General features: G+C 32.6%; 115 protein-coding genes, 4 pseudogenes, 1 riboswitch and 1 other annotated feature (2 of these 121 only partly in view). Of the genes and pseudogenes, 81 read left to right on the top strand and 38 right to left on the bottom strand.

Annotated features, from left to right (window positions below):
* Positions 1–284: the start of a Rossmann-fold NAD(P)-binding domain-containing protein gene (locus V5E38_RS06075; protein WP_499212548.1), read on the bottom strand. The gene continues 913 nt to the left of window position 1, outside the view; only the first 284 of its 1,197 coding nucleotides appear in the window; its start codon is at positions 282–284; its stop codon lies beyond the left edge, outside the window.
* Positions 285–459: 175 nt separating this feature from the next.
* On the opposite strand from V5E38_RS06075, the gene V5E38_RS06080 reads away from it, so the two are divergent.
* Positions 460–540 (top strand): cold-shock protein, encoded by an 81-nt coding sequence (locus V5E38_RS06080; protein WP_499213519.1) that lies wholly within the window; start codon positions 460–462, stop codon positions 538–540.
* A gap of 165 nt (positions 541–705) precedes the next feature.
* Here the strand turns inward: V5E38_RS06080 and V5E38_RS06085 are convergent, their stop codons facing one another.
* A complete protein-coding gene (locus V5E38_RS06085; protein ID WP_499212549.1) occupies positions 706–2,445 on the bottom strand; it encodes a GMC family oxidoreductase in 1,740 nt (579 codons plus the stop codon).
* A gap of 479 nt (positions 2,446–2,924) precedes the next feature.
* Between V5E38_RS06085 and V5E38_RS06090 the strand changes: the two genes are divergently transcribed.
* From V5E38_RS06090 to V5E38_RS06105, 4 genes are all read left to right on the top strand, one after another.
* Positions 2,925–3,941 (top strand): Vgb family protein, encoded by a 1,017-nt coding sequence (locus tag V5E38_RS06090; RefSeq protein WP_499212550.1) that lies wholly within the window; start codon positions 2,925–2,927, stop codon positions 3,939–3,941.
* Between the two features lie 513 nt (positions 3,942–4,454).
* Complete coding sequence (locus V5E38_RS06095; protein WP_499212551.1) at positions 4,455–5,249, top strand: GerAB/ArcD/ProY family transporter; 795 nt, start codon at positions 4,455–4,457, stop codon at positions 5,247–5,249.
* A gap of 352 nt (positions 5,250–5,601) precedes the next feature.
* A complete protein-coding gene (locus V5E38_RS06100; RefSeq protein WP_499212552.1) occupies positions 5,602–6,000 on the top strand; it encodes an RDD family protein in 399 nt (132 codons plus the stop codon).
* A 166-nt stretch (positions 6,001–6,166) separates the two neighbouring features.
* Complete coding sequence (locus V5E38_RS06105) at positions 6,167–6,634, top strand: UPF0158 family protein (protein WP_499212553.1); 468 nt, start codon at positions 6,167–6,169, stop codon at positions 6,632–6,634.
* A gap of 120 nt (positions 6,635–6,754) precedes the next feature.
* Here V5E38_RS06105 and V5E38_RS06110 read toward each other — a convergent pair whose 3' ends face one another.
* Positions 6,755–7,276, bottom strand: a complete 522-nt coding sequence (locus V5E38_RS06110; RefSeq protein ID WP_499212554.1) for a hypothetical protein — start codon at positions 7,274–7,276, stop codon at positions 6,755–6,757.
* Positions 7,277–7,482: 206 nt separating this feature from the next.
* On the opposite strand from V5E38_RS06110, the gene V5E38_RS06115 reads away from it, so the two are divergent.
* The gene (locus V5E38_RS06115) at positions 7,483–8,520 is read left to right on the top strand and encodes a M42 family metallopeptidase (RefSeq protein ID WP_499212555.1); all 1,038 of its coding nucleotides are present in this window, start codon (positions 7,483–7,485) and stop codon (positions 8,518–8,520) included.
* Between the two features lie 390 nt (positions 8,521–8,910).
* Here the strand turns inward: V5E38_RS06115 and V5E38_RS06120 are convergent, their stop codons facing one another.
* Positions 8,911–9,807, bottom strand: coding sequence for a L,D-transpeptidase family protein (locus V5E38_RS06120; protein ID WP_499212556.1), 897 nt, complete (start codon positions 9,805–9,807; stop codon positions 8,911–8,913).
* A gap of 413 nt (positions 9,808–10,220) precedes the next feature.
* Here V5E38_RS06120 and V5E38_RS06125 point away from each other — a divergent pair, with 413 nt between their 5' ends.
* The 7 genes from V5E38_RS06125 (at position 10,221) to V5E38_RS06155 (ending at position 21,961) form a co-directional block, all read left to right on the top strand.
* Positions 10,221–11,849, top strand: coding sequence for a glycoside hydrolase family 13 protein (locus tag V5E38_RS06125; protein WP_499212557.1), 1,629 nt, complete (start codon positions 10,221–10,223; stop codon positions 11,847–11,849).
* A 382-nt stretch (positions 11,850–12,231) separates the two neighbouring features.
* A complete protein-coding gene (locus tag V5E38_RS06130) occupies positions 12,232–13,968 on the top strand; it encodes an ABC transporter ATP-binding protein (RefSeq protein ID WP_499212558.1) in 1,737 nt (578 codons plus the stop codon).
* Entirely contained in the window at positions 13,968–15,755 is a 1,788-nt protein-coding gene (locus V5E38_RS06135) for an ABC transporter ATP-binding protein (RefSeq protein WP_335477750.1), read from the top strand. Before V5E38_RS06130 ends, V5E38_RS06135 begins: the two co-directional genes overlap by 1 nt.
* Positions 15,756–16,428: 673 nt before the next feature.
* On the top strand, positions 16,429–16,956 hold the full coding sequence (locus V5E38_RS06140; protein WP_499212559.1) for a YcxB family protein: 528 nt from the start codon (positions 16,429–16,431) through the stop codon (positions 16,954–16,956).
* Between the two features lie 125 nt (positions 16,957–17,081).
* A complete protein-coding gene (locus V5E38_RS06145; protein WP_499212560.1) occupies positions 17,082–19,355 on the top strand; it encodes a helicase C-terminal domain-containing protein in 2,274 nt (757 codons plus the stop codon).
* 79 nt (positions 19,356–19,434) lie between these two features.
* A riboswitch (SAM riboswitch) is annotated at positions 19,435–19,538 on the top strand.
* A gap of 81 nt (positions 19,539–19,619) precedes the next feature.
* Entirely contained in the window at positions 19,620–20,789 is a 1,170-nt protein-coding gene (locus V5E38_RS06150) for a trans-sulfuration enzyme family protein (RefSeq protein WP_097978700.1), read from the top strand.
* Between the two features lie 5 nt (positions 20,790–20,794).
* Positions 20,795–21,961, top strand: coding sequence for a trans-sulfuration enzyme family protein (locus V5E38_RS06155; RefSeq protein ID WP_499212561.1), 1,167 nt, complete (start codon positions 20,795–20,797; stop codon positions 21,959–21,961).
* A 177-nt stretch (positions 21,962–22,138) separates the two neighbouring features.
* Here V5E38_RS06155 and V5E38_RS06160 read toward each other — a convergent pair whose 3' ends face one another.
* Positions 22,139–22,561 (bottom strand): hypothetical protein, encoded by a 423-nt coding sequence (locus V5E38_RS06160; protein ID WP_499212562.1) that lies wholly within the window; start codon positions 22,559–22,561, stop codon positions 22,139–22,141.
* Between the two features lie 382 nt (positions 22,562–22,943).
* On the opposite strand from V5E38_RS06160, the gene V5E38_RS06165 reads away from it, so the two are divergent.
* From V5E38_RS06165 to V5E38_RS06180, 4 genes are all read left to right on the top strand, one after another.
* Positions 22,944–24,398 (top strand): NAD(P)/FAD-dependent oxidoreductase, encoded by a 1,455-nt coding sequence (locus tag V5E38_RS06165; protein WP_499212563.1) that lies wholly within the window; start codon positions 22,944–22,946, stop codon positions 24,396–24,398.
* A gap of 336 nt (positions 24,399–24,734) precedes the next feature.
* Positions 24,735–25,244 carry a cysteine hydrolase family protein gene (locus V5E38_RS06170; protein WP_499212564.1) on the top strand — a complete coding sequence of 170 codons (510 nt, stop codon included), beginning with the start codon at positions 24,735–24,737 and terminating at the stop codon, positions 25,242–25,244.
* 126 nt (positions 25,245–25,370) lie between these two features.
* A complete protein-coding gene (locus V5E38_RS06175) occupies positions 25,371–25,841 on the top strand; it encodes a hypothetical protein (protein ID WP_499212565.1) in 471 nt (156 codons plus the stop codon).
* 124 nt (positions 25,842–25,965) lie between these two features.
* Complete coding sequence (locus V5E38_RS06180; protein ID WP_097978706.1) at positions 25,966–26,388, top strand: VOC family protein; 423 nt, start codon at positions 25,966–25,968, stop codon at positions 26,386–26,388.
* Positions 26,389–27,018: 630 nt separating this feature from the next.
* On the opposite strand, the gene V5E38_RS06185 is transcribed toward V5E38_RS06180, so the two are convergent.
* Together V5E38_RS06185 and V5E38_RS06190 are read right to left on the bottom strand one after the other, a co-directional pair.
* Positions 27,019–27,702 carry a DUF554 domain-containing protein gene (locus tag V5E38_RS06185; RefSeq protein WP_387324811.1) on the bottom strand — a complete coding sequence of 228 codons (684 nt, stop codon included), beginning with the start codon at positions 27,700–27,702 and terminating at the stop codon, positions 27,019–27,021.
* A gap of 89 nt (positions 27,703–27,791) precedes the next feature.
* Positions 27,792–28,604, bottom strand: a complete 813-nt coding sequence (locus tag V5E38_RS06190) for a MerR family transcriptional regulator (protein ID WP_499212566.1) — start codon at positions 28,602–28,604, stop codon at positions 27,792–27,794.
* A 283-nt stretch (positions 28,605–28,887) separates the two neighbouring features.
* On the opposite strand from V5E38_RS06190, the gene V5E38_RS06195 reads away from it, so the two are divergent.
* The 4 genes from V5E38_RS06195 (at position 28,888) to V5E38_RS06210 (ending at position 30,267) form a co-directional block, all read left to right on the top strand.
* Entirely contained in the window at positions 28,888–29,436 is a 549-nt protein-coding gene (locus tag V5E38_RS06195) for a histidine phosphatase family protein (RefSeq protein WP_499212567.1), read from the top strand.
* Positions 29,437–29,496: 60 nt separating this feature from the next.
* Positions 29,497–29,715 carry a DUF5316 domain-containing protein gene (locus tag V5E38_RS06200; RefSeq protein WP_499213520.1) on the top strand — a complete coding sequence of 73 codons (219 nt, stop codon included), beginning with the start codon at positions 29,497–29,499 and terminating at the stop codon, positions 29,713–29,715.
* Positions 29,716–29,839: 124 nt separating this feature from the next.
* Positions 29,840–30,034: a hypothetical protein gene (locus V5E38_RS06205; RefSeq protein ID WP_499212568.1), complete on the top strand. Its 195-nt coding sequence runs from the start codon at positions 29,840–29,842 to the stop codon at positions 30,032–30,034.
* A gap of 14 nt (positions 30,035–30,048) precedes the next feature.
* A complete protein-coding gene (locus V5E38_RS06210; RefSeq protein ID WP_499212569.1) occupies positions 30,049–30,267 on the top strand; it encodes a hypothetical protein in 219 nt (72 codons plus the stop codon).
* 103 nt (positions 30,268–30,370) lie between these two features.
* On the opposite strand, the gene V5E38_RS06215 is transcribed toward V5E38_RS06210, so the two are convergent.
* Complete coding sequence (locus tag V5E38_RS06215; protein WP_499213521.1) at positions 30,371–30,496, bottom strand: DUF3977 family protein; 126 nt, start codon at positions 30,494–30,496, stop codon at positions 30,371–30,373.
* A 127-nt stretch (positions 30,497–30,623) separates the two neighbouring features.
* Here V5E38_RS06215 and V5E38_RS06220 point away from each other — a divergent pair, with 127 nt between their 5' ends.
* The 5 genes and pseudogenes from V5E38_RS06220 (at position 30,624) to V5E38_RS06240 (ending at position 34,706) form a co-directional block, all read left to right on the top strand.
* Positions 30,624–30,869 carry a (4Fe-4S)-binding protein gene (locus V5E38_RS06220; RefSeq protein WP_335407543.1) on the top strand — a complete coding sequence of 82 codons (246 nt, stop codon included), beginning with the start codon at positions 30,624–30,626 and terminating at the stop codon, positions 30,867–30,869.
* A gap of 1 nt (position 30,870) precedes the next feature.
* Complete coding sequence (locus V5E38_RS06225) at positions 30,871–31,143, top strand: GNAT family N-acetyltransferase (protein WP_097978711.1); 273 nt, start codon at positions 30,871–30,873, stop codon at positions 31,141–31,143.
* Positions 31,144–31,955: 812 nt separating this feature from the next.
* Positions 31,956–32,393, top strand: a pseudogene (locus V5E38_RS06230) (GNAT family N-acetyltransferase).
* Between the two features lie 213 nt (positions 32,394–32,606).
* Positions 32,607–32,856 (top strand) — a binding site (T-box leader).
* A 66-nt stretch (positions 32,857–32,922) separates the two neighbouring features.
* Positions 32,923–34,161 (top strand): MFS transporter, encoded by a 1,239-nt coding sequence (locus tag V5E38_RS06235; protein ID WP_499212570.1) that lies wholly within the window; start codon positions 32,923–32,925, stop codon positions 34,159–34,161.
* Positions 34,162–34,271: 110 nt separating this feature from the next.
* On the top strand, positions 34,272–34,706 hold the full coding sequence (locus tag V5E38_RS06240) for a YxiH-YxzG fusion protein (RefSeq protein WP_499212571.1): 435 nt from the start codon (positions 34,272–34,274) through the stop codon (positions 34,704–34,706).
* 315 nt (positions 34,707–35,021) lie between these two features.
* On the opposite strand, the gene V5E38_RS06245 is transcribed toward V5E38_RS06240, so the two are convergent.
* Both V5E38_RS06245 and V5E38_RS06250 read right to left on the bottom strand, forming a co-directional pair.
* A complete protein-coding gene (locus V5E38_RS06245) occupies positions 35,022–35,792 on the bottom strand; it encodes a DUF695 domain-containing protein (protein WP_499212572.1) in 771 nt (256 codons plus the stop codon).
* A 29-nt stretch (positions 35,793–35,821) separates the two neighbouring features.
* Positions 35,822–36,703, bottom strand: coding sequence for a 5'-3' exonuclease (locus V5E38_RS06250; RefSeq protein ID WP_097978715.1), 882 nt, complete (start codon positions 36,701–36,703; stop codon positions 35,822–35,824).
* Positions 36,704–36,940: 237 nt separating this feature from the next.
* Between V5E38_RS06250 and ilvA the strand changes: the two genes are divergently transcribed.
* From ilvA to V5E38_RS06295, 9 genes and pseudogenes are all read left to right on the top strand, one after another.
* Positions 36,941–38,200: a threonine ammonia-lyase gene (gene ilvA, locus V5E38_RS06255; RefSeq protein WP_499212573.1), complete on the top strand. Its 1,260-nt coding sequence runs from the start codon at positions 36,941–36,943 to the stop codon at positions 38,198–38,200.
* 325 nt (positions 38,201–38,525) lie between these two features.
* On the top strand, positions 38,526–38,789 hold the full coding sequence (locus V5E38_RS06260) for an ArsR/SmtB family transcription factor (RefSeq protein WP_499213522.1): 264 nt from the start codon (positions 38,526–38,528) through the stop codon (positions 38,787–38,789).
* Positions 38,790–38,863: 74 nt separating this feature from the next.
* The gene (locus V5E38_RS06265; RefSeq protein WP_499212574.1) at positions 38,864–39,964 is read left to right on the top strand and encodes an alkene reductase; all 1,101 of its coding nucleotides are present in this window, start codon (positions 38,864–38,866) and stop codon (positions 39,962–39,964) included.
* Positions 39,965–40,077: 113 nt separating this feature from the next.
* Positions 40,078–41,268 carry an MFS transporter gene (locus V5E38_RS06270; RefSeq protein WP_499212575.1) on the top strand — a complete coding sequence of 397 codons (1,191 nt, stop codon included), beginning with the start codon at positions 40,078–40,080 and terminating at the stop codon, positions 41,266–41,268.
* Positions 41,269–42,072: 804 nt separating this feature from the next.
* Positions 42,073–43,266, top strand: a complete 1,194-nt coding sequence (locus tag V5E38_RS06275; RefSeq protein ID WP_499212576.1) for a PLP-dependent aspartate aminotransferase family protein — start codon at positions 42,073–42,075, stop codon at positions 43,264–43,266.
* Positions 43,267–43,314: 48 nt separating this feature from the next.
* Complete coding sequence (locus V5E38_RS06280) at positions 43,315–44,277, top strand: L-threonine 3-dehydrogenase (protein WP_499212577.1); 963 nt, start codon at positions 43,315–43,317, stop codon at positions 44,275–44,277.
* Between the two features lie 592 nt (positions 44,278–44,869).
* Positions 44,870–46,129: pseudogene (gene ltrA / locus V5E38_RS06285) on the top strand (group II intron reverse transcriptase/maturase).
* A 184-nt stretch (positions 46,130–46,313) separates the two neighbouring features.
* Complete coding sequence (gene tdcB / locus V5E38_RS06290) at positions 46,314–47,321, top strand: threonine/serine dehydratase (protein ID WP_499212578.1); 1,008 nt, start codon at positions 46,314–46,316, stop codon at positions 47,319–47,321.
* Between the two features lie 51 nt (positions 47,322–47,372).
* Complete coding sequence (locus tag V5E38_RS06295) at positions 47,373–48,686, top strand: APC family permease (RefSeq protein ID WP_499213523.1); 1,314 nt, start codon at positions 47,373–47,375, stop codon at positions 48,684–48,686.
* 85 nt (positions 48,687–48,771) lie between these two features.
* Here V5E38_RS06295 and V5E38_RS06300 read toward each other — a convergent pair whose 3' ends face one another.
* A complete protein-coding gene (locus V5E38_RS06300) occupies positions 48,772–50,622 on the bottom strand; it encodes a dihydroorotate dehydrogenase (protein ID WP_499212579.1) in 1,851 nt (616 codons plus the stop codon).
* A gap of 199 nt (positions 50,623–50,821) precedes the next feature.
* Between V5E38_RS06300 and miaA the strand changes: the two genes are divergently transcribed.
* The 3 genes from miaA (at position 50,822) to V5E38_RS06315 (ending at position 52,763) form a co-directional block, all read left to right on the top strand.
* Entirely contained in the window at positions 50,822–51,784 is a 963-nt protein-coding gene (gene miaA, locus V5E38_RS06305) for a tRNA (adenosine(37)-N6)-dimethylallyltransferase MiaA (RefSeq protein ID WP_499213524.1), read from the top strand.
* 23 nt (positions 51,785–51,807) lie between these two features.
* Entirely contained in the window at positions 51,808–52,029 is a 222-nt protein-coding gene (gene hfq / locus V5E38_RS06310; protein WP_056470298.1) for an RNA chaperone Hfq, read from the top strand.
* A gap of 107 nt (positions 52,030–52,136) precedes the next feature.
* Positions 52,137–52,763 (top strand): FMN-binding negative transcriptional regulator, encoded by a 627-nt coding sequence (locus V5E38_RS06315; protein ID WP_499212580.1) that lies wholly within the window; start codon positions 52,137–52,139, stop codon positions 52,761–52,763.
* Positions 52,764–52,811: 48 nt separating this feature from the next.
* Here V5E38_RS06315 and V5E38_RS06320 read toward each other — a convergent pair whose 3' ends face one another.
* Positions 52,812–53,801 carry a tyrosine-type recombinase/integrase gene (locus tag V5E38_RS06320; RefSeq protein WP_499212581.1) on the bottom strand — a complete coding sequence of 330 codons (990 nt, stop codon included), beginning with the start codon at positions 53,799–53,801 and terminating at the stop codon, positions 52,812–52,814.
* 260 nt (positions 53,802–54,061) lie between these two features.
* On the opposite strand from V5E38_RS06320, the gene spoVK reads away from it, so the two are divergent.
* Positions 54,062–55,009: a stage V sporulation protein K gene (gene spoVK, locus V5E38_RS06325; RefSeq protein WP_499212582.1), complete on the top strand. Its 948-nt coding sequence runs from the start codon at positions 54,062–54,064 to the stop codon at positions 55,007–55,009.
* Positions 55,010–55,017: 8 nt separating this feature from the next.
* On the opposite strand, the gene V5E38_RS06330 is transcribed toward spoVK, so the two are convergent.
* Together V5E38_RS06330 and V5E38_RS06335 are read right to left on the bottom strand one after the other, a co-directional pair.
* Positions 55,018–55,974, bottom strand: a complete 957-nt coding sequence (locus tag V5E38_RS06330; protein ID WP_499212583.1) for a magnesium transporter CorA family protein — start codon at positions 55,972–55,974, stop codon at positions 55,018–55,020.
* Between the two features lie 236 nt (positions 55,975–56,210).
* Entirely contained in the window at positions 56,211–56,858 is a 648-nt protein-coding gene (locus V5E38_RS06335; protein ID WP_286133654.1) for a trimeric intracellular cation channel family protein, read from the bottom strand.
* Between the two features lie 135 nt (positions 56,859–56,993).
* On the opposite strand from V5E38_RS06335, the gene hflX reads away from it, so the two are divergent.
* From hflX to V5E38_RS06365, 6 genes are all read left to right on the top strand, one after another.
* Positions 56,994–58,250, top strand: a complete 1,257-nt coding sequence (gene hflX, locus V5E38_RS06340; protein WP_499213525.1) for an HflX GTPase family protein — start codon at positions 56,994–56,996, stop codon at positions 58,248–58,250.
* A 3-nt stretch (positions 58,251–58,253) separates the two neighbouring features.
* Complete coding sequence (locus V5E38_RS06345) at positions 58,254–59,525, top strand: methionine gamma-lyase family protein (protein ID WP_499212584.1); 1,272 nt, start codon at positions 58,254–58,256, stop codon at positions 59,523–59,525.
* Between the two features lie 242 nt (positions 59,526–59,767).
* Positions 59,768–60,106, top strand: a complete 339-nt coding sequence (locus V5E38_RS06350) for an alkylphosphonate utilization protein (protein ID WP_499212585.1) — start codon at positions 59,768–59,770, stop codon at positions 60,104–60,106.
* Between the two features lie 211 nt (positions 60,107–60,317).
* Entirely contained in the window at positions 60,318–61,613 is a 1,296-nt protein-coding gene (locus tag V5E38_RS06355) for an MFS transporter (RefSeq protein WP_499212586.1), read from the top strand.
* Positions 61,614–61,747: 134 nt separating this feature from the next.
* A complete protein-coding gene (locus tag V5E38_RS06360) occupies positions 61,748–62,218 on the top strand; it encodes a DUF4825 domain-containing protein (protein ID WP_499212587.1) in 471 nt (156 codons plus the stop codon).
* 94 nt (positions 62,219–62,312) lie between these two features.
* The gene (locus tag V5E38_RS06365; protein ID WP_097978732.1) at positions 62,313–62,972 is read left to right on the top strand and encodes a serine/threonine-protein kinase; all 660 of its coding nucleotides are present in this window, start codon (positions 62,313–62,315) and stop codon (positions 62,970–62,972) included.
* A gap of 247 nt (positions 62,973–63,219) precedes the next feature.
* Here V5E38_RS06365 and V5E38_RS06370 read toward each other — a convergent pair whose 3' ends face one another.
* The 3 genes from V5E38_RS06370 to V5E38_RS06380 are packed head-to-tail and all read right to left on the bottom strand — an operon-like array spanning position 63,220 to position 64,566.
* Positions 63,220–63,753 carry a permease gene (locus V5E38_RS06370; RefSeq protein WP_499212588.1) on the bottom strand — a complete coding sequence of 178 codons (534 nt, stop codon included), beginning with the start codon at positions 63,751–63,753 and terminating at the stop codon, positions 63,220–63,222.
* Positions 63,750–64,232: a hypothetical protein gene (locus tag V5E38_RS06375; protein ID WP_499212589.1), complete on the bottom strand. Its 483-nt coding sequence runs from the start codon at positions 64,230–64,232 to the stop codon at positions 63,750–63,752. Before V5E38_RS06375 ends, V5E38_RS06370 begins: the two co-directional genes overlap by 4 nt.
* On the bottom strand, positions 64,225–64,566 hold the full coding sequence (locus tag V5E38_RS06380; RefSeq protein ID WP_499212590.1) for a PadR family transcriptional regulator: 342 nt from the start codon (positions 64,564–64,566) through the stop codon (positions 64,225–64,227). The genes V5E38_RS06375 and V5E38_RS06380 overlap by 8 nt, the downstream gene beginning before the upstream one ends.
* Before the next feature lie 342 nt (positions 64,567–64,908).
* Between V5E38_RS06380 and V5E38_RS06385 the strand changes: the two genes are divergently transcribed.
* From V5E38_RS06385 to V5E38_RS06395, 3 genes are all read left to right on the top strand, one after another.
* Positions 64,909–65,391 (top strand): DUF2975 domain-containing protein, encoded by a 483-nt coding sequence (locus tag V5E38_RS06385; RefSeq protein ID WP_499212591.1) that lies wholly within the window; start codon positions 64,909–64,911, stop codon positions 65,389–65,391.
* A 10-nt stretch (positions 65,392–65,401) separates the two neighbouring features.
* Complete coding sequence (locus V5E38_RS06390; RefSeq protein WP_499212592.1) at positions 65,402–65,620, top strand: helix-turn-helix domain-containing protein; 219 nt, start codon at positions 65,402–65,404, stop codon at positions 65,618–65,620.
* A 76-nt stretch (positions 65,621–65,696) separates the two neighbouring features.
* Positions 65,697–66,476 carry a DUF817 domain-containing protein gene (locus V5E38_RS06395; RefSeq protein ID WP_499213526.1) on the top strand — a complete coding sequence of 260 codons (780 nt, stop codon included), beginning with the start codon at positions 65,697–65,699 and terminating at the stop codon, positions 66,474–66,476.
* A 115-nt stretch (positions 66,477–66,591) separates the two neighbouring features.
* Here the strand turns inward: V5E38_RS06395 and V5E38_RS06400 are convergent, their stop codons facing one another.
* Positions 66,592–66,774: a hypothetical protein gene (locus V5E38_RS06400; protein WP_069034392.1), complete on the bottom strand. Its 183-nt coding sequence runs from the start codon at positions 66,772–66,774 to the stop codon at positions 66,592–66,594.
* A 427-nt stretch (positions 66,775–67,201) separates the two neighbouring features.
* Between V5E38_RS06400 and V5E38_RS06405 the strand changes: the two genes are divergently transcribed.
* The 4 genes from V5E38_RS06405 to V5E38_RS06420 all read left to right on the top strand — a co-directional run bounded on the left by V5E38_RS06405 (position 67,202) and on the right by V5E38_RS06420 (position 70,315).
* Positions 67,202–67,909 carry a hypothetical protein gene (locus V5E38_RS06405; protein ID WP_499212593.1) on the top strand — a complete coding sequence of 236 codons (708 nt, stop codon included), beginning with the start codon at positions 67,202–67,204 and terminating at the stop codon, positions 67,907–67,909.
* A gap of 425 nt (positions 67,910–68,334) precedes the next feature.
* Complete coding sequence (locus V5E38_RS06410) at positions 68,335–68,763, top strand: hypothetical protein (RefSeq protein ID WP_499212594.1); 429 nt, start codon at positions 68,335–68,337, stop codon at positions 68,761–68,763.
* Between the two features lie 156 nt (positions 68,764–68,919).
* Positions 68,920–69,513 carry a hypothetical protein gene (locus V5E38_RS06415; RefSeq protein ID WP_499212595.1) on the top strand — a complete coding sequence of 198 codons (594 nt, stop codon included), beginning with the start codon at positions 68,920–68,922 and terminating at the stop codon, positions 69,511–69,513.
* Between the two features lie 94 nt (positions 69,514–69,607).
* On the top strand, positions 69,608–70,315 hold the full coding sequence (locus V5E38_RS06420) for a DNA alkylation repair protein (RefSeq protein ID WP_499212596.1): 708 nt from the start codon (positions 69,608–69,610) through the stop codon (positions 70,313–70,315).
* A gap of 48 nt (positions 70,316–70,363) precedes the next feature.
* Here the strand turns inward: V5E38_RS06420 and V5E38_RS06425 are convergent, their stop codons facing one another.
* Together V5E38_RS06425 and V5E38_RS06430 are read right to left on the bottom strand one after the other, a co-directional pair.
* On the bottom strand, positions 70,364–71,761 hold the full coding sequence (locus V5E38_RS06425) for an amino acid permease (protein ID WP_499212597.1): 1,398 nt from the start codon (positions 71,759–71,761) through the stop codon (positions 70,364–70,366).
* Between the two features lie 232 nt (positions 71,762–71,993).
* Positions 71,994–73,098 (bottom strand): annotated as a pseudogene (locus V5E38_RS06430) (macrolide family glycosyltransferase).
* Between the two features lie 113 nt (positions 73,099–73,211).
* On the opposite strand from V5E38_RS06430, the gene V5E38_RS06435 reads away from it, so the two are divergent.
* Together V5E38_RS06435 and V5E38_RS06440 are read left to right on the top strand one after the other, a co-directional pair.
* A complete protein-coding gene (locus V5E38_RS06435; protein WP_499212598.1) occupies positions 73,212–73,745 on the top strand; it encodes a hypothetical protein in 534 nt (177 codons plus the stop codon).
* Between the two features lie 112 nt (positions 73,746–73,857).
* Positions 73,858–74,226: a hypothetical protein gene (locus V5E38_RS06440; RefSeq protein ID WP_499212599.1), complete on the top strand. Its 369-nt coding sequence runs from the start codon at positions 73,858–73,860 to the stop codon at positions 74,224–74,226.
* A gap of 949 nt (positions 74,227–75,175) precedes the next feature.
* Here V5E38_RS06440 and V5E38_RS06445 read toward each other — a convergent pair.
* The gene (locus V5E38_RS06445; protein WP_499212600.1) at positions 75,176–75,934 is read right to left on the bottom strand and encodes a L,D-transpeptidase family protein; all 759 of its coding nucleotides are present in this window, start codon (positions 75,932–75,934) and stop codon (positions 75,176–75,178) included.
* A gap of 585 nt (positions 75,935–76,519) precedes the next feature.
* On the opposite strand from V5E38_RS06445, the gene htpX reads away from it, so the two are divergent.
* On the top strand, positions 76,520–77,392 hold the full coding sequence (htpX, locus tag V5E38_RS06450) for a protease HtpX (RefSeq protein WP_335447194.1): 873 nt from the start codon (positions 76,520–76,522) through the stop codon (positions 77,390–77,392).
* Positions 77,393–77,478: 86 nt separating this feature from the next.
* The gene (locus V5E38_RS06455; RefSeq protein WP_499212601.1) at positions 77,479–77,889 is read left to right on the top strand and encodes a hypothetical protein; all 411 of its coding nucleotides are present in this window, start codon (positions 77,479–77,481) and stop codon (positions 77,887–77,889) included.
* Positions 77,890–77,953: 64 nt separating this feature from the next.
* On the opposite strand, the gene V5E38_RS06460 is transcribed toward V5E38_RS06455, so the two are convergent.
* The gene (locus V5E38_RS06460) at positions 77,954–79,390 is read right to left on the bottom strand and encodes a glycoside hydrolase family 1 protein (protein WP_499212602.1); all 1,437 of its coding nucleotides are present in this window, start codon (positions 79,388–79,390) and stop codon (positions 77,954–77,956) included.
* 245 nt (positions 79,391–79,635) lie between these two features.
* Between V5E38_RS06460 and V5E38_RS06465 the strand changes: the two genes are divergently transcribed.
* The 3 genes from V5E38_RS06465 (at position 79,636) to V5E38_RS06475 (ending at position 85,130) form a co-directional block, all read left to right on the top strand.
* Complete coding sequence (locus tag V5E38_RS06465) at positions 79,636–80,361, top strand: MurR/RpiR family transcriptional regulator (RefSeq protein ID WP_499212603.1); 726 nt, start codon at positions 79,636–79,638, stop codon at positions 80,359–80,361.
* Between the two features lie 94 nt (positions 80,362–80,455).
* A complete protein-coding gene (locus V5E38_RS06470) occupies positions 80,456–81,238 on the top strand; it encodes a methyltransferase domain-containing protein (RefSeq protein WP_499212604.1) in 783 nt (260 codons plus the stop codon).
* A 466-nt stretch (positions 81,239–81,704) separates the two neighbouring features.
* Positions 81,705–85,130, top strand: coding sequence for a collagen-like protein (locus V5E38_RS06475; protein ID WP_499212605.1), 3,426 nt, complete (start codon positions 81,705–81,707; stop codon positions 85,128–85,130).
* Positions 85,131–86,636: 1,506 nt separating this feature from the next.
* On the opposite strand, the gene V5E38_RS06480 is transcribed toward V5E38_RS06475, so the two are convergent.
* Positions 86,637–86,882 carry a hypothetical protein gene (locus V5E38_RS06480; protein ID WP_499212606.1) on the bottom strand — a complete coding sequence of 82 codons (246 nt, stop codon included), beginning with the start codon at positions 86,880–86,882 and terminating at the stop codon, positions 86,637–86,639.
* Between the two features lie 187 nt (positions 86,883–87,069).
* Here V5E38_RS06480 and V5E38_RS06485 point away from each other — a divergent pair, with 187 nt between their 5' ends.
* From V5E38_RS06485 to V5E38_RS06515, 7 genes and pseudogenes are all read left to right on the top strand, one after another.
* Positions 87,070–87,495, top strand: coding sequence for a DUF7878 domain-containing protein (locus V5E38_RS06485; RefSeq protein WP_499212607.1), 426 nt, complete (start codon positions 87,070–87,072; stop codon positions 87,493–87,495).
* Positions 87,496–87,703: 208 nt separating this feature from the next.
* Positions 87,704–88,069, top strand: coding sequence for a hypothetical protein (locus V5E38_RS06490; protein WP_499212608.1), 366 nt, complete (start codon positions 87,704–87,706; stop codon positions 88,067–88,069).
* A gap of 47 nt (positions 88,070–88,116) precedes the next feature.
* A pseudogene (locus V5E38_RS06495) lies at positions 88,117–88,434 on the top strand (VOC family protein); the annotation flags it as partial.
* A 597-nt stretch (positions 88,435–89,031) separates the two neighbouring features.
* A complete protein-coding gene (locus V5E38_RS06500) occupies positions 89,032–90,093 on the top strand; it encodes a DmpA family aminopeptidase (RefSeq protein ID WP_499212609.1) in 1,062 nt (353 codons plus the stop codon).
* Between the two features lie 121 nt (positions 90,094–90,214).
* Positions 90,215–90,475 carry a hypothetical protein gene (locus tag V5E38_RS06505; RefSeq protein WP_499212610.1) on the top strand — a complete coding sequence of 87 codons (261 nt, stop codon included), beginning with the start codon at positions 90,215–90,217 and terminating at the stop codon, positions 90,473–90,475.
* A gap of 349 nt (positions 90,476–90,824) precedes the next feature.
* Positions 90,825–91,046 carry a hypothetical protein gene (locus V5E38_RS06510; protein ID WP_499212611.1) on the top strand — a complete coding sequence of 74 codons (222 nt, stop codon included), beginning with the start codon at positions 90,825–90,827 and terminating at the stop codon, positions 91,044–91,046.
* 298 nt (positions 91,047–91,344) lie between these two features.
* Entirely contained in the window at positions 91,345–91,830 is a 486-nt protein-coding gene (locus tag V5E38_RS06515; RefSeq protein ID WP_499212612.1) for a cysteine hydrolase family protein, read from the top strand.
* Between the two features lie 154 nt (positions 91,831–91,984).
* Here V5E38_RS06515 and V5E38_RS06520 read toward each other — a convergent pair whose 3' ends face one another.
* On the bottom strand, positions 91,985–92,128 hold the full coding sequence (locus V5E38_RS06520) for a hypothetical protein (protein ID WP_176525898.1): 144 nt from the start codon (positions 92,126–92,128) through the stop codon (positions 91,985–91,987).
* 287 nt (positions 92,129–92,415) lie between these two features.
* Between V5E38_RS06520 and V5E38_RS06525 the strand changes: the two genes are divergently transcribed.
* Together V5E38_RS06525 and V5E38_RS06530 are read left to right on the top strand one after the other, a co-directional pair.
* Positions 92,416–93,372 (top strand): S8 family peptidase, encoded by a 957-nt coding sequence (locus V5E38_RS06525; RefSeq protein WP_499212613.1) that lies wholly within the window; start codon positions 92,416–92,418, stop codon positions 93,370–93,372.
* A gap of 84 nt (positions 93,373–93,456) precedes the next feature.
* Positions 93,457–94,527 carry an NAD(P)H-dependent flavin oxidoreductase gene (locus V5E38_RS06530; protein WP_499212614.1) on the top strand — a complete coding sequence of 357 codons (1,071 nt, stop codon included), beginning with the start codon at positions 93,457–93,459 and terminating at the stop codon, positions 94,525–94,527.
* A gap of 107 nt (positions 94,528–94,634) precedes the next feature.
* Here V5E38_RS06530 and V5E38_RS06535 read toward each other — a convergent pair whose 3' ends face one another.
* Positions 94,635–95,252, bottom strand: a complete 618-nt coding sequence (locus tag V5E38_RS06535; RefSeq protein WP_499212615.1) for an RraA family protein — start codon at positions 95,250–95,252, stop codon at positions 94,635–94,637.
* A gap of 409 nt (positions 95,253–95,661) precedes the next feature.
* Between V5E38_RS06535 and V5E38_RS06540 the strand changes: the two genes are divergently transcribed.
* Positions 95,662–96,273, top strand: a complete 612-nt coding sequence (locus tag V5E38_RS06540; RefSeq protein ID WP_499212616.1) for a hypothetical protein — start codon at positions 95,662–95,664, stop codon at positions 96,271–96,273.
* Between the two features lie 102 nt (positions 96,274–96,375).
* Here the strand turns inward: V5E38_RS06540 and V5E38_RS06545 are convergent, their stop codons facing one another.
* From V5E38_RS06545 to V5E38_RS06565, 5 genes are all read right to left on the bottom strand, one after another.
* A complete protein-coding gene (locus tag V5E38_RS06545) occupies positions 96,376–96,564 on the bottom strand; it encodes a hypothetical protein (RefSeq protein ID WP_097978761.1) in 189 nt (62 codons plus the stop codon).
* A 123-nt stretch (positions 96,565–96,687) separates the two neighbouring features.
* A complete protein-coding gene (locus V5E38_RS06550) occupies positions 96,688–97,131 on the bottom strand; it encodes an SRPBCC family protein (protein WP_499212617.1) in 444 nt (147 codons plus the stop codon).
* An 8-nt stretch (positions 97,132–97,139) separates the two neighbouring features.
* On the bottom strand, positions 97,140–97,568 hold the full coding sequence (locus V5E38_RS06555; RefSeq protein ID WP_499212618.1) for an SRPBCC family protein: 429 nt from the start codon (positions 97,566–97,568) through the stop codon (positions 97,140–97,142).
* Positions 97,569–97,597: 29 nt separating this feature from the next.
* Positions 97,598–98,050 (bottom strand): SRPBCC family protein, encoded by a 453-nt coding sequence (locus tag V5E38_RS06560; RefSeq protein WP_499212619.1) that lies wholly within the window; start codon positions 98,048–98,050, stop codon positions 97,598–97,600.
* The gene (locus tag V5E38_RS06565) at positions 98,031–98,390 is read right to left on the bottom strand and encodes an ArsR/SmtB family transcription factor (RefSeq protein ID WP_499212620.1); all 360 of its coding nucleotides are present in this window, start codon (positions 98,388–98,390) and stop codon (positions 98,031–98,033) included. The genes V5E38_RS06560 and V5E38_RS06565 overlap by 20 nt, the downstream gene beginning before the upstream one ends.
* 247 nt (positions 98,391–98,637) lie before the next feature.
* Between V5E38_RS06565 and V5E38_RS06570 the strand changes: the two genes are divergently transcribed.
* The 7 genes from V5E38_RS06570 (at position 98,638) to V5E38_RS06600 (ending at position 105,606) form a co-directional block, all read left to right on the top strand.
* Complete coding sequence (locus V5E38_RS06570; RefSeq protein WP_499212621.1) at positions 98,638–99,816, top strand: MalY/PatB family protein; 1,179 nt, start codon at positions 98,638–98,640, stop codon at positions 99,814–99,816.
* Between the two features lie 16 nt (positions 99,817–99,832).
* Complete coding sequence (locus V5E38_RS06575; protein ID WP_499212622.1) at positions 99,833–100,282, top strand: VOC family protein; 450 nt, start codon at positions 99,833–99,835, stop codon at positions 100,280–100,282.
* 45 nt (positions 100,283–100,327) lie between these two features.
* A complete protein-coding gene (locus tag V5E38_RS06580; protein WP_499212623.1) occupies positions 100,328–101,206 on the top strand; it encodes an aminoglycoside phosphotransferase family protein in 879 nt (292 codons plus the stop codon).
* 421 nt (positions 101,207–101,627) lie between these two features.
* On the top strand, positions 101,628–102,605 hold the full coding sequence (locus tag V5E38_RS06585; RefSeq protein ID WP_499212624.1) for a VanW family protein: 978 nt from the start codon (positions 101,628–101,630) through the stop codon (positions 102,603–102,605).
* Between the two features lie 183 nt (positions 102,606–102,788).
* Positions 102,789–104,063, top strand: coding sequence for an ATP-binding protein (locus tag V5E38_RS06590; protein ID WP_499212625.1), 1,275 nt, complete (start codon positions 102,789–102,791; stop codon positions 104,061–104,063).
* A gap of 223 nt (positions 104,064–104,286) precedes the next feature.
* Positions 104,287–104,871: a hypothetical protein gene (locus V5E38_RS06595; protein ID WP_499212626.1), complete on the top strand. Its 585-nt coding sequence runs from the start codon at positions 104,287–104,289 to the stop codon at positions 104,869–104,871.
* Between the two features lie 171 nt (positions 104,872–105,042).
* Positions 105,043–105,606, top strand: a complete 564-nt coding sequence (locus V5E38_RS06600) for a GNAT family N-acetyltransferase (RefSeq protein WP_499212627.1) — start codon at positions 105,043–105,045, stop codon at positions 105,604–105,606.
* Positions 105,607–105,924: 318 nt separating this feature from the next.
* Here the strand turns inward: V5E38_RS06600 and V5E38_RS06605 are convergent, their stop codons facing one another.
* Positions 105,925–106,428 carry a hypothetical protein gene (locus V5E38_RS06605; protein WP_499212628.1) on the bottom strand — a complete coding sequence of 168 codons (504 nt, stop codon included), beginning with the start codon at positions 106,426–106,428 and terminating at the stop codon, positions 105,925–105,927.
* Positions 106,429–106,816: 388 nt separating this feature from the next.
* On the opposite strand from V5E38_RS06605, the gene V5E38_RS06610 reads away from it, so the two are divergent.
* Positions 106,817–108,085 carry an MFS transporter gene (locus V5E38_RS06610; protein WP_499212629.1) on the top strand — a complete coding sequence of 423 codons (1,269 nt, stop codon included), beginning with the start codon at positions 106,817–106,819 and terminating at the stop codon, positions 108,083–108,085.
* Positions 108,039–108,656, top strand: coding sequence for a TetR/AcrR family transcriptional regulator (locus V5E38_RS06615; RefSeq protein ID WP_499212630.1), 618 nt, complete (start codon positions 108,039–108,041; stop codon positions 108,654–108,656). The genes V5E38_RS06610 and V5E38_RS06615 overlap by 47 nt, the downstream gene beginning before the upstream one ends.
* Positions 108,657–108,695: 39 nt before the next feature.
* Here the strand turns inward: V5E38_RS06615 and V5E38_RS06620 are convergent, their stop codons facing one another.
* Entirely contained in the window at positions 108,696–109,391 is a 696-nt protein-coding gene (locus V5E38_RS06620) for a peptidoglycan recognition protein family protein (protein WP_499213527.1), read from the bottom strand.
* Between the two features lie 376 nt (positions 109,392–109,767).
* Here V5E38_RS06620 and V5E38_RS06625 point away from each other — a divergent pair, with 376 nt between their 5' ends.
* Both V5E38_RS06625 and V5E38_RS06630 read left to right on the top strand, forming a co-directional pair.
* Positions 109,768–109,986: a hypothetical protein gene (locus V5E38_RS06625; RefSeq protein WP_499212631.1), complete on the top strand. Its 219-nt coding sequence runs from the start codon at positions 109,768–109,770 to the stop codon at positions 109,984–109,986.
* Positions 109,987–110,102: 116 nt separating this feature from the next.
* On the top strand, positions 110,103–110,615 hold the full coding sequence (locus V5E38_RS06630) for a hypothetical protein (protein WP_499212632.1): 513 nt from the start codon (positions 110,103–110,105) through the stop codon (positions 110,613–110,615).
* A 164-nt stretch (positions 110,616–110,779) separates the two neighbouring features.
* Here V5E38_RS06630 and V5E38_RS06635 read toward each other — a convergent pair whose 3' ends face one another.
* Both V5E38_RS06635 and yjeM read right to left on the bottom strand, forming a co-directional pair.
* Positions 110,780–110,920: a hypothetical protein gene (locus tag V5E38_RS06635; protein ID WP_175403438.1), complete on the bottom strand. Its 141-nt coding sequence runs from the start codon at positions 110,918–110,920 to the stop codon at positions 110,780–110,782.
* An 80-nt stretch (positions 110,921–111,000) separates the two neighbouring features.
* Positions 111,001–112,500, bottom strand: coding sequence for a glutamate/gamma-aminobutyrate family transporter YjeM (yjeM, locus tag V5E38_RS06640; protein WP_499212633.1), 1,500 nt, complete (start codon positions 112,498–112,500; stop codon positions 111,001–111,003).
* Positions 112,501–112,701: 201 nt separating this feature from the next.
* On the opposite strand from yjeM, the gene V5E38_RS06645 reads away from it, so the two are divergent.
* Entirely contained in the window at positions 112,702–113,400 is a 699-nt protein-coding gene (locus V5E38_RS06645) for a DUF421 domain-containing protein (protein WP_499212634.1), read from the top strand.
* A 49-nt stretch (positions 113,401–113,449) separates the two neighbouring features.
* On the opposite strand, the gene V5E38_RS06650 is transcribed toward V5E38_RS06645, so the two are convergent.
* The 4 genes in view from V5E38_RS06650 to V5E38_RS06665 are tightly spaced (at most 16 nt apart) and all read right to left on the bottom strand, a layout consistent with a single transcriptional unit that may run on beyond the window.
* Positions 113,450–113,962 carry a cupin domain-containing protein gene (locus V5E38_RS06650; RefSeq protein WP_499212635.1) on the bottom strand — a complete coding sequence of 171 codons (513 nt, stop codon included), beginning with the start codon at positions 113,960–113,962 and terminating at the stop codon, positions 113,450–113,452.
* Between the two features lie 16 nt (positions 113,963–113,978).
* Complete coding sequence (locus tag V5E38_RS06655; RefSeq protein WP_499212636.1) at positions 113,979–114,605, bottom strand: class II aldolase/adducin head domain-containing protein; 627 nt, start codon at positions 114,603–114,605, stop codon at positions 113,979–113,981.
* Positions 114,602–115,255 carry an HAD family hydrolase gene (locus tag V5E38_RS06660; protein WP_499212637.1) on the bottom strand — a complete coding sequence of 218 codons (654 nt, stop codon included), beginning with the start codon at positions 115,253–115,255 and terminating at the stop codon, positions 114,602–114,604. The genes V5E38_RS06655 and V5E38_RS06660 overlap by 4 nt, the downstream gene beginning before the upstream one ends.
* 5 nt (positions 115,256–115,260) lie before the next feature.
* Positions 115,261–115,343 carry the end of a 2,3-diketo-5-methylthiopentyl-1-phosphate enolase gene (locus tag V5E38_RS06665; RefSeq protein WP_499212638.1) on the bottom strand. The gene runs 1,138 nt beyond the window's last position, so 83 of the gene's 1,221 nt are visible here — the last part of the coding sequence; its start codon lies beyond the right edge, outside the window — the gene reads right to left on this strand; its stop codon occupies positions 115,261–115,263.

Consider the following 115,343-nt stretch of genomic DNA (forward strand, 5'->3'; position numbering starts at 1 on the left):
TTGCCTATACTTGCTTCACTAATTTTACCTTTAATTTTACCTTGATCATTCACGAAGTAAACTCCAGTCATATGGGTATCTAATGACCGAACTTGATCAAGAATACCCATTCGTTCGAGCACAGAAATTGCTGCACCACGGATATCAACAGAATATCCCCCTGGGCGTAAAGCGGGAGCCCGTTCTACTACAGTCACCTCGAAACCATAACGATGAAGCCAGTAAGCAAGTGCTGGCCCTGCAATGCTCGCTCCGGAAATAAGAACACGCATTGGTTGCTCCATAATTAGTTAATCACTCCTAATCTAAAAAAATTTAACAACATAACTTCAATATATTCCCAGTTTTTTTACTTATGAACGGTCGTGAACGATCAACAATGTTTAAGGGATGTAAGACTGTATATACAGTAGAAGGAAATATATAATGAAATAAGTTTTAAAAATAGAATATGGTTTAATGCAGAATGGTCAAGCAGTTACGTTTGAAATTGAACAAGGACAACGCGGACCACAAGCAACTAATTTTAAAAAGGCTTAGCCTGAGTAAAAAGAGTCAGATTCTATTAAATAGAATCTGACCTTATTTATCTCTTATAAATAAAAAAACCCTATTCAGAAGAATAAGGGTATCTTTGTAAAGAAAATAGTTTAAAATAGTATATTTCAAATAGAATGAAGAAACAAAAAAATAATTAATATCTTCCTAAGAAAGTTTATCTTCAAAATTTTCATATTCCGCATCACTAACCACATATGGGGAAGGATCCTCACGAATAAATCGTACGGCATTTAATCCTATCATTTGGGCTGGAATTGAAGGATTACCGTCCGGTAAAATCGGAGCAATAGAAAGGTCAGCTACTTTCAGATTTTTTGTTCCAAAGACATTGAGGTATTCATTCACAACCCCATTCTCGATTGTATTCGCCATTTTACATTGTCCTCCGAAGTGAGTAAACAGGGAATACGAAGCTCTGACATAACCGGCCAATTTAGCTCGCTTTTCATTCTCATCTGGAATTTGGAACACGCTTTCATCAGGAAAAACTACTTGATAGATTCCTCCAGGATCGAGTTGGCGTGCTCTAGTAATCATGTTATACATCGTAATATATTGTTCCACCATGAAATTTAGGTCATCTGGATTTGCCAATGGATTTAAGTCAATGGTTGGAAATGCTCCAGGGTCGCTATGGGAAACCATGATCGTGCCTCGGCTTCTTGGATTTACATCTACAATTGCGATACTCATTATATTACTAGGATTTGCCGGGTTAAAATCCCAACCATTTATGGCAACTTCCTGGCTAGGTACAAAGAACGGTAGTGGAAGACCTAATAATTGAAGGCGTCGCCCACCTAAAGGGTTATTAATTTTTTTAAACGCTCCAAATGCCCCAGGATAATTAGGATCAGCACTTAAAACCTGATTAAGTCTTCCTGTTTCCACTCTAATCCCCATCCCGACAGAATAGTGTGTTTGAAAGTTGTATCCGACATTCGGGCTTTCTATTAAGGTTGATATGCCAGCTTTAGCTAAATCTTCAGACTTGCCAATCCCTGAACGTTGAAGTATGACAGAGGAAAATTGGCCTGCAGAGACTATAATCCCTTTCCGTGCGAACTTTATTTGTGAAACACCGTTTTTAATAAATTCAACACCAACAGCTACATGTAACTCTTTTTTCCTTTGAAATAGAATTTTGTTCACTGTCGTTTTAGCTAAAATGATTAATTTTCTCTTGCCAATCCCAAATTCATCAGATTGGAATTCATTTCCTTGAGTGACAATTTGGTCGTTCAAATACCCGGTTGCTGTTGAAGAGCGAACCAATCTTCCATTTTCCACTTTTTGTAGAAATTGGCCTTTAAGGGTTATGACATCTCTTATCCCTGTATTGTAATCCTCCTTAATTGGGATATTAAAGACTTCTGAAGAAGCTTTTGCTAGGGTTTGGATTAATCCTTGATTAGGAATGTTTTGTTGTCTAATAAAAATAGGACCGTTACGCCCACGTTCTTGAGGTCTTTGTGTCATTCCTGTATAGTTTTCATTTTTAATAAATAACGAGCGAATACTATCGTAATTCCATACGTTATTGCCAACTAATTTTGCCCAAGTATCATAAAGTTCACGACTGCCACGTACGGCCAACATTTGATTATGTTCAGAACTTCCACCAATAGCACGACCACTAGATGTTATTAACTGACGACCAATCGTTTGCTCAAGTTTAGTTGCAACATGAAATGAGTGACTATTATCACTAGCATTAAAAATGGAGACTAAAAGATTGGGACTGCTTAATTCCTCAGTCATGTTTGTTCCCGCTTCAAGGACAAGTACGGAAGTTTTTGTGTCATCTGTTAATTTTTTAGCAATTACCCCTCCGGCAGTTCCAGCGCCAATTACGATATAGTCAAAAATATTGTTTTTTGACATGCTATCATTCCTTTCAATATAAGATATAAATCAATCAATTCTACTATTATTACACTGATATTTTATTCTCTTATTTCAGATTGGATTGTTTGCTTGTCCACTCTATAAACTTATTTTCTTTTAGAAAGATCTTAAGAGATAGATTTGTTTAATTTCCTATAATCGTATTTAGAAAACTAGATTATAGATTTGCATACATTTTCGGCAAAAATAGAGTGAATCTAAATCAACTTACTGCCAGTAAAGTTCAAAAAGATCTTAGGTTTCCGACTTTATAGCATTGAAGGAAGCATCTCACACCTTCCACAACCCATTCACGAAGAAAGGAGCAAAGGAAAAGTAAGTTAACTGTTAATTGTGTTTTATTATCAGTAGATTTATCACTTACCAAAATTTTCCAAAAGAATATATTAAATCTAGATTAAAAATTATTATTTTAATCTAATAAAATATTAATAGAAGGGAGTTTTTTATCTAGAATGAAATTACGAAATGACTTTCTCTACATTGGTGATGGCTCCGATAACACGGTGAAGACTTTCGATGCAAAAACGGGGAGGTTCCTTGGCAGTTTTGTTGCTTCAAACTGCAACTGTTTGTTCGGTCCTCGGGGACTGATTTTCGATCATAGGGGTAATCTTCTAGTTACGAACCAAAACGTCGGACAACCTCAGAATGGTGACGTGTTGAAGTTCAATGGACAAACCGGGGCATTTCTGGGCGAACTAGTCCATTCAGCTGACCCAAACTCTCCGTTTGCGCCGCGCGGTATCGTCCTCTCCAAGCACAATGTTCTATATGTGGCCGACATTGGTGACGTAGAAGGAGAAGTACGGATGTATAATGGCACCACTGGGACGTTTATAGGCAAACTCGACCACTCCGGATTCAGTCCTTTCCACCCCCGCGGTTTGGTCTTCGGTCCGGACGGCTTACTGTATGTCTCTGCCTTTGACTTTTTAGATGGAAAAAAAGGCTGGGTGCTGCGCTTTGATACGAAGACAAATAAATTTCTTGACGTGTTCATTAGTGACGACGACATAAAAGATCTTCATCGACCGGAAGGCTTGGTTTTCGGTCCGGACGGCAATCTTTATATCACCAGTTTCCGTAAAGATGTCAATGACACAGACAAGATATTGATTGTCAACCGTCGTACACGCAAACTCCTTGACAAGATTGACCTTTATACTGTCGGACAACCGCGCGCCTTTGCACAGGCACTTCTATTCGGACCCGACGGAAAACTTTTTGTACCAATTACAGGACCGGGTCCAATTACGGGCGAGCCTTTGGGACCTGACACAGGATCAGTGCGGCGATATAACGTCCATCATCACCTTAAGACATTCGATGAGTTCGTGCTACCTGCCTTAGTAGGAGGACCATTAGGGGAGCCGTGGTATCTTACGTTTGGCAAAACGAATCCAGCTACATTGGCTTATGGATGCGATCATGATGATGATGATGATGATTGTGAATCAGAAGAGGATTAGGGAAGCCGCCTTCACCTAATCAGTTACAGCGATATTGTCTCGTAAAAGTGTCAACTAGAAATATCTAGTTGACCTTATTAATATGGCAGTACACGATTTGGCGCTTTAATTTATTTTATATTCTGGACAGAAATGAGGTTGACCAACTGACTAACTATGGAGGGAATTTCAGTCGACTTCGAGAAGGGAAGAGGGTAAATGATCCATTCAATCTATCTAAATTTAAATGCTTTCTACCTTTGTGTAGATGTTTTGTAAAATTTTCTTTAAAAAAACAATTTGATTTAATCTATTAGTTTAAATTAGTAACTTAGTAACTTTTGAATTCCTCAGTTCCTCAATGTTTTAAATTTTAACAAAACTGAAAAGTAGAAAAATACTATACAGCCAATCAGTAGTTGAAATAATGCTTGGGTAAGTTGGATCCAAAAATAGGTAAATTAAATAAAGGATTTAGATGAGAATAAAAGTATGTTTTAACAAGTTTAATTCTTCATTATATCGAGGGAAATCATGAACCGAAAAACTAGTATTAGTGGTTATCAATATTTTTGTATGATTTTTCTGTTTGAAATAGGGTCTACTTCATTAGTTGGAATTACACCTGGAGTTAAACAAGACGCTTGGATTAGTTTAATTATTAGTATATTTATAGGTTGTATGGTATTTTTTGTACAGATAAAATTATTTGAGATTTTTCCAGAATACCCATTAACCAAATACGTGCAATTTATTTTAGGTAAGTATGCTGGAAAAATACTAGCTATGATTTATATCATTTTTTTTATCTATATTGCAGGGAGAATTTTACGGGATTTAGAAGACTTGTTGACTATGACTTTGTTCACAGCTTCATCATTAATATCAATCGGTATATTAATGTTGCTTGTAGTGATTTATGGACTATTCAAAGGGATTGAAACATTTGCCAGAACAATAGAATTTCTATTTTTATTTTTAATTATGTTTATTTTACTAATTTTTGGCTTCGAGTTTATTTCAAATGTGTATCAGATAAATAACTTAAGACCGGTTTTAGAAAATGGTTGGGAACCAGTAATAAAGGCTATATTTCCATTGGGAATTATGTTCCCTTTCGGAGAAATTATTACATTCACAATGATCTTGCCGCACCTTCATAAAAAAGAAACTGCATTTAAAGTGAGTATGCCTGCAATGTTTTTTTTAGGTTTAGTGTTATGTGGAGGCTTCATAAAATTATCTATTTATGCTTTCTGTGCTGTCTCAGGAGCAGCCGATATTTTTAATGTGAAAAATATATTCAATCTGTCTAATCATATTAATTAGCTCGTTATTGATGGCTTCAAACCATATTGAACATCGTGATGAAGGTTTTGGAAAGATTACTTACTATTTACATTTACCACTACATATCATTATCCCATTAACATTGCTCTTAACTATTTGGATTCAAAAGAAAATTAGAGAAAAAAATGAAAACAGCACTTCATAACGAAAAGGTGCTGTTTCCATTTTTTAAATTCATCAAATTGTCAGTTAAGCATAAGGACTAATTAAATTTCAATGAAAAAAAGGCAAATTACCCCAAGTTACAGAATATGACTAGATAGGTATAATTATTTTAATGATTGAAACCGTTTTCATGGAAAACTAGTTACTTTTTAGGGGGGAGTCAATATTGGAATTTAAATATGCAGGATTTTGGATAAGATTATGCGCACATATCATTGATTATTGTATTATTATTTTATTATGTTTCATTCTAAGTCCGTTGCTTCTTAAATTCTTTACTAACACAAATATTAGATACAACCTACTCATTGATCTTATCGGTATTATTTACTTAATGCTTTTGCCAGCTACAAAATTGCAAGGGACAATCGGAAAGGTCACAGTTGGCATTAAAGTAATCAATAAAGATGGAAGTAAGTTATCCGTATTTGAGGCAATTAGCCGTTGGGTAGCTCAAGTTGTTTCCAGTTTCATTTTATTTATTGGTTATCTAATGATTGCTTTTTCAAATAGGAAAATAGCCTTACATGATAAATTAGCCAATACTTATGTAGTGTATAAATAATGTAAATTGATCAACTGATGTCATCTAATTGGAGCCTTTTAAAGCTCTAATTTCTTTTAGTGATTTGTTAAGCAGGAAAGTACATTCATTTATAGAACTATCAAGTATAATTATCGGTGTAACTCAACTGACTTACCTAATATAAAAAATAAGAAGGTGATTCTTTATGTCAAATAAAGCAAAGTTAAAAGATATTATTGAAGAAATGGAAATGCAAATGGAAGGTTATCGTTCATTTATTAAGATTAGAACTGGTGAAGTTTTTTCGATTTCCGAAGATGATCTTATTGATGCTGAAGATGAAAAACCTATCGATGATTTACATGATTGGCAGATAGAAAATTTAGAAATCGCAAATGAAATTGTGGAAAATTTTGAGGACTATAAAGAATTACCTTCAAAATATGAAATTGATGAATATAAAATGATTAAAGACTTTTGTTTAACAGTGAAAGATGAGAAAATACAAAACATATTACTTATAACAATCGAGGGAAAAGGCGCATTTAGAAGATTTAAAGATTCAGTTATAGAGTTAAATATTGAAATGGATTGGTATAGTTATCGTGACAGACGGTATAAAGACTTAGCGATCGCATGGTGTCAAGATAATGATATCGAGTACATAGATTAGAAATAAAAAAATAAGGGTTGAGCGATTCGTGGTGTTTGACTAACAGGCAGCTTAATCTGAACCGAAATGAATCCCTTCAGATTTCGCTGAAGGGATTTTTACCGTTTTCTATGTAATTAGTTATATTATTAGAGCCAATCTCCTAAAAATAATTAAAGTAATTTCAACCCATAACCAGCAATAAAGGAAAGAAAATAATAAAATAATTAGAACAGTATTGATTGAAAATGAATCAGAAAATCCTGGCCCTAAGACTGGAAAGTGGAATAGAAATAATAGACTCATAATGCCTAACATTAAAAGTGACGCTCCAGTCGCAATAATCGAAAATCTATTTTTAAAAAAGTGAAAACCCAAGCCTAAGCCAAGTCCCATTAATCCTGTTGTAAAAGGAAATACAATCAGTTCAGTTGGTTGTAAGATGAATAACAACATGATTGTTAGAAAATAGGACTTTATTCCATCCGTAATGAAAAATATGGAACATAATAGAATAGGTGCAGTGGCGAGTGGACTTAAAAATAATCCTATACCTGGTAATAGACCACCTGCAGCTTGAAAGAGTGCAGCAATACAAGCAAAAATAGAAGCTAAAATAAATTTCTTGGTTTTATTTTGTTTAGTAAATTTTAGTTGAAACAATCGGATCTCCTCAGTGATCGGTTTGAAAAAAAACACATTTTCACCTCATTTAAACTACGATATACATATATATATGAGAATAATCCAATAGCAATACGCCAAACATGATATGGTTGGATGATGAATTATTGATAACAAACACAAATAAATGTATGATAAGTACGTTGAGAATTGCATGAAAATTTCAAAATCGAAGGGGAAAAGCTATGAATATTAAAATAGACAAAGAATATGTGCTACAAACCGCTAAACAATTACTAGAGTTTAATAGCCCAAGTGGTTTTTGCTTTGAAATTATGGAGTTAATTCAGTCTTGGACAAATAGTTTAGGATATGATTTTGAAACGACTAATAAAGGTTGTGGCGTGATCACAATTCCTGGTAAAAGCAATGAGCAAGTCATCGGATTATCGGCTCATGTTGATACATTAGGGGCAATGGTTCGATCAATTACAAGTAAAGGTACTTTAAAATTTACAATTATTGGTGGACCAATTGTACCTACTCTTGATAGTGAATATTGTCAAATTAGAACGCGTGCAGGCAAAATATATACAGGTACATTCTTATCTACAAGTCCATCAATTCACGTATTCGAAGATAGTAAAACAAAAAAACGTGACCCAGAAAACATGGAATTACGTATTGATGAATGTGTAAAGTCAAAAGAAGATGTATTAAATCTTGGAATAAGCCCTGGAGATTTTATTTTCTTCGATCCAAAAACAACAATTACTGAAAGCGGATTTATCAAATCAAGATTTATTGATGATAAAGCAAGTGTGGCATGTTTAATTGGCTTACTTGAATTATTTAAAAGGGAAAAAATTGTACCTACATATACGACAAAATTATTTATTTCAACGTATGAAGAGGTTGGACATGGCTCTTCTTATATCCCATCTGATATTACTGAATTAATTTCAGTTGACATGGGTTGTATTGGAGATGATTTAAGCTGTACTGAATACGATGTTTCGATTTGTGCAAAAGACTCTGGTGGACCATATGATTACAATATGACGACTGATTTAGTCAACTTAGCAAAAGAAAATGAACTTAGCTATGCAGTAGATATTTATCCAATGTACGGTTCTGATACAGTTGCTGCTTTACGCGGAGGACAAGATATTCGCGGCGCGTTAATTGGACCAGGTGTTCATGCTTCTCATGGTATGGAAAGAACTCATTACAGTGCGATGGAAAATACGATGGAATTATTGTACTTATATTTAACAAAGTAGTAAAGAAAAAGGGGCAGTCCACAGGACGCCCTTTTTTTGGTAATGAAATTCTAGTATGAAGTATTTCAAAAGGTGATTTTTATTTGGAGTTGATAAAATAGCCCATTGTGATAGAAAATTAGCATATTTGCTAGTTTTCCATTAGAAAGAAGCTGCTATTGTACAAGTTTTAGGACAAAAGACCTCAACTTGTATGGGTAATTTTTAAGTTTATTTGCCATTCTTTGGGATTTAATTGCAGTTTTGCTAAAATTTATTTGCGGTTCTCAAAATTAAATTGCAGTTTTGTCAATTTTAATTGCGGAAATCAGATTTTAATTGCAGTCCATCTTATTTTCATTAAAAACAAGGGTTCCATTAAAGCTAGGCTTTTGGACACCCTCAAATAGATTAATAATTTAATTTTTGAACTCCATTTAATCGACTATCGAATCGGTCCTCGCCATTCGTTTTTACATTTTTCTTTAATGTAAATGTATAAAAATATGCCGACACTAACTCACGGTTATTTTCTTGAAGTTTGTCTAATAATAATTTTTTTGTACCAGCACCAACAACTCCATCACTAGTTAAGCCATTATCTAGTTGAAATGCTCTTACTGCTTGATCAGTGCCTTTAGCAAAATAGCCATCGACCCCGTTTGTAGAGTAACCTAATTTAGTTAATGTATCCTGTAGCCATTCAACCTCTGAGCCTACACTTCCAAGTTGTAAACTAGTAGGAATATCGGTAGGTTTTGTTACAACAACACTGCCAGAATCATCATCAAACAAATGATTTGCAACTGCGATGTCTTCAAATGACATGTTTGATGAAGTGATTAAAACAGTCGTATTTTTCTGTACACGATCAAATAACCATTCTACTTCTTCATCATACATTCGTACACATCCGTGACTAGCATAAGTTCCAATCGAACTTGGATTATTATTCCCGTGTATTGCATAGGTTGTACCCCATGTCCCTCTAGCATTTAAACCTAACCACCTATTCCCAAGCGGGTTCCTCGGATCGCCACCAGGAATATTCTCTTTATAATAAGGGCGATTAACAATTTTGACGACGATTTTAAACTTGCCTTCAGGAGTTAGGTCCTGACTCTTACCAGTTGCAACTTTAAAAACTTTTACCAATTTACCATTCTCATAAAAAGCTAATCTATTAATCGATTTGTTAATAATGATAAATTGCGAAACAGGTTTTGTTTCTTCGGCGTATGTCTGAACAAAAGAAGTGCTCAAAAATAAAAGTAGTACTATGAAAAAAATAAAACAGCGCTTTAACAAATTTTTCCCCCCAACAATATATAGAAAATACATAGCTTTATATAGTATGAAAGGATTGCTTGTCCTATCTAATAAAAATAGTAAAAAAATAGTTTTATTTTAATAAGTCAAAGTCTGATATTGGGTTAAAGGTATAATACCTGTTAAGTATTATTAATAAAGAAAAATGTAAATGTTTGCATTAATGAACAATCTTGTTAAAATAGAAAATGTAAGCGTTTAAATAGGGTTTGTGGAATATTGGTTTTAAAAACTAGGACACTTTTACTACCAAAAAATGCACACGATTGCACAGTTTTAGTAAAAGGGTTTGAGATTTAAAATTTCACGTACCATATTAAACTATTTAGAAAAAATAACAATTAAATTTTTTTAGTTTTTAAGATTTATACATAATCTAGGAGGCAATTTAAATGGAGAAAAAATGGTGGCATAATAGTGTAGTTTATCAAATATATCCTAGAAGTTTTATGGATAGTAACGCTGATGGAATCGGTGATTTAAATGGAATAATTGAAAAGCTTGATTATTTAAAGCTTTTAGGAATAGATGTTATATGGTTGAGTCCTGTATATAAATCTCCTAATGATGATAATGGTTACGATATTAGTGACTATTGTGACATTATGGAAGAGTTCGGAACGATGAATGATATGGATGAATTAATTTCAGAAGCGAATCATCGAGGGATTAAAATCGTAATGGATTTAGTTGTGAATCATACATCTGATGAGCATCCGTGGTTCATTGAATCTAGAAAGAGCAAAGATAACCCATATAGAGACTATTATGTTTGGAGAGATCCTGTGAACGGAAGAGAACCAAATGACCTTCCTTCTGTATTCAGTGGCAGTGCATGGGAATACGATGAACAATCTGGACAATACTTCTTGCATTTATTTAGTAGAAGGCAGCCAGATTTAAATTGGGAAAATCTAAAAGTACACGAAGAAGTATATAATATGATGAACTTTTGGCTTGATAAAGGAATTGGTGGGTTCCGAATGGATGTAATTGATTTAATTGGGAAGATTCCTGATCAAGAGATTACAGCAAATGGTCCAAAGCTACATGAATATTTGCAAGAGATGAATAAAAAGACTTTTGGAAATCATGATGTGCTAACTGTTGGTGAAACTTGGGGAGCAACGCCAGAAATTGCAAAGCTTTATTCGGATCCAGTTCGAAATGAATTAAATATGATTTTTCAATTTGAGCATATTGGTCTTGATCAAGAAGAAGGGAAGGAAAAATGGGATTTAAAGCCACTAAATTTGTTGGAGTTAAAAGAAGTTTTTAATAAGTGGCAAACTCAGCTTGATGGAAAGGCTTGGAATAGCTTGTTCTGGAACAATCATGATTTACCACGAATTGTTTCTAGGTGGGGTAATGATAAGGAATATCGTATTGAAAGTGCGAAAATGCTTGCTACAATCCTTCATTTAATGCAAGGTACACCTTATATTTATCAAGGTGAAGAAATTGGAATGACAAATATTCGATTTGAAAGCATAGATGAATATGACGATATTGAAACGAAAAATATGTATAATGACCGTATTTCAAAAGGATACAAGCATGAAGACATAATGGAATCGATTTATACAAAAGGTAGAGACAATGCACGTACTCCAATGCAATGGAATGGAGAAAAGCATGGAGGTTTTACAAAAGGAACCCCTTGGTTAACAGTAAATCCGAATTTTACTAAAATAAATGTTGAACAATCGATAAACGATCCAGATTCAATTTTTCATCATTATCGCCAGTTAATTCAATTGCGAAAAGAAAATCCTGCAATTGTTTATGGTTCTTTTAAAATGCTTGCTGAAAAAGATGAAAAAGTATTTGCATATGAAAGACAGTATAATGGCGAAAAATTCCTAGTTGTAGTTAACTTTACAAATGAGGAATCAAAATTTAGTCATAGTAATAGCTATGATGAAGTAAGTATAATTTTAAGTAATTATAAAGATTCAAGCTTAACGGGTGTGAATAATAGCTTAAGACCGTATGAAGCAATTGTTTGTAAAATTAAATAATTAAATTTATTAAAAATAGTTTGACATTTCAAAGTCCACTCGTATATGATAAGAATATCAAATAAGAAGGAGGTAGGTTAACATGATGATTGTAAGAAAATTAAACTGTGAAGCATCACAAAATTTCATAATGATTATGAACCCTATCTCTACGCAGGACGGACCACGTTGAAATTTAGATTTCAATTGACGATCTAGCCATGGGTTTATATTACCCATGGCTTTTTTGTGCCAAAAATAAACGATTCATTTCTGTTTATTTTTGGGCGAAACGTTTCTTTATGGCCATGGGATATGGAAAATATTCCCATGGTCTTTTTGTTGTCAAAAAAAGTGGAGGGTTGCGTAGAGTTAGGTTAATTGATACAAGGGAGGTATAATTTTGTCTCGAATTTTAAAATATGTCTTTAGGCATAAGCTTTCATTTATTATTGGTTCAATTTCAATGGTTTTAGTAATAGGTGTGGATCATTTAATTCCTTATTTACAAATGATTCTTATCGATGATGGTATTACGAAAGGAAAAGCATCTGTTGTCCTACCAGTTATTGGAGGGATTATAGGTGTCACAATCATTAAATCAATTTTTGGTTATGTAAAAGAATATTTATATGACTTAGTAAGTTCGAAGGTACATGAAGATATAAAAAATGATATGTTCAAGCATATTCAAAGTTTTGAATTTAAGTATTTTGACTCGATGAATACGGGTGAATTACTTTCAAGAATTAATGAAGATGTCGAAAATATCTGGCAAACAATTGCGTTTGGACTAAGATTGTTTGTTGAAAATATTATTTATTTTACTGTCAGTACAGTTATCTTATTTTTAATTAATTGGCAGCTTGCACTAATCTGTTTAGCAATTATGATCCCAATTGGATATATGGGGACGCGTCTAAATCGCTTACTTAATAAAGGTTACGGTAAAATAAGTGACCATACAGCTGAAATCAATACAACAGCTCAACAAAATATTGCGGGTGTAAGATTGGTTAAAGCATTTGCTAGAGAAAAGCATGAGACTTTGAAATTTTTGAAAATGAATCGTGGCTATTATGATTTAAATATGGCTCAAGCTAAAACAATGCGTAAATATTTTCCTAATATTGAATTTCTAACAAATATTGCGCTTGTAGCAATGATTATCCTCGGTGGATATTTCGTTTTACAAAATAGTATGACGCTAGGTGAACTAGTTGCATTTAGTGGATATATTTGGAACTTAATTTGGCCGATGAGAATGTTAGGCTGGTTAACAGATGTACTTTCTAAAAACCAAGCTTCTGCGAAGAAGATTTTTGAAATTTTAGATCGTAAAACTACAATTGAAAACAAGGAAGGTGCATATACACCGAATCTAGTTGACGGTTCAGTAGAATATAAAAATGTAAGTTTCAAATACAATGATGAAATTGTCTTAAAAGATATTAATCTATATATTCCAAGCGGTAGTAAAGTAGCGATTATGGGAACGACAGGTGCTGGGAAATCTTCAATTCTTCATCTGATTGGACGCTCATACGATGTGGCTAAAGGAGAAGTTCTAGTAGATGGCGTTAATGTGAAAGATTTTAATCTTACATCTTTACGTCAAAATATGTCTCTCGTTTCTCAAGATACTTTCCTTTTCTCAGATACGATTGAAAACAATATTAAACTAGGAAACCCAGAAGCTACAATGGATGAAATACGTGAGGCTTGCCGTATTGCTTGTTGTTTAGACTTTATTGAAGATCTAGAAGAAGGTTTCAACACAGAAATTGGTGAACGAGGTATTGGTTTATCTGGTGGCCAAAAACAACGTATATCAATTGCCCGCGCATTACTAAGAAACGCTCCAATCCTAATTTTAGATGATGCAACTTCTGCATTAGATATGGAAACGGAGTATGAATTATTACACAATTTAAATAAACGTTTCTCGCATAGTACAACATTTATCATTGCTCACCGTATTTCTGCAGTAAAAAATGCCGATGTAATTTTATTTGTTGAAAATGGAGAAATAGTTGAAAAAGGAAATCATAAACAATTACTTGATAAAAAAGGAAGATACTTTGAAGTGTACGAAGAACAATTCAAAGATTTTGAAACAGTAGAAAGCGGGGTGGTCTAATGGCACAAAATACGATTAATCGTGATGAAGACCAACTAAATCGGAGTAAAACCGAGCTTATTCTTAGGCTCGGGACGTATTTAAAACCATATAAATTAAAAACATTTTCCGTTATTTGTTTAATGTTATTTGTAATGATTATTGGGATATTAAACCCATATTTACTAAAGGTAGCGATTGATACAAATATTAAAAATCACGATGTAAAAGGGCTCATAATGATTGGAGCTGTACTATTAGCTCTAAATTTCTTAGCAATGATTGCCTCGAAAATACGTTGGACGATGATTAGCTCCGTTACAAATAATATTTTAGTAAATATTCGTCATGAGCTTTACACCCATATTCAAAAACTTTCATTTACGTTTTTTGATAATCGACCAGTAGGGAAAATTTTGGCTCGTGTAATGGGGGATATTAGTGCTCTCCAAAATTTATTCAACCAAAGTATTCAAACATTAATTCCGGAATTACTAAGCTTAGTTTGCGTTACAGTCGTAATGTTTATCTTAAATGTAAAACTTGCAATCGCATCAGTATCAATTCTTCCATTTTTGGCTGTTGCCATGTTTTATATTGAAACACGTGCACGTAAAAGATGGGATGATTACAGAAAAAAACGTTCAAATTTAATTGCGTTTATACATGAAGATTTTTCAGGAATAAAAGTAGTTCAGTCCTTTGCGAAAGAAAAAGATAAAGAAAAAGACTTCAAAGAAAAGGTTTCTGAATTAATGGGCTCATTCATGAGGGCAGTAAAAATGAATGACTTCTTCTGGCCATTAGTTGAGCTTTCTTGGGGTGTTGGTACTGTAATTGTATTTTATGTTGGATATAAGCTTGTAACTAGTCAAGATATTGAAGTCGGAACATTAATCGCATTTTCAATGTATATTGGCATGTTCTGGCGTCCAATTATGAACTTATCTAACTTTTATAATACATTAATATCAAACTTCTCGGCAGCTGATCGTATTTTTGACATTATGGATATTGATCCAGAAATTATTAGTGAAGAAAATGCACCTCCAATTGGACGAATTAATGGTGAAGTTCAATTTAGAAATGTGACTTTTGGTTATGATGAAAAATCTACAGTCCTAAAAAATGTAAATTTCACAATAAATCCTGGTGAAAAAATTGCATTGGTAGGTGCAACCGGAGCAGGGAAAACGACGATTGTTTCACTTTTAAGTCGATTCTATGATCCTTTAAAAGGTGAAATCTTAGTAGATGGTAACGATATTAAAAAAGTAGATTTAGAATCTTTTAGAAGTCAAATGGGAATTATGCTACAAGATACATTCCTTTTCTCAACATCGATTATGGAAAATATTCGATACGGTAAATTAAACGCTACAGATGAAGAAGTAATTGCTGCAGCTAAAGCAGTTCATGCACATGACTTTATTATTAAAATGGAGAATGGGTATGATACGGATGTAAACGAGAGGGGTTCAAGACTTTCATTAGGTCAAAGACAATTAATCTCTTTTGCTCGTGCTCTACTAGCTGATCCTAGAATTTTGATATTAGATGAAGCTACTTCGAATATCGATACACATACAGAGAAGCTTGTCCAAAATGGAATTGAAAAGCTATTAGAAGGTCGTACTTCATTTGTCATTGCCCACCGATTATCAACAATTCGTGACTGCGACAAAATTATGGTAATCGGAAACGGAAATGTCGAGGAAAGCGGTACACATGAGGAGTTATTAGCATTAAAAGGACATTATTATAAATTATACATGGCGCAGTATAGCTTTATTAATGATGGAGCATAATTGATTTGTTTTAACTAGATTGGGGCTGTCTCAAAAGTCAGGTTAACTGACGTATGAGCGGCTCTTTTTTATTTGAAAATATACTGCTGCTATGTGTGAGGGTATTTCAACGGCGTTTTTCATTTGTAGTTGATCTAATCTAGCTTTTTTAGCTATTTTTGTATGTTCTTATCAAGTTTTTATTTAGACAGAAGGCATATTTGCAAGTTTTCTATTTGAAATAATCTGCTTTTGTCTGTTATTTAGGACGGAATACCTTAACTGGTAGGGGTACTTTTAAACTTTAATTGCGGTTATTAGGATTTTAATTGTAGTTATGCTAAAAATTGCGATTTTCAAATTTTAATTGCAGTTTCACTAATTTTAATTGCGATTTTCAGATTTTAATTGCAGTCCCTTGTTTAATTTCGATTCTCAAATTTTAATTGCACTTTCATAAACTTTAATTGCAATTCTAAAAACCTTATTTGTAGGTAGGACATCCATTTTTATGCCAAAAATCTAAAATTAGAAACTTGAAAATGAATTATTACGAATTTTTAATAAAAGAATTAATTCTATGAATCTTGAAAAATCAACTTAACATAAGTAGATGAAATATCTTTATTTTCTGTTTTTTTCTAATGTTAAAATAGTAGTGATTAAAATATTTTTGCGAAAATGGAGGTCAAGTATGAAACTTAATTATGAAATTAATTTGGATGATTATATTGAATTTAATTTACATCACTTAAAACACTCTAAAACTGTTCAAAAGTCTTTAATTAACCAACGATTTGCTGTGAGTTTAATCTATTTAGTAATACCATTTTTAATTTCCTTTCTTTTCAACCAACCGCTTTTTGGTTATTTACTTGCCTTTTCGTTAGCAGCTATTCTTTGGTTCATTTATTTTCCAAAGTATTTCTACCGTTCATCAAAAAACAAAATAATTAAGCATTTAACTGAAAAGAACGATCAATCATTATTCGGCGAACATTCTCTAAAGGTAGATGAGAATGGGATTAAAGAAATTACACAATCAAGTGTTCATGAAATAAAGTGGGATGATATAGTTGAAATAAAGGGAACGAAGAATTACTTTTATATTTACTTTACAAGTATGCAAGCCATTGTAGTGCCACTAGAAGCAATAAAAGATGACATGGAAAGATTATTACAATTTTACAGGAAATATAATATTCAAGTTTTATATTGCTAGTTGAATAGTGTATTCTAATCTCTAAAAGTTCAAGTTATTTTGACTTGGACTTTTTTTATTGTTACTTTTCATTCTTAATCAAGAAAGAAGAATTATGATAAAATGTAAAAAAGGAGGGTACTCACTTGGAGAATTGTATAAAGGTTTCAGTTCGAACGCTAGTTGAGTATGCTCATACAGCGGGAAGTATCAATATAACATATAAAAGTTCGGTTTCATTAATTGAAGGAACAAAGGCACATCAAAAAATCCAAAAAGAATATGGTGAAGAGGATGTAAAAGAACGACCTATATCCGGCACTATAACATTGGATCGATTGGTGTTTCAGATAGAAGGCCGTTGTGATGGATTATTATTTAAGGATGATCAATATATAATAGAAGAAATTAAATCAACAATGAAGGATTTGAATGAAATAAATGAAAATTCATATCCTGTTCATTGGGCACAAGCAAAAGTTTATGGATATTTTATTTGTGAAGAATTACAGCTTGAAAAGATTACACTTAGACTTACATATATTAATATTTTAACTGAGCAGAGAATAAGCTTCGATCTTTTGTTTACAAAGGATGAATTAACAAATTACTTATACAAAATGCTAGAAATTTATTATCCTTTTGCAAAATGGAAATACGATCATATTGAGTTAAGGAATGAGTCAATAAAAGAATTAAATTTTCCTTTTCCTTCTTTCAGAAAAGGTCAAAGAAAGTTAGCTGGAGCGGTATATCAAACGATTCAGGAAGGTAATAATTTATTTGCTGTTGCACCAACCGGAATAGGAAAAACGGTTTCAACTATTTTTCCCACTGTTAAAAGTATTGGTGAAAATAGTATAAATCGAATGTTTTACTTAACTTCTAAGACGATTACTAGGACTGTTGCTGAAGAAGCGTTTAAGCGCATGACAGATCAAGGGCTTTGTATAAAGTGTACGACGATTACAGCAAAAGATAAAATCTGTTTTAAAGAAGAGACGTTGTGTCAAAAGGATTATTGTGAATATGCCAATGGTTATTATGACCGGATAAATGATGCTGTTCTTGATATTCTTTCATCGGAAAAAGCGCTAACTAGGGATAAAATAGAAGAATATGCACGAAAACATACAGTCTGTCCTTTTGAATACTCATTAGATTTATTAAATTCTTCAGATGCTATTATTTGTGATGTAAATTATATTTTCGATCCACGAGTATCGTTAAAAAGATTATTTGATGAGCATAAACGAAGTTCAGTTTTATTAATTGATGAAGCTCATAATCTTGTTGATCGGGCAAGAGAAATGTACTCTGCAAGTCTATTCAAATCTAAATTTTTAGAGTTGAAAAATAGATATAAAAATTTAAAAGATGAACTTTATGCCATAATAAATGAAATAAATAAGCGATTGATTGAATTAAGAAAGAAATGGAAGGACGTTGTATCACCAGTTTCAAAAGAAATTGATGAGGATTTATTGGAACTTCTACATACATTTAATGAAATCGTCGAAATAAAATTACAGGAAATGGACGAGGACGAAAATAAACAACTTTTACTTGATACTTATTTTGAGTCGCTCAACTTCGTCAAAATTGCAGAGTTTTTTGATGAAAATTACGTATGCTACTATGAACTTTATAAAAGTGAAGTTCATTTAAAGTTGTTTTGCCTAGATCCTTCTAAAGTAGTAAATGACGTCATAAAAAAATTTCGCTCAACAATTTATTTTTCAGCTACTTTAACACCAATTCAATATTTTCAAGATATGCTTGGTGATCAAAGCCGCGATTATACAATTTCAATCGATTCTCCTTTTCATAGTGAACAACTGGAAGTAACAATTGACCCACTTTCAACACGATATCAAGATCGTGAAAGAAATTTAGAAAGATTAATTGATTCGGTGTATAAAGAAATTACGAAAAGAAAAGGTAATTATTTAGTTTTTTATCCGTCTTATCAATATTTAATTCAAAGTGTTGATTTATTTAAAGAGAAATACCCTAACATAAAAACAATCGTTCAAGAAAATGGTATGACTGAAATTGAACGAGAAGAGTTCCTTTTACGGTTTGATAGTCATAATGAGGAAACATTAGTTGGCTTTGCTGTATTAGGTGGGATATTCTCTGAAGGGATCGATTTAAAGGGTGATCGATTAAATGGTGTCGTAGTAGTTGGTGTAGGGTTGCCGCAAATTTGTTTAGAAAGAAATATTTTAAAGGAGCATTTTCATTCGGTTGGAAAAAATGGGTATAATTATGCATATGTCTTTCCAGGTATGAATAAAGTAATGCAAGCTGGAGGAAGAGTTATTCGTTCTGAATCAGATGAAGGGACTTTATTACTAATTGATGACCGATATAAGAGCACTCTTTATCAAAGTTTATTACCTGAAGAATGGAAATGAAAAGCCAATAATTAAATAACGAAAAAAAATGATTGATAATTATCAGAGTTTTTAATATACTTATCAATATAATTAAATAATCTTATCAAGAGCGGTGGAGGGACTGGCCCGACGAAACCCGGCAACTCTAGTGAAAACTAGAAAGTGCTAAATCCTGCAGGTGAAAAACCTGGAAGATAAGAGCGATATGTATATTTTGCGGACATAACCACTTCTTATTTTTTAAGAAGTGGTTTTTTATTTGACTAAAATGGGGGATTTATAATGACTAACACAAAAGAGGCTTTAAACACGAATAAAAAATCGATTGAAACAGTAGCTGTACATGGAAGCAAAGGCTATGATCCATTAACTGGTGCGATTAGTTATCCAATTTATCAATCTGCTACATTTAAACATGCAGGACTTCATCAATCGACTGGATATGATTATGCAAGATTACAAAATCCCACTCGAGAAGAAGTCGAAAATACTGTAGCAAAATTAGAAAGTGCAAATTTTGGAGTTGCATTTTCAACTGGAAATGCAGCCGTTACTGCAGTATTAAGCTTATTTAAAAAAGGTGACCACTTAATTGTTTCAGATGATTTATACGGTGGAACATATCGTTTATTCGAAGAAATTTATTCACCATATGGACTTGAGCATAATTTTGTTGATACGACTGAAATTGAAAATATTCTTGATGCACTTAAACCGAATACAAAAGGAATCTTTATTGAAACACCATCAAATCCAATGATGAAAGTAACGGATTTAAAAAGAGTAGTAGAGATTGCAAAAGAAAGAGATATTATCGTGATTGTTGATAATACATTTTTAACACCTTATTTCTTTAGACCAATTGAATTAGGGGCAGATGTTGTTGTTCATAGTGGAACAAAGTATTTAGGTGGCCATAATGATACACTTGCTGGTTTTGTCGTGACTAATTCAGAATATACGAATGAACGAATTCGTTATTATCAAAAATCAACAGGTGCAACTTTAGCTCCATTTGACTCTTGGTTAATCTTAAGAGGAATTAAAACATTACATTTACGTATGGAATACAGTCAAAAAAATGCGATTGTACTTGCAAAATTTTTAGAAAATCATCCAAATGTTACTGAAGTGTATTATGTAGGATTACCAACGCATAAAGGATATTCAATTATTAAAGAACAAGCAACTGGATTTGGTGCAATGATTTCATTTAAAGTGAAAGATTTAAGTTTAGTTGAACAGGTTTTAGGAAGCGTAAAAGTCATCACATTCGCAGAAAGCTTAGGTGGAGTTGAATCCTTAATTACGTATCCACATACGCAAACTCATTCAGAAATGCCAGAAGAATTTAAAAGAAAGCTTGGTCTAGATGACCATACACTTCGATTATCTGTTGGTATTGAACATATTGATGATTTATTAAATGACTTAGAAAATGCATTGGGGTGATGAGCATGCAATTTGGAACGAAATTAATTCATAACGGAAATGAAATAGATCAGGCAACAGGCGCATTAAGTATTCCAATTTATCAAACTTCAACATTTCATCAATTTGATATAGAGAATTTTGGTAAGTACGACTATGCAAGAAGTGGAAACCCAACAAGGGAAGCGTTGGAAAATACAATTGCAATATTAGAAAATGGCGTTCGCGGTTTTGCGTTTTCATCAGGGATGGCTGCAATCTCATCTGTATTGTCTTTGTTCTCAGCTGGAGATCATATTGTCATCTGTGAAGATGTTTATGGAGGAACATTTAGAATAGCGACAAAAGTATTAAATCGTTTCGGAATCGATTTTACTTTCGTGGACGCATCTAATCTACAAGAGATTAAAGCCGGAATAAAGCCAAATACAAAAGGTCTTTATTTAGAAACACCGTCTAACCCTCTTTTGAAAATTACTGATTTAAGTAGTGCAATCAAAATAGCAAAAGAAAATGACATACTTGTCATTGTAGATAATAGTTTTTTATCACCATATTTACAAAGACCATTAGACTTAGGAGCTGATATTGTCGTTCATAGCGCAACAAAATTTATTGCAGGCCATAGCGATGTAATCGGAGGATTAGCGGTCGTAAATTCAGAAGAACTTGCAAATGATTTATACACAATCCAAAATTCATTCGGAGCAATTTTAGGTCCACAAGACTGTTGGCTAACATTAAGAGGATTAAAGACGTTAAAAGTTCGTATGGATGCTTATGAACAAACTGCATCAAAATTAGCAAATTGGCTTTTAGAACAAGAAGAAGTTGAGGACGTATATTACCCAGGACTAAAAGATCATCCCGGTCACGATGTTCATTTTGAGCAAGCTACTGGAGGAGGAGCAGTCCTTTCATTTACACTAAAAACGATTGAACAAACGACAAGTTTCCTACAATCAGTCGAAAACGTTGCAGTTGCAGTTTCATTGGGTGGAGTTGAGACAATTGTTTCATATCCTGTAAAAATGTCTCATGCTGCAATACCGCTCGATGTTCGTGAAAGATTAGGCGTAAAAGATACATTAATAAGAGTGTCCGTTGGTTTAGAAGATATTGAAGACTTGATTGCAAGCTTCCAAAAAGCATTAAATGCAGGAGTAAGAGAAAAACAAGAAGTGCAAGAATAGGGAAAACGATTAATTACAATGGAGAATCAATCCGAGAAATCATTACCTTATCTTAAAAATCCCACAATGGAATTTCTGTGGGATTTATTTATTTTATATTATTTAATTTTGCACTTTTGAAGATGCTTACATAAGATGTAAATTTTAAGTAGTATAAATGATTTTATATTTACATGATCATGAAAGGAATATTTCACCATCACCAATTTCCTCTTGAATTACCTCAGCTGCACCAATAAGTGCCAATGCGTTACCAACTATTTGAACTGAATCAGAAAGAACAATTTTTCTTTGTAACTCAAGTAAATCTTTTTTATCTGAAGTGAACAATTGCTTAGAAACGAAAAAAGCTACGGATAATTGACCGGCTGTACCAATCCACATTCCCGAAATAATATCTTTTTTCCCTTGAAAGATTGGATCTTTGTCGATTGAATATAATTTTGATAATGTAATCGTTTCGTATAATTGTGCAACTGCTTTAACCCATGATGCAGCAACAATTTTTCTTTCAAGACTTGCTTGTAATTCCTCATCTTCTAAATTAGTTTTCTGATAATGATCTTTACCATCCTTTACCTTTATATTTTCTGCTAGCATCTTTTCCATCTCCAATATAAATATCTGTTATTTATATAACTATTCAACTTGATGTGATTGTGATTCTATCTAATAGGATATTTTCGTTATTCAATGATTAACTTTTAGTTAAATTAGATGAAATAAACAAATTGTTAATTTATAAATAATCTGAAGTCAATTAATTAATATTCAAGTTTGAATTGTCTAAAATTTGTTAAAAAAGCTAATTGACAGATGGAAATTTCTAATGAATAGGTTTCACTTTGTTTATAAGCGAATATTTTTTGTAAAAACACAAAAAAATGTTCGTGTTTTTACTTGAAACGTATTCTGATTGATGGTATTCTATTTTAGGTTGATCAAATGAAATAATTTAAACCTTATTTGGAGGTATATATAGATGTATGATGTTATCGTTGTTGGAGCAGGACCTGCTGGAATCTTTACTTGTTATGAATTAACTTTAAAAATGCCTAATGCTAAAGTAGTACTTGTTGATAAAGGACATGATATATTTGCAAGACATTGCCCAATTTTACAAAAGAAAATTGAAAAATGTCCTCCTGCTGCAGGTAAAAAAGAATTTTCAGGTTGCTTACCAGCTTGCTCAATTACAAATGGATTTGGTGGTGCTGGAGCATATTCAGATGGAAAATTTAATATTACAAGCGAATTTGGTGGATGGATGACAGATTACTTATCAGATTCACAAGTAGTAGAATTAATTAAATACGTAGATAAAATTAATTTAGAACATGGCGCAACTGAATCGATTACGGATCCTTTAACAGAAGAAGTTAGAGATATTGAACGTCGTGGTTACGCAGCAGGACTTAAATTATTACGTGCACAAGTTCGTCATTTAGGAACAGAACAAAATTTAGAAATTCTAAAAAGCATTTATGAGTATTTAAAAACGAAAATCGATATGAAGTATAAAACTGAAGTAGAGGACTTAATAACTGAAAAGGTTGAAGGTACTCATATCATAAAGGGAATTAAATTAAAAAAAGGTGAAGAATTACTTGCTGAGAAAGTTGTAATTGTACCTGGACGTGATGGATCAAAATGGTTAACTGATGTTATGAAAAAACGTCGTTTAAAAATGTCAACGAATCAAGTTGATATTGGTGTTCGTGTTGAGACTTCAAACGTAGTAATGGAAGAGATTAACAAGCACTTATACGAAGGAAAATTCGTATTTAATACTAGTGTGGGTACAAAAGTCAGAACATTCTGTAGTAATCCGTCTGGACACGTAGTAGTTGAAAACCATTCAGGTATTATGACTGCTAATGGACATGCTTATAAAGACCCTAAATTAGGAAGTCCAAATACAAACTTTGCCTTATTAGTATCGCATCAATTCGCAGAACCATTCGACAAACCAAATGAATATGCGCACGAGGTTTCACGCCTTGCAAACATGCTTTCACACGGTGGAGTAATCGTACAAAAATACGGAGATATTTTAAGAGGTCGCCGTTCAACTGAAAAACGTATAAAAGAAGGCTTTTTAGAACCAACTTTAAAAGAAGCAGTACCAGGAGATTTAGGATTAGTTTTACCATACAATACTATGAAAAGTTTGATTGAAATGGTAGAAGCATTAAATCATGTAACTCCAGGTATTGCTGCAGAACATACACTTTTCTACGGCGTAGAAGCAAAATTCTATTCAGCTCGACCAAAGCTAAATGAACATTTTGAAAGTGAAATCTCTGGATTATATCTAGGTGGAGATGGAGCAGGAGTTACTCGTGGTTTAGCTCAAGCAAGCGCATGTGGCGTATGGATTGCTCGTGATATCGTTACAAAAATCGGAAATAAAGAAAAAGAATTAGTTACTGTTTAATACTTAATTAACAAACCTCTAGTGCATTTGATAGCAATAGAGGTTTGTTTTGTTAGACTAGACCTTTGATCATTATTTTGGTATTTGGCTTGATAAAGAATTAACGAGACTATTTTGAAGAGGTATAATTTAAATAAAAACTAAAAGGGGGTTTGTGATATCTTGAAATTAAAACCTAAATAATGTAGATGCGGGTTCTATCGTTAAAAAAGATGTTCCTTCTAATACTGTAGTGGCAGGTAATCCTGCGAAAGTTATTAAAAGTATATAAAATGAAATTTATAGCGAATTAGATGAAATTATAAATATAATACAAATCTATATGAGGTGAAAACAATGGATAATGGCGCAGATGTTTTGATTGTTATCGATTTGCAAAATGGTGTATGTTTCAGCGGTGATCACTTATTTGAATTACAGAATTTAATCAGTAAAGTAAATAAAAGAATCTCATTATATAGGGAATTAAATAAACCAATTATTTTTGTTCAACATTGTGATGAAGAATTAGTAGTTGGAGAAGAACTTTGGGCGATACATCCTAATCTAGATGTAGAAGAACAAGATTATTTTATTCATAAAATACATGCAAATTCTTTTTTCAAAACGAACTTAAAGAGTGTTTTAGATCAATTAGCAGTACATAGAATAGAATTTTGCGGTGCTCAAACTGAATATTGTATGGATGCAACAATTAAATATGCACATGGAATAGGTTACGAAAACTTCATGGTAAACGGAGCAACCTCTACATTAAATAATCCATTTATGTCTGCAAAAGAGACAATTGATTTTTATGAAAAAATGTGGAATCGTAGATTTTTACATTTTATAGAAGTAAAATAAAAAGGTTTCTACGGCAAAAAATTAACAACTCCAGATTAATGAGGCAGATGAGAAATACTCTCTAGGACTATTTAAAAATCTAGTGAATATAATTTAGTAGATTTGAATAGAAGTGGGGGGATATAAATGAAAAGAGTTGCATTTTTCATCTTCTGTTTCTTTTTGTTGTTTTTATCGAATGTCTCAACCTCGAATGCAACATCGCGCTATTTAGGTCAAATAGATAAGAATAATCGTAAGGAAGTTAATTATTACGTGAAGAAATCAACGGTGATTGTTGAACAAAAAGAATTTAGTTTAACAAACAAAGAAAAAAACACAAACGAAAATGTAGTAGCTATTGCTGCAAAATACGATACCGTAAGAGATCGTTTCTTTAAAACAGCGAATTATGATACGTATTTACTGGATGAAAAAACAGGAGAAATACTAGACCCAGGTAAATTTGTTTCATCTAAAATATATGATGAATTCATAAATCAACATAAAAATGATGGCGAAAATGATTTTAGATGGAAAAATTCATTAATCGTTTTGGCATTAATATTTATTACAATCATTATCATTCCAATTTTTGCTTCAAAATTAAATGAGTAATACGAAGACTGTTTCGGCAGTCTTTTTATTATGCTAAATAGCAGATTAATTAAAGAAGTATTTAGATTGAAAAATAGTTCAACTAGTAGTACTTTTAATAGAAAACATGTTAGGAGATAAGATAATGATCCAGTCAATCGTTCATATTGCATTAGTCGTAAAAGAGTATGATGAAGCTATAGAGTTCTATACGAAGAAACTTCATTTTAATTTAATTGAAGATACATATCAGCCTGAACAAGATAAGAGATGGGTAGTTGTAAGTCCACCTGGTTCTTCTGGAACGACTATTCTACTTGCAAAGGCATCGAAACAAGAGCAAGAGCCATTCATTGGAAATCAAGCTGGTGGGAGAGTTTTTCTATTTTTAGGAACGGATGATTTCTGGAGAGATTACGACGAAATGAATTCAAAAGGAATTGAGTTTGTAAGAGAACCGAAAGTAGAAGATTATGGTAAGGTTGCAGTATTTAAGGATTTATACGGAAACTTATGGGACTTAATACAATTCAGTGATAATCATCCACTTGCAAAAAGAATAAAATAAAAAACTAGAGAATTTGTAGGTTTGACAAAATAGTTTGTAAACAGATTATTTACCGTTATAAAAATTATCCCAGTTGATATAATTATTTTACATAAGAATATAGGATTTATGAAGGTTTCTAACTAAAGGTATTCAAATTAAAAGTAAAGTCAATATTTAAAAAATATAACGGTTTACACTATCAGTTTGTTCTTTCTCTATAACAAGGATGGTTTTTAGCTTGTTTAGGGGGCTGTGACGGGGAAATTTATTATATACAATGTGAATTTATATTGAGTGAATAAAGCACTATCATAGAAATATTTTGACTGGGATCGTTAAATGGGGAGAATGATTGAATGTTAATGGTACTCGTAGGAATTGGCTGTGTTGCATTTATTATCATTTGTGGTTGGATAATTAAAAAGCTGGATAAATAAAATACTTTAAACTTCAGTTTTTAATTATAAACGTATTTTTAGACAGATTAATATAGAAAGAGAAATTGGAGTTCAAATAAACTCCAATTTTTTTGGTTTAGGAATACCTTATTATTTGCTCTGCTTCATTTACATGTTGATTTTTATATAGTAATTAAGGGAAACTTCATTTTGTGAGGTTCCCTAGTCTTCTTAACTAATTTCACAAACATTATAAATGGAATAAATGCATAAATAAAAATACAATAGGAGGAATTAGTAATGATGGTAGTAGATTTAAAGTATTACATTTCTTAATCCCCAATATACTTAGGCCTGACGCTATAATTAATATACCTCCTACAATCGTCACTTCATTTAGAAGATCATTGCTTAAGGAATTCTTCATTAGTATTGCAATTAAATAGATGGATCCCTGCCACGTAAATAAAGCGATACCAGCAAAAATTATTCCGATCCCAAAAGTGGAAGCTAAAACAATCGAAGTAATACCATCCAAGGTACCATTTGCTAGGAGATACGTGTAATCTCCTTTTAAGGCTGCTTCTACTGGCCCTAAAATCGATAATGTTCCAATACAAAATAATAAAATAGCAGTTGATAACCCTTCAGCTAAATTACCTTTAGAATATTTATTAACGAAACTATTAAATCTTGATTCCAACTTGAGTTTTTGCCCAATTAATCCACCTATAGCTAAACTTACAATAAAAAGAACTGGATATTTGCTGGAAGGCAAATGTTGAACTAGTGAGTTTATACCTAAACCTAAAGCTACTAATCCCATCGCCTGCATAAGAATTTCATGATATTCTTCTTTAATCCCTTTTTTAAAGATGCTCCCGATCAAGCTCCCGGCTATAATCATCATTGTGTTAAAAATCGTGCCAAACATAATTCCATTTCTCCTTTTATTAATAGTGTATTAATAAAAAAATAAACCCTCTAGTTACTAGAGGGTCAAGTGGGTTTTTATTATTAAGTTTACTCGTAGGGCAATAAAATTTCCGTGACATGTTTTTCTTCATCATTGGTAAAGCCATAATCAATAAGTGTAATTTCAAACGAATCGTCTAACAGATCATAATCGTGTTTTTGCATATAGCTCAACAATTTTTTATAATAACCAACTGCATCAATGTGAGTACCTTTAAATCGAACTCTCAAATAGTTTCTTGATGGAATAAGAATGGAGGTTGGAGGTATGTGATCACCATCTTCAAGTACCATGAAAATACTAGAATATTTATCAAAAACATTATTTTTCAAATTAGAAGCTGAGATCGAGATTCCAATTTTCCCTAAAAAAATTTCCTCATTAATTCCAAAACTATTCCTTAATTCTGTAATAGGTAATTCAATATCATCGCCTAAAACGTAATCATGGCGTAAATATGCTACATGCATTTCAGGAAGTGTTATTTCCGAAATTTTATCTAAAGGTGTACTAACAGCATCTTCAATTTGCAATAGGCGACGCGATATTTTAGTTTCAATAATCTCCAATTCTTTCTTTTTTTGGGCAACTTCATCTTTTTGTTTTTTTAACATTTCAACAAGAGCATCAATTTCTCGATAATTAAAAAAATCTATAATTTCGTTTATTGGTAAATCTAAAGCCCTCAAATATTTTATTGAATTCAACCGTTCAAACTGCTGTGTTGAATAATATCTGTAGTTGGTCTTTTTATCGATAAATTCCGGACGTAAGAGACCAATCTGATCATAATACCTTAGTGTCGCAATTTTGACTTGGAATAATTTTGAAACATCACCAATTGTAAAATACTCTTTCATTTCTTAAAAACTCCTCTATTTTGCCATGAAAATGATATTCCTTAAAATCAAATATTCTTTAATTTCAATAACATCAAATTTTTGATAAATGTAATTACCTTCCCGAATGATTGTTGTAATTAAAATAATACATTCAATTCGAATCGTCATCAATTCATAAAAAATGTTCAATGTAGATATCAGAAAATTCAATTATCAAAATTAGAATAGTTAATGTTAATATAAAAAAATAGAAAGAAAATTTATAGATTCAATCAAATAAAGCAAAGTAGGAGCAGATAAAATGAAAAAAGAGATTTATATAATTAGACACTGTGAAGCTGAAGGACAGCCATATGAGGCGAATCTAACAGAGCGAGGTTTAATACAAGCTAAGCATTTGAGTAATTTTTTCTCGAAAATTAAAGTTGACCAAATAATTTCAAGCCCTTTTTTACGTGCAATTCAATCAATCGAACCGACAAGTAATGAAAAGAAAATAGACATTGTTCTCGATGAGCGACTGTCTGAACGTAAGCTAAGCTCGATTGATTTACCTGACTGGCTTGAAAAATTAAAAGCCACATTTGAAGATCTAGAATTAAAATTCGATGGCGGTGAATCAAGTCAAGAAGCTACTAATCGTGCAATAAGCGTAATAGATGAAATCATCAAAAGTGAAAATCAAATTACAATCGTTGTAACTCATGGGAATTTGATGTCTTTAATTATAAAACAGTTTAACAAAGAATTTGGTTTTGAGAATTGGAAAAGTTTAAGCAATCCTGATATTTATCTTTTGAAGTTTAAGAATAACGAGTTTGATTGTGAACGTTTGTGGGAAGTTGAATAAGAAAGTTGGTACCCAAAAATATAATTCACGTTAGCAAACTAATTATTTAAATTAAAGGCTCTGTTAAAGCAGGTTGTTGAGTTTACAGGAGTAATTGGAGTTGTGTTTATTGTGTTATCAATGTTATTTTCAGGTTCAATGGTTAGTGGTGATCGAATGCGAGCAAATTATTCATTTGAATCAAAAGAAGATAGACATGAACGCCTTGAAACAACTAAAAGGTTAGCTTTAATAGGGTTTCCAAACATAATAGTTCCATTATTATTTTACTGGCTGTAGAACTAACGTAATGATTTAGTTTAACAAAATGGCAGTTCAGTTCAATAAGAAAAAGGAAATTAGGTTCAAGTTATTGAATAAATTGATGATAAAAAAATTTTAAAAGCTAACGAGGACTGTCTAAATGATAAAAAACAAAATTTATAATATATCACAATCTGAAATTGCTAAATTAAAAGACCAAATGATTAGTGATACTTCTTTATTCCTAGTAGAAATAGATGGAGAAAAAATCCAAACGTGGAAAGAGTATATTACTGAAGTCGAGACAAAGTTTGAATTTCCAAGATCATGTGAGTTTATGGGGGATAGATTTTAGATTGGATTACGGATTTGACATGGTTTGAAGAAGGAAAATATAAAGAAAATAAAATTGATAAATTCGCAATAATCATATTTAAATACAGTGAATTTTGTGTAAACAAGTTATCAACTAAAATAGAAATCATTGAAAATTTTTATGAGACAATACTTCCATTTTGGGAAAAAGAAGTTCAAAGGGTAGTTGTGGGTGGAAAACTAAAATCCTTTAATTTGTACTTAGTTGATTAACATTATTTCGTTTAGAGTAAAACAACTAAAGCATGCACGAGTTCGATAAGGAATTAACAACTACTAAACCCAAAAATATATTTAAAATGATTACGTTTCTTTTTTATTGTTTAAACCCTTCTTTAGAGTCAATTATAATAACTGTTTTAACTAGCCAAATTCTTATATAGTATTGGTTCCGGTCAAATAAAAACCTCAGACAAAGGAAAAAACACTCCCAAGGTCGTATAAATAATTATCGACATTTTGGAGGTGCTTTTTTTAGGTTAGATGTCTAATAATAAATGAGTGTATTTGTTTAAAATTGGTTTGCTTAAAAATAGGAGAAAATATACAAAATGAGAAGGGATTATGAAATGAATAAAGAAGACCTACTAAGTAAAGGATATCGGAAATATTCTGGAGAAGAGATTGAAGTTTATTTTAGCAAAGATATCTGTACACATTCAGGTAATTGTGTAAGGACAATGCCGAAAGTGTTTGATACAAAAAGAAAGCCATGGATTCTTGCTGATAATGGAGAAGCAGATTCAGCTATGAAAACGATCGATTTATGTCCAAGTGGTGCACTACAATATATTTATAAAAAGGATGATAAATAATATGAATATTGAAAAGGCAGAGAAAAAACACTTCATTGAGAATGAAGAAGGGAAAATTGTCGCTGAAATTACATTTGTACAAGCTGGAGCATCAAAAGTGATCATTGATCATACTTTTGTCGATGAATCCTTGCGAGGACAAAACATTGCCAGTAAACTTGTTGCTTCTGTTGTAGAAGAGATGAGAGAACAAGACAAAAAGATTGTGCCACTTTGTCCATTTGCTAAGGCTGAATTTGAACGCAAAAAGGAATATCAAGATATGCTTGCGTAAATATACACATTGTTAAATGATGGCAACAATCGTCCCTTTTTACATTTTTTTCTATCCATCATGTTAACATCATTACATATGAGTACCAAAAAGGGATGTATGGAAAAGTCAGGGGAGTATTTGTAAAATTGGCTTAATAGCATAGTTAAATATTTACAAATCTAATATACTAAGTTTATCTCATTTTTCTTTTTATTTGTCGACTTTTTAAGTCCGCTGGATATCGAACATTCTATAGCGTTCTTAGGTGCGATGTTTTAACGGGAGTAGTCCCTTTATGAACATTGTTCTAAGGAGCGCTTTTTTTGTTGTGAAAATAAGTAAATAAAGTGTTTTAAAATGCAACTAAAGCATGCGTGTGCGGCCGAGCTTAGGTCGGCTCATATAGCGGGTGGGATTTCCGTCGAGAAAGAACTAGCCATTCACTCGTAGCGAGTCTTGGAGGATTAAAGGTAACTTTAATCTTTAAGCGTAGACAGTTAAGTTGCGGGCCGAAAGCCAAATGGTTGATGGGATTGAGCTTCGAAATGTTAGTAAATCGAGAGGGCTGATGCCTTACGCATAGCAGAAAGCAACATTTTACCTTTCGTTAAGGCAAGAAGGGTAAAGCCTCTCCGCAGTCAGAGACCTTGGCACGTAACACATTGATATGATACGGCAACTCGGGAGACCCTACCGATCTTTTCATTTAATAGAAGAGTATGGTGTACAAGTGATAACAAGCAAGGAAACCAAATGCCGATGCAGGGAGTCGGATAGCAGCGTAGTACCGTTGGTAGATAGAGTAATGCTTTGGAGGGGGGACTCAATTTATGGAAATTAGAAAACCAAATGAGTCGGAATATAAAAAGATTCTATCGCTTTCGCCACAAGCCTTATTCGATGGTACATTAGGCGAGGCAAAACCATCAGATGAAAAAATAAAACAACTTATTGAACCGTTATTGCAGAAAGGATGCTATTATTTAATAGCTTCTGAAAATGATAATCTAATGGATTGGATTCTTATAGGAACAAGTAAAGACCAATTAACTGAATAGAAATATGGTTTTATTTATGAATTATTTGTGTTAGAGCAATTTAGAGGAAATGGTATTTCAAAACCATTGATAGACTCTGGTATAGAACAACTTAAACAAGATGGATATTCAGAAGTTCGTTTAAGTGTATACGCAGGTAATCAAGCCATTAAACTGTATGAAAAAACTGGATTCAAAAATAGAACCATTACGATGAGCATGCCTATTTAAAACAACAGATTACAGATAAAACGCTGAATTTATTAAAAATTAGGGAACCAGTAAAATCCCAACACTTTATTGAAAAATCAACCTGATATAGCAGAGCCTATTTTTTAAAAACAATTTTTTTTATGGAGCTAAAAGGCAGGATAGTGCAATAACGAATAAATAAAAAGGAGTAGACAAATAAGACAGAAAAGTTATAATAATATAAAAATAAATAAAAAAACTTTGAAGAGAAGAGTAAATAGAATTCATTCATCTTAGAGAACTCCAGTTGCTGAAAAGGAGTATGAATGAACTATTGAAGCAAGACTCTGAGTTTCATATCGGACCAATAATGGCGATGGTATGACAGGCGCTCCTGTTATAGAGCTTGAGTATGTTTATAATGTACTTAATGAGGTTAATGTGATGACATATTAACAAACTGGGGTGGCACCACGACACGATAGGGAAACTCGTCCCCAAGACTACGGTCTTGGAGGGCGAGTTTTTTTATTTGTACAAATAAAAAATATTTATTTAGAGGTGTTAAATGATAAAAAATAAGATGTATATTACTTGGAAAAAACCTTTGCTTTTACTATTTGGAATAGGCGTTTCAAATATTGGTGATTGGATTTATTTAATCGCCCTAAATCTAATTATTTTTGATATGACTAAATCTGTTTTGGCTGTATCCACTCTTTATGTCTTGAAACCACTAGCAACAATACTTACTAACCTATGGGCTGGTAGTTTAATTGACCGATTTAACAAAAGGAATTTAATGGTATTTTTGGATTTTTTGAGGGGATTATTAATATTCTTATTACCAAGTATATCATCCGTCTTTCTGATCTTTGTAATCGTCTTTATCGTTAATATGGGAAGTTCAATGTTTTATCCAACATCAACAACTTATATAACTAAATTAATTCCACAGAATCAGAGGATTCGCTTCAATGCTTTGCGTAGTTTAGTTCAATCTGGAGGATTCCTAACTGGACCAGCGATTGCAGGTCTACTTTTTATGATTGGTACACCTATGTTCGCTATTAATATTAATGCGATCTCGTTTCTCATTTCAGGAATTGTTACAGCTTGTTTGCCTGATTTAGATAAGGTAGCAGTACGAAATGTAAAATATGAGAAGCTCTCCATCAAACTAATTAAGAAAGATTTTACTGAGGTTTTAAAATTTAGCCGTAAATCAAGTTACGTTATGATAATTTATTTTTTGTTTAATAGTATATTAGTTTTAACGACCGCTATTGATTCATTAGAAGCAGTGTTTTCAAAGAGTGTACTTCATTTGAGTAATACAGAATATGGTGTTCTAGTAAGTATTGCTGGTGCAGGAATTGGTATAGGTGCAATTATCAATACAATTTTTGCAAAAAGACTAACTCCTTCTTGGCTTATGGGGATTGGGACAATTTTTTTATCATTAGGATATATCGTATATTCATTTTCTAATTCTTTTTCAACGGATGGGCTCGGATTTTTCTTATTATCATTTGCGTTGTCTTTTGCAAATACGGGATTTGATACATTTTACCAATCCAACGTAGATATTAAGATAATGGGAAGAGTTGGAAGTATCTATGGTTTTGTTGAAGCGATATTAGTAATAGTTTCAACTATGCTAATCGGATTTTCTACTCACTATGTATCGGTTAAAATGTCAGTAATTACTGGTAGTTTTATTATGTTATTTTTAGCGCTATTTTTAAGTGTATTTATTATTCGACCTTCAAGCGAAAACTATTTCAGAAGAATTGGATATAAATAAAGTTTTTAGAATTAAGTAAAAAAATTTTTCGTCTAATTCAATTAACGCATTAGATAGTTCAATTTTAAAAAGATTAGAATCATAGTTTAAACGTGTTTGGAGGGAATTAGTTGAATGATTTATTTTTAGAAACTGTTGCATTTTCAAAATTAGGAGATGGAGTAGAAGATGTCCAAGTAGGTAAGGAAGGAATTTGGATTAGTTATTTTGATGAAGGTGTTTTTGGACGTGGAATTTCTACAGAGGGTTTAGTGTTATTCAGCTTAGAAGGCAAAGTTCTTTTTAGATATCACTCTGATTTGTTAAAAGGCCCGAGTATAGATGATTGTTATGCAATTTCAAAAGGAAAGGGTTCGACTATATGGCTATTTCCATATTCTGAATTCCCATTGATACAACTATATCCTGAATCAAGAGACATAAAAACTTATAAAGTCCCAGTGAAATTTCGAGGTTCACATGCTATAAGTATAAGAGGTAAGTATGCATATTTTTATGGTGGCTATAGCTCAAAATATGAGCTTTATTGTTGGGGAATTGGGTAGAAAAAACATGAAATGATAGGGAGAATCGATGGGATAGCAAGAGGATTAGGTAATGGTGAAAGTAACCATTTCATTTCAAAGTCAGATAAATTTATAAGATTACATAGGATAATAAAAGATGATGAATTCAGTTTTTCTTAAACATTGATATATAGTTATTGAAATGATTGCATCCTTTTTTAGCACTTTTTTATTAATGGATGATTTTTATGAATTATGATAAGAATCAACCATCAGAAGTTAATTCCTAAATGATTAAGAACACTACTTTTTTAGTTACTCAAAAACGGTAGTGTTCTTTTCTTTATACTGAAGTTAATGTTTATCTTTGATCACAAGAGTTTCCCATCCATCATAATTACCACCGAAATGCTCTGAAGCTTCGATTAAGTAATCAGTTAGTTGATCGATGCTATCTAGATCAACATGATCTAATCTAGAAATACGTACGTTAAATTCATACTCTTCATCTAATTCTTCATCATTATTTGAATACTTTCCTTCAAAATTAAAACCTTCTTTTGCTATTTCACTAATAAACTCTTTTATCTTTATTTCATCATTGAATAGAATGAAATGTTCAACTTTACGAGGTAATTTTAATTTGTCACCAGATCTTTGTAATTGCTCGATTAATTCAGCATTGTTTATATGCTGTAGATTGTATTGGTTTGGATAAAGAAATTCGAAATAATATTCCCATAATTCTTCTTCATCCATACCATACATTTCAAATTCGTAATCATTCGCTTCAATAATTTGTTCGGCAACTTCGATAAGCATTTTAGGATCTTGTTCAGAAGTATAATAGACAAGTTCCCTAAAACCATCAGTCGTAACTCTTCCAACATTAAGGTAGAGCTTTAGATTAATACGTTTTTCAATATCTCTATTAACTTTTTCTAAAACTTCTAATTCATGTTTGCTAGGAAAACCTCGTTCGTCTGGATTTTTTAATTGTAGTTTTATACAAATAATCGTTGGATAATCTTCAATATTTACTTCTTCAGTTACTTCCATATCTAATACTACAGTAGCGGGTTTATCATTTATAAAACTAAAATACGCATTCCAATACTCAGACATTTATATTTCTCCTAAATAAAATTTGACTTTTATCGTTTCACACGAATTTCTAATTCCTCAAGTTTAAGTGATAATTTATCTTCATCAATATTAATTTTTAAATCTTCAAATGTATATTCAGCAAAATGAGGTATATCAATTGTTATTGCAGAAAGCTCTTTACTAATAAAAGTAGAGTCCTTCCCAGCTTCTAATTTCTTTTTGTAGCGATTAAATTTAGAATCAAGATTTTCCATATTCTCGTACAATTCTTCAACTGAGTTATAAAGTTGAATTAATGGAATAGCCGATTTTTCTCCTACTCCAGGGCAACCAGGTATATTATCACTAGAATCACCTAATAATGCCTTTACATCAACCCATTGTTTCGGATGGATCCCATAATCATTACTGAAGTGCTCAAGGGAGTAAACAATTTCACCTGTTTTTTGAGCAATGATTTGAGATGTATGCTCGTTTATTAATTGTAGTAAGTCTCGATCATTACTATAAATATAGCATTTATTTTTAACAGAATTAGACCAATTATTTGATAAAGTACCCATTAAATCATCGGCTTCATACGGTGCCATTTCTAGTTGAGCAATACCGATTTCTTCTAATGCTGTTTTTAAAGTGAAATATTGTTCAATAAGTGGTGTTGGTAATTCTCCACGAGTTGCTTTATAAAAATCATATTTATTTCGACGGTCAGTTTCTTCACGTTTAACATCCCAAGTAATGGCAAGATGAGTAATGTTATGTTCTTTAATTAAGTTAAAAAGCTTTGGAATAAAGACTCTTAATGCATTTATATAAACGCCATCTTTCGTCTTAGAAAGTTGTTCATCACTTCTCCCATAAGAAGTTGCAAAATAGCCTCTACTTAATAAGTTAAAGCCATCAATTAATAATAAAGATTGATTTTCCATTTTTAAATCACCTAATATCTATATATTTAATATAAAAATGATAGCATATCCTACTGAAAATGATAACTAGTGTATTACTGCCAATTAGAATGAAAGAACCGTTAGTAGGCACATTTTATTTAATTTATGTAAATTGACATAAAACTTTCATTGGAAAATTGAATTTTCTGTTTATTTATTAACTAACTTTTACTATAATGGAATTTATATAAAAAAATGCAAAGGGTAGGTAGTTATATGGAGAAAGTAAAAAGTACTGTTAAGATTGAGGATATTTTAGTTGCCTATAATACGTTAAAAGAAGTTACGAATAAAACACCTTTGCAGATTAGTACAATGCTTAGTGAAAAATATGATTGTAACGTATTTTTAAAGCGAGAGGATTTACAAATAATCCGCTCATTTAAGCTTAGAGGAGCATATTACAAAATTAGCAACTTGTCTTATGAAGAAAGACAAAAAGGGGTTGTATGTGCAAGTGCAGGCAATCATGCCCAAGGCGTAGCATATACATGTAATCATTTGCAGGTGTATGCGAAAATATTTATGCCATCAACAACGCCGAATCAAAAAGTTTCACAAGTGAAATTCTTTGGTGGACCATTTGTTGAAGTTATCTTAATCGGTGACACCTTTGATATTGCTCATCAAAATGCACAAGCATATTGTAATGAAAATCAAATGACATTTATTCATCCATTTGATGATCAAGATGTAATTGCAGGGCAAGGTACCGTAGCAGTTGAAATATTAAATGAAATTGACCGTCCAGTAGATTATATTTTCGTAGCAATCGGCGGAGGTGGATTAAGCTCTGGAGTTGGAACTTACATAAAAGGAATTAGTCCTTCAACTAAGGTAATTGGAGTAGAGCCGCTGGGTGCTGCTTCGATGGCTGAATCGATTGCAAATGGAAGAGTTGTAACTTTACCTTTTATTGAGAAATTTGTTGATGGAGCAGCGGTTGGCCAAGTTGGTTATTTAACATATGAAATCTGTAGAGATGTACTTGACCAAGTTGTCGCTATTCCAGAAGGTGAGATTTGTACAACGATTTTAGAGCTTTATAATAAAAATGCAATCATTGCAGAGCCCGCTGGAGCTATGTCTGTATCAGCTTTAGAATTATTTAAAGATGAAATAAAAGGGAAAAATGTCGTTTGTATCGTATCTGGTGGAAATAATGATATTGACCGACTTCAAGAAATAAAAGAAAGGTCTTTAATTCATGAAGGACTAAAACATTATTTCATCATCAACTTCCCACAACGATCTGGCGCATTACGTGAATTTCTTGATAAAGTATTAGGACCAAACGATGACATTACAAGGTTTGAATACACAAAGAAAAACAATAAGGATAATGGGCCAGCACTAGTTGGAATAGAATTGGCCAATAAATCCGATTACAAATCACTGATTGAGAGAATGAATTGTCATGAAATTCAATTCGTGGAAATAAACAACAATCCAACATTGTTTAATCTACTCATTTAGTAGATAGTGAAAAACCCCACAAGGTAATTAATTCCTTTGTGGGGTTTATGATTTCTCGCAAAAAATACAATATACAAGAGCAATATATATTTTTTTAATTAGTTCATGAATGAGTTCATGAATAAAGTACGTATTTCTTAAAACTGTATATTCTCGAAAAAAAACTCTAAAATTAAGTGAACAAGATCAATTATTTCTTTGCTCTTCAATTAGCCAAATTTTTTTATATTATATGAATCATGACTCTTGACATCATAAATTAGTTAAAATACAATATTTCTAGAAATACTGAAATAAGCGCTGGTTTTGAAAGGAGGTTAAAGTGGTGAACGATGATATTGCAGTAAAGATTTATAAGGCATTAGGGGAATCCACTCGTTTACAAATTGTTAAAGTACTTGCTAAGCAATCTGAATTAGCTTGTTCAGAAATGAAAAACCAAATAAAGATATCGGCCAATTCTACGTTGACACATCATTTAAAACCATTACTTGATTGCGGCTTGCTAACAGTTCGCAAAGAAGGAACCTTCAGATACTATAGTTTACAACGAGAAGTTTTGGAAAAATACGCACCCGCTTTACTTTAAAAATAAAGCGGTAAAATTTTAGTTTATATTTCAGTATTTGTATAAATACCGAATAATATAAGGGGGAATTGAATATGAGTTTAGTAAGCAAAGATGAAACTAGTTGGGGAAAATTAGAAAATGGTCTAGAAAGTAAACTTTTTGAACCAGTAAAAATAGGTGCATGGAATTTACGTAGTCGTACTGCAATGGCTCCATTAACAAGAAGTTTTGCAGATGATCAAACAGGTGTTGTTGGAGAAGATATAGTCGAATATTATCGTAAACGAGCTGCAGATGGAGTAGGTTTGATTATTTCAGAAGGAACAGTAATAAGTCCACGTGGAAAAGGTTACCCAGGTATTCCAGGTATTTATTCTGAGGATCAAATTAAAGCTTGGAAAAAGGTAACTGATGCTGTTCATAAAGAGGGTGGCACAATGATTTCTCAAATATGGCACGTAGGCCGATTATCACATCACGAGCTTGCTGGAAATATGCCACCACAAGCACCTTCAGCGATTCCTGCAGAAGGATTAGTTTCTCGTTTTCGTAAACCATACGATATACCAGAAGAAATGACTACCGAGGATATTAAAGAAGTAATCAATCAATATGCTCAAGCAGCAAAAAATGCGATTGAAGCTGGTTTTGATGGAGTCGAAATTCACGCTGCACATGGATACTTAATCGATCAATTTAATTCAGATGTTACAAATCATCGTACAGATCAATACGGTGGTGATCTTCCACAAAGATTAACCTTCATGAAGGAAGTAATAAAAGCAGTTATCGAAGCAATTGGTACTGAAAGAACGATGATTCGATTTTCTGCTCATAAAGCTGATATTCCTGGCTATATGTGGGAAGACCCAGAATATGCAATTCGTACATTTATTGAAGCATTCAAAGAAGTTGGTGCAACTTTATTACACCCTTCGATTATGCAATTTGATCGTATACTTGCAGATGGTAAAACGATGCATCAGCTTGTTAGAAAGTACTGGGATGGAATTATTGTTGGAGTAGGAACATTAAATCCTGAAATGGCAGAAAAAGCTATCAATGAGGGAACAATTGATGTTGCCGCGTTCGGGCGTCCTCTAATTTCGAATCCGGATCTTTTACACCGTTTGAAAAATGGTGAAGCAATTGAAGAATATGATGTTAAAAAGCATCTAAATGTTCTAATCTAAGCTTTGATATGAATAGATAATAGGAAGGAAGCTGATCAAGTGGCTTCCTTCTCTAAAGTTTCATATTTCGGTATTTATAGAAATATATAATTTATGTTGAGAGGAATTATTTTATGACAAATAAAGGGAAAATTTATATTTTAGCAATGATAAGTTTTTTAGTAGGAACATCACAATATGTTATTTCTGGAATCTTAGATAAAATGGCCGATGAATTTGGTATTTCTATTGAAGCTGCAGGGCAACTAATTACGGTGTATTCATTAATCTATGCGATCGGTACACCGATATTAATGGCCGTATTAGCCAAAATGGAACGTCGAAAATTACTACTATTTTCTTTAAGCGTATTTATTTTAGGTAATTTATTAGCAGTAATTGCGCCTGGTTACGGTTTGTTTATGGTTGCGCGCATTATAATGGCGTTAAGTGCGGGAGTTACTGTTGTAACTGTGCTTAGCTTGGCTGCAAAGATTGCTCCAGCAGATAAAAAGGCAAGTTCAATTGCCACTGTTGTCATGGGATTTACGGCATCACTAATCATAGGGGTTCCAATTGGCAGATTTATAGCAGCTGCTTATGATTGGAGATTAATCTTTCTTGGAGTTGCCATATTCGTTTTAATTTCTTTAGCAATTATCGTTAAAACAATTCCACAAACAAATGGTGATCAACCGATTCCATTAATGCAGCAGATTGCATTGATTAAACAACCAAAAATCGCATTAGCTTTATCGATTACTTTTTTCTTAATGAGCGGATATGGGATCGTATTTACTTATTTATCACCCTACCTTATTCAAACTACTAAGATGAGCGATCACGTATTAAGTTTTGCTCTTTTAATGCTTGGTATCGCTAGTTTATTTGGATCTAAATTCGGGGGATTCAGTGCAGACAAGTGGGGAATTACGCTTACTTTAAAAAGAGGATTAGTCCTTAATATTTTATCGATTTTATTATTATCATTTATCTCTAGTTCAATCAATACAGTGATCATTATCCTTACATTATGGTCATTTTCTGGATGGTCATCTGGGGCAACACAACAATTTAACTTAGCAACAATTTCTCCTAAATCATCTGATGTGTTATTAGGTTTAAATCAGTCAATGATGCAATTAGGATTTGCATTTGGAGCAGCAATCGGAGGGCTTGCAGTCAGTCAATTATCGATCCGTTCAATTACATGGATGGGTTCAATTCCTGTAGTGGTTTCTTTAATCGTAACAGTTGGATTATCTCGTTATTTAATGAATGAAAAGAAAATTAGACAAGGCGTTGGCACACAAATAAGAGCCTAAATGCACTAATTTATATTTGAAAAAAATTTATTACTTAGTATTGTGGAAAAATAATTTATACTTTTTGGGGGTGTCTGTTGTGTCGTGTTAATTGACAAATAGGCGCCCCCTTTTAATGTGAAAAATGGAATGTACGTGTGTTTTAGTAGGTTTTTTAGAGAGAATACGAAATTTTTTATGGGAAAGAGAGGAGAAATGCTTATTTTCGATATGGAAGTGACTTAACTCTTCTGATTTTAAGTGAAAATACCATTACCAGTATATGTAATTTTTTATTTTATTTGCGTTTCTTTGGGATTTAATTGCAGATTTGTTAATTTTAATTGCGGTTTTCAAATTTTATTTGCAGTTCACTGTTTATTTGCAGAATGTCATTATTTATTCTCTTCCCAAATGTTTATTTGCAGCTCTGCATAATTTATTTGCAGCAATTCAAACTTATATTTACACATCAGACTTTAATCAACACGATCCTTCTTCCACCCCTTTTTAGCCAACAGATGTTTTACTAAAAAAATAAATTGAATAATATTCGAATTATATGAATCTTTATAATAATTTAAATTCAACCTTTTTCGAATAAATTTTGAATAAAAGTATTCCTAATGCCATGTAACCGATTTATAATTGAATTCGGAAAGCCTCAAATAAGTATATTGTATTCAATACATAAAAAATTTTCTCTTACAAAAATGGAAAATAATAAAACGATAATTTTTTATATTTATTTAATAATAAATAATAGATATAAAATGGGGGCTTACTCCTTTTAGATAAATAAACTTAATTTAGGAGCTGGTATTTATGTCAAGCAAGACATTAGAAGCATTTTTAACTCCACAATTAGCAGAGTTAAAAGAGAAAGGGCTCTATAATGAGATTAACTCTTTAGAAGGTTCTAACGAAGCTACTATTCAAATTAGTGGTAAACAATTTATAAATTTATCTTCAAATAACTATCTTGGTTTTGCGACTCATCCTCGTTTAAAACAAGCTGCTATTGAAGCAACTGAAAAATATGGAGTTGGTGCAGGAGCGGTACGTACGATTAATGGTACGATGGATATCCACGATCAACTTGAAAAAGCGATTGCTGAATTTAAACATACAGAGGCTGCTATTGCATTCCAATCTGGTTTTAACTGTAATATGGGTGCTATTTCAGCGGTAATGACGAAAAAAGATGCAATTCTATCTGATGAATTAAACCATGCTTCAATTATCGATGGTTGCAGACTTTCTGGCGCAAAAATTATTCGTGTAAAACACCAAGATATGGATGATTTACGTGTAAAAGCAAAAGAAGCTACAACTTGTGGTTTATATGAAAAAGTTATGTACATTGCAGATGGTGTTTTCTCTATGGATGGAGATGTAGCAAATATTCCTGATATCGTAAAAATTGCTGAAGAATTTGGCTTAATTACATATATCGATGATGCTCATGGTTCTGGCGTTATGGGTAAAGGAGCTGGAACAGTTAAGCATTTTGGATTATCAGATAAAATTGATTTCCAAATTGGTACACTTTCTAAAGCTGTTGGAGTTGTAGGTGGATATGTTGCAGGTTCACAACAATTAATCGATTGGTTAAAAGTTCGTGCACGTCCTTTCTTATTCTCTACTTCTTTAACACCAGCAAATGCTGCTGCATGTATTGAAGCAATTCGTATTATGTCTGAAGAACCAGAAAAAATCGAAAAGCTTTGGGAAAATGGTGATTACTTAAAAGCTGGTTTATCAAAACTTGGATTTAATATTGGTGAGTCTGAAACACCAATTACACCATGTATTATCGGTGACGAAAATCTTACACAAGAATTTTCTAAACGTTTATACGAAGAGGGAGTTTATGCGAAGTCAATCGTATTCCCAACAGTACCACTTGGAACTGGTCGTATTCGTAATATGCCAACAGCTGCGCATACTAAAGAAATGCTAGATGAAGTTTTAGCTATTTATGAAAAAGTTGGTCGCGAATTAAACGTTATTAAATAACTTTAAATATTAATTTCGATATTTTATTACTATAAGGTGGACTAAGGAATGAAGAAAATATTAATTACTGGTTGTTTTGGACAAATCGGTTCAGAATTAACTATGCGTCTTAGAAATGAATACGGTAATGAAAATGTTGTTGCGACTGATATTCGCCGTCTTGAAGGAAGTCCAATTTTAGAAACTGGTCATTTTGAAATTTTAGACGTAATGGATAAAGAAAAAATGTTAGAGATTGCTAAAAAGTATGAAATTGATACGTTCATTCATTTAGCTGCTCTATTATCAGCAGTTGCAGAAGCAAAACCAACATTAGCTTGGGACTTAAATATGGGTGGCTTAGTGAATGCTCTTGAAGTAGCGAGAGAATTAAGCTTAAAATTCTTTACTCCAAGTTCAATTGGTGCATTTGGACCAGCAACTCCAAAGGATAACACACCACAAGATACAATCCAACGTCCTACTACAATGTATGGTGTTACAAAAGTAGCTGGTGAATTATTATGTGATTATTACTTTGAAAAATTTGGTGTAGATACTCGCGGCGTACGTTTCCCAGGCTTAATCTCTTATGATACAGTGCCAGGTGGAGGTACTACTGATTATGCTGTTGATATTTATTACGAGGCATTAAAAAATAAGAAATATACTTCATTCATTGGTGAAGGAACATACATGGATATGATGTATATGCCTGATGCAATTGATGCGATTATTAAGTTAATGGAAGCAGATCCATCAAAACTTAAACATCGTAATGCATTTAATATTTCAGCGATGTCATTTGAACCAACTCAAATCGCGGCATCAATTCGTAAATTCATCCCTGAATTTACATTAGATTTCGACATTGACCCTATTCGTCAAGGAATTGCTAATTCATGGCCAAATTCAATTGACAGCTCTGCTGCAAAAGAAGAGTGGGGCTTCGATCCAAAATTTGATTTAGATCGTATGTCTGAAGATATGTTAAACAAATTAGCTGCAAAGTTAAACGTAACTCAAGCCTAAAAAAAGAAGGAGACCACTGTCTCCTTCTTTTTATTTTCGTGCGCCCAGCATGTGCATAATCTATAGGGTGCAAGTCCCGAGCCACGTAGGCAGTAGTAGTGGTTAGCTTAAGACAAGGGTGTCCGTGGCGACGCGGAATCTGAAGGAAGTCGGCGGCAAATTTCCGACCTAAGGAACACGAACTTCATATAAGGCTAGGTAATATTGGATGAGTTTGCGAAACAAAACAAAGTCCTTACTGCCAAAGATGTTACTAAGTAAATGAAGTAGGTACATGGAAAGAAAGAATATGCACTTACCTGGGGAGGTCTGACAGAAACGCTACACTCATGTGGTAACTTATCTAGTGATAGATAACTGAACTGTCAGAAGTCAGCAGACGTCATAGTACTTGATGGTTCGAAACATTAAGGAAGGACTGAACAAATTAAGAAGAACTGATACTAAGAGAATAAATTCTATGAAGAAGTAGATAACCTTGATAAAAGGCTTACTCAAAGGAGGAAATGGTGAATACATGGGGGACTTTGAGAAGGTGGAGTAGAATGTTACGCAAATAGACCATCATGTTCACGTAGAAAGGAAATATCAAATGTTAATGGAAAAGATACTAACACGGGAAAATCTTCTGAACGCTCTGAAAAGAGTGGAACGAAACGGGGGCAGTCACGGAGTAGACAACATGTCGACCAAAGACCTGCGTTCGTACATTATCGTACACTGGGATGAATTAAAGAAGTCTCTCGCAAATGGAACTTATAAACCTCAACCTGTCCGTCGAGTCGAAATCCCGAAACCAAACGGAGGAACAAGGCTACTAGGAATTCCAACCGTGTTAGATCGATTCATTCAACAAGCAATTACCCAAGTATTAACACCAATTTATGACCCAAGTTTCTCGGACCATAGTTATGGATTCCGTCCAAAAAGAAGAGGACATGACGCAGTAAGAAAAGCGAAGGGATTCATAAAAGAAGGATATAGATGGGTAGATGATATCGACTTAGAAAAGTTCTTTGACAAAGTAAACCATGATAAGCTAATGGGCATTCTTAAGAAGAAAATCCATGACAAAGTGTTGTTGAAATTAATTCGTAGCTATTTAAACGCAGGAATACTGATATGTGGTATTTTCTCTGAGAGTACCGAGGGTACTCCTCAAGGGGGACCACTAAGTCCATTACTCTCAAATATTATTTTAGATGAACTAGACAAAGAACTGGAAATAAGAGGACATAAATTCGTTAGATACGCTGATGACTGTAATATCTACGTAAAGTCAAAGAAAGCAGGAAAACGAGTCATGTCTGGTATCGTGAATTTTATCGAAACAAAACTAAAACTAAAAGTAAACCAGGAGAAATCGGCTATTGACCGACCTTGGAAAAGAAAATTTCTTGGTTTTAGTTTTACAAGTGCTAGGGAACCGAAAATACGAATCTCGAAAGAGAGTATTAAAAGAGTAAAACAGAAAATCAGAGAGCTTACATCTAGAAAAGCACCGATACCAACGGAAAGTAGAATAAAGAAGCTCAATTAATATCTAATAGGTTGGTGTGGATATTATGCGTTAGCAGATACGCCAAGTCATTTCAAGGACTTTGACAAATGGATAAGAAGAAGACTTAGGATGTGTCTGTGGAAACAATGGAAACAACCTAAAACAAGAATAAGAAAACTAATTGGATTAGGTGTGAACTTCCATAATGTATATGAATGGGGAAACGGTAGAAAGGGCTTTTGGCGAATCGCCAAAAGCCCAATACTTCATAGAACACTTGGGAATGCATTTTGGCAAAACCAAGGTCTTAAAAGTCTATATCAGAGATATGAAATCTTACTTCATACTTAATTTGAACCGCCGTATACGGAACCGTACGTACGGTGGTGTGAGAGGTCGGGAGTTAGTCACTCCCTCCTACTCGATTCTTCCTTTACTAATTCCTGTTTTTGGTATTTTGTTTAGTACTTTGACACAAACTTATCATGTATCAAGAATGATCAATTAAAATGCTGAAAAAAAAGGAAGTTAGAAGATGAATAATTTAGATCATAAGGGATTACCATTAACGATTAAAGAGATTAAAACGGCATATGGACTTTTAGAAGGTAAAGTACGAAAAACACCTTTAGTAAAATCATTTTATTTAACTTCAAAGTCGGACGGAGAAATTTATTTAAAACTTGAAAATATGCAATTAACAGGCTCTTTTAAATTTCGGGGTGCATTTAATAAAATTTCTCATTTAACTGAGGAAGAAAGAAGTAAAGGAATTATCGCATGTTCAGCTGGTAATCATGCACAAGGTGTCGCTTTATCATCAAAGCTGCTACATATTAAGAGTAAAATCATCATGCCCTCAACTGCACCAAAAGCAAAGGTTGAAGCAACAGAAGGCTACGGTTCAAATATCATTTTACACGGTGATACATTTGATGATGCGAAAGACTATTGTGCTAAAGTGCGAGATGAAACTGGTGAAACATTCATCCATCCTTACGATGATATTTACATAATGGCTGGTCAAGGGACTATTGGTATTGAAATTTTAGATGATCTCTGGGATGTTGATACAATAATTGTTCCAATTGGTGGTGGTGGCCTCATTTCTGGAATTGCAGTCGCTTTGAAATCATTTAACCCTTCAATAGACATAATTGGTGTTCAAGCAGAGAATGTACATGGCATGAAAGCATCAATAGACGCCGGAGAAATAGTGAGTAATTATACTGCTCCAACTATAGCAGATGGTTGCTCTGTTAAGGTTCCTGGGAAATTAACTTATGAAGTTGTAAAAGAATTAGTAACTGAAATCATTCTTGTAAGTGAGGATGAAATAGAAGTTGCGATGAAGGATTTACTACAGCGAGGTAAAGCAGTTGTGGAAGGGTCAGGTGCCCTAGCGACAGCAGCGATTCTATCAGGTAAAGCTTCAAAATACATAAAAGATAAAAAAGTAGTAGCAATCATATCGGGTGGTAATGTTGACCTAGAGAGAATTTCCAGTGTTTGTGAACATTTCTTTGGGAATGAAGTAAAGTGATTTTATTAAGAATGGGTGATCCTATTGTCGGAAAATAAATTAAGAAGAGAAATGGGATTTATTGCAGCTTTAACTACTGTAATTGGTACTGTAATTGGTGGTGGAGTTTTCTTTAAAGCTACAGCTGTATATGGCGCAACTGGATCTGCAAGTTTAGGTTTATTAGCATGGATTATTGGAGGAATCATTACAATTTGTGCTGGTTTATCGGGTGCTGAGCTTGCCGCAGCCATACCAAAAACAGGAGGGATGCTTGCTTATTTAAAACACACATATGGAGATCTGACAGCTTATTTACTTGGATGGGCTCAAACAATCATTTATTTTCCAGCTAATATTGCTGCACTTTCAATCATATTTGGTACGCAAGCAGTTTCCATTTTTGGAGTCCCTGCCAATTCTAATCAATTCACTGTAACGATTATTGCTGTCATTACTGCAATTTTTATCACGTTGATGAATTTCTTAGGAGCAAAAACTGCTGGTAGTATTCAATCACTTTTTACGTTTTGTAAACTAATTCCTTTGGCGATTTTAATTATATTTGGATTATTACATGATGGAAATGTGACTTTTCAGCTTTTTCCAATTGAGGTAGGAAGTGATCGAAGTTTTTTGCCAGCACTTGGTTCAGCTTTACTTGCTACAATGTTTGCATATGACGGTTGGATACTTGTTGGAAATATTGCCGGCGAAATGAAAAATCCTAAAAATGATTTGCCAAAAGCAATCGTATTTGGTTTAGCAGCTGTAATGGCGGTCTATCTTTTGATTAACATATCATTTTTATTTGTATTAACCGCAGCGCAATTAGCTGGTACATCTACACCAGCCACTGAAGTTTCGAAAGTTTTATTTGGTAATTTTGGAGGAAAACTCGTCTCGATCGGAATTTTGATTTCAGTATTTGGTACAATTAATGGCTATACAATGACAGGTATGAGGGTCCCATATGTAATGGCTAAAGAACAAAAACTTCCTTTTAGTAGTTGGTTTGGTAAGTTATCTAAAACTGGGGTTCCATATAATGCTGGTCTATTTATCCTAATAGTTGCCATATTTATGATGTTTATAGGTGGATTTGACTTATTAACTGATATGTTAGTATTTGTCATTTGGATCTTCTATACATTAACATTTATTGCGGTTTATATTTTACGAAAACGAGAACCGGATCTGAAAAGGCCATATAAAGTACCTTTTTTACCTTTAGTTCTCTCAATCGCAATAATTGGGGGAGTCTTTATCGTCGTAAATACACTTATGACGCAAACTATTTTAGCATTTTGGGGAATTGGTTTAACGTTAATCGGACTTCCTGTTTATTATATGTTACCGAAAAAAGATGTTGTAGTAGATGATTGAAAAAAGGTAGGAGATCAAGTTTTTAGGGCTGGTCTACATACTAAAAAGGTAGGAGATCTCCTACCTTTTAGTCTGCTTTTTGAATTTATAGTTGTTTGTTTATTTCAGGAAAATAGTTTTCGTTCGAATGATTCTTTGTAGAATTCAAAAAATTATATGTTGTAATGACGCCAATCAATAAAAACAAACTGGCAATGATTGGTGGTAATAGATGATAAAAATCTGTATAACCAATCAAAAAATGGACTGCAAATGCAGTTATAAACGCAGGTAAACTTCCTAACAATAATGTCCACCAGATCCATTTTTGATTTTGTCTAAAACCCCATAATGAAATCATGAGTACTAGTAAGCCAACACTTACTAATCCACCTCCAAAACCGGCGCGATCATGTGAGATAACAGGTATTAAGTATTGATTAAATGCATTCAACCCAGAAGGAGTTATACATAAATAATTTAAATCTGTTTTAACAAAGGTAGTAGTGACACCCACAAAGGAAATAATACATCCTCCGATTAGAATCGAAAATCCTAGTATAATAAAAAATAATTGACCTATTAAACTAAGTTTCCAAAAGCGGTTATTTGTTAAATTTTCAGATTCTGGACTTCTATTTATCCCTCTGGTTTTAAAGAAACCAATTAAGAATGGTATTAATAGAACAACCCAAAATAAAGCGTGTAACCAGTCAAAGTAACCATATCCTATAAATAAGAATATTGCTAAAAAACCTACGAACGCACTTGTGTCAGTTGCTTTTTTTGCCCAATGATAATGATGTTTAACTCCATTTATGGCTAATGACATGAACAAGATTCCACCCGACATAATCGTCCCAGAAAGTGTCATCCGATCATGTGACATAAAGGGGAGAATTCGATCATTAAACTGTAAAATTAATTGACGATCAATCGTTAAAAAGTGCTCGTCATATGGAAGGATAATGGAAGTTAAACTAATAAATAGAGCAAGTAATCCGCCAATAAACATGATAAGACCAAATAAAAAGTACCATATCCATCCATCACTTAAACTAGGTTTCGCTTTTTTTCTTCTATACTTTATCGCTTCATTGATCCGTTTCGGTAAACCAGGACCACTGAGTACATATCCATGAGTCAAAAATACTAATGATGCTCCGGCATCGATTAATTCAATTGCATCAATTGGTTCAACCACTCCGCCTTTTGTAAATATCGGTTTCTCAAACTGATTTGATTTTAACTTTTTAATAGTATTTATTAAGTTATTTTTTTGCTCTAAATCAGTATTATTTGGAATTTCTTCAATTAATATTGAATCGAATGGATAACTTTCTTGTTTAAGAAAAACATCTATTTCATTTGAATAAATTGATAGACAAATAGGTTTAGTAGAAGCCCAATTATTTTCTGCTAAATCCTTGGCCAAATCAAGCTCTAAGATGAATAAATCAACAAAATCAGAAAGCTTTGATTCGATCAGTTTAAATTCATCAAAACTCCCAACTATTCTAGCAAAAATAGGAACCTTCTTATGTATTTTTGAAAGTTTATGAGCTGTTTGTTCTACGGTTAATACTTTATTTTCCTCTGTTCCGATTAATTGGTTATGTTTCAAATCAATGAGCGGACTTTTGCTTTTATAGGTATCGTTTATAGAAATAGGTCCAATTTCAATCACACCAAATCCTAGATTCATAAAAGCATTTGTGCCAGATAGATAGGGGTCAATCTTAGAGGCCAATCCAATTTGATTTTTAAGTTTCAAATGATGAATCTGGTTTTCAAGTGAACTGTCAGTGTTTAAATGACCGAGAAATTCAATTAGATTCGGACCAAATGGCATAGTTGAGATCTTATTCATGCTACTATGAATGAATTCTCTTGAAACTTTAGAAGGAAGTTTTGAGAGCAATGGTTTAAAAATTGTATGATAAGACCAATCAGGCATAGCATAACCTCATTTTTTTTCAGATTACTTCTAGTTTACTTTGACAAATATAAAATGAAAACACTTTCTTTCTATATTGTGAATTAATTCACAACGCATTGGAATTTTTGTATAAATATGGTATAAATAAAAAGAGTTATCTACTTTCAAAATTAGTAAGACAAGTAAGGAAAAGGTTGTATAGAAAGGCGTATATGTGATTACAATGGTAAATATGCAAAAAGTGATAGTCATCGTTGGTCCTACAGCGGTAGGGAAAACAAAACTAAGTATTGAACTTGCAAAAGCTGTTGATGGAGAAATCATTAATGGTGATGCAACACAGGTTTATAAAGAATTAAATATTGGAGCAGCTAAAATTACAGAAGAAGAAAAGGAAGGAATTCCCCATCATTTAATTGATTTCCTTGATCCAAAAGATTCTTTTACAGTTGCTGATTTTCAAACTTTAGCTAGAGAGAAAATTAAAGAAATAGCTAATCGAGGTAAAATTCCAATTATTGTTGGTGGTACTGGATTATATATCCAAAGTGTATTAACTAAATATGAATTTGCGGAGCAAGAAGGTGATGAGCTTTTAAGAAACCAATTAGAGGGTTTTGCGATGGCTTTTGGTAATAAAGCATTACATGATCAATTAAAAGAAATTGATCCAGAAAGTGCAAAGCAAATACATATGAATAATGTCAGAAGAGTAATCCGTGCAATTGAAGTTTTCAAACTAACGGGACAAAAATTTTCAGAGACCGCATTTAAAAAAGAGCCAGAGTATTTATATGATGCAGAAATAATCGGATTATCGATGGAACGAGAGCTACTATACAATCGAATTAATTTACGAGTTGATCTAATGTTGGAAGAAGGACTAGTAGCTGAAGCAAAAATGCTCTACGACAAAGGTATTCGAAATTGTCAATCTGTGCAAGCGATTGGCTATAAAGAGCTTTACGATTATTTTGATGGAATCTTAACAAAAGAGGAAGCAATCGATCTAATTAAACAAAGCTCAAGAAGGTATGCAAAAAGGCAAATGACGTGGTTTAGAAATAAAATGAACATCCATTGGTTTGATATGGATGGACATAATTTTGATATAAAAAAACTGGAAATTTTAGCTATACTTGAAGGAAAGGGCTATTTCATCTCGAATAAATATATGTAGAGGTAGAAGAGGAGGAAAAGGACATGAAAACATCAATCAACATTCAAGACCAGTTCTTAAACCAATTACGTAAAGACAATCTAGCGGTTACAGTATTTTTACTAAATGGATTTCAAATCAAAGGTAAAGTAAAAAGCTTTGATAACTTTACGGTATTGTTAGATGTTGAAGGTAAACAACAATTAATATATAAACATGCAATTTCAACGTTTGTACCATCAAAAAATGTACAAATTGAAATGTAAAATAAATTGAAAAAAGAGCATTGATCTTATGGTCAATGTTCTTTTTTAATTATGCTAGAAAGATTAAAGAAGATAATATTATTATGTAAACTAAAGGGAGGAATCAAATGTATGTCCCAAAAGAATTTAAAGAAACAGATTTCAATCAATTAATAGCCGAAATGAAGAAAAATAGCTTCGGAATATTATTATCGAATAATGACGAGGCAAAAATAGAAGCAACTCATTTACCATTTATCATACGAGAAGACAAAGAGGATTTAATGATCATTACACATTTAGCTAAGTCAAATCCTCAATGGAAAACGATGAATGGAAATGAATGTTTAATCATCTTCCCAGGGCCACATGCATACGTTTCTGCTTCATGGTATGAAGAAAAAAATACAGTTTCGACTTGGAACTATAAAGCAATCCATGCTTATGGAAAAGTAACAACAATTGAAAATAAGGATGAAATGAGACAAATCGTTTTAAAAACGACTGATTATTTTGAAAAAGGGCAATCAAAACCTTGGAAATACGAGGATCACACAGATTATGTTGAAAAATTACTTTCAGGCATTGTTTGTTTAAAAATTGAAGTAACAGAGTTAATTGGTAAAAAGAAATTAAGTCAAAATCATTCGATAAAGAGACGAGTAAAAGTGATTACAGCTTTGCAAAATGAAGAAAAATATTCTTCGAAAGAAATCGCAGAACTGATGAAAGCAAAACTAAATACAAGTTCTTAAAAAGAAGTTATCTACAATAAAATAAGGAGGGAGTTATGATGAACGAAATCATAACTCCTTTTTATTTGGGCGTTCATTTTCTTGAAAAAATAGAAAGTATCGTTTTAAAGAAACGGAGGTCTTTAATCCAACTAAATGCTGAATATCTTCCACTAATAATCCCTCTTTTATTTTCCGTAGAATAAAAGTGTTTCTTAAATGTTGTGAGCAAAGTCCTTTTCTAAGCCCAGCTCTTTTAACTTCCAATCTAAGCATTTTTTGAAATGCAATTTCAGTTAGAGCTTTCGGTGAATCTGTATCGTATACCCAATGGAACGTCATGCGGTTAAAATCAAATGCAACAAAGAGCGGATGAGTTGAATGATAGTGGGGTCTTACGGGCTCGGGTATCGTGACAAAATAATTATATAATAGTACTCGGTCTTCTTTTGTAAGAATAATTGTTCTTTTAGTACCTTCCTTGCTATGGACAACAAGTTCATTTAAAGCGAAGTTAATGTCTCTCATTTGTAAATCAATTAATTCCTTTAAAGTCAGTCCATAATACAGCATAAAACGAATCATAATTTCGTTGCGATCCATTAAAAATGATCTAGCTTTTAATTGCTTTTCAGACAAATCTGTCGTGGATTGAACGATTGACAGCAATTTTTTTGCTTCTTCTTCTGAGATAAAATCGTCCGTTGAAAGAGCGCGTGAAGGACCTGCTAAATAGTTTGTGAATGGAATGATATTCTCGATTGAAGAATTATTAGAATGTAAAAATTTATAAAATTGATTTAGTACAACATAAATTCGATGCATCGTTTTCTCATTATATCCACGTTGAGAAGTTAAATAATAGAAATAATCATTAAATTCTTGAACTTGTAATGTACTAAAGCTGTCATTAACTTTTTTAAAATAACGGAAACATTCTTCTAAATCATAGCAATAACGCTTAATAGTAGATTCTTTTCTTCCTTTACTATTTAAGTGAGAGGCAAATTGCAAGATGACATCAGGTAAAGTAGAAGTCGTTAAGTTTGGGATCGTCAAATTTATCAACTCTTCTCTTTTTCTCTCATTATATCAAATAAGTTAATAGAATTTAGTAAAATTTAGCAATCTTATCCATTTAACAGTTTGTCTGGAGAATAAAAGTTTTGAAATGAATTGTTCGTACATATAATAGTAAAAAACTTATTTAGTTAAATACTTTCAAAAGCGCATAAAACGAACTGTAATCTTATTTCTCGTGGAGTGCTTACCTATAGATACTAAAAAAAATGTTCGACAGAATAAGAGAGGTGTCATGTTTGGAGCAGCCAATTCGTTTAAAAGATAACGGCCAAATAAATGTTGTACTTAATACAGTGAAAAGGGGAGAAGTTTCTCCAAATCCAAGTATCGAATCAGTGAAACAGCCTAAACATGAGTTATTAATTGAAATAGAGGATCAATTAAGACATTTAATTGGCATGGAAGAAATAAAAAAAATGATTCATGAAATTTATGCTTGGATATTTATTAATAAAAAAAGAGAAGAATTAAACTTAAAAGCTGAAAAACAAGTATTGCATATGTTGTTTAAAGGGAATCCAGGAACTGGAAAAACAACTGTTGCTAGGATTATTGGTCAATTATTTTTGAAAATGGGTGTATTGTCCAAAGGCCACTTAATTGAAGCAGAAAGAGCTGATTTAGTCGGAGAATACATTGGTCACACTGCTCAAAAAACTAGAGATTTAGTAAAAAAAGCAAATGGTGGGATTCTTTTTATAGATGAGGCTTACTCACTTGGCCGTGGTGGGGAAAAGGATTTCGGAAAAGAAGCGATTGATACACTTGTTAAACATATGGAAGATAAACATGGCGACTTTGTACTAATATTAGCCGGCTATTCTTCCGAAATGGATTATTTCTTAAGTTTGAATCCTGGACTAAAATCAAGATTTCCATTCATTTTAGAATTCCAGGATTATTCAGTAAAGGAGCTTCTAGATATATCAAAAAAAATGTTTGTTGACCGAGAATATATTCTATCTCGGGAAGCGGAATACCGATTAAGAGACTTTATCCAAAAGGCAAAACTTGAAAATCGTGCTCATTTTAGCAATGGGCGATTTGTCCGTAATATTGTTGAAAAATCGATTAGGACACAAGCATCAAGATTAGTATCTGAGACCGAATTTAATCGAGAAATATTAATGAGGATAGAAGAAAAAGACCTATTTACTACAGAGAAAATCGATTCAATTAATTGAACGATTATCTATTTTATCTGGTGCTTTCTACCCCACCAACCTTTAACGTTAAAATAAATTGAAATAATGACCCCAATTAAAATGTTAAGGACAATACAATATAAATAACCATATTTCCAGTTTAATTCAGGCATATTTACAAAATTCATGCCATAAAATCCTGCGATAAAGGACATCGGTAAAAAAATGGCACTTATGAGTGTTAAAGTTTTCATAATATCATTTGTCCGGTCAGATTTTAAGGACATTTGCAGTTCTATAATACCTCCCATACTTTCTTTAAAATTATCAAGGGCATTAATAATACGCTCATAGTTCTCTTTCAATTCGTTAAAATAAAAACCTGCATCCTGACTTAAGAAAGGAAAATCTGCTTCTACAATTTGGGTAATGACATTTACTTGCGGTTCTACAAGCTGTCTTAAATCTTGAAGCTGAACTTTCCAATTGAAAATTTTCTGATCTAAATCCTTTCGAAATGGGTCATTAAACAAGTCTCGTTCAATTTCTTCAATCTCATTTGCAAACCGATCAATCGAGATAAGGAACTTCTCAATAACTTCGTGGAAAATTTGATATAAAACATGACCAGCATGGTCTACTTTTATATAATTTTGACTGAATTCCTGAGTTACATATTTGAATAAATCTATTTCATGATCTTCTATATATGAAATAATTAAATTACTGCAAACTAGAATATTTATTTTTGTTGGTTTAAATAATTTAGTTAAGGCATAAAGGGAAAGGATTGCCTCGTTTTTAAAGATATTTATTCTTGGCTTATGCTCACTATGTAGAAGTTTCTTTTTTGCTAAAGGATGAATATCCAAGCTTTCAATAATTGTAGTTAACTCATCAAAGGAATTATTATTGAAGTGATACCAAAGAATTTCATCTTTAATTGGAAGCAAAAATTCATCAATTGTTTCGACAGAATGATTTGTAATATTATATCTCTTCAAATGAAATTCCTCCTTTAAATAAAATTTCTAAAATAGTGTTGGCAAGTATAGGTAAATTATGTGAAGAAAACAAACGCTTTTTTGGGTTTGTTTTTTCGTGGTAATGAAACAGGAGACTACTAATGTTTGTTGCAAAGAAGCGAAAGAGCTGAGGGAGAATAATTACTAATTTGTCATACAATATAAAAAAAACAAACCATCATTTTAAAAGGTTTGTTTTTATTGGACTTATTTATTTAATTTAATTTTTGAGTGTTTGATTCGTCTAAACTAACTGTAGAGCCTTTAAATGATCTTTTTGGTAGACTCCAATTATAATGTACAGATAATAGTCTAAGTAGAACAATAACAATGAATAGGAATAAAAGTTCAAATTTTGTATCAACAAATTTATTTCCAATTAAAACGCCTACAAGTATTGCCCAAAAAGCATAAACTTCTGAATGTAATACCATTGGTTTTCTTTTTGCAAGTAGATCTCGTACGATTCCGCCACCGATTCCAGTTAAGACAGATGCTACAATAACAGCGCTAACTGGTAATTTTAATTCCATGGCATAATTTGCACCGAGAATTGCAAAAGCGGATAAACCGATTGAATCGAATAAAATATCTAATTTTTTAAATGGTTTATTTGATAATTGCGGAAAGAAAAAGATAATTGTCATCGCAACTAAAGCAATTGTAAAATTTGTTGTTTGATTCCATAAATAGTTAATTGGATAACCTATTAATAGATTACGTAATGCACCGCCACCAAAGGCTGTAGCAAAGCCCAGAATATAGACACCAAATAAATCGTAGTCTTCTTCCATCGCAACTACTGCACCACTTAATGCAAAGGAAATAGTACCAATAATGCTAAATAAATCCCATGTTTCCAAAAAGCAATTCCCCCGCCCTGAATAAAAAGATGAAAAATAGTCCAGATATCATTATAATAAAGAGACAGTTAAGAGTAAAGAATATTTATTGCTTAGAATTGGTTAAAGAAAAGGTGGAATTTTGTGTCGAATGAAATGAGAGAAAAAGCCATTTTAGTTGGATGTCAGCTTCAAAATGTAGATGATGATCGTTTTAATTATTCATTGGATGAATTAGCATCACTTACGAAAACGGCAAATGGAGAAGTGGTTTTAATAACTTCACAAAAAAGAACTAAATATCATCCAGCATTATACATAGGGACAGGTAAAGTAGAAGAGTTAGAGGCCGCAATTGCAGAGTTAGAACCTGATGTTGTTATTTTTAATAATGAACTGACTCCATCTCAAATTCGTAATTTATCTGCAAGATTAGAAAAAAGAGTAATTGACCGTACACAATTAATATTAGACATATTTGCACAGCGAGCGAAAACAAAAGAAGGTAAATTACAGGTTGAATTGGCTCAATTACAATATTTGATGCCAAGATTAGTTGGTCAAGGCACAGAGTTATCAAGACTTGGTGGAGGTATTGGTACAAGAGGGCCTGGAGAAACAAAACTAGAATCTGATCGTCGTCATATTCGAAAACGTATTGATGATATTAAACAGCAATTAAACATAGTCGTTGAACATCGTAAACGTTATCGTGAGCGACGTAAGAAAAATGAAATGTTTCATATTTCGTTAGTAGGTTATACAAATGCAGGAAAATCAACGTTATTTAACCGACTAACTAAATCTGATGTGTATGAACAAGATTTACTGTTTGCGACATTAGATCCTACAACAAGAAAATTTGTTTTATCAAATGGTATGACAACTTTACTAACAGATACGGTTGGTTTTATTCAGGATTTACCAACTTCACTAATTGCTGCATTCCGTTCAACACTCGAAGAAGCAACGGAAGCAGATTTCATTCTTCATGTTGTCGATGCATCTCATGAAAATTATAAAAGTCATGAAGTAACAGTTTCTAAATTATTGAATGATTTAGATGTTGAAAATATTCCAATTTTAACTGTCTATAATAAAATAGATCAAGTTCATGAGGACTTTGTACCGTCACCATCTGAAGGTTTTATTGAAATGAGTGCTTTAAATGAAGATGATTTAAGTAAATTACGTCAAAGAATTGAATTTGAATGTAAGCAGTATATGGAATATTTTGAGGCATTTGTACCAGCATACGAGGGCAAATTGATTCATGAAATCAAAAAATTAACGATGATACAATCAATCAACTTTAATGAAGAAGCAGAAATCTATCAAATTACTGGTTACGTTTTCAAGGAACATTCAATTTATGATACAGTTAGAAGATATAGAATACATAAGGAGCAATAATCAATGCTAGAATTTTTATCAAACGGGGAAAAAATTGCACCATTAGTGGCAGATGTTGAAAAATTAATTTCAGAAGCCCATAAAGAGATTGACGAAGTGATTGAGTATAACCAATTCAAAGTTTTACAAAGCTTTCGAAAGCATAAAGTGAGTGATAGTCATTTTATCCCAACAACTGGTTATGGTTATGATGATATCGGAAGAGATACATTAGAGGAAATTTTTGCAGATGTTTTAGGTGGAGAAGCTGGTTTAGTAAGACCGCAAATCATTTCTGGAACCCATGCAATTTCAACTGCTTTATTTGGCGTACTAAGACCAGGAGATGAGCTTTTATATATTACCGGGAAGCCATACGATACATTAGAAGAAATCGTAGGGATACGTGGAGAAAGTGGAAATGGCTCATTAAAAGACTTTGGGATTGGATATGAATCAATCGAATTAGTAAATGACGAACGAATCAATTATGAAAAAGTAGCAAATAAAATGACAAGTAATACGAAAGTAATCGGTATTCAGCGTTCAAAAGGATACGGAACAAGACCTTCATATACAATTGAACAAATTAAAGAGATGATTGATTTTGTAAAAGAGATTGATCCAAATGTCATTGTTTTTGTAGATAATTGCTATGGTGAGTTTGTTGAAAAACTTGAGCCATGCCATGTAGGAGCAGATTTAATGGCAGGTTCATTAATTAAAAATCCTGGTGGTGGACTTGCCAAAACAGGTGGTTATATTGTAGGACGTAAAGATTTAGTTGAAAAATGTGGCTATCGTTTAACATCTCCAGGTATTGGACGTGAAGCTGGTGCTTCTCTTTATGCGTTACAAGATATGTATCATGGATTTTTTATGGCGCCACATATTACTGGTCAAGCATTAAAAGGTGCATTATTCACTGCAGCGTTCTTAGAAAAGCTTGGAATGAACACAAACCCTTCATGGGATGCAGTAAGAACTGATTTAATACAATCTGTTCAATTTGATGATAAAGAAAAAATGATCGCATTTTGTCAGGCAATTCAAGCGGCTTCACCAATCAATGCTCATTTTACGCCAACAGCAAACTATATGCCTGGATACGAAGATGATGTAATTATGGCAGCAGGGACATTTATCCAAGGTGCAAGTATTGAGTTAACAGCAGACGGTCCAATAAGAGCTCCATATGTTGTGTATGTACAAGGTGGTTTAACTTATGCTCATGTGAAAATCGCAATTTGCTCAGCAGTTAATTCTTTAATTGAAAAAAATCTATTAGAAATTTAAAACAAAATAGCTCATGACCTCTAGTCATGAGCTATTTTATATATGAAAATAATTGGGGACTTACTTTCATAATGAAGAAGGTTCAATCTATCTTTATATCTTACAGGTTAATTCTTAAATTAACCTTAATACTATCATTAAAATTCGATAATAATTATCTAATATTGTATTAAGGTTAGGAATATGCGACTATATAGAAGTGTGTAAACAGCATAGATATAGTAATGAGCGGAGGAAAAACAATGGAAAATCTACCTAATTGTCCTAAATGTAATTCAGCATATACATATGAAGATGGAAATCTTTTAATTTGTCCTGAATGTGGTTATGAATGGACAATGGAAACAGAACATACAAATAACGAAACAAAAGTAGTAAAAGATGCTAACGGAAATATTTTAAATGATGGGGATTCAGTTACAGTAATAAAAGATTTAAAAGTAAAGGGCACATCACTTGTCGTTAAAATTGGTACAAAAGTGAAAAGTATTCGATTAGTTGAAGGTGATCACGATATCGATTGTAAAATTGAAGGTTTTGGTGCCATGAAGTTGAAATCTGAGTTTGTTAAAAAAGCGTAATTTTGTTAGTTTTAAATTCTATAAAAGAACAAATGCATCAAGTCAAAAGGCTCGATGCATTTGTTTTATATAATACGAAAGAAAATAAAAATAATAGTTTGATATAAATTAATATTTGTTAAAATAAAAGAGATATAAATTAAACGCTTACATTCAAAGATATGATTGCAATTATTTTTTTAAAATCGCACAACTAAAAGAAGGTGTATAAATGAATAATCGAGCGCATAATTATGCAATGGATTATGTGAATTCAGAGGAAAAACAAAAAATGCTATATAAACGGACACTATTGATGGTTAGCATTTCGCAAATTTTTGGTGGAGCTGGATTAGCAGCAGGGGTTACTGTCGGTGCACTTTTAGCTCAACAAATGCTTGGGACAGATGCTTTTACTGGTCTTCCGGCATCCCTTTTTACACTAGGTTCAGCAGGAGCGGCATTAATTGTTGGTAGACTTTCTCAAAGATTCGGTCGACGAATCGGGCTTGCTGCAGGATTTTTTACAGGTGGACTTGGTGCAATTGGAGTAGTAATTGCGGCAATGACAAACAGTATTATCCTTTTATTTGCATCACTCTTGATTTACGGTGCAGGAACAGCAACCAATTTGCAAGCTAGATATGCGGGAACTGATTTAGCAAATAATAAACAACGTGCAAAATCGATTAGTATCGCAATGGTTTCCACAACATTTGGTGCTGTTGCAGGTCCTAATTTAGTAGGCCCTATGGGGAAATTTGCAGTCTCCATTGGCGTGCCAGCACTTGCAGGTCCATTCATTTTATCCGCAACTGCTTTTATTTTAGCCGGCCTTTTTCTTTTCATAATGCTTAATCCAGACCCGTTGATTTTAGCAAAAATAATCGAGTCAAATAAAACACATAAAGTGGATGTGGCTCATTCCACACAAATTGCAAGTATAAAAGCAAAGAGGGGTATTGCTGTAGGAGCAACGACAATGGTACTAACGCAAATAGTAATGGTTGCTATTATGACAATGACACCTGTTCACATGAAACATCACGGGCATGGACTAGACGAAGTAGGTGTAGTGATTGCGTTCCATATTGGCTCAATGTATCTTCCTTCACTCATTACAGGTATTTTTGTAGATAAAATAGGGAGAACAGCTATGTCGATTGCATCTGGAGCCACTTTATTACTAGCAGGAGTAATAGCCGCATCAGCACCAAGTGATTCGATGATTCTCCTAGTAGTTGCTCTTTCTTTACTAGGATTAGGTTGGAATTTTGGACTAATCAGTGGGACTGCTCAAATCGTTGATTCAACAGATTCTACTACACGCGCCAAGACGCAAGGAACTGTGGATGTATTTGTCGCACTAGCAGGGGCGTCAGGTGGCGCATTGTCTGGAATGATTGTTGCGAATTCAAGTTATGCAACATTATCATTAGCTGGAGGAATCTTATCCCTAATCCTTATCCCAGTCGTGATTTGGTCGCGCGGAGGAAATAAAGAACATGAACAAGGTCTTCATATGTAAAATGAAATTTAATTTATAAAATTTATAGGAGCTGATTAATCAGCTCCTATTTCACAATCTGCACGCATGTTAAGAAGTTTAATTGTTTTCTCAAATTGAATTCGTACACAATTAATTAGAGCAAAGGGGGAAATATGAAAAAAATTTTAGGTTATTTCATACTAATAATATTATTGATCAGTTTAACCAGCTGTTCCTTAAGCAAAAACACAAATAAGGATATTTTTCATTATAAAAATTCTTATGTCGGTAATAACAGTGCCGTAGGAAATATTATAAAACGATTACCGAATCATAATGAATTCACCAAAATGTCACTCCGAACAAAAAAGAAGCCTTATGGTATAACGATTGATTATAAGAATTTACCGGCTAATACTAAAAATATTGTAATACATAATGCTACTTACTTATTTGCTTTGATCAAAAATGTAGAATGGATTGTTTTTGAGTTTGCTGATCAAAAATATACTGTGACAAGACAACAACTGGATGAATGGTATGGAAAAGATTTAAGTTCTTATACGAATGAAAAGGAACTAGAGGAACTAATCCACACTAATTTAAAAGATAAAAACAAGGTAGATCAGTTATTAAAGAAATAAAATTTAGCCATTATGAAAGTGATTGATAAATTATAATAGTCTAATAGATTTAGAAAATAGAAAAAGTAGTAAACGGATATAAAGGGGTAAATGAATGTCTATTTTAACAAATCAATCTGAATTTAAAGTTCTAATTGAAAAAGAATTAATTCCGAATGTAAACCTCAAGAGTGAACGTCCAAATGACCCAATAGTAGTTAAGAATATTCCAGAAGGTTGGAAATGCATTGGATCAGGTAATTATGCTGCTGTTTTTATACATCATTCTGAACCAAAAGTGGTTGTTAAAGTTTATGGAAAAGATCTAGAAGGTTTAGAAAAAGAAGTTCAAGTCTATAAAAAATTAGGAGAGCATCCAGCTTATTCGAAATTGATCCAATACGGTGAAACATATCTAGTATTAAAAAGATTAGAAGGAATTACGTTATACAACGCACTTGCAAATGGTAATCGAATACCTGAGAGTGTAATTAAAGATGTAAATATTGCACTTAAGTATGCGATAAGTCGTGGGTTAAATCCATACGACGTTCACGGAAAAAACGTGATGATGAAAGATGGTAGGGGATACGTTGTAGATATTTCTGACTTTTACAAAAAAGGAAAGGATGAAAAGTGGGAAGATTTAGTCAAAGCCTACTACAAACTCTATAAAAAAACTTTGTATAAAGTACCTATAAAAATCCCGTTAAAATTCCTAGATTTTACTAGGCACTCATATAGATTTTACAAAAAATTGAAGAGAAAGTTTTAAGATAGACTACGTTGGGAAATGTTACGACAAGTTTAATAGGTAATATAATTGTACATTTCATATGACTGCAATGGATACGGAAAATAGAGATAGTTGTTAACATTTCAAGAAGACTAGCATACGGGCTAGTCTTCTTGTGTTTACAGTACTTCATATTTTTTTTATGATGAGGATAAATTCGCTCCTCATTTTGTACTCTTTTTTCACAAAGATTTATTTAAATAGAGCTGTTTTCATTTATTCATAGTTAAATAGAAATATCTTGGTGATCTTCATAATTTAACAATTGCTTATGATTATAAAACTTCTCAAAAATGATGCCCATTAAATAGTAAAAGACTAAGCCAAAACATAAATGAATTAGTGTAAATTTAATACCAAATGAAGCAATTTCATAGATAACGACAGGTAATTTAGCCGTTGTCCAAACTCCTAAAAAGAAAACAACATAGCGAATACTTGCTCCTTTTTTCAATAAGAGTACCGCAATCGGAAAAGCTAGGTATAAAGGACCAGCTGCAATACCTCCTAGTAATAGTGCAAACAAAACACCGTAAATACCAGATTTATCTCCCATATATTTAATAAGAGTTTCTTTCTCAACCCATTTATCAAGTAAGCCAACAAAAATTAAAACAGGTGGGAGGAGAAATAACATATTTAAAATACTATTTCCAGTTAATTGAAATGCTTTCATTCCAAGTGAGTGGTTTATGAATGTTAGAACGAAAAACGTTACTAATAAAATAAAAAAGAAACGATATTTTTTTAATTGACTCATACCATCACCAACCAAATAATATATGCAAATAAAAGAGACATTAAAAGTCCACTTGCATTACGTGCATATGCAAAACTTCTTCCAAATAATTTTTGTTCCATGGGTAATGTAATAATTCCTACCGACATTAATGTTGACATTAAAACTGCTACTTGTGGTAATCCAGCACCATTTTGGACTAATGTTTCTCCAAGAGGAAAAACGATAAAACTTGGAATTAGTCCAACAGATCCAATTAATGTAGATAGTATAATTCCTTCCACCCCAGAGTGTTCCCCAATAATTGATGAAACCATTGTAGGCGTTAAGAAGGATAAGGATAGTCCCACAAATAACATAATCGTTAAAACTTCAGGCAAAATATTACAAAACATTTTCCAAGATTTTAATAGAGCTTCTTTCGTTTTTTTTCGATCTTTTATAAAAGAAATAATCGTCAGGATTATTGCTAAACTGTATAGGATCGAAGCATTAATCATGATTGTTCACCTTCCATACATTGTATCTGCGTAAGAAAAATGTTAAATTCTTAAGCTTTTCTTCAATGTTTATTTGAAATTCTTCCAATTTTTCTTTTCCAACTTCAGTAATTTTATACATCTTAATTGGTTTATCTTGCTCAGATGTACCTAAATAAGATTCAACAGCACCTTCAGTCTCTAATTGCTTTAGAGTGCGATATAATATGGAACTGTCGATCGGATTGATTGGTAGTTCTTCCTCACACTTCTGTAGAAGCTTCCCTCCATAAGTATCCCCCTCTGTTAAAAACAATAAAAGAAACGCTCCAGTATGTCGGCCTGTATGCTTCATAAATAGTAAACCTCCTAAATTTGTAAATATTATCACAAAGAATAGTTTCATCCTGTTAATAACAATATACTGTGAATAACAGTAATATGTTCCTAACAGTAAAATTAATCTGTTAATTTATTTCAAGTCTAACTTTTTAAAAAATTTTCGCTTACTGAGGAAAGATTGGATTTAAGTTTTTACAGGAACATTTCTTTAGGTCAGAAATGCTTTTTTTTTATTTGTATAATATAAGGATAATTTCATAACGATAATAATGTAATAAAAAACAACAACAATTTATTGTAAAACGATAAATTGTATGGTAAATTCAAATTGAAAATAATTTAGTGAGGTGCTTTTATGAAACGAGGGTCAACTCTCTTTTTAAAAATAGTAGTAATTCTTATTGGGCTACCAGTTCTTGCATTGTGTATATTTGTGATTCCGAAGATTGCAGAATTTGCTGCTGAGTTGTATCCGAATATTGCTTTAATGAAATATTTCATTTTTATCGATCTATATGCTGCAGCGATTCCTTTCTATTTTGCTCTTTATCAAGCTTTTAAACTTTTAAGCTACATTGATAAAAACAAAGCTTTCTCGGAATTATCGGTTAACGCATTAAAGAAAATAAAATTTAGTGCAATCGCAATCAGTGTTTTGTATGTACTAGGGTTGCCACTTTTTTATTTAATTGCTGATATGGATGACGCTCCAGGAATTATCGTTATTGGAATGGTCTTGATTTTTGCTTCAATGGTAATTGCAGTCTTTGCAGCCGTTCTCGAAAGGCTTTTGAAAGAAGCGATTGATATAAAATCAGAAAATGATTTAACGGTCTGAGGTGAAGAACATGGCAATTATTATCAATATTGACGTGATGTTGGCAAGAAGGAAAATGAGTGTAACCGAGCTTTCGGAAAAGGTTGGGATTACGATGGCGAATCTTTCTATATTGAAAAACGGTAAGGCAAAAGCGATTCGTTTTGCAACTTTAGAAGCAATTTGTAAGGCCTTAGAGTGTCAACCAGGAGATATTTTAGAGTACCAAAATGATGGAGACAACAAATAAATCGTTGAGATTGATATCAATTTATGAAGGAGAGCTACTTGTGAATTTAATACTTCAAAAGGCTGAGTCACATTTTATAAGAGCAGTTAAACAACTTGTTCGATTTGGTTGGGAGCAAGCTTTATCATGTGTTTTTCCTGTTGTGATTTTTGCCTCTTTAGCTTTTACTAAAATTTTGCCACTTCCATTTCTGCCAAGATATGATTGGTTACTATTCATCTGTATTTTGATGCAGTGGCTGATGGTGAGTACTAAGCTTGAAACATTGGATGAATTAAAGGTCATCACACTGTTTCACCTAATTGGACTTGCACTTGAACTTTTTAAGGTACATATGGGCTCTTGGGCTTATCCTGGGGAAGGATACTCCAAACTATATGGAGTGCCACTATATAGTGGCTTTATGTACGCAAGTGTTGCCAGTTATTTATGTCAAGCATGGAGAAGGTTGAATGTTGAACTAATTAATTGGCCACCATTTTTTGTAGTTGCTTCACTTGCAGCAGCCATTTATTTGAATTTCTTTACTCACCATTTTTGGATGGATGTTCGTTGGTGGTTATCAGGACTTGTCATAATTGTTTTTTGGAAATCTTGGGTCACTTATGAAGTTAATGGGAGCAGGTACCGTATGCCAATCGCACTATCTTTCGTGCTAATTGGATTTTTTATATGGATAGCCGAAAATATTGCAACGTTTTTTGGTGCTTGGCAATATCCTAATCAATCGGTTGCATGGAGTTTAGTACATCTAGGTAAAGTAAGTTCATGGCTCTTATTAGTAATTGTAAGCTTTCTAATTGTAGCAACGTTAAAGAGGGTTAAATGTAATAACACTAAAAAAGCAAATATGTAGAAGTATTTATGTTTGGCATCAAAAAAATAACCTGTATCTAAGATTAACAAGTAATCTGATACAGGTTTATTTAATAATTTGTATCGTTAGTATATTTCTAAACCTAATATACTTCCTACTTACCGATAAGATTCATAAACCCTTTGTATATTAGGAAAAGGGAGAAAATTAAAATAGCTAAAATACCAATTAAATCTGTTAATGGCTCTACACTTGATAAGAATGTGCCTGCTAAAGGCATTTTGATTAAAGCAAAACCTGCAATAATACTAGCTAACATTAAAAAAATTCTTTCCATTCATTCATCCCTCCATTCAATATATTTTATGTGCAAGTAAAATGTAAGTGCTTTCAAATACAACCTTTTATGAAAAATGTGCGTTTGTCACGGAAAATTAGGGGTTGTTTTCATATGATTGCACTTATGGAAATTAAGAGGAGTGTGGCGTTTAGGATATAATTTAATCTTTTAATAGATTTAGTTTTCTAGTTCCTTTTACATAGATGTGTAGTCGAGCTATTTCTTTCCTATCTTTTAACCACTTTTTAATCTAATCGCCGTTTCACTTATTATTCTCTTTCATCTATTAATAGAGATTAATAATAATAGGAGTGAAGAATAATTGAGTTCAAGGCATAAACATGATGATAGCTGAATCTATGAAGGGCATTTCATTAAAGAAATTGAATACTATTTAAAATAGACAATTTTTAAGGAGGTTTTAATGAAAAGAATTAGTCTGTTCAAGCTAACGTTTATCATATTGCCATTACTACTTGTCGCTTGTCGTTTCACCCCTTCAGAAAGCCAATCAATTATAGATTGGGTAGACTTTGTTAGATGGAATGGGGTTGAGTACTATGGCATACAATCAGGAATTTTAGCTAATGAAGATTTTATTGATGAAAAAGTAGGGGAAGTAAAATTCAGGGTAGCAGATCATGTTACAAATCCAAGTTATAAAATAAAAGATGGAGATGCAGCATTCTATGAGAAAGGAACGGACATTTATTCAATCAAGGGTAATCCTGAATTTATTGCCTTAAAAGACAAAACTGCAATAAATGGATATAGAATCTATTATGCAAAAGGAACAACAGATTATAAGTGGTATTTTAAAGATGTACCAATCGAAAAAGTAGATTTGATTGAAATCTACCAATCTTATTCAACTACCGCGAAAAAGATATATGAGATTAAAGACAAAGAAAAAATAGTTAACTTTCTAGATATCTTAAAGAATAGTAAGGAAGAATCAAATTTTCAACCAAATAATGCTAATAAAAACCCTACTCAATATGAAATTATATTTTATACAGACGAACCAATCGCCTATAAGTATAATATGGAATTTGACGGTATTAACTACTATTGGCATCCGTGGGATACATCCATTTTGTCAAATGAGATAGGAAAATTTATTCCAAAGTAATTTTTTAAATACATGTGAAAGTGATATTCAGGCAAATAATAGTATTGAAATTTTGAGTACCTCAAGCATCATTTTTTTACTTCATTAAAAAAATTGAAACTAGTACTCCAATTGCTGATTTCTATAATGTGGCCTATTTAGATCAGAATGAAAAAATATCGATTATTTTATTCAAAAATGAAACTCACTAATTTTTTATTGAGTTTTTACTTTACTACTTACTTTAATATTTGTTGAGATATTGGAGTAGACACGAAGCTATCATTAACTCTCCGAACGTTATTTACTAAATGAAACAACAACTAGTAAAGAATGTGAAATAAAATATGAATCTAAAACATTTATTTTATACTAAACTCTACATAAAAATGGTAAAATATGGTTATATAATTGTCGCAATCGGATTTTTTACGGAGGGGCTATAATTGAGAAAGCCATATATATTTTTGATATGCGTAGCAATCCTAGCTTTATGCTTAGGTGGATTTTATTTTGAAAAAATGAAGTATACCAAAACAAAAAATGAAATATTAATTGGTTATAACTACACAAAATTCGGGGAAAATGTAATCAAATTTGATCCAGTAAAAGTAGAAAAACAAGAAAAATTAAATCAATTAGAAGAAATATTTTTATTTAGTAAAAAAATAGAAAAACCAATTGTTGATTTAGCTAAGTATGATGTTCAGTTATCATTCAGAAGTCCAATAGATGAAACAGTTGAATATAGTTCATTACTTTGGTTCACAAAAAGTGGTGCAATCATAAAAATTAATGGATTTAACGGATATCGAAGTGTTGGTATTGAGAATGCCAAATCAATAAAAAATATAATAAATTACATAGAGTTGTAATGATTAAATAATGTTTAGTAAATAAGTTGTCATGGCAACTTATTTTTTTATGTTATAAGGAAGAATTAGTTGAATTTTAAATAGTAGCAGAAAGGATATAATATTGTAGTGGTTTAAAAAGCAAACTTATTAATTAAACTTTAAGTTGGTGATTGAATGTTTCGTTTTTTTAAATCTAAAAAGAAGGTAAGCTTCAGTGAACAATTATGTGAACTGCAAAAGATTGGTATAGAATTAAATTCAAATTTAAATGAAGAATTAATACTTGCTGAGTATAGTGAAGAGGAATTTGAGAATGAACCTTACCTACTATTATTAATTGCATTAGGTAGTGAATTGGAGCTAAACGAAAATTATAATAACTGCTCAAATGAAATATGGTATTTGGATACAGAATGTATTGAGGACACAGGAGATTATGTTCGAATTGCAGAAAGAATTAAAGACTTATCAAAAAATTACTTAGATCTTAAAAATATTAAAGATTATGTAGATATTGAAAATCAAGAGGCATCAATTTCTTTTACTTTAGATGAAGAAGAATATTGTTGGAAGTTAGAAGTAAATGATGACTGGATCGATGAGAAAATTATTGTAAAGTTTAATGATTTATTAGAAATAAAAAATTCGAATAAGAGAGTTTATATTCTAGATTTAAGAGGACAAGATTGTTTAGTTGGTATTTATTCCAAGGAACAAGTAAAGAAGTTAAATAACTTACTCAAAGGATATAAATTTGTATCATTTTAAAACAACAAAAACTTAATATTTAACTGTTGTGCTAAAGTATTATGGATAAAAGGAAAAAATGTTGAGGGAATGTAAAGAAAGGAAGTGTAAAACGATGGAATTGGAAACGGTTATGCAGGAGTTAGAAGCACTTGGTAAGGAACGGACCAAAAAGACATACATAAGTAATGGTGCACATGAGCCACTATTTGGGGTGGCAACAGGGGCAATGAAGCCGATCGCAAAGAAAATTAAAATGGATCAGCAATTAGCGAATGAATTATATGCTACAGGTAATTACGATGCGATGTATTTTGCGGGGATTATTGCAGAGCCTTTGAAAATGACTGAAAAAGACTTTGAAAGCTGGATTGATGGAGCATATTTCTATATGCTTTCAGACTATGTGGTTGCTGTTACTTTAGCTGAAGCAGATATTGCGCAAGAGGTAGCCGATAAATGGATTGCAAGCGGAGATGAACTGAAAATGTCAGCTGGTTGGAGCTGCTACTGTTGGCTTTTAGGGAATCGATCGGATATTGAATTTGACGCGCTCAAGATTTCAAATCTGCTTGACAAGGTGAAAGATACAATTCATAAATCTCCTGAACGAACAAAATCTGCAATGAATAATTTTGTTTATACAGTAGCCATTTCATATTTACCTCAACATGAAAAAGCGGTGGAAACTGCAAAAGCAATTGGACCAGTCGAAATGAAAAAGGAAAAGAAAAAAAGCACCATTTTACTTTGCTCAGAAAAAATTCAAAAAGATTTAGATAAAGGATTATTAGGATTTAAACGTAAACATGTAAGGTGTTAAAATCGTCAAAAGAAAAAGCTGAATCATTTTTTCGATTCAGCTATTTCTTTAATCTTGATATAACTTTTTTCTATTTTTGAAAATAAAAAAGTAGCTTAAGAAGATAATGAGAATTAAACCTAAACTAATAAAGACTCCCATTCTTTGAGTTGCGTGAACTAATCCACCTGAGACCCCCACTAGTATTAATAGAATGCCTAAGTAAGAAGTGAAAGGATAACCGAACATTTTAAAATGATTATTATGATTTCTTTCTTTTCTTAGTTTAATTTGTGATGATAAGATTGTTGTCCAATTCAAAATCATCATAACGCCTGCTGCAGTTGTTATATATTCATATATTTTTCCAGGAAGAATAAAAGATAATATTAAAGAAATAGCTACTGCAAACCCCGTTAGAATTAATGCCTTTAAAGCAGTTCCTCGTTTGTCCCTGTTAGCTATTCTTCTAGGTGCCTCACCATCTTCCGCTAATGAAACCATAATGTTAGTAACTGAAAAAAGAGATCCCACCATCGTTGATAAAGCAGCACTAATAATAATTAAGTTGAAAAAGGAATCGATATAAGGAAAATGAAAAACCGATAAAGCTGAAACGAAAGGACTTTTTGATGCGTTAATTTTTGACCAAGGTACCATCATTAATACAAAGAAAATAGATGAAATATACACAGCAACTAGTGCAATGAGCATTCCGATTCCCGCTTTTGGAATTTCTTCTCTATTTTTCAATTCAGATGAAGCGATCCCAATTATTTCTATACCTCCAAATGAGAAAAATACAAAGATTAAAGCCGACCACATTCCTTTCATTCCGGTTGCTAAAAATGGGTGAATGCTGTTTAATCCTTTTAATGAATTAGTTTCTGGGGTAATAATTTGTGCTATTAATAATATCCCAAATAAAATAAAGATAACTAAAGTAGATAATTTTATTATGGCGAAAATCGATTCTATTTTCCCAAAATTTTTGACTCCTAAAAGATTAATAGCAAATGCAATAATGACAAAGAAAACTGTAAAAATCCAAAGAGGAACATTCGGGAACCAAAATTTAGCAAAGGTTCCAAGTGCCACAGCTTCACTGGAGATTATAAATACACCAGATAACCAATACATCCAACCAGATACAAATCCCATCGAGTTGCCAAATGCTTTTTTCGCATACGTTCTAAAAGAGCCTGGCTCAGGATCTGCTACTGTCATTTCCGCAAGTGCACTAAATACAAAAAAGGCGGTGATTCCCCCAACTATGTAATTTAACAATATTGCTGGACCTGCTATTTGGATCGATAAACCAGTACCTAAAAAGAAACCTGCCCCTATGATCGAACCAATTCCAATCAAAGAAAGCTGCCACCAAGAAAGTTTAGATGTTTTTCCTTTTTCAAGATTAGCTCTTTTTTTGTCAAGTACTGCCTGTTTTATCGAATGATTATTACCCATTTAAAAGATCTCCTTACTATTTAAATCAATACTAGTTATACATTCCCCATTTGTATAAATTTAAAACGGTTATTTTAGAATTATTTATAAATACTTAGAATGTCAGTGTAAATCTATTTTTGGTTAGAAATCTGTATCTATTTATATAGTTAAATAAAAATGAGAGCCGAACGTCGGCTCTCATTTTACTCTTAAGAAGACTAGTTAGGAAAGATTTGAAGATGAAAAGGTTTTACTTAGTATTTATATAAAATTGGAAAATCTCATTAACTGCTTGGCGATAGCCACCCGCTTCTTGAAATGATTTCTTTATGCTGCCGATTGCTTTATTGTAAGACGAGTTATTATTTAACACATTTTCAGCGGCTTCACGTAGTTGAATTGGTGTTAAATTTTGTACTTGTAATTGCAAACCTGCACCAATCTTGGCTATTTGCTCTGCAATGATTGGCTGATCAGCGCTCTGAGGGATTACGATTAATGGAACTCCATAATAGAGACCCTCACTTGTACTATTCATTCCACCATGAGTAATAAATAATTTAGTAAATTTTAGTACTTCGGTCTGTGGAACATAATGTTTTCAATAAAGTTTGAAGGAATAATCCCTAAATCATCTAGATTGGTATGTTTACCAATCGACATTACAACTGAGTGTTCACTATTTCCAAATGCTTCAAAACTTAACTTATAAAAATCAATTGAGCGGTTAAAAACAGTTCCAAGCGAAATATAGATAGGACTTTTACTTTTAATGGTAGAAAGGTCAAAGGGATCTTGTTGTATTCGTGAACCGATTGATGGGCCAACAAATTTGTATTTATGATTAAAGGCTTCTCCATCAGGTTGAAAGGCTCTAGTTGTATATACGATTGTTAATGGGGCAGGATTACAAAAAACTTCATAATTTGAATTAATCTCTACACTATATTTTTGCTTAATATGACAGTTTCTTAAATTCTTCATTAATCGGTTTAATGATCTCTTCAGGAATATTCATTGACTGCTTTTCCAACATTTTATCAAATGTTTCTTTTGTCTCTGCAAAAGAAGTACAAGAACTGATTGCTGGAAGATTAAGAATTTGAGCAATTAAACGTCCACAACCAAACATAGAATCGTGTATGATGTATCGAAATGCTCTCCCTTAATTTGTTCAAGAACACTAGGTATTACGATTTCTGCTGTATGTACCCAGTCTTTTCAATTCGATCTCGAAAAGACTCTATCGAAAAGTAGACAACCTCTTCACCTCGTGAAATAAGCTCTTCTACAACTGCAATCGTAGGATTGATATGCCCTTCTGAGCCTCCATTAATAAATAAAACACACGCCATTCCAAACACTCCTTGGTTCAATTTATCCCTATTTAAAAGAAAAATGAATAAGCTTAACTAAATAACATTGTATAATGTGAAAGTAAAAAATAAAAATAATAGAGGTGATTTACGTGAAGGAACAATTAATTAAATTAACAAATACAGAAGACCTCGTTGAAATTTATAATGATTTAGGGGATGTTGATGTATGTGCTGTTGCAAAGGTTCTTTATGTATCAGATGACTATGTAATATTAGCTAATATTACTCCAACTGGAATGTACGATGGCTTTTCATTAATAAAAACAGACTCTATTTTTCAAATAAATGTAGATTCTCGCTATCTACGAAAAATAAAAAAACTGTATATAACTAAGAAACAAACTCATATGAAATTTGAAATGGAAAATGATAATTTAATGGAGGGCATTCTTGATTTTGCTTATCAAAATAAATTTTTAATTTTAGTAGAACTATTGGAAAGTGCTAATGTGCAAGGTAACATTAAACGTAAAGAAGACCATATCCTTGTTTTATCGATCATAAACCAATACGGTGAATACGATGGAGAATCAATTTTTAAGGTAGAAGATATAACCTCAATGCATATAGATGATGAAGAAAGAAATTGTATAAAATTACTAGATTTTGAGAAAAGGGAATAAAGATAGATTATTAGTTTGTAGTTTGACTTTTATAGGAAGTGAAAAGATGTTTACATATTATTCAATACTCATAGTAGGATTGTTTTTGTTATTAGGAGCAGTTTTTATCTTTATGCCAATGTATCTAGATCGAGTATATTCATTGGTAAATATAAGTAAAAGCATTGGATGTTTATTACTTGGTGCTTTACTTTTAGCGTTTACTCTTCCAAGTCTTAAATATGTTGTGTTTAAGCAATATGATGTTGTAAGCGGAAGATGTGTTATAGATATTGATAGCTCAAGCCGTACTTCTGAAGCAGTCTTTGATATGCAGAATACAGATGAAATATTTACTTTCAGAAATATTCCTAAACTGGATGCTTATGGGACATCAGTTCCATATTATTGTAAGGTGACAGTTACAAAAGATCATAATTTTGAAGTAAGTTACAAAATATATGATAGCAAAACAAGAAAATTAATTTTGGCAAGTGAATAGTTAATTAAAACTACTAATCTAGTAAAAAACTCTATTAACATTAAAACCTTAAGGGAGCTACTTATGAAATAAACTATATTGCTATGGCTTAAGTGTATATTCTAGAATTGACTGATTTATTAACAAGCTTCAGAGATTTTATACTACTTGGGAAAGAGTGTTCAAAAAAGTTAAAGGTAATTGTGTGTTTATTTTTGACTTTAAATTAAATAATAAAAACTGGTTTCTTATTGTAATTGGAATTATATATCCTATTTATAGTCGTGTTGTAAATTATTTTAAACTTGAATTTGAAGATGAAAAAAATATTGTATGACTACAACAAAAGGCTGCTTTTAGGTAGTCTTTTTTAAATGGAAACAAGTATTTACACTAAAAAAATCGTTAATAAATTTTACAAGAAATAACGCTATTTCATTATATATAACACCTCAAATTACACAAAGTGCAATCTATACGGTATTTATTGCAACTACAATTTAATATTGGTGATTTAATTACAATTAGATATCTTATTAAGGTTCTTCTTTCAGTAGAAGACCTTTTTTTATCCTAATATACTACTTAAAACAATTGTAAATTTAGATTTTAAATTTATCCTAATTAATACATAGTAGTGTATTATACAAATATAAATTGATGATTCGTAAGGAAAATGACCCTACTAGATAAAGAAGAAATTTTATACTCATTTAGGAATTGTTTTGCCACATCAACACTATTATGAATCTCTTAATCAAATTGAATCTAGTTTTGTTCAAGTGATAGAAGCTATTAATAAAAGTTTAAATTCATCTACACTAATGGTGCATAACGGAAATTCATTAAGTTAATGGACTATTTAGTTAATTGGTTAAAAGTAAATAAAGCTAAAATATAGTGATTTTTAAAGTAAAAAGATTACTAGAATATAAAAAAATAGAGGAAGATCCTCTATTAAAAGTCGAACTTATAAACCGCCAAGCGCTTTAATCGTAGCAGGTCCTACAATTCCGTCTACTTTTAAATGCCGGTCTTTTTGAAATTTTCGCACGGCTTGGTCTGTATTGTTTCCAAATATACCATCGATACCTTTTGTACTATACCCAAGTGCTGTAAGCTTTTGTTGAAGCTTTTTAACTGTAGCTCCACGATTTCCCTTTTTTAACACAGTTCCAGTTGGGATAACAGCATTTGAACCACCACTACTACTTGTTACTTTGTATCCATTTGCATTTGCTATTGAGTCAAATGATTTACTTGAAGTTATAATGACGACAGGAGTGCTCAATTTTACTTTATCAAAAAGCCATTCTACTTCATTATCATACATTCTAACACAGCCATGACTAACGTATTTTCCAATCGAACTTGGGTTATTGTTACCGTGGATGGCATATGTAGTTCCCCATGTACCACGAGCATTTAATCCAAGCCAACGGTTTCCGAGTGGATTTCTAGGATCCCCGCCAGGAATATGACCTGTATAGTAAGGTCTATTCACAATCTTATTTACAATTTTAAACTTACCTTCTGGCGTCAGAGTTGGACTTTTACCAGTGGCTACTTTAAAAACTTTGTAGAGTTTTCCATTTTCATAATAAGCCAGTTGATTTGTTGACTTATTAATTATTATGAATTGAGATGTAGCTGCCTGGCTAGGTTTAATACCGATTCCCACAAACATAAGACAGGTTAAAATTAAAACAGCAAGCCATTTTCTAATCAATACCGTCCCTCCCGAATCATTTTTTTCAAAGTCTTAATCAATTAATCCTATGATTGTAGAAGTTGTCCATTTGTCATTTTTTTCAAATATGCTTAAAATAACTAAAGAAGATGACATTTGTAATGAATTTTCATAGTTCTTTTGGTTTGTATTATTAGGTGGGAAAATCGTAATGTAATACTAATGGCTCGAAAAGGGGAAATGGTATATATAAAGAAGTGGAGGTGAAAAGATGAAAATTAATAATTATATGCTCCAACTATCATTACTAATCATCATTATTTTGGTGGGACTTTTATCATTCATTTAATGAAAACGGGTGAATTTTTATTAGATCAAATTATTGGATTTTCAGTCGGGATCTTAATCCTATTCTTTACTTTAATTTGGAGAAAATCTAGCAAACTTTCATAAGTCTTAAAATTTGAGAAATCTAATATAACAAATTTCGCATTATATAGTAGAATGAATATAAGTTTAAGAAATTAATTGTGTTCTTGGATTGTAAAAGAAATTAGACTCAATATTTAAGAATAAAAGTTAAATATAATAGTCTTTCAAGTATTTAGTTAAGGAGGAACGATTTTGTTTAAACGTATTTCTTTCTTTATTTTTGTTAATATTTTAGTGTTAATTACAATTACAACAATCACAACATTATTAGGCGTACCACGTTATATTGGTAATGGGGGATATTGGGCACTGCTTGCATTTAGTGTTATTGCAGGTTTTAGTGGAGCGATTATTTCATTATTATTCTCTCGTATAATGGCCAAATGGGTAATGGGTGTTAAATTAATTGATCCTCGCTCTTCACAAATTGATCGTTTAAATTTTGTACTAGAAGAGACTTATCGTTTAGCAAAACTTGCTGGTTTAAAGAAGATGCCACAGGTGGGCGTATATGATTCAGTTGAGGTTAATGCTTTTGCTACAGGACCTAGTAAAAGACGATCTTTAGTAGCTGTTTCTAGTGGAATGATTGAGACAATGGATCGTCCTGCGATTAGTGGTGTTTTAGCACACGAAATTGCTCATATAAAAAATGGAGATATGGTTACTACAACTTTATTACAAGGTATAATTAACACTTTTGTCATTTTCTTCTCCCGTTTAGTTGCAAAAATTGTTTCAAATTTTGTAAGAGAAGAGTTATCTTATGTAGTTTATTTTCTTTGTTCAGTAGTATTTGAGATTGTATTTAGTATTTTAAGTAGTCCAATTATTTTCTGGCATTCAAGAAAAAGAGAGTTTAAGGCAGACAGGTATGCGGCAGAACTTGGTGGAAAAGATAACATGATTCATGCTTTAGAATCATTAAGTCGAAATATTAGATTAGTTGATGATCGTCAAAAATCGATTGCTGCTTTTAAAATTAGCGGAAAAGAGAAATTCGCAAGATTATTCTCAACGCATCCACCATTAGAAAAACGAATCGAGCGTTTAAAATCATTATAAAAGGCCTTTTTTTACATGAAATTGAAAGAAGGATTTCATTTAGTTTTAGGGAATATAGATACTAAAAAGATGAGGTGTACTTTAATTTGGAGAAAGATAAAATTGAAAAATTGAAGACAGCAGCATTAATTTTAGGTACCTTTGTTATAACCCTCGGAATTATCATATCTATTTCTATTATTAATTTTAATCACGCAAAAGCACATCCCATTATTATCAAAATTCCTAAATCCGAAAGAATAATTACACTAGTTAATAAACAAGAATTAATGAACGTAGATTCAAATTTAAAAACTAATGTTTGTGAAGTTCTCGAACTTCCAAAAACAGATAATAAAAATCAGTATCAAATTGTTTGTGATGATACTGAGAAATACGGATTTACTGCCAAAGAAATAATAGACAAAAATTCTCACCCTGCCTTGAAAGTCGGTGATACGGTTTACTTAACAATTTATAAAGATGGTAAATTAATGGTGAGAATAGAAAATAAATAAGGGTTAGAATTCAATAATATGAAAAAGGAACTTCAAATTAGCTGAAGTTCCTTTTTCTTCTTTATTATAGTTTTTCTCCATTTGAAGTAATTACGTCTTTGTACCAGAAAAATGATTTTTTCTTCTTTCGTTCTAATGTTCCGCTACCGTCGTCATGTTTATCGACATAAATGAAGCCATAACGTTTTGAGAACTCACCTGATGATGCACTTACAAGATCAATACAACCCCAGCTAGTATAACCCATCAATTTTACGCCATCTTGAATTGCTTCTCCCATAGCATTAATATGCTCACGTAAATAATCAATTCGATAATAATCATTAATTGATCCGTCATCTTCTACTTTGTCATATGCACCTAGACCATTTTCTACAACAAATAATGGCACTTGGTATCGGTCATACAATTGATTTAAACTTATGCGTAAACCTACTGGATCAATTTCCCAGCCCCAGTCACTTGCTTTTAGGAAAGGATTTTTAACTCCGCCAATCAGATTTCCTTGAGAGCTTTCTAAGTCAGATTTTTCCTTTTTCTCTGTTCTAGACATATAATAACTAAACCCAATATAGTCAACAGTGCCTTCTTTAATTAATTCTAAATCCCCATCTTGCATTTCAATATTAATATTGTTTTCTTTAAAGAAGCGTTTAATAAATGACGGATATTCGCCACGAACCTGAACGTCTGCACAGAAGTAATTAAAAAAGCGCTCTTCTTCAAGGGCATACATTACGTTGTTAGGATTCGAATCAAATGAATAAACCGGAGCATATAAAATCATACATCCAATTTGAGAATCTGGAATGATTTCACGACATGCTTTGACAGTAATACTACTTGCAACAAATTGATGATGAAACGCCTGAAATGTTGGTTGGTATTTATCTTTTTCTTCTTTGATCGAAAAACCAAGACCCATAATTGGCATAATTAATCCACTATTAATTTCATTAAAAGTCATCCAATATTTTACTTTGTTTTTATAACGATTGAAGATTGCGTTCACATATCTTTCAAAGAAGGTTACTACTTCTCGATTTCTCCAACCGCCATATTGTTTTACAAGATTTACTGGCATTTCATAGTGTGAAATTGTAACAACTGGTTCAATGCCGTATTTGTGTAGTTCGTCAAAAACACGGTCATAGAAAGCCAATCCTTCTTCATTTGCTTCTAATTCATTTCCATTTGGAAAGATTCTTGTCCAAGCAATTGACATTCGGAAAACTTTAAAACCCATTTCCGCAAATAACGCAATATCTTCTTTATATCGGTGATAGAAGTCGATTCCTTCGTGGTTAGGATAATTATACTTTGAACGATTAATCTCAAAATTAAATCCAGGAGACTGTAATATGTTTAGTCTTTTCTTTCCGCCTGGAAGAACATCGGCTATATTTAAACCTTTATTTCCTTCATAAAATCCGCCTTCCATTTGATTAGCAGCAGTAGCGCCACCCCATAAAAAATCTTTAGGAAACTTAAACTGATTCATTTTTTTTACCTCCTAATTTCTTTTTAGTTGTTTACATAAATCCATATTTTTTAATTAATGAGAATATAAACGAATCATAACGTTAACGAAGATGTTAGTAAATAAGTGAATGGAATCTAGTTCCTATTCACAAAAGTTAAAAAACGTTTCATAAATGTAACGCTGTGTTTTTTATTTTGTATGTTAAGATAATAAAATGGATTAAATATATTTAGTAGCTAGCTATAAAAGGAGAACTATTTAAAATGTTTTCAATTGATCAAATCGCGTCTTTTAATGAGTTAGAGTTATCTTTATATAATTACATTTCACAAAATATGGAAAAAGTCGCTTATATGCGTATACGTGAAATTGCAGATGAAACCCATGTTTCAACTTCAACAATATTACGCTTTTGTCGGAAACTAAATTGCGACGGCTTTTCTGAATTTAAAGTAAAGTTAAAAATGTATTTGGAAGCGGAGAAACGAACCTTTGTAAAAAGCGCACAACATACACTAGTGGAATTTTTTGAGAGATCTTTAAAAGGGGATTTAGAAGATAAAGTGAAAGAGGCTGCTATTGAAATAAACAAAGCTGAAAATATAATTTTTATTGGAATAGGTAGCTCAGGTATTCTTGCTGAATATGGTTCGAGGTACTTTTCAAGTTTAGGAAAATTTTCACTTTATATAAAGGACCCACATTTTCCGATCCATTCAAAATTAACAAAAAATAGTATAGCAATCGCTTTGTCAGTCTCTGGAGAAACTATTTTCACAGTAAATCATCTGAATTTACTTAAACAAGAAGGTTGTAAGATTATTAGTATTACGAACAACAAATTATCAACAATAGCAAAAATTTCTGATCTAAATATACCCTATTATGTAACAGAAGAGTATTTTGAAGAGGCAAATATTACTACTCAAGTTCCAGTGGTTTATATAATTGAATCAATAGCGCGCGAAATTTATCGAATCAATCAATAAGTCAAATGGTTTTTTTACTCATTATAAGAAGGGATTTCTTCTCATGTGAGGATTGTTATTTATTCTGAAAATGAATAAAGGAGTATTAATATTTATGAAATTAATCGATCCCACATTACATAAAGATTGGGTAACACCACATTCACAAATATGGTACGAACAAATAGGCAAATTATACGGGGAATACACATATCCTTGGAATTCAACAATTACTGAGCCGAATGCGGAGTTAATTTTTATTAATGAAGTATTTGGAATGATTTATAACAAAACTGTTTTAGATGTAGGGTGTGGACATGGAGAATTTACTATTAAATGTAGTGAAAAAGCAAAAGAAATTGTAGGGTTTGATCTTACAACTGATTTAATTAAAAGTGGAAATGAATCGAAAAAACCAAATGTGTCTTTTATAGTTGGCAGTACAAAAAATGAATTACCTTTTGAATCGGAACAGTTTGATTGTGCATATAACCGAAAAGGACCTACATCAGCTTATCAAGAACTTAAAAGAGTAGTAAAAAAAGGAGGTACAATCCTAGGACTTCATCCTGGTGATGAATTAGGAACTGAATTGCCTAAATTATTTCCTAATCTTTTTGAATCAATTAATAGTGAGAATCCAATTTTAAAAACGATAAAGAAAAGAGTTGAATTAAGTAAGTTTGAAAGTGTAGAAATACAAGTTATTAATAGTTTTGAATTTTTACATACGCCACTTGATGTTTTAAAACTAAGATGCTTCGGCCAAAAACAATCACTATTAAAAGATATAATAGAAAATAATTTATTAGAAGTACAACGAATATTTGAACAAAATGCCCAGAAGGATGGTTTGCCTATAACTTATTCACGTTACATTGTTAGAGCACAAGTATAAATTATTGAGAGGATAACAATATCCTCTTTTTTTTATTGCGTATTAAAGTATAAATCAAATATTTCTATACTTTGCCAATATAAAAAAACATTTATTACTTGGACGTCTATCATAATCAAATTTTAATGTTGGTACATAAGATTATATTGGTATGAAAATGGACAAGAATTTATTACCAAATCTGTTCTCTAGTTAAAAAGGTGATAATTTGGGAAAAGACAACAAAGAAAATAGAAAATCTTGTAATTGCAAAGAATGCAAATGTAAGAAATGTGAGTGTAAAGAGTGTAAAAAATGTAAATGTAAGAACTGTGAGTGTAAAGCATGTAAGAAATGCAAGTGTAAGAATTGTAAGGAATGCAAATATAAAGATTCAAAAGTATGTTACTGTTGTGATAAATGTTGTAGAGGACCCAGAGGGAAAAGAGGTAAAACTGGTCCTCAAGGTAAGACTGGGTCAACAGGTATGACGGGAGCAACAGGAGAGACGGGTGTAACAGGTCCGACAGGGGCAACTGGAACAATTGGAACAACAGGAGCAACAGGTTTGATCGGAACAACTGGAGAAACTGGGGCGACAGGAGAGACCGGTTCGACCGGAGCAACAGGTCCAACCGGTCCAACCGGAACCACTGGAGAAACTGGGGCAACAGGGGAGATAGGTCCGGCGGGAGCAACCGGAGCAGCCGGAATAACTGGAGCAACAGGAGAGATAGGTCTGACGGGAGCAACCGGCCCAACCGGAGTAACTGGTTCACCGGGAGTAACAGGACCAACCGGTGCAACAGGCTCAACTGGAACGACTGGCCCAACCGGAATAACTGGCCCAACCGGAGTAACGGGAACAACTGGAACGACCGGAGCAACCGGAGTAACTGGGGCAACCGGAGAAACAGGCCCAACCGGAGCGACAGGCTTAACCGGGGCAACCGGAGTGACAGGCTCAACCGGGGCAACAGGAGAGACGGGTCCAACCGGAGTAACAGGTTCAAGTGGAGCAACTGGAATAACTGGAACAACCGGAACCACTGGAGCAACTGGGGCAACAGGAGAGATAGGTCTGACGGGAATAACTGGGGTAACTGGCCCAACCGGAGAAACAGGCTCAACTGGAACGACTGGCCCAACCGGAGTAACCGGGGCAACCGGAGAGACGGGTCCAATCGGGGCAACCGGAGAAACAGGCCCAACCGGATTAACAGGATCGACAGGTTCAACTGGAGCAACCGGAATAACTGGAACAACCGGAACCACTGGAGCAACTGGAGCAACAGGAGAGATAGGTCTGACTGGAGCAACCGGCCCAACCGGGGTAACAGGTCCGACGGGAATAACTGGGGTAACTGGTTCAACCGGAGAAACAGGCTCAACTGGAACGACTGGCCCAACCGGAGTAACCGGGGCAACCGGAGAAACAGGCCCAACCGGAACTGGTTCAACCGGAGAAACAGGCCCAACCGGAGTAACTGGTCCAACCGGAGAAACAGGTCCAACTGGAGTAACGGGAACAACTGGAACGACCGGAGCAACCGGAGTAACTGGTTCAACCGGAGCAACCGGAGTGACAGGCCCAACCGGATTAACAGGATCGACAGGTTCAACTGGAGCAACCGGAATAACTGGAACAACCGGAACCACTGGAGCAACTGGGGCAACAGGAGAGATAGGTCTGACGGGAGCAACCGGCCCAACCGGGGTAACAGGTCCGACGGGAATAACTGGGGTAACTGGTTCAACCGGAGAAACAGGCTCAACTGGAACGACTGGCCCAACCGGAGTAACCGGGGCAACCGGAGTGACAGGCCCAACCGGAGCAACTGGAGTAACAGGAGAGACGGGTCCAACCGGAGCAACCGGGGTAACCGGAGTGACAGGCCCAACTGGAGCAACTGGAGTAACGGGTCCAACCGGAGTAACAGGATCGACAGGTTCAACTGGAGCAACCGGAATAACTGGAACAACCGGAACCACTGGAGCAACTGGGGCAACAGGAGAGATAGGTCCGACGGGAATAACTGGGGTAACTGGTTCAACCGGAGCAACAGGCTCAACTGGAACGACTGGCCCAACCGGAGTAACAGGAGTAACCGGGGTAACAGGAGAGACGGGTCCAACCGGAGTAACAGGATCGACAGGTTCAACTGGAGCAACCGGAACCACTGGAGCAACTGGGGCAACAGGAGAGATAGGTCTGACGGGAGCAACCGGCCCAACCGGGGTAACAGGTCCGACGGGAATAACTGGGGTAACAGGTTCAACCGGAGCAACCGGGGTAACAGGAGTGACAGGAGTGACAGGCCCAACCGGAGCAACTGGAGCAACCGGAGTAATGGGAACAACTGGAGAGACGGGAACAACGGGAACAACCGGGGCAACAGGAGTAACCGGAGTAACGGGGGCAACTGGAGCAACAGGATCGACAGGTTCAACTGGAGCAACCGGCATAACTGGAGCAACCGGCATAACTGGAACAACCGGAACCACTGGAGCAACTGGGGCAACAGGAGAGATAGGTCTGACGGGAGCAACCGGCCCAACCGGGGTAACAGGTCCGACGGGAATAACTGGGGTAACTGGTTCAACCGGAGTAACAGGCCCAACCGGAGCAACTGGAGTAACCGGGGTAACGGGTCCAACCGGAGCAACCGGGGTAACAGGAGTGACAGGAGTGACAGGCCCAACCGGAGCAACTGGAGCAACTGGAGCAACCGGAGTAACGGGAACAACGGGAACAACCGGGGCAACAGGAGTGACGGGAACAACAGGAACGACCGGAGCAACCGGAGTAACTGGGGCAACAGGAGTGACGGGAACAACGGGAACGACTGGAGTAACCGGAGTAACTGGGGCAACAGGAGTGACGGGAGCAACTGGAGTAACTGGTTCAACCGGAGTAACTGGGGCAACTGGAGTAACTGGGGCAACTGGAGTAACGGGAACAACAGGAACGACTGGAGCAACCGGAGTAACTGGTTCAACTGGAGTAACTGGTTCAACTGGAGTGACAGGAGCAACTGGAGTGACGGGAACAACGGGAACGACTGGAGTAACCGGAGTAACTGGTTCAACTGGAGTAACTGGGGCAACAGGAGTAACGGGAACAACAGGAACGACTGGAGCAACCGGAGTAACTGGTTCAACTGGAGTAACTGGTTCAACTGGAGTGACAGGAGCAACTGGAGTAACTGGTTCAACAGGAGTGACGGGAACAACAGGAACGACTGGAGCAACCGGAGTAACTGGAGCAACCGGAGTAACGGGAACAACAGGAACGACCGGAGCAACCGGAGTAACTGGTTCAACAGGAGTGACGGGAGCAACTGGAGTAACTGGTTCAACCGGAGTAACTGGTTCAACTGGAGTAACTGGTTCAACTGGAGTGACAGGAGCAACTGGAGTAACTGGGGCAACCGGAGTGACGGGAACAACAGGAACGACTGGAGCAACCGGAGTAACTGGTGCAACCGGAGTAACGGGTCCAACAGGTCAAAGACCAACTCTAACATTTGCAGAAAATGCAGGATCGATTGCAGTATTCCCACCACTCAATACTGAAGTAACCATAGTAAGTATCACTCAAGCTGTACTTGCAAATCAACAGCTTAAAATTGACTACGCAACAGCAATTGAACTAGTTGTTACTGCAAACTGGTCAGTTACATTTGAATTGCGACTATACAGGGATGCCACTTTAATAAATACTAGAATATCTAATAGTAGCCAGTCTACAGCTGGTACTCACCGATATCAATTTGCAAGTACTTACGTAAATGTAGCACCTGCAAATGCAACATCAACGTATAGTCTTAGAGTAATTTTTACCATTGTATCGAATCTTACTTCAGCATCGGCAATTAATAGAGACATGAATATAATCACATTTACACCGTAAGCAATTGTGAATAGATTTTTAGAATAATAACCCCATATGATAGACAGTTAGAATAGATTTTACAGCCAGTTATATGGGGATTCTTTATTTTAAAAAATATATAAATAAATGTTGTGCAAGTTAATCTTCAACCAAAGCATTTTATTTGTTTTCACATACTTTATAAAAACACAAAAATTAAGGATGTGGAGAATATGAATCGCTTTAATGGCCGCAAAGTCGATCAGTTACAATTCGATATTGAATATAGAACCTAATTTACTTTTATAATAAATGATGAAACTTAAAGTTGTGTTTTAAAAGATATTGCTAACGATTCAGTAAATATTGTTGGAATTTTACTGACAAAAAGTGGTGAAAATAATAATTCCGATAGACTTGTACCTGGTACAACTGAATCGCAAAATAAACATGATCTAAAAGTAGTTAGAGACGTATTTGAATCATTTAATGTGAATTTAAAGAAGAAATTATATTCGCTCTATTAAATATTCCCCCTAGTATTCCAGGAGTATTTAGTAAAATCTACGGTAGTTTATGATGTAAGGTTGATGTGAAATCATTCTTTATTGGAGAAAAAGATAGTCTTTTTTTAACCGTATCAAATATAAAGAAAGCTTTCCAACTTCCTGTAGTTTCACCTAATACTTGTTTTCTTCAAATGCTGTTAAATATAATAAAAATAAAGTTAATTCATCCATTGTTCTTCCATTTTAAATAGTTCCTTTCTAATAATAAAGTAGCTGTTCAATTAATTGAAAATGCTGGCTATGTGTAAAAGTTAATCAAACCGATTTTGAAAAATACCCTAACTATTTATCATTCAATCCATTATCCTGGTAATAATGAAAAAAGGATCTAAAAATAAATACGTAGGTATGGTTCAACATAAACTAAGAATTAAGGATGAATATTTTTGGAAATCAAACATCTGCTGTTATTAAAGTAACAGTAGCTTGTTTAAATAATTTTTTCATGTAATACCTCCACCTTGTAATGTTTGTGGATATATTATCCAATTAAAACGTTACTAAATTAGTAGAGTTAAGTGTTAGTCCTTATTTGAAATACGATATTTCAAATAAGGACAGTCAATTTTGTTTAATACATGAAATTATTAATGTGTTGTTACAGTGCTTTTTGAATATGATTTTATTAAAACTCCAAATAAAAAGGACCATTCCAGTAATAGTGCTGGAATGGTCCTTTTTTCATTCGATTAGAATCGGATTATATAGTTTTAAAAGTGTCTGTCCACTATAATTATACAATATAAAATATCCCCCAAAACCTCCCCAAATTCATGGGGATTAGTTGTCCTTTGTTTGCGAAATTTAAATTTATTAAAAACTCTAAAATGCTTATTTAATAAGGGTTAAGGGTTATAGAGGTTATTTAAAAATATTTGCATCGGTTTAATATTATTAAATATAAGGTTTCCTCTTATTTCTAATTAATAAACTATAAATTAGTACCCCATATTGGCAGCGAAAATAATTTCGTAATTTATTCATTTATAATTGGCATTCGATCTCTATGGCCACAAACGGGACATGTAACTAGCCGTTCATTCACTTTACCGGTTTTAAATGCTAAAGCAAAATTTAATTTTGATAATTTAAAGCGACTGCTACATCGAGGACAAACAAAATGAGTAGTTCTTGTGCGAATTTCTGAATATTTATAGATAAACACGAATGCTAATATTAATATAAGAATCGATTGAATAAGACCAGCTATAAATTGATTCATATCGTTATCCTACTTTCTTTTTTTATTTATAAGATCATAAAAAAATTAATAGGTTTGATAATTAAAGAATCTAAAATAAAGCTAAAAAAGAAAATAATATTGAGGGAAATACCAAAAATAGGAAACAATAGAAACTAAGTACAAAATAAATAAATAAAGATTGAACTAAATACGAAAGGAGAATTTTATGAATTTAAAATTCTTGTTTATATTAAATGATTATATACCTACAGAACCGGCTTATGTTGCCAATACTGGAAAATATATAGATGGTTCATTAAATATCTATTTAAATGAAACTTTATTTTTTCATGATCCGAATTTAAATCTTACTGAGTTTGCGAGTCAATTAAGTGAATGGGTTCAAAAGGTTCAAAATGGATCAAGAGATAACATGAATTATGAATCGATTAATCGAAATGAAGATCTTATGAATTTCCTATATAAAGGAGATGACAAGTGGGGGATTTATTCGGTGTGGCAAATGTTTGAACCGACAGAATATATTAATACGGAGGTATTAGTTGAGTCTGTAAATGGATTTCTTACTGCGTTAAATGATGGACTTATTGAAATCAATTATGATTATACGTTAGATAAATTTAATCAGTAATTTTATGATTATTAATCAATGTTGTTTTACTAAAAAAAAGAGTTGTAAGAGTAACTCTTTTTTTAGTGCATTCTGATAGGGGAATTTTACTAAAAAGATTTGATTTCATATGCTTAATTATCTTTTTAATTATAATATAAAGGTTTAAAAGGAGTAATGGGTAAGATGTTGAATTTTAATTAGAAAAGCGTAAAAAAATGGAGGATAAATGAAAAAACTTCTAATCGTTTTTTGTAGTTGTATATTGCTTTTTGGCTGTTCAATGAAATCAAATACAGAGAGTAAAACTAGTGAAATTGTTGGAATCATTGGCGTTACTTCAATAGATACAATTATTTATTCGGCGGATAAAGATCATGATTTCATTAATAAAATCGAAAAAGGTTTTAAATTAAAAAACATTGAGGATAAACAAATTGAATCCACAGATTTAAGACTCACTTTTCTTGAGAAAGATGGTAAAAAAGAGGAATTTGAAGTGGACTACAAGCAAAGTATGTATTGGCAAAATGGAAAAGGATATAAACTTGATTCTAAGATAACCAAACTTTTACAGGAACAGTTTGGGAATTAAACAATAAAGAAGAGGGGCACACAGTTTTTCTAGATCCAGGTACCGTATGGACTGAGAAAGTAGGCTTAAGTATTATTTCAGATAATAATAATGGTCAAGGAATGAGATGGATAGAAGTTGCACCTTCAAAAAATGCTGAAACAAGTATTGTACTTCATAATAAAGAATTAATTTCTCAAATACAGCCATCTCTTAATCTAGGTACACCTTCTTTAATGTTTTTTACAAATAAACTTGATGAAATGTATAGTGATTTAACGAACAAGAATGTTACTGTTGGTGAAATTGTTGAAATGCCATATGGAAGAGTGTTTACCTTTGCTGATGGTGAGCAAAATTATTTTGCTGTAATGGAAAAAACGTAAAAGATTTATGTAATATAAAGCACAGGGTAAAATATTACCTTGTGTTTTTTTATAAATTTTATTTAAAAATCACTTTTACCATGAAGGTAAAAGTGATGTGTACCTGTTTGCCAATGCCACCAAGAAAACGAGGTTAATACAGGTTATGTTAGGAAATGGGAAAAGTTCATTTTTCCCGTATGGTAATAATTTCCTAATAAGTAAATCATAGGAATTTTTAGATTGAGGATGATCTTGGGGAGTAATTGAGATTTTTATCAAGTAAATATCTAATTTTCTAAGTTATCTGTTAAAATAATTCGTAAGAGATTAAATCATAAAAGGAGAAATCAACTTATGATGAAAGTATTTTCAAAAAAAATCGTACTAATAGTCACTTCATTGATGATTTTACTAATGATAAGTGGAGCGTTAATTTCTTTAACTTATATCCCTTTAAAAGTCAAAGGAAATCAAGAGAAACTGAAAATAACAGAAAGTAACTGATATATTTTTTAACAAAAAAGCTCTGAATAAGGGCTTTTTATAGTTTAGAAGTTAAAATCACTTAATTAAATGCTACTACACTTGGTGAATATGAAGCTGGGGGAATATCTAATGAGTCAAAAAAGAATTAGAGATTACGGTGTGAATATTGGGTACCTGGAAACAGGAAAACTAAATTCGATTACAGATGTTGAAGGGGTTACAGTAGGTCATGTAACGATTAGCGATCAAGACATCCAAACTGGTGTTACAGCAATATTTCCTCATCAAGGTAATCTATTTAAGGATAAGTTAATCGCGTCATCGCATGTTTTTAATGGGTATGGTAAGTCGATGGGAACGATTCAGATTAATGAGTTAGGAACGATCGAAACGCCAATTATTTTAACAAATACGCTAAGCATTGGGACAGCTGCAGATGCTCTAATTGAATATATGTTAGAACATAATCCAGAAATAGGTCGTACGACAGGTACTGTTAACCCAGTAATTTGCGAGTGTAATGATATGCTTTTAAATGATGTACGAGCTAGATTTATTACGAAAGACCACGTTTTTCAGGCATTAAGTAATGCTTCTTCAGATGTGAAAGAAGGAACTGTTGGAGCAGGAACTGGAATGCTTTGTTATTCATTAAAAGGTGGGATTGGAACAGCTTCGAGAGTTATGAAGATGGAACATGGTACATATACAATGGGTGTTTTAGTCTTATCTAACTTTGGGATTTTAAGCGATTTAAAAGTAAATGGAAAACCTGTTGGAGCGGAATTGCGAGACTATATTTTAAGGGAACGAGACGAACAAGATAAGGGTTCAATCATTATGATTGTTGCAACGGACCTTCCCGTATCTGAAAGGCAGCTAAATCGTATAATTAAAAGAACAGTTACCGGTTTATCAAGAACGGGCTCAATTATTACAACGGGAAGCGGTGAAGTCGTTATTGGCTTTTCTACTGCAACAAAAATTCCTCATGAAAAAACAGCGCATTACATTACGGTTCCGACAATACATGAAGATGATATTGATCTCGCATTTAGAGCAGTAGGAGAAGCAACAGAAGAAGCAGTTTTAAACTCTTTAGTAACAGCAACACATATCGTTGGAAGAGATGGAAATGAAAGACCAGCTTTTAAAGATTTAATAGAAAAATACAATGTTAAATTAATATAGATTATGGAATTCAAAAATCTAACTAGAAAGAAAAGACTTCTATAAAGTTCTAATAACGAAATAAATTTCATAAAATACTCTTAATCTTAAAGATGGACAAGCATTAAGTTAGGAGGATACTATGAAAAAAATTGTATTTTTTGTTTCTACATTTGTCATTTGCTTATGTGTTAGTTTTTTAGCTTTTGATCAAATTGGTCTAAAAAAGACTAATGTAAAAGAACGCATTCAGATTAAAACTCAAAATGAAGAAATTGCCGATAAAAATATAAATATATTGAAACTACCTTTGCCAAATGCAGATCAAAGAAAATATAGTGTAAAAAAATTACCGATCAATGGCGGTCAAATAGAAATTAAAAAATTAAACAATAAATCATAATAATGTATATGACTAAGTGAAAATTAATCAGATAAAATGACAGACCTAATCGAATAGTAAAGGGCTGTCATTTTTTAGTTCCGGCTAGAAATAAATAAGTTTTAATAAAAGATTTTACGTCATCTAATTTGATAGAAAGATAGATGCTATAATCGAAAAGGAATAACTACTAGAGGAATATAGTGTGCACATTTTTGACCATTTAGATGAATTGCAAGTAGATCTAAAAGAGAGAAACTTTGAGGAGCTTGAAGAGAAGTAATTTAATAGATGTAATCAATTAGCGGGGACTGAAAGGGCTAATAAAATTAGGCAAATTGATTTAAAAGATTATATAAAAGAATTGAAAATGGGACTTGAACAGTCAATAAAAATTGCTATTGAACTAGATTCCAAAGCAATCCATTTTGAATATGTTTTAGATCATAATTGGGAAGGTGCATTTTACATATGTGAAGAATACAATCCGTTAGAAGAATGTGATGAAGATTGGGCTTGTAATTGGACCGATGACTTTGGAGGTCCAAGTTTAAAACAATTTGCTGAAATTTATGAGGAAAACGGTTCGTAGTAATTTAGCAATCGGTACAACAATATACCTAGTTGCAAGAACAGTTATATCTTACATAAGAGCTTTAAATGAGCTACCTAATCAAATTACAATTCCTATATGCATCGCATTTCATGACCAAGACCCAATTCTAAGAATTAATGAGGAGCATTGATAACTATATCAATGCTTTTTTCTATTTTCAAAATCTATAAGAACTGTTTTGAGTGCCTCTTTTATTTTTAAAAAAAGGTAGGACTATAACAAAACAAATAGAATAATAACTTATAAGAAATATAAAGTTCATGGAGGGTAAATAATGAAAATTGCTTTTCTTATCATTGATATGCAAAAAATATTTTTAGAGGATAAAAAAGAATCATTGAATGTCGAAGGTGCATGTGAATATATAAACTTTGTTGCTGATCGTATCCGATTAAAAGATCACTTAGTTATACATGTTCAAGATATCGAAGGAGCAGAGGAACTAAATTCAGAATTACTTTCTTTCATCCCAGAAATTAAAGTTGAAGAACAAGATATTTGTGTTACAAAAGAACATTCAAATGCATTTTGGAATACTGAGTTAGAGCAGATTTTGAAAGGAAATGACGTTGAGTTAGTAATAATAGCTGGATTTGCAGCAGAGCACTGTGTTCTATTTACTTATAACGGAGCTAGCGAAAGGGGCTTTAAACCAGTCTTATTGCAAAATGGAATACTTAGTACAAAAAGTGATGTAATAACTCAAACGTATCGTGATCGAAACATTATTTCATACAATGTTGTCCCATACCTTATTTAATAGAATGATAACATAAAAAATGCTCTTATAAGTCATGGTAATTTGAGCTCTATTTTGAAATGGAGAATAAACAAAGAAACCACAAGTTAAAATTAATCATCTTGTGGTTCTAATTTTATCTATAGGAAATTTAGACAACCTTCCTCATATTCTTCTAATGGATACGGATTAATTCATAAATATCAGAGTCAAAACGAACTCTTGTATGCTTGGATTCAATTCGTTCAATTTCTTCTATTTCTTCTCGTATCTCTCCAAACCACCAAAATTTGATTTCAGTTAAAAAATTAGTAAGCATTGTATTCCCCCTAGTTTGAATAATGCCTTAACACTATTAGATTATAAATCCATTTTTTTAAGCTAAGATTAATCTGATGTAAAGGTTAGCAAAGTTTTTTATATAGAGAAATAAGATTTAAAATTTTCTTAATTAGATGGTGAATTTATTAATTTCCAACCGTTTTAGAATTAATTTTAAATAAAGTTGAATTAGTTTAAAGGAAAATTATGGATGGATGTAGAATACTAATCTATACCTCAAAGATTTATCCTTTATGAATAAATCCCAAAAAGGAGTTGGTAGGCATGTCTAAATTTAGATTAATTCCTTACAAGCTGGAAGAAGTTAAAGGTAGTACAAATGAAGTACCACCTGGAGTTCGTTTAATTGATGCTAAATCTATTTGGGACAAAGGGTGTCAAGGGGAAGACGTGGTTGTAGCAGTTATTGATACTGGCTGTCAGACTGATCACCCTGAATTACAAGAGCGAATTATTGGTGGATATAATTTTACTGAAGATTACGGTGGGGATCCTAACGTATTCTTAGATAATAATGGTCACGGTACACATGTATGTGGAACGATTGCAGCTTCTGAAAATGGAGAAGGGGTTGTAGGAGTAGCTCCAAAAGCTAAACTTCTCGTTTTAAAAGTACTAACTGGTGCTGGGGAAGGTAGCATTGAATCAATTGTACAAGCGATTGATTATGCGACGAATTGGAAAGGCTCTAATGGAGAAACTGTTCGAGTGATTTCAATGTCATTAGGTGGTCCAGAGGATGATTCTTCGTTGCATGAAGCGATTCAAAGAGCGGTTGAACAAAATATAGCCGTTGTATGCGCAGCTGGTAACGAAGGTGATGGAGATGGCTCAACCAATGAATATAGCTATCCAGGTGCTTACGATGAAGTTATAGAAGTAGGTTCCGTAAGTCTTCAAAAACGATTATCTAATTTTAGTAATACCAATAACGAAATTGATTTAGTTGCTCCGGGAGAAAAGATTCTTTCGACTTATCCGACAAATCAATATGCTGTTCTTTCTGGTACATCAATGGCAACACCACATGTATCTGGGGCAATTGCATTATTAATTCAACAGTTTGAGTCTGAGAATAATGAGAAAATCACTGAACCAGATTTGTTCGAACTGCTAATAAGTCATACAGTACCAATCGGATACAGTACGTTTGAGGAAGGCCATGGACTTTTAAATCTAGGCGTAAATATACCCTCAAAATCTCCGAATGTAATAAAATAATAGGTAAGGTCCCGGATAGTGTTGGTAGACTATTCGGGACTTTTTGGTGAGTAGAAAAAAGTAAAATTAATAGAGGTGAAAGGAATGTTTAAAAATCAACTAACTGAACTTTTAAAGATAGAATATCCAATTATTCAAGCTCCGATGGCTGGGGGAATCACAATTTCAAATTTTGTAGCTGAAGTATCAAATTGTGGAGCTTTAGGTACAATCGGAGCAGGCTATATGACTCCATCACAAATACGTGAACAAATTAGAGAAATAAAAAAGTTAACAAATAAAAGCTTCGGAATTAATCTATTTGTCCCAAATGATTTTAGAGTAAACGAAAATGAAATTTCAAAATCCAATAATTTATTACAACCTTTCAATGAAGAATTAAATATAAAAAAAAATGACCTCGTACAAGTTCAAAATTTCCATTCTTATAATGATACATTTCACGAACAAATAAAAGTGATCATTGAAGAAGGTGTTCCTAATTGTTCATTTACATTCGGTATACCTTCAAAGGAAATAATAGAAGAGTTAAAGCTTCATAATATTATTTTGATTGGAACAGCAACTACTGTAAATGAAGCAATTGAAATTGAGAAATCAGGAATAGATCTAATTGTCGTACAAGGTAGTGAAGCAGGTGGACATCGAGGTAATTTCTTAAACGAACATGAGGAAAGTTTAATTGGATTAATGTCGCTAATTCCACAAGTAGTTGATCAGGTTAGTATTCCAGTAATTGCAGCAGGTGGAATTATGGACGGAAGAGGCTTAATGGCGTCTCTTTGTTTAGGAGCGAAAGCCGTTCAAATGGGTACTGCTTTTCTAACCTGTATTGAAAGTGGGGCACATGAAGTACATAAGAATGCTATTCTAAATTCTACTGAAGACCAGTTAGTTTTAACCCGAGCATTTTCAGGGAAATGGGCAAGAGGAATTGAAAACAAATTTATTACCGAAATGAAAAAATACGAAGCAGATTTACCACAGTTTCCGGTTCAAAATACGATTACCCAAACGATGAGAAAAGCGTCCTCTGTACAAAATAATAAAGAGTTTATGTCACTTTGGTCAGGACAAAGTCCTAGATTAGCTAAAAAGGAATCGGTAGAAAACTTAATAAATGAAATAATGGATGAAGCTAAAAAACGTTTATAAAAAGAAATTTGATAAAATTAAAATTTTAGCCAAGTAAAAAAAGGTTCTAATAGGTTTTTTTCAAAAAACCTATATTGAGAACCTTTTTTTATAAAATCATTCTTTTGTTACTTTAAAAGCATACGATCAATATACGATTTTATAGCTTCAATATTACCAGATACTTGTTCTTCTCTTTGTTCATCTTTTTTTATTTTATCTAGTGATTTTTCTAAAATCGTTTTTGCTTCCGATTGAGGGATTACAACTACTCCATCTGCATCACCAACAATGATATCACCTGGGTTAACTGATGTACCTCCACATGAAATTGGGATATTAATATCACCTACTCCAATTTTTCCACTTGCAGCTACGGTAGTTCCTTTACAGAATACAGGGAAATTTAATTTTTTAATACCGCTTATATCCCTGATTACCCCATCAACAACTATTGCGCTAACACCCATTGTTTGTGCCATTCCAACAACAAAGTCTCCTGCAATTGCCCGGTATCGATCCCCTTTTGCATCGATTACGATGACATCTCCTGGGTTTGCTTCACGAATTGCCTTTAATACAGCCAAGTTATCACCAACAGGAATTTTAACAGTCAGTGCCCTTCCTGCGAATCTATATTCTTCTTTTAAAGGCTTTATGGACGGATCCATATTATTAAGACCATCCATTACATCTGAAATACAAGTTGTTGGTATATTTTTAAATTGATTAATAATAGAAATCACTCCCTTATAAATCATTTATTTAATGAAATTATATAAATAATATGTTCTCGTGAGAATTTCGAAAAAATTATTAAGCTTGATAAAAAATAATTATTGAATTCAGAAAGGTTGCAATAGATTAATATCGAATAAAATAAGTTGATAATAAAAAACAGTGTAATCTTTAAACATCTTGAATTTAAACATCATGTTAATAAGGATCTCTGATTGAAGTGGAAATAAGTTACTTTCAAAAAAAGTTTAGAGGTTCATTAAGCTTCACTATATTATTAATATTTTACATTCGTCTATTTTTAGACCAGTCCTATTTAAATTAAGAGTTTGCTTAAGAATGTAACATGATTGACTTCATTATTTAATATATAGATTTATCCTTGTATAGTAACATTTAATTAAGGAGTTGAGGTGCTTGAGAAACAAAACTAAATACGTCTATTTAACACATAAGGTTCAAATAGAATCCACTGAAAAACTGGAAAAGCTATCCCAACTTACAGGGAAAACTAGTGCAGAATTAATCGAAAAAATGATAGAAGAAATGTATGATCTACATATAAATTCCAAAGAAAATGAAGAGAATCTTAATGAAGTTCTTAACGATGAAAGTTTATTTGAAGAAATTACAGATCAAGAAATAAGAGATGCAGAGCTAAGATGGCGAAACTCAAAACAAGGTATTAAAGATTTTAGTCAAAGAATGGAAGATTGGAAGAAAGAAGAAAAAAGGAAAAATGCTGAGAAAGCAAAAGAATATAAAAAGAAAATAGTTGATTGGGCTAGAGTCTGGGAAGAGTATTTAAGAAATTACTCTACTTCAATCAAGAAAAATAAAAAACATCATTTCAAGTATTTCAATCCAAATGATAGCGCTGAAGTTTGGAAGAAACAAATGAGGGAATATACAAAGCTTTGGCACCCTGATTATGCGCCAGACCATGGAAATCCTCAAAAATTTGGTGAAATGAAAGCTGAATATGATATTTTAAAAGGTAAAATTCCAACTGAAGAATATAGTTTATAAACGGTAATACATATAAAGATTCAAATGAGTGGTTTCGATTTGTAAAAATAGTAAAAAGTAGTGGAACAAAAATTGTTCCACTACTCATTTAACCTACTGTATTTAATCTTCTTTTGCACTATCCTCAGCAATTACTCTTAGTTCTTGATAAAAAATGTCATGATTACATTCTGGATTTTCAGCTTGTTTATACTTGTCTACAATTTCAAGTAATTCACCAGTATCACCTTTTGCATTGATAATTTCTAATATTTGATTCATATCATCAGTGTATTCATCTTCTTTTTTCATTACAGATCCTCCATTTAAATCGTGATGCCTTTATTATTTGCTAGCTTAATGAAAAAAATAAATCGATATTAGAAATATATTTTTAAAAAGTAGATACATACTTGAATGAGCTATCCTAAAATTTTAATCATTTAATGTTTCTACAATTTTTTTGATCGCTCTTAAGTCTTTCATATTTGCTCTTTTCATCATCTTTGACAAAAAAGGGGTAATTGCTTTAGAAAATCCTTTTGGATTTCCTTTATTTCTCAAAGTCATTAAAGTAGAAGAATCATTTACTTTTGACCAGGTATATGTGGTTTCCATTGGAAATGGACCGTTAGCTGTTCTCATTACTAGTTTTTTACCTGGAGTATATTCTATAATTTCATATAAATAGGCAAGATCTTTTCCTAAAAAACGCGCTTTAAATGCAATTTTGGAACCAATTACTAAAGGTTTTTCTGTTTTCCATTCTGCCGAATTAATATTTATATACCATTTAGGAGCGTTTTCAGGGTTCGATGCATATTCGGAAACTTTTTCTATTGGGCAGTCAATTGTTATTTCAGTTAATACATCTACCATAAACTAGTTTAACCTTGATGCCAAACAACTGGATTATTACCTTCAACATATTGTTTTAGAATATACATTAAAGTACCCCAAGTTGTATTGATCATTGCATAAGGTCCTTCCATTGATTCGAATCCTGAATGATTGAAATTTAAAATTGTAGCACCGTTTTCATTCACATTTAATTCAAAACGAATCTTTGTACCTTTCCATGCAGGCATATCGTGTAATGCAGTCCATTCTAATAATTTACCAGGTTCAATTTCATCGACTTGTAATTGAAAAACAGCTTGACGATTATAAAATGCGACTTCTGTTATACTTCCTAATTGAGGCTCTGCCTTTGCATCCGTAGACCACCAAGATTTGATTCCTTCAGTTGTAGTAATTGCTTCAAATACTTTCTCAGGTGTTCCATTAATTGTAATTTGATGTGGCATATTTACCATTTTATATTCCTCTTTTCATATATAATTATTTATTGAAAAAAACTAGTAAGCTTCTCTTTCAAGAAACTTGTCCATCCATGTGTATGGTTTTTTGCTTCATCTTCATTAGGTAAATTAGAATGGGTTACAATTACTTCCGTTTTTCCATCAATTTCAAGAAAATCGACAGTTACAATTGTAATAGGAAATTCAGTTTGTTGTTCCCATTGCCATGTGAATACTAATTTTTCACTAGGTAAAATTTCTAAATATTGCCCAAAAACGATGTGATCAATCCCGTTTGGTGAGCGCATTGTGAATTTGTAATTTCCTTGTACTTCAACATTCATTTCTACTATTTCAGTTCTATATCCTTGTGGACCCCACCATTGTTCTAAAAGCGCTGGTTTAGTCCATGCCGCAAATACTTTTTCTCTCTTTACAGGGTAAACATGATTAAGTTTTAATGTGAAATTTTGTGGATTATTCATCGTGATCATCATCGTTACCTCCATTTTCTTCAGATAATAAAAACTGCTCTAAACTTGATAGTTGATGCTCCCATAAAGTCTTTAATTCGTTAAGCCAATTGGATGCCGATGTAATTGCATTAGGATGAAGATAATAATACTTAAATCTCCCAACTTTTTTAAAAGAAACCAATCCAGCGTTTTCTAGAACCTTCATATGTTTTGAAAATGCAGGTAATGACATATCAAAAGGTTCTGCTAATTTTTTAACCGTATTCTCTCCTTTAGATAGCTCTTGAATGATTGCTCTCCGTGTAGAATCTGATAAAACTGAAAATACTTGATCAAGATTGTTATTATAATAGTTAACCATGTGGTTAACTATAGGGTAAAATTTGATAAAAAGCAAGCACTACAATTATTCATATTTTTTCCAACTGATTGTTAATTATTGATGCCATAAATGTTTTTAATTGTTTATTTTAATTTGAAATTTTTATTGGAATAGTATAATTTGGATATAAATTATGTTTACGAAAATACTATTGGTTAACTATTTACTGGAATAAAAATAGTAAAATCATAATCATAAATGATCGAAAAATGGTGGGGGATTAATCATGAACTTTAACTTTAATGAAGAACATAATAGAAAAAATACAAATAGTACAAAGTGGGACTCCGTTGATCGAGTATTTGGATGTACGGATGTACTACCTTTATGGGTTGCCGATATGGATTTTGCTTGTGCACCCGGGATTGTAGAGGCTATAACGAAACGAGCTCAACATCCTATTTATGGTTATGGACATATACCTGAAGAATTTTTTGAATCAGCAATGAATTGGGCAAGTAAACGTTATAAAACTTCGATTAAAAGAGAATGGTTAACAAATATACCTGGTGTGGTACCTGCATTAAATTTAGCCATTGATGCTTTCACAAAACCAGGTGATGAAATCATCATTCAGCCACCAGTTTACTTTCCATTTTTCAGTACAATTCGAAATAATGGAAGAAACATCGTTGAAAATTCTTTAATTGAAGAAGATGGATATTATTATATGGATTTAGATGATCTAGTAAATAAAATTACTTCAAAAACTAAAATGATTATTCTATGTAGCCCTGCAAATCCTGTTGGAAGAGTTTGGACGAAAGAGGAATTATCAGGTTTATTTGAAATATGTAAAAAGAATAAAGTTGTTGTAATAGCAGATGAAATACATGCAGATTTAGTCTACAAGAAAGGTAGTCATATACCTTTTTATTCATTAAGTGAAGATGCAGCAAATATGAGTATTACATTTATGTCACCAAGCAAAACATTCAATATTGCAGGATTATTTTCGTCACTTGCTGTTATTCCAAATGAAGATTTATTTACTGAGTTTTCTCATGCAATTGCTCGTTCTAGTTTAGAAAACTTAAATATTTTCGGAATTGAGGCAGTAATAGCAGCCTATAACGAAGGTGAAAAATGGCTTGATGAATTATTGATTTATTTAAAAGGAAACGCGGAGTTCATTCATAATTATTTAAAAACAAATATTCCCGAAGTAAAAATGAGAGTTACAGAAGCAACGTATTTAGGCTGGCTTGATTTTAGAGGTTTGGGCCTAAGAGGCGACCAATTAAACGAATTTATGATTAATGATGCTAAACTAGGTTTAAATGAAGGTCGCGGTTTTGGAATAAATGGGGATGGTTTTATGAGATTAAATTACGCTTGTACACGTAAAACATTAGAAGAAGCCATGACACGATTAGAGAAAGCTGTAAAAGCTAGTAAGAAATAGAGAAGGAGATGGCATTATGACGTTAAAAATAACACCATGTATTGTGATGAGTGAGAATGCTAAAGAAGCGGTTCATTTTTATGAAAAAGAACTTGAAGCAGAGGTTCTTAATATACAAACATACGGTGAAATGCCAATACCTTGTCCAGAAGCATTAAAAAATAGTGTTGCAAATGCAATTTTAAAAATCGGAGAAAGTGACCTTATGTTATTCGATGCGCCGATTCAATCTAATCCGATTATGGACAAAGATTTTCAACAAAATACACCTAATTATGAACATAAAAAAGTAGAAGTTACGATTAATCTTTCAATCGATAACGTAGAAAAAACAAAGCGCATTTTTAATTCACTACAACAAGATGGACATGTTATTGCACCGTTAGAAGCAGTACCATTTAGTCCCGCATTCGGAACTGTTACAGACAAGTTCGGTGTTACATTTATATTGATTACTCAAAAGTAAAATACACATAATTTATTAGTTTTATAGCAAAAATGGGGAGATTAGATGGATAAAATAACTGTTGAATTAGTAAAACAATTAATTAATGAACAATTTCCAATTTGGTCTAGCTTAGATATAAAGCCTGTAGAATTTAGTGGCAACGATAACAGAACGTTTCATTTAGGGGATAAAATGAGCGTTAGATTACCAAGTGCAGAATGCTATGTTCCTCAAGTTGAAAAAGAGCATAAATGGTTGCCTATTTTATCGAATAAACTAAGTTTACCAGTATCTAAACCGTTAGCAAAAGGAAGTCCTAGTAAATACTATCCTTGGCCATGGACAATCAATGAATGGATTGATGGAGAATCTTTAAATAAAGAAAATATAAGTGATTTAAGTCAATTTGCAAAAGATTTAGGACAATTTTTAAAGGAGTTCCAGTCAATTGATGCTCATGGAGGGCCGATTGCAGGAAAGCATAATTTCTTTAGAGGTGGAAACCTAGATGTTTACGACCAAGAAACTATAGATTCAATTGACCAAACGAAAGAGATTTTTAACAAAGATTTACTAACAGTAATTTGGGAAACAGCTCTAAGTTCCAAATGGGAGAATGAACCAGTATGGGTGCACGGTGATATTGCTCCTGGAAACTTACTTGTAAAAAATGGTGAACTATGTGCAGTCATTGATTTTGGAATACTTGGAGTAGGTGATCCATCATGTGATGCTGCAATGGCATGGACATTTTTCGATGATGAAAGTAGAAAAGTTTTTAAAAACAGTTTAAACTTTGATGAACATACTTGGAAAAGAGCGAGAGGGTGGGCTCTATGGAAGGCTTTAATTACATTTAGTGCAAGTAAAGACAATGGTACACCGATAAGAGAAGAATCATTTAATACGATAAATGTCATCATGAATGATTTTACATCTTAAATAGATGAAAAATTTACGAGTTGCTATAATAACGACTCGTTTTTTATTTGGTACTTTATTGAGGGTGCAAATAAAAAAGATCGAACTACAATTAAATCAATGTAAGTGCTAATGAAATGGTTAAAACTGCAAATAAAAAAGTGAAATCTTCAAATAAAATTTTGTAATCTGCAAATAAGCTACCAATGATGAATAAATAGAATGAAAACCACAAAAATTAATAGAAATAATCATAACAATGACTTTAAAATCGATAAAAATAATCAATAAACTGTAAAAATAGCTTAGAGAAGACGAAAAGTCCTTCTCTATTTTTATGGTAAGAAGGGATTGGTAAGAAAGAGCATACGAGTATGACGATAATGAAAAAACATGAAAGTATTGAATCTTGTTCATACTAATGTTGGGGTGAAATACGAATATGATACAAAAATTACTTGCTAGTTTATTATTAATGACGCAATCAGTTGAACTTCCTGACAGCTTAACTGTTATTCAACAGGGCCATCCAATTGCTGTAGTTAATCGTGAAGATTTTACAATGTCACTACCGGGTACACCGTTGATAAACGATAAAAAGTTTAATGAATTTATTGAAAAACTTGATCAACAAATTTACCGTAACCCTATAAATGCGACAATCAATGAACAAGGTAGGATTGTACCAGGCCAGGTAGGTTACAGGCTATATAAAAAAGAGTTTAAGGATCAATTTACTACCTATTTTTATAGTAAAGGACCCTCTAAAATTGAAGTACCAGAGTTAGATATTTATCCTAAAGTCGATAGTGAATTATTAGCTCATATTAGGATTCAACAAATTGGACAATATGTAACTTACTTTAATTCGAATAATAAAAGTCGAGTACATAATATTTCTCTTGCAGCAAAAGCAATTGATAATTACGTAGTTTTCCCAAATGAAGTTTTTTCTTTTAATAAGGTAGTAGGAGAGAGAAGCGGAGCAAAGGGATATAAACGTGCACCGGTCATTGTAAGGGGAGAATTGTCCGAAGGAGTAGGAGGAGGAATATGTCAAGTGTCCTCTACTCTATTTAATGCAGTAGATCGCGCTGGTCTAAAAATTATTGAAAGATATACCCATAGTAGACGAGTACCATATGTACCAGCAGGACGTGATGCTACTGTTAGTTGGTATGGACCAGACTTCCGTTTTCAAAATAAATATAATCAGCCAATTCTAATTCGAGCAAAACAATATGGCGGAAGTATGATTGTTACACTTCATTCTTCTGATGTAATCAATTATGAAGTAAGAAGTGTCCCTATAGCTCCAACTCGTTTACCTGAAGAAATAAATACAGAAGAAGACAAACATTCTTCAAATCCTTCTAGAAAAGGAAAAATAGTACCACCGCATAAGTCGGTAGGGGATTAAAGATTAATACATACTAAGTAAACCCCACAAGGTAAATTAAAGATCTTGTGGGGTTTTTGTGTTTTTCATGAATAAGGATCATTTTGAATAAAAATTAATGAAAGTCTAATCCTTTCAACACTAGACTTATAGAAACTAAGGATTTAGAATTATAAGAAAGATTTGAAAACGAAGGAGAATTGCATGACAAAAATAAATGTATTATTTGATTCGAAGGATATGGAACGAAATACACTACCTTATTACTACGATTACGGAAAGATCATTTCAACTATTCAAAGTCAGCTAATTGATACATTTGGAGTAGATTTTCAAATGTATTCAGATGAGGATACTACAAATGAAATCTGGGAAATTCTAGAAGAAGATCTTAAAGAAGAATCGAGTGAAGTTCAATTAATCAGCCATATTTATAATGAGCTTGAAACAAAAACTATTTCTTCGAATCACACTGATAAAAAATTGGAACTCATCATTAAGCCAAGGGTTGAAAATGGATTATTTTATTATCCGAATTACGGAGTAGCTTTATCGAAAGCGATGATCTTTGAAGCGGATAATCAATATAATAGAGACCTGATTTTTGCTAAAAATGATTCATGTCTTTCATCCTTTTTTCAATACGTACTAAAAAGAAAACGAGATTATATTAAAAATTATGTAACAGTCTATACAGATACAGATGACGGTGTCGAAACATCGATTGAAAATATTACCAAAATGGTTAGTAGAGAAGATGTATTTTTAGAGGAATCATTAAAAAGAGAAATATATCGATCAATAGATCATTTCTTTAATGAAGGTCGAGATTTCTTTAAAACATATGATATCCCATATAAACGAGGATTTTTATTATATGGAAATCCAGGAAATGGAAAAACAACATTAGTAAAATCAATTGCAAGTAGTATTAACGCACCGGTTGCATATTGGCAAATTACTGAATACACATCAAGTTACACAATTAAAGAGGTCTTTAGTTCAGTGTTAAAATTAACACCAATGGTACTAGTTATCGAGGATATTGACAGTATGCCTCCTTCGGTTCGCTCAGTATTCTTAAACACGATTGATGGTGCAACTTCTAAAGAAGGTTTATTTTTAATTGGAACGACGAATTATCCTGAAAAAATCGACCCAGCTTTAATGAATCGCTCTGGTAGATTTGATCGAGCATATGAAATTAAACAACCAACAAAAGAAATGCGTTCTGACTACTTACAAAAGAAAAAATTAAATCGAATTTTAAACAATGAAGAATTACAGCTACTAATCGATTCATCAAATGACTTCTCTTATGCTCAATTAAATGAGTTATATATCTCAATCATCATTGAGTGGGACTGTGAACAAAAAGTAGATATCATTCGACTATGCGACGAAATGAGATCAATTTTACGTAAACAAAAAAAGCAAAATTGGGAAAAGAATCAAACTGTGGGATTTTCTTTTGAATAATTGATTTTATTGTATATGTAATAGTTTTGTGTAAGTTAACTCTCAAAAGATAGATGCAAGGGCTTCTATCTTTTTTCTTTTTGGCTTTGTTAAAGTAGGTGGTTGAATTTCTTCTTCAACAAAATACTAGGTTAGTTGCATAAGAAAAAGGGATTTTGAGGAAAAAAATGGAATATATTTAATAGTGAAAATTATGCTTTGTCATTAAAATTTGGAGGAATAAATGAAAAATAATCTTATGTGCCGATTCTATTCATTGACAATTATGTCGTTTCTTTTATTAGCAATCATCATAGTAACTGGTTGCTCTTCAACCAATATTGTAAAGTCCACACCTCAGGATCAAAATGAAAAGACTATTAAAACTGTCTTAGAAAAACAGTTTACAGGACCTGATATAAAATTAATTGAGATGTTATCGTCGGAAGAAAATGTAACAGTCATAGGAAAAGATGGGGAAGCTACGCAACCCCCAAAAAACACAGAGCTAGAAAAATATTATGAAAAAAACTACCAACCTTATTTTACTGAAAGGATGTACAACAATTTTATCGCTGCATATGCTTTTAATTATCAATTTTTAGCACACAAAAGCGGATATCAAATAAAAGTAAATAACATTGATATTAAAAAAATTGAGACGACTGAAGGAGCCTACGAATTTAAAGTTTATGTATTATACGGAAAAGCTGGAAGTAAACAAAAGCACGCTGAAGTTTCAGGTAGAGTTTATTTTAACAAAGATGGCAAAATAACTAATATTCGATACTTAGATGATGGCGGATTTACAAAAGCGATGAATAATTAAATAGCGAATTGTATTAGCTTTGTGAACAAGGATTGAGCTTTTGGTTATACATTTTCTTTCTTCTGAACATGCTTGCTCTCCTCCTCAAGAATTATTTCTTTGGGGTGACAGTTTTTTAATTATATAAGTTTCATTAGGTCATAATTTAACGTTTTCGAGAGGGGAAATGATATGAATCCTATTTTATTAGATGTTCCGTTACAAATAGAAACAGATAGACTAATTCTTCGAGCACCACTTCAAGCTGGTGACGGCAATGTAGTATACCAAGCTATTAATGCTTCAATTAGTGAGTTAAAGCAATGGTTACATTTATTCCAATCAATTCCTACTATTGAAGAAACGGAAATTCTCCTTAGAAATGCCCATATAGATTTTTTGAAAAGAGAAAGTTTTCGCTATCTGATCTATCATAAGGATACGAATGATTTTATTGGAACTGCTAGCCTTCACAGAATTAATTGGGAGATTTCTAAAGGTGAAATTGGATACTGGATTAACACGCAATATAGTGGCAATGGATATATGACAGAAACAGTAAGTGAGTTAACAAAGCTAGGCTTTCAGCTACTTAAATTTAGAAGGATTGAAATACGCTGTGAATCTAATAACACTAAAAGTCGTTCGATCCCTGAAAAACTAGGTTTTGAGCTAGAAGGAATATTACGTAATGAAGATCTTACAGCTGACGGTAAAAAACTAACTGATACCTGCATCTATGCAAAGGTAAATTAGACTAAAATTTTTAAATCCCTTATGCAACAAATGCATACATTAGTCAATAAAAAAAGACTAGCGTTTCTACTAAAAAGTACCCTATAGAATAGACATTTAAAAGTCTACTCTATAGGGTACTTTTGTTAATTATTAGAAAACCGGAATCGTGGAAATTTGAGATGAGTAAAAAGTATTCACTGAGAAAGAAGTTAAGTTACTTTTCTATTATCAGTACGTGAAAGCAGTTAGTTCAAAAGGTATCACTTACATTGAATTTAAGCGTATTTGTGTCCTTTTCTATTGCTCAAAAATCAAGTTTTAAATTTAACAAAAACTTTATTTAAAATAAGATTTTTTCTCTTCCCAATAATTTACTAGATTAGTATGCATTTCCCCTGGTTTTTCAATTTCAATCCATTCAATACTCCCTCTATATCTCCAAAAAATATTCTTCAAGGGAAGTTTATGTCTTACACGAACTTGCTCTTCTTTCGAATAATGAACACGAATAAAGGTAGTTCTGGAAGATTTTGTTTTAATAAATTCAATATTTTCAATTTCATCCCAAAATATTTTATTACCAACAAAGTCTACAACTACACCTTCCTCGTCCCAGTAAATCCCGATCCCTTTTTTACGATAATTCCATAATTTTATTGAATCTCTAAAAAGTAAAAAGATAAATAACAAGGAGCCAATGAATACAAATATAGTTGAAATTGAGAAATGTTTGGTACTTATTATTGCCATCAAAAGTATTAAAAGAAATAGTATACCAAATATGACAAAAAGAAATATTGTTAAAATCTTTGGTTTGTATACTTTCACTTTTCTATTCATTCTCCTTTTCTACATCTATCTTTATATTATTAAAGAATATTTTGAACATGTATAGGAAAATAAAGTAAATTTAATTAGTTTTATCATTTTAATTTTATAAATGTACCTGAATTTTAGGTCCCTAGATTTATGATTCATTTAGAATGTTATTAAACTAATATGCGTTTTCGTAAGTAAAGTAATGTATTGAACAGGCCCATTTGGCATACGGAAAATGGATTAAAGAAAATTTAGCAATCTAAAAAAATAATACTTTTAATTCCATTTTTGAATAAAGTTAAACGAGGAATATAACTAATTTTCAGAAAAAACGATTGAAAACCGATACTAGTGTCGTTATAATTGAATAAAAACGACACTAGTGTCGGTTTTAAGGGGGCTAAACAAGATGAAAGGTCTAAGGAATAATAAAGGTTTCTTAACATTAATGGTTGCTCAAGCGATTTCAAATATTGGTGATTGGTTAAGTATTGTCGCGATCATTACGCTTGTAGGGTTAAAATGGAATGCTTCGCCAATTGAGGTTTCATTTATTATTTTATGTCTCGCTGTTCCGATGGCATTATTAGGACCTGTTGCTGGAACGATAGCAGATCGCTTTAGTAGAAAGCAATTGATGGTTTTATCGGACATTGTCCGTGCTGGTTTATTTATTTTACTTGCATTAGCAAATACGTTGTGGATGGTCTATATTTGTTTGTTTACGATTGGATTGTTTTCTGCAGTTTTTAATCCTGCCAAAAATGGTAAGTTAAAGGAACTAGTTCCAAATGAAGAAATAAAAAGCGCGATGTCAATTACAGCTATGATTGACTCAGCTACAAAAATTTTCGGACCGATATTGAGTGGAATTCTAGTTTCGGCAGCTGGAACAACGCCAGTATTTTATATTAATTCAGTATCATTTATTATTTCTGCAATCTTAATTTTTTTACTTCCAAAAGTTGCCCAGCAGATTAAAGAAGAAAAAGTGAAAGATAAAGCTAAATCTTCCTATAAAACTGAGTTTATGGAAGGCGTTTCGTTTATTAAATCTAATACTCAAATTTTAGTCGGGATGTTATTTTTAGGTTTTAGTCTCTTAATCTTGCAGTTATCAGATTCGCAAATTATAGTTTTAATAAGGGAACTTAAACATGCATCACCAGGTTTATTTGGCTATTTAGTAACTGGTTCTGGAGTAGGAATGTTTTTTTCTAGTTTAATATTAGCGAAAAAAACAAATTATCGTGCCTATAATTTAATGTTAATTGGAGTTTGTGGAATCGGATTTGGTTTTGGTATGATGGCTTTATTCACACATTTTAATCTCGATTTTTCAATTGTATGGGCACCATTATTAGGGTTGTTTGCAGGATTTGCAGCTGGCTTAGTATTTGTTCCATTCCAGGCATCTGTTCAAGTCGATACCCCAGTTGAGTTAACAGGTAGAGTATTTGGCGTAATAGGAAGCGTAACCACAACAGCAACAATTATTGGACCTTTATTAGGTGGATGGCTATCCACTGTAATTGGTGTCATTCCAACATTTATTATTTCTGCATCACTTTTAGTATTTGTCTCACTAATTGGATTCTTAACGAAAAATAGAGTAGAGCGGGGGAAGAAAGATGTCTCCGAAAGTCAGCAAGGAGCACCAACAGCAACGTCGAACTAAAATTTTAGAAGCAGCAAAACAAGTGTTTATCGAAAATGGGTATGAAAGAACGACTATGAAGCATGTGATGGACGCATCAAATGTAAGTAGAGGTGGATTATATCAATATTTTGCTAATAAAGAAGAATTGTTTGAATCACTTTTATATGAGTCTCTACTAAGAGTGTCTGAAGAAACAAGAAAATTATTGAATCAACATGTTGATTCATATTGGGAATTACTTTTATTAAGAATGTTCGGTGAAAGCAGAGTGCCAAATGATCGAATGGATCCTTTGGCACCAATTACTTTAGAGTTTTTTATAACTGGTAGAAATGATGAAAGAAGAAAAAAGTATGGGAAAGAACGATATTTTTATGGAATTAAAATCTTTTCCGATGTCATAAAAGAAGGCCAAAAAAACAATGAGTTTAGTAAAAAGTATGATAGTGAAATTTTAGCAAGAATGATTGTTTCATTTATTGATGGACTAGCTCTAGACTATGCAATACTCTCAGCGGAAGAAATAATGATAGAAGAACAATCGATTTTGTTTGTACAATTTTTAAAATTTGCTCTCGAAGTAGAATAAAAATGTGGTATTGTTATTAAATTAACATCCCGATTAAAATTATTGATTTAACATTTTCCAAGTCTTTTCTCCAACAATCCCATCCGGTGTTAGACCGATCTGATGTTGAAAAAACTTTACGGCATTTGCAGTCTGAGTACCAAAATGACCGTCTGGTGTAATGCCTAAAAGCTGTTGAATGGTAATGACATAAATAGTTGAATCTCCTATTTTCATAACATGACCAGGGTATATTAATGAGCGATTCAATAAATGTCCTGCATTTATTTTGAAATGATTAAAAATCTCGTTATATTTTACAAACGGGTATGGACACGGTTTTCTAGTAACATCAAAATGACGGACGATATCTTTTTGAGTTAAATTAAACATTGAACATAAATCATTTACAACCATCATTGTTCGATTAATTGTCGTATTTGAGATACGATTATCTTTTTCTACACACATCTCAACGGAAATTGATAATAAATTGGCATTTGGTTTTAATGCCTCTACACCTCGAAAGGGTACACCATTCACATAAGTATATTTTTCATTTGCATGGAATGTCACCTCATTTAAAGGGATAATACAAATTGCCTCTTTAGGATCGACAAAAATATGTGCCGAAGCATAAGATGGTTTTCTTCCTTGACTAATTGCCTCCGCATTTTGCCCAGGTAAAACCTCGCCAAAATATTTATAATGTCCGTTTGCTGTCGCACCTGGATTTGCAGTCCAATGAATAACGATTTTTTTAACTCCATTTAATTTTTGACCAGATCATGTAAATTGATTAATTGGGATGAATTTATTTGTCCAACTTGCCATGAAACAACCTCCTTATATAAATTTTTAAGGATTTTAGTAAAAATGTTTCCAATTATCACTAATATTAGATTATGAGCACTAAATTTTTATCATGTTGAAAATGGTAGCATTTCAGGAATGCGATCAAAAAATAGTACGATAATCGTTTCCGAGACTGAATAAAGCGAAATAGATTGTGGGAGCTTGGAAGGAAATCTCTGTACGAGACTTGGACAGTTATATAATTGAATTCGATATAGTACATAAAATTGAAAACTAAGAATATGGCTATACTAATCGTGACCAAAGGAGTGATTAGATGAATTTTCGATCAAAGGAACAAATATTGACGGAGCAGCCATCAATTGAAAGAAAAATAGAATTTAGAGGAAATAAATACAAATTAGTTGATACAGTTCATGATGTTTCACACGGTGGATTTGATGATCTTACATGCTACACTTACCGAAATGAAACGGAAAATGCGGAAATATTGCTATATGTGCAAAAAGGAAAAATCGTAATTGTTGAACCTTAAAGGATTTAAGACTGTCCTGTATATACAGGCAGTTTTTGTTTGTTTTAGGACTAATTTGATGGCATTTAGAGATATTAAGTGAAACGGTAGATTTGGAAAAATAGGGGGCATGTGGAATGAAAAAGATTATTCTTTTATTCTCAATTCTTTTGTTAACTGCTTGTTCACATGGTAATGGTGCAGTTGAATCATTAAAAAAAGAATATCCTAAAACGATAAAACAAGTAGTAGATCAATTACCAAAAGATGTACAAAAAGAATTGGTTGTACCAGAAAAGATCCCGTTTAGAGCAAAGGATGTCACAATGGATGTACAAAAAAATCAAAAAAATGGAGCTATTAATGCTACCTCGTTTAATTACTCAAATGAAGAAGTAGAGGTTACAATGTTTGTCATCACATATCATAATAAAAAAGCTTCCTTCCCAGATGAACAACAACCATTAAAAACAACCAAATTAAAAGATGGTACAAAAGTTTTGATTGTTGCTGATGATGATAATACAAAAACAATTCGATGGAAGAAAGACGGTCTTTATCATTCAATTTCACTTCTTTTTTCAGAAGAAACTGGTAAACAATACACTATTCGAGATTTAATAAAAACTGCGAATTCGATGAGTAAATAATGAAAAAAGACCGCCAAAAAAATGACGGTCATTTTTTATACATTTAGCAAATTGGCAAATAGGGAAGTAAAATCGACTATAAGCCATTTTTAGGTATTAGTATAAATATAAATGCATCTACGCCTCTGACTTCTCCTAACGGCTCGCCAATCGGTGAGTTTTCTTTATGAATTTTTAACTTCATTAAGAGCTTCAGTATTTGATTTACTTGGAGCAAAATAACCTTCTGAATTAACTGCAGCTGGTGTAGGTTGCCCTTTATTTTTGTTCTTCTTTTTTACATGTGGATTTTGATTGTGACCCATGAATATCACCTCCAAATTTAGTATGTGCTATATTTCCGACTTACTTTCGGAATTGTTATTAACAATAAGTGGGAAGATTGCTAAGCAATTTTCTTCTCTTTTTGGGTATGTTTTCTTGAACGGTTAAGAATGAGTAAAGCTAATATTGAAAAGAAGATTGGACCTGCAATCATCCAGATTGTTGAGTTGTAATCACCTTCAATAGCCGGTTGAATGATTGTAAAAAAGTTTGCAAATCCAACTACTAATATAACGAGAATGCTTGCAAATAAAGCAGATGAATTTGATTTTAATATTTGGAATGGTTTATCGATTTGATCATTCCTTTTAAACATGGGATACGCAATTCCTAAAAATATATAAGGTAATGTCATTGAAACATTCGTCATTAAAGTTATTTTATTAAAAAATGCAGATGCTCCTTGACCGCCAAAGGAAGTTAGGACAATAATGATGGATACAATTGCAAATTGTACCCACATTGCATTGACAGGCATACCTTTTTCATTTGTGTCTGAAAATTTTGTCGGCCATAAGTATTTTGGTGTGCCTTTGATGATTGTTTTTAATGGTGCATAAATTAATGTGAAAAATGCTCCGGTATATGCAAGGAACATTGATAAACCAGTAATTCTTGCAAACCAAATGCCAATTAGATCGGCAGTATGTGTTGATAAATTAAAAGCTTTTCCAAGTTCTAATCCTAAATTATACATAAGGACATATGTTATGTTCCCTAAGTTCGTTGTACTAGCACTTAAATCATTTGACCAGTTAATAAAAATACCTACTAAAAAAATACCTAACGAATATCCTACTGAGATAATAATTGCTGAAATTGTAATCCCTTTTGGAAAATTACGTTCAGCGTTTTCCGTTTGATCAACTAATCCGCCGATTGCTTCTAAACCGCCATATGCAAAGATTGCAAATACAACAAATGATAAGATTGCGAGAGTAGATAGATAATTTGGATTAGGTGAGTGAGCAAATGCTGATGAAAAGCTTTTAATTGGTTGAGCAAATTTTCCTCCATTGAATAGAAAAATAAGGATACTTGTGATTAGCAATACTATATTTAATGAGAAAACTGTGACTCCACCAATTGTTGTAACCTTACTAATACTCTCAATCCCTTTTGAAGCAAAATAGGTCACAACTAACATCCAAAGTAATGCTAATAAGCCAATTGATTGAGTAGATGAAAGTCCAAATAATGAAAGGGATTGCGTTTTGTCTCTACCAAAAATAAAGGTTGATAGGGGAATCCAAACCTTAGAAGAGACACTAACCATATAAATTACATAGGAAGAGAACCACATAAAGGTTCCAATAAAAGCGAATCTAGGACCAACTGAATCTGCCATCCATGTATAAATTCCACCTTCTGAATCCTTATAGGCAGCTCCGAACTCAGCCATCATAAAGGCAAAAGGAATAAAAAACGTAATAGCTGAGAGTAAATACCATGGAATTGCACTATATCCCATTAAATAGAAAGCTGTAGGTATATTTCCAAAACCATATACAGTTGTAAATACCATTAATATTAAGCCAACGAGTGAAAGTTTTTTACTCAAGATCTCACCTCAGATAATTAGTCGATTATAAATGAATAGTATTATTTTCTTCAATAATCGGTAATTTATGAGGGTATAACAACCAATCAGGTTTACTAATTTTTTAGAAATAATAAAGAATAGTTTCGTTCTATTTTTCAAACGCTAAGTTGATTGATAAATTCTTAAAATAGTTGGTTTGAAAGAGAAAGGATGAACTAAATGAGCTTTAATGAAGTAGTATTAAGAGTTATATGCTCATTTTTTGTTTTATTTATTTTAACGAGATTAATGGGGAAGAAGGAGATTAGTCAATTAGATGTTTTTACATTTATAACAGCTATTACAATAGGGAATATAGCAGCATCAATTACGACATCTAAAACATTAACTATTGAAGATGGGATTATTGGATTAGTTGGCTGGGCAGTTTTGACGATTATCATGGGGTATTTAAGTTTAAAATCTAAAACTGTACGTCGGGTAATTCTTGGGGAACCAATAATTTTAATTAGACAAGGAAAAATAATGGAAAATGCATTAAAAAAAGCTAGATTAGATTCAGAGCAATTTCAAGGAATGCTTCGTAATGAGAATATTTATTCGTTGAAAGATGTAGAGTACGCTATATTTGAAATCGATGGCAGTTTATCTATTATGAAGACAAATGATGTTAAAACGAAAAAAAATAAAACATGGAAAAAAACTTTATTATTTCCGACTTCAACAGCAGTCGTATCTGACGGGGAAGTAAATGAAGATGCATTATCAAATTTAAACTTGGATAAAAAATGGTTAATGGCTCAACTTGAAAGGGTAGGTATTAAATCAATTTCAGATGTGTTTTTTGTTGAAGTACAAACCGACGGGTCGTTATATATCGATTACCGAGAAGATCATTTCAATGAAGAGGAAAATTAATTGACTCACATCCTAAAAGTGGATATGAGTCAATTTAGTTTTTATCAAATTATTCGTAAATCGGCACCCAGCCTTCAGTAGTAACAAACAATCGAACAGCAACTACTTTACGATCCTCTGCTAATGTGAAGTAGTGGCGTACATTTGGTGGTACAGAAATTAAATCTCCAGGATTCAAATTAACATGGAAAAATCCTTCATTTCCTTCGATAATAAACGTACCGTGACCGCTAACTATGAAGCGAACTTCGTCATCTGTATGATGATGCTCGCGGTTGAAGTTTTTAAGTAAATCATTAAGATTTGGAGTTGCTTCTGAAAGAGTAATAATATCACTTGCTAAATAGCCACGTCTTGATGAAATACTGTCGATTTCAGCTTTAAAAGTTTCAAGAATTGCTGCTTTTTCATCATCTGATAAAATAAATTTTTCTTGTAGCGAACTATGTAATTGTTCGATATTCCAATTTTCGTAAATTACACCTTGTTCTTCTAAATATGCTTTTACCTCAACATCACTTGTAATATGATAATCTTTTTTTTCTACCCAAATTGTTGCCATTCTTCATTCCTCCAAATTAGTTCTTTATAAATGTATTTTTTTGTATACCTTGTAAAGCGTATTGGAATAGAAACTCATAAGCTTCTAAATGTTTTTTTGCTTCAAATGCTGATTCTGCCCATACTGTTATACCATGATTGTGAATTAATACAGCACCATGATCATTTTTAATATGTGGAAGAAATTCATTTGCAAGAGTGGGGATATGCGCATGATTTTTTATAATTGGAATTGTAATTTCTGCATCTTCTTCCCAAAGTCCCAATGCTTTAATAATTTCAATACCAGAAAAAGATATCTCATCTTGATATGGGAAATCCTTTGTTATAAAGTTATTTGCTAAAGTGTGTACATGAAGAACGCATTTCGCATTTGTGTGTTGATAAATTAGACGATGCAAAATGGCTTCAGCTGATGGTTTTTTTGATTCATCCCAAACAGATTGGTCAAATTCATTAACGAGTAAAAAATCGTCATAAGTATGTTTAGTTTTATCTTTACCACTAGTTGTAACTAAAAAGTTCAAAGGCTCCTCATTTACTTTAATTGATAAATTTCCGCTAGTTCCTAAAAACCAATCTCGATCAGCAAGTACTTTTTTTACTTCGCGAATTTCATCATAATGTTTGAAAAAGTCCTTCATACTAGCACCTCCTTCTCTAATGAAGCTCGAATATCATAGAAATTTTCAAAAGGAATGAAAGGTAAAGATAATTCTTCACATTTATCTTTTAAGAAATCTCGAGCAAAAATTAAATTAGCTTCTTTTGCAATTTGTAAGTCAGTAATTGAATCACCAATGACAATGATAAAATCATTTGCTTCACTAAATTTTCTTTTAACAGATGGTTTACACATTCCACAATCATTCGTACAGTTTTCATCACAAGAATGATCCCAATGAATTTTTACAGTTTGGCCTGTAAAGTCAGTACGATTACATAAAATATCAGAAGATGGAAGGTAATCAGCTAATATTGGATGAACGAAAAAATCTAATCCGCCACTTACAACTTTTAACTCATATTGTTGTACGCTTACAAATTGTATAAAATCGCTAAAACCATCTCGAATGACAGTACGATTGATTACATAATCGGTCATTTCTTGTTTTTTCGTTGAAGGAATCGTAGCAAACATTTTCTCTACACCTTCTCGAATCGATATATTGCCATTTAATACTTCACTAGTTAATCCACTTACTGAAGGTGGAGCAAATTCTTTAATTAAATTAACGATATTGTCTCCCTCTGTAATTGTTCCATCAAAATCACAAAAAATCTTTATTGCCATTGTTGTTACCCCCAAAGTTGTAATGCTTTTTGTAGTGATGTATTTGGAAGTGCGTAGTCTTTTAGGTCAACTCCAGATAATGTTGCTG

Origin of the sequence: Rossellomorea sp. GAMAL-10_SWC, from assembly GCF_049568075.1 — a bacterium.
Lineage (GTDB): Bacteria > Bacillota > Bacilli > Bacillales > Bacillaceae_G > Gottfriedia.

Coding starts and splice junctions, on each gene's coding strand:
- V5E38_RS06085 (WP_499212549.1), bottom strand. CDS start 2,445: ATGTCAAAAAACAATATTTTTGACTATATCGTAATTGGCGCTGGAACT.
- V5E38_RS06590 (WP_499212625.1), top strand. CDS start 102,789: ATGACAAAAATAAATGTATTATTTGATTCGAAGGATATGGAACGAAAT.
- V5E38_RS06380 (WP_499212590.1), bottom strand. CDS start 64,566: ATGAAGCATACAGGCCGACATACTGGAGCGTTTCTTTTATTGTTTTTA.
- V5E38_RS06475 (WP_499212605.1), top strand. CDS start 81,705: ATGACGGGAGCAACAGGAGAGACGGGTGTAACAGGTCCGACAGGGGCA.
- V5E38_RS06655 (WP_499212636.1), bottom strand. CDS start 114,605: ATGAAGGACTTTTTCAAACATTATGATGAAATTCGCGAAGTAAAAAAA.
- V5E38_RS06460 (WP_499212602.1), bottom strand. CDS start 79,390: ATGAATCAGTTTAAGTTTCCTAAAGATTTTTTATGGGGTGGCGCTACT.
- V5E38_RS06550 (WP_499212617.1), bottom strand. CDS start 97,131: ATGGTAGATGTATTAACTGAAATAACAATTGACTGCCCAATAGAAAAA.
- V5E38_RS06510 (WP_499212611.1), top strand. CDS start 90,825: ATGGGACTTGAACAGTCAATAAAAATTGCTATTGAACTAGATTCCAAA.
- V5E38_RS06400 (WP_069034392.1), bottom strand. CDS start 66,774: ATGGAAAGAATTTTTTTAATGTTAGCTAGTATTATTGCAGGTTTTGCT.
- V5E38_RS06415 (WP_499212595.1), top strand. CDS start 68,920: ATGTTTCGTTTTTTTAAATCTAAAAAGAAGGTAAGCTTCAGTGAACAA.
- V5E38_RS06405 (WP_499212593.1), top strand. CDS start 67,202: ATGAAAAGAATTAGTCTGTTCAAGCTAACGTTTATCATATTGCCATTA.
- V5E38_RS06265 (WP_499212574.1), top strand. CDS start 38,864: ATGAGTTTAGTAAGCAAAGATGAAACTAGTTGGGGAAAATTAGAAAAT.
- V5E38_RS06115 (WP_499212555.1), top strand. CDS start 7,483: ATGAATATTAAAATAGACAAAGAATATGTGCTACAAACCGCTAAACAA.
- V5E38_RS06170 (WP_499212564.1), top strand. CDS start 24,735: ATGGATAATGGCGCAGATGTTTTGATTGTTATCGATTTGCAAAATGGT.
- V5E38_RS06650 (WP_499212635.1), bottom strand. CDS start 113,962: ATGGCAACAATTTGGGTAGAAAAAAAAGATTATCATATTACAAGTGAT.
- V5E38_RS06645 (WP_499212634.1), top strand. CDS start 112,702: ATGAGCTTTAATGAAGTAGTATTAAGAGTTATATGCTCATTTTTTGTT.
- V5E38_RS06630 (WP_499212632.1), top strand. CDS start 110,103: ATGAAAAAGATTATTCTTTTATTCTCAATTCTTTTGTTAACTGCTTGT.
- V5E38_RS06525 (WP_499212613.1), top strand. CDS start 92,416: ATGTCTAAATTTAGATTAATTCCTTACAAGCTGGAAGAAGTTAAAGGT.
- V5E38_RS06370 (WP_499212588.1), bottom strand. CDS start 63,753: ATGAGTCAATTAAAAAAATATCGTTTCTTTTTTATTTTATTAGTAACG.
- V5E38_RS06545 (WP_097978761.1), bottom strand. CDS start 96,564: ATGAAAAAAGAAGATGAATACACTGATGATATGAATCAAATATTAGAA.
- tdcB (WP_499212578.1), top strand. CDS start 46,314: ATGAATAATTTAGATCATAAGGGATTACCATTAACGATTAAAGAGATT.
- V5E38_RS06160 (WP_499212562.1), bottom strand. CDS start 22,561: ATGCTAGCAGAAAATATAAAGGTAAAGGATGGTAAAGATCATTATCAG.
- V5E38_RS06125 (WP_499212557.1), top strand. CDS start 10,221: ATGGAGAAAAAATGGTGGCATAATAGTGTAGTTTATCAAATATATCCT.
- V5E38_RS06480 (WP_499212606.1), bottom strand. CDS start 86,882: ATGAATCAATTTATAGCTGGTCTTATTCAATCGATTCTTATATTAATA.
- ilvA (WP_499212573.1), top strand. CDS start 36,941: ATGGAGAAAGTAAAAAGTACTGTTAAGATTGAGGATATTTTAGTTGCC.
- V5E38_RS06485 (WP_499212607.1), top strand. CDS start 87,070: ATGAATTTAAAATTCTTGTTTATATTAAATGATTATATACCTACAGAA.
- V5E38_RS06585 (WP_499212624.1), top strand. CDS start 101,628: ATGATACAAAAATTACTTGCTAGTTTATTATTAATGACGCAATCAGTT.
- V5E38_RS06245 (WP_499212572.1), bottom strand. CDS start 35,792: ATGTCTGAGTATTGGAATGCGTATTTTAGTTTTATAAATGATAAACCC.
- V5E38_RS06515 (WP_499212612.1), top strand. CDS start 91,345: ATGAAAATTGCTTTTCTTATCATTGATATGCAAAAAATATTTTTAGAG.
- V5E38_RS06275 (WP_499212576.1), top strand. CDS start 42,073: ATGTCAAGCAAGACATTAGAAGCATTTTTAACTCCACAATTAGCAGAG.
- V5E38_RS06465 (WP_499212603.1), top strand. CDS start 79,636: ATGTTTTCAATTGATCAAATCGCGTCTTTTAATGAGTTAGAGTTATCT.
- V5E38_RS06470 (WP_499212604.1), top strand. CDS start 80,456: ATGAAATTAATCGATCCCACATTACATAAAGATTGGGTAACACCACAT.
- V5E38_RS06600 (WP_499212627.1), top strand. CDS start 105,043: ATGAATCCTATTTTATTAGATGTTCCGTTACAAATAGAAACAGATAGA.
- V5E38_RS06615 (WP_499212630.1), top strand. CDS start 108,039: ATGTCTCCGAAAGTCAGCAAGGAGCACCAACAGCAACGTCGAACTAAA.
- V5E38_RS06300 (WP_499212579.1), bottom strand. CDS start 50,622: ATGCCTGATTGGTCTTATCATACAATTTTTAAACCATTGCTCTCAAAA.
- V5E38_RS06555 (WP_499212618.1), bottom strand. CDS start 97,568: ATGGTAAATATGCCACATCAAATTACAATTAATGGAACACCTGAGAAA.
- V5E38_RS06080 (WP_499213519.1), top strand. CDS start 460: ATGCAGAATGGTCAAGCAGTTACGTTTGAAATTGAACAAGGACAACGC.
- V5E38_RS06365 (WP_097978732.1), top strand. CDS start 62,313: ATGTCTATTTTAACAAATCAATCTGAATTTAAAGTTCTAATTGAAAAA.
- V5E38_RS06105 (WP_499212553.1), top strand. CDS start 6,167: ATGTCAAATAAAGCAAAGTTAAAAGATATTATTGAAGAAATGGAAATG.
- V5E38_RS06575 (WP_499212622.1), top strand. CDS start 99,833: ATGACGTTAAAAATAACACCATGTATTGTGATGAGTGAGAATGCTAAA.
- V5E38_RS06565 (WP_499212620.1), bottom strand. CDS start 98,390: ATGGTTAACTATTATAATAACAATCTTGATCAAGTATTTTCAGTTTTA.
- V5E38_RS06605 (WP_499212628.1), bottom strand. CDS start 106,428: ATGAATAGAAAAGTGAAAGTATACAAACCAAAGATTTTAACAATATTT.
- V5E38_RS06635 (WP_175403438.1), bottom strand. CDS start 110,920: ATGGGTCACAATCAAAATCCACATGTAAAAAAGAAGAACAAAAATAAA.
- V5E38_RS06235 (WP_499212570.1), top strand. CDS start 32,923: ATGATAAAAAATAAGATGTATATTACTTGGAAAAAACCTTTGCTTTTA.
- V5E38_RS06270 (WP_499212575.1), top strand. CDS start 40,078: ATGACAAATAAAGGGAAAATTTATATTTTAGCAATGATAAGTTTTTTA.
- V5E38_RS06345 (WP_499212584.1), top strand. CDS start 58,254: ATGCTAGAATTTTTATCAAACGGGGAAAAAATTGCACCATTAGTGGCA.
- V5E38_RS06570 (WP_499212621.1), top strand. CDS start 98,638: ATGAACTTTAACTTTAATGAAGAACATAATAGAAAAAATACAAATAGT.
- V5E38_RS06385 (WP_499212591.1), top strand. CDS start 64,909: ATGAAACGAGGGTCAACTCTCTTTTTAAAAATAGTAGTAATTCTTATT.
- V5E38_RS06520 (WP_176525898.1), bottom strand. CDS start 92,128: ATGCTTACTAATTTTTTAACTGAAATCAAATTTTGGTGGTTTGGAGAG.
- V5E38_RS06090 (WP_499212550.1), top strand. CDS start 2,925: ATGAAATTACGAAATGACTTTCTCTACATTGGTGATGGCTCCGATAAC.
- V5E38_RS06660 (WP_499212637.1), bottom strand. CDS start 115,255: ATGGCAATAAAGATTTTTTGTGATTTTGATGGAACAATTACAGAGGGA.
- V5E38_RS06280 (WP_499212577.1), top strand. CDS start 43,315: ATGAAGAAAATATTAATTACTGGTTGTTTTGGACAAATCGGTTCAGAA.
- V5E38_RS06610 (WP_499212629.1), top strand. CDS start 106,817: ATGAAAGGTCTAAGGAATAATAAAGGTTTCTTAACATTAATGGTTGCT.
- V5E38_RS06355 (WP_499212586.1), top strand. CDS start 60,318: ATGAATAATCGAGCGCATAATTATGCAATGGATTATGTGAATTCAGAG.
- V5E38_RS06505 (WP_499212610.1), top strand. CDS start 90,215: ATGAAAAAAATTGTATTTTTTGTTTCTACATTTGTCATTTGCTTATGT.
- V5E38_RS06360 (WP_499212587.1), top strand. CDS start 61,748: ATGAAAAAAATTTTAGGTTATTTCATACTAATAATATTATTGATCAGT.
- V5E38_RS06295 (WP_499213523.1), top strand. CDS start 47,373: ATGGGATTTATTGCAGCTTTAACTACTGTAATTGGTACTGTAATTGGT.
- V5E38_RS06140 (WP_499212559.1), top strand. CDS start 16,429: ATGAAACTTAATTATGAAATTAATTTGGATGATTATATTGAATTTAAT.
- V5E38_RS06530 (WP_499212614.1), top strand. CDS start 93,457: ATGTTTAAAAATCAACTAACTGAACTTTTAAAGATAGAATATCCAATT.
- V5E38_RS06205 (WP_499212568.1), top strand. CDS start 29,840: ATGATAAAAAACAAAATTTATAATATATCACAATCTGAAATTGCTAAA.
- V5E38_RS06225 (WP_097978711.1), top strand. CDS start 30,871: ATGAATATTGAAAAGGCAGAGAAAAAACACTTCATTGAGAATGAAGAA.
- V5E38_RS06500 (WP_499212609.1), top strand. CDS start 89,032: ATGAGTCAAAAAAGAATTAGAGATTACGGTGTGAATATTGGGTACCTG.
- V5E38_RS06095 (WP_499212551.1), top strand. CDS start 4,455: ATGAACCGAAAAACTAGTATTAGTGGTTATCAATATTTTTGTATGATT.
- V5E38_RS06625 (WP_499212631.1), top strand. CDS start 109,768: ATGAATTTTCGATCAAAGGAACAAATATTGACGGAGCAGCCATCAATT.
- V5E38_RS06185 (WP_387324811.1), bottom strand. CDS start 27,702: ATGTTTGGCACGATTTTTAACACAATGATGATTATAGCCGGGAGCTTG.
- V5E38_RS06350 (WP_499212585.1), top strand. CDS start 59,768: ATGGAAAATCTACCTAATTGTCCTAAATGTAATTCAGCATATACATAT.
- V5E38_RS06580 (WP_499212623.1), top strand. CDS start 100,328: ATGGATAAAATAACTGTTGAATTAGTAAAACAATTAATTAATGAACAA.
- V5E38_RS06315 (WP_499212580.1), top strand. CDS start 52,137: ATGTATGTCCCAAAAGAATTTAAAGAAACAGATTTCAATCAATTAATA.
- V5E38_RS06420 (WP_499212596.1), top strand. CDS start 69,608: ATGGAATTGGAAACGGTTATGCAGGAGTTAGAAGCACTTGGTAAGGAA.
- V5E38_RS06190 (WP_499212566.1), bottom strand. CDS start 28,604: ATGAAAGAGTATTTTACAATTGGTGATGTTTCAAAATTATTCCAAGTC.
- V5E38_RS06165 (WP_499212563.1), top strand. CDS start 22,944: ATGTATGATGTTATCGTTGTTGGAGCAGGACCTGCTGGAATCTTTACT.
- hflX (WP_499213525.1), top strand. CDS start 56,994: ATGAGAGAAAAAGCCATTTTAGTTGGATGTCAGCTTCAAAATGTAGAT.
- V5E38_RS06560 (WP_499212619.1), bottom strand. CDS start 98,050: ATGATGATCACGATGAATAATCCACAAAATTTCACATTAAAACTTAAT.
- V5E38_RS06180 (WP_097978706.1), top strand. CDS start 25,966: ATGATCCAGTCAATCGTTCATATTGCATTAGTCGTAAAAGAGTATGAT.
- V5E38_RS06220 (WP_335407543.1), top strand. CDS start 30,624: ATGAATAAAGAAGACCTACTAAGTAAAGGATATCGGAAATATTCTGGA.
- V5E38_RS06390 (WP_499212592.1), top strand. CDS start 65,402: ATGGCAATTATTATCAATATTGACGTGATGTTGGCAAGAAGGAAAATG.
- V5E38_RS06250 (WP_097978715.1), bottom strand. CDS start 36,703: ATGGAAAATCAATCTTTATTATTAATTGATGGCTTTAACTTATTAAGT.
- V5E38_RS06595 (WP_499212626.1), top strand. CDS start 104,287: ATGAAAAATAATCTTATGTGCCGATTCTATTCATTGACAATTATGTCG.
- V5E38_RS06440 (WP_499212599.1), top strand. CDS start 73,858: ATGCCAATGTATCTAGATCGAGTATATTCATTGGTAAATATAAGTAAA.
- V5E38_RS06425 (WP_499212597.1), bottom strand. CDS start 71,761: ATGGGTAATAATCATTCGATAAAACAGGCAGTACTTGACAAAAAAAGA.
- V5E38_RS06155 (WP_499212561.1), top strand. CDS start 20,795: ATGCAATTTGGAACGAAATTAATTCATAACGGAAATGAAATAGATCAG.
- V5E38_RS06175 (WP_499212565.1), top strand. CDS start 25,371: ATGAAAAGAGTTGCATTTTTCATCTTCTGTTTCTTTTTGTTGTTTTTA.
- V5E38_RS06490 (WP_499212608.1), top strand. CDS start 87,704: ATGAAAAAACTTCTAATCGTTTTTTGTAGTTGTATATTGCTTTTTGGC.
- V5E38_RS06135 (WP_335477750.1), top strand. CDS start 13,968: ATGGCACAAAATACGATTAATCGTGATGAAGACCAACTAAATCGGAGT.
- V5E38_RS06150 (WP_097978700.1), top strand. CDS start 19,620: ATGACTAACACAAAAGAGGCTTTAAACACGAATAAAAAATCGATTGAA.
- V5E38_RS06375 (WP_499212589.1), bottom strand. CDS start 64,232: ATGATTAATGCTTCGATCCTATACAGTTTAGCAATAATCCTGACGATT.
- hfq (WP_056470298.1), top strand. CDS start 51,808: ATGAAAACATCAATCAACATTCAAGACCAGTTCTTAAACCAATTACGT.
- V5E38_RS06195 (WP_499212567.1), top strand. CDS start 28,888: ATGAAAAAAGAGATTTATATAATTAGACACTGTGAAGCTGAAGGACAG.